The organism is Pedobacter sp. PLR (assembly GCF_026239675.1).
Lineage (GTDB): Bacteria > Bacteroidota > Bacteroidia > Sphingobacteriales > Sphingobacteriaceae > Pedobacter.
In genome coordinates, this window is sequence record NZ_JAPIVQ010000001.1 from 692,057 (window position 1) to 807,399 (window position 115,343).

General features: G+C 41.6%; 91 protein-coding genes and 1 tRNA gene (2 of these 92 running past the window's edge). 51 read left to right on the plus strand and 41 right to left on the minus strand.

Features of this window, described 5'->3' with window-relative positions; translation table 11 throughout:
- Positions 1-509, minus strand: partial view of an ATP-binding protein gene (locus OQX61_RS02880; protein ID WP_265840151.1) — the beginning only. 1,384 nt of this gene lie to the left of the window's left edge; the window shows 509 of its 1,893 coding nt (coding positions 1-509); its start codon is at positions 507-509; the stop codon falls past the left edge of the window.
- Positions 510-633: 124 nt separating this feature from the next.
- Between OQX61_RS02880 and OQX61_RS02885 the strand changes: the two genes are divergently transcribed.
- Positions 634-1,956, plus strand: coding sequence for a HAMP domain-containing sensor histidine kinase (locus tag OQX61_RS02885; protein WP_265840152.1), 1,323 nt, complete (start codon positions 634-636; stop codon positions 1,954-1,956).
- Here OQX61_RS02885 and OQX61_RS02890 read toward each other — a convergent pair.
- On the minus strand, positions 1,953-2,609 hold the full coding sequence (locus OQX61_RS02890; RefSeq protein ID WP_265840153.1) for a hypothetical protein: 657 nt from the start codon (positions 2,607-2,609) through the stop codon (positions 1,953-1,955). The two genes, OQX61_RS02885 and OQX61_RS02890, sit on opposite strands and share 4 nt — an antisense overlap.
- A 148-nt stretch (positions 2,610-2,757) precedes the next feature.
- Here OQX61_RS02890 and OQX61_RS02895 point away from each other — a divergent pair, with 148 nt between their 5' ends.
- On the plus strand, positions 2,758-3,189 hold the full coding sequence (locus tag OQX61_RS02895) for a VOC family protein (RefSeq protein WP_265840154.1): 432 nt from the start codon (positions 2,758-2,760) through the stop codon (positions 3,187-3,189).
- A gap of 25 nt (positions 3,190-3,214) precedes the next feature.
- The gene (locus tag OQX61_RS02900; protein ID WP_265840155.1) at positions 3,215-3,505 is read left to right on the plus strand and encodes a hypothetical protein; all 291 of its coding nucleotides are present in this window, start codon (positions 3,215-3,217) and stop codon (positions 3,503-3,505) included.
- Positions 3,506-4,134: 629 nt separating this feature from the next.
- On the opposite strand, the gene alaS is transcribed toward OQX61_RS02900, so the two are convergent.
- Positions 4,135-6,837 carry an alanine--tRNA ligase gene (gene alaS / locus OQX61_RS02905; RefSeq protein WP_265840156.1) on the minus strand — a complete coding sequence of 901 codons (2,703 nt, stop codon included), beginning with the start codon at positions 6,835-6,837 and terminating at the stop codon, positions 4,135-4,137.
- Between the two features lie 118 nt (positions 6,838-6,955).
- On the opposite strand from alaS, the gene OQX61_RS02910 reads away from it, so the two are divergent.
- The 16 genes from OQX61_RS02910 to OQX61_RS02985 all read left to right on the plus strand — a co-directional run bounded on the left by OQX61_RS02910 (position 6,956) and on the right by OQX61_RS02985 (position 28,077).
- Positions 6,956-7,291 carry a MerR family transcriptional regulator gene (locus OQX61_RS02910; protein ID WP_062547648.1) on the plus strand — a complete coding sequence of 112 codons (336 nt, stop codon included), beginning with the start codon at positions 6,956-6,958 and terminating at the stop codon, positions 7,289-7,291.
- Positions 7,292-7,347: 56 nt separating this feature from the next.
- Entirely contained in the window at positions 7,348-9,384 is a 2,037-nt protein-coding gene (locus OQX61_RS02915; protein WP_265840157.1) for a helix-hairpin-helix domain-containing protein, read from the plus strand.
- A 3-nt stretch (positions 9,385-9,387) separates the two neighbouring features.
- Positions 9,388-11,211, plus strand: coding sequence for a ComEC/Rec2 family competence protein (locus OQX61_RS02920; RefSeq protein ID WP_265840158.1), 1,824 nt, complete (start codon positions 9,388-9,390; stop codon positions 11,209-11,211).
- Between the two features lie 91 nt (positions 11,212-11,302).
- Complete coding sequence (locus OQX61_RS02925) at positions 11,303-12,082, plus strand: enoyl-CoA hydratase-related protein (RefSeq protein ID WP_265840160.1); 780 nt, start codon at positions 11,303-11,305, stop codon at positions 12,080-12,082.
- A gap of 78 nt (positions 12,083-12,160) precedes the next feature.
- The gene (locus OQX61_RS02930; RefSeq protein WP_265840161.1) at positions 12,161-12,838 is read left to right on the plus strand and encodes a hypothetical protein; all 678 of its coding nucleotides are present in this window, start codon (positions 12,161-12,163) and stop codon (positions 12,836-12,838) included.
- A gap of 116 nt (positions 12,839-12,954) precedes the next feature.
- A complete protein-coding gene (locus OQX61_RS02935) occupies positions 12,955-14,715 on the plus strand; it encodes an alkaline phosphatase family protein (protein ID WP_265840162.1) in 1,761 nt (586 codons plus the stop codon).
- Positions 14,716-14,717: 2 nt separating this feature from the next.
- The gene (locus OQX61_RS02940) at positions 14,718-16,892 is read left to right on the plus strand and encodes a S9 family peptidase (RefSeq protein ID WP_265840163.1); all 2,175 of its coding nucleotides are present in this window, start codon (positions 14,718-14,720) and stop codon (positions 16,890-16,892) included.
- Between the two features lie 155 nt (positions 16,893-17,047).
- Positions 17,048-17,857, plus strand: coding sequence for an ABC transporter permease (locus OQX61_RS02945; protein ID WP_265840164.1), 810 nt, complete (start codon positions 17,048-17,050; stop codon positions 17,855-17,857).
- Between the two features lie 10 nt (positions 17,858-17,867).
- The gene (locus OQX61_RS02950) at positions 17,868-18,641 is read left to right on the plus strand and encodes an ATP-binding cassette domain-containing protein (RefSeq protein ID WP_265840165.1); all 774 of its coding nucleotides are present in this window, start codon (positions 17,868-17,870) and stop codon (positions 18,639-18,641) included.
- A 4-nt stretch (positions 18,642-18,645) separates the two neighbouring features.
- Positions 18,646-19,641: an MlaD family protein gene (locus tag OQX61_RS02955; RefSeq protein ID WP_265840166.1), complete on the plus strand. Its 996-nt coding sequence runs from the start codon at positions 18,646-18,648 to the stop codon at positions 19,639-19,641.
- A 140-nt stretch (positions 19,642-19,781) separates the two neighbouring features.
- Positions 19,782-19,979, plus strand: coding sequence for a YtxH domain-containing protein (locus OQX61_RS02960; RefSeq protein ID WP_265840167.1), 198 nt, complete (start codon positions 19,782-19,784; stop codon positions 19,977-19,979).
- A gap of 274 nt (positions 19,980-20,253) precedes the next feature.
- Positions 20,254-21,348 (plus strand): histidine kinase, encoded by a 1,095-nt coding sequence (locus OQX61_RS02965; protein ID WP_265840168.1) that lies wholly within the window; start codon positions 20,254-20,256, stop codon positions 21,346-21,348.
- A gap of 10 nt (positions 21,349-21,358) precedes the next feature.
- Positions 21,359-22,117 carry a LytTR family DNA-binding domain-containing protein gene (locus OQX61_RS02970; RefSeq protein ID WP_265840169.1) on the plus strand — a complete coding sequence of 253 codons (759 nt, stop codon included), beginning with the start codon at positions 21,359-21,361 and terminating at the stop codon, positions 22,115-22,117.
- Positions 22,118-22,285: 168 nt separating this feature from the next.
- Positions 22,286-23,473, plus strand: coding sequence for an efflux RND transporter periplasmic adaptor subunit (locus OQX61_RS02975; RefSeq protein WP_265840170.1), 1,188 nt, complete (start codon positions 22,286-22,288; stop codon positions 23,471-23,473).
- 24 nt (positions 23,474-23,497) lie between these two features.
- Entirely contained in the window at positions 23,498-26,653 is a 3,156-nt protein-coding gene (locus OQX61_RS02980; RefSeq protein ID WP_265840171.1) for an efflux RND transporter permease subunit, read from the plus strand.
- A gap of 2 nt (positions 26,654-26,655) precedes the next feature.
- Positions 26,656-28,077, plus strand: a complete 1,422-nt coding sequence (locus tag OQX61_RS02985) for an efflux transporter outer membrane subunit (protein WP_265840172.1) — start codon at positions 26,656-26,658, stop codon at positions 28,075-28,077.
- A gap of 90 nt (positions 28,078-28,167) precedes the next feature.
- Here OQX61_RS02985 and OQX61_RS02990 read toward each other — a convergent pair whose 3' ends face one another.
- Positions 28,168-30,525, minus strand: coding sequence for a PAS domain S-box protein (locus OQX61_RS02990; protein ID WP_265840173.1), 2,358 nt, complete (start codon positions 30,523-30,525; stop codon positions 28,168-28,170).
- Between the two features lie 50 nt (positions 30,526-30,575).
- On the opposite strand from OQX61_RS02990, the gene OQX61_RS02995 reads away from it, so the two are divergent.
- Entirely contained in the window at positions 30,576-31,448 is an 873-nt protein-coding gene (locus OQX61_RS02995; protein ID WP_265840174.1) for an aldose 1-epimerase family protein, read from the plus strand.
- A gap of 11 nt (positions 31,449-31,459) precedes the next feature.
- On the opposite strand, the gene OQX61_RS03000 is transcribed toward OQX61_RS02995, so the two are convergent.
- The 7 genes from OQX61_RS03000 to OQX61_RS03030 form a co-directional block, all read right to left on the minus strand.
- Entirely contained in the window at positions 31,460-32,656 is a 1,197-nt protein-coding gene (locus OQX61_RS03000; protein ID WP_265840175.1) for a GAF domain-containing sensor histidine kinase, read from the minus strand.
- 173 nt (positions 32,657-32,829) lie between these two features.
- Positions 32,830-33,738 carry an NAD(P)/FAD-dependent oxidoreductase gene (locus OQX61_RS03005; protein WP_265840176.1) on the minus strand — a complete coding sequence of 303 codons (909 nt, stop codon included), beginning with the start codon at positions 33,736-33,738 and terminating at the stop codon, positions 32,830-32,832.
- A 135-nt stretch (positions 33,739-33,873) separates the two neighbouring features.
- Positions 33,874-34,659, minus strand: coding sequence for a DUF4249 domain-containing protein (locus OQX61_RS03010; RefSeq protein WP_265840177.1), 786 nt, complete (start codon positions 34,657-34,659; stop codon positions 33,874-33,876).
- 12 nt (positions 34,660-34,671) lie between these two features.
- Entirely contained in the window at positions 34,672-36,999 is a 2,328-nt protein-coding gene (locus tag OQX61_RS03015) for a TonB-dependent receptor (RefSeq protein ID WP_265840179.1), read from the minus strand.
- A gap of 190 nt (positions 37,000-37,189) precedes the next feature.
- Entirely contained in the window at positions 37,190-38,458 is a 1,269-nt protein-coding gene (gene bioA, locus OQX61_RS03020; protein WP_265840180.1) for an adenosylmethionine--8-amino-7-oxononanoate transaminase, read from the minus strand.
- A 2-nt stretch (positions 38,459-38,460) separates the two neighbouring features.
- Entirely contained in the window at positions 38,461-38,892 is a 432-nt protein-coding gene (locus OQX61_RS03025; RefSeq protein ID WP_265840181.1) for an NUDIX domain-containing protein, read from the minus strand.
- Positions 38,889-39,866: a cation diffusion facilitator family transporter gene (locus tag OQX61_RS03030; RefSeq protein WP_265840182.1), complete on the minus strand. Its 978-nt coding sequence runs from the start codon at positions 39,864-39,866 to the stop codon at positions 38,889-38,891. The genes OQX61_RS03025 and OQX61_RS03030 overlap by 4 nt, the downstream gene beginning before the upstream one ends.
- A 135-nt stretch (positions 39,867-40,001) precedes the next feature.
- Between OQX61_RS03030 and OQX61_RS03035 the strand changes: the two genes are divergently transcribed.
- The gene (locus OQX61_RS03035; RefSeq protein WP_265840183.1) at positions 40,002-41,195 is read left to right on the plus strand and encodes a pyridoxal phosphate-dependent aminotransferase; all 1,194 of its coding nucleotides are present in this window, start codon (positions 40,002-40,004) and stop codon (positions 41,193-41,195) included.
- 371 nt (positions 41,196-41,566) lie between these two features.
- On the opposite strand, the gene OQX61_RS03040 is transcribed toward OQX61_RS03035, so the two are convergent.
- Positions 41,567-42,808: an ABC transporter permease gene (locus tag OQX61_RS03040; protein WP_265840184.1), complete on the minus strand. Its 1,242-nt coding sequence runs from the start codon at positions 42,806-42,808 to the stop codon at positions 41,567-41,569.
- A gap of 478 nt (positions 42,809-43,286) precedes the next feature.
- Here OQX61_RS03040 and queA point away from each other — a divergent pair, with 478 nt between their 5' ends.
- Together queA and OQX61_RS03050 are read left to right on the plus strand one after the other, a co-directional pair.
- Entirely contained in the window at positions 43,287-44,336 is a 1,050-nt protein-coding gene (queA, locus tag OQX61_RS03045) for a tRNA preQ1(34) S-adenosylmethionine ribosyltransferase-isomerase QueA (RefSeq protein WP_265840185.1), read from the plus strand.
- Positions 44,337-44,453: 117 nt separating this feature from the next.
- Positions 44,454-45,128: a 2-C-methyl-D-erythritol 4-phosphate cytidylyltransferase gene (locus OQX61_RS03050; protein WP_265840186.1), complete on the plus strand. Its 675-nt coding sequence runs from the start codon at positions 44,454-44,456 to the stop codon at positions 45,126-45,128.
- A gap of 43 nt (positions 45,129-45,171) precedes the next feature.
- Here the strand turns inward: OQX61_RS03050 and OQX61_RS03055 are convergent, their stop codons facing one another.
- The 6 genes from OQX61_RS03055 to OQX61_RS03080 form a co-directional block, all read right to left on the minus strand.
- Complete coding sequence (locus OQX61_RS03055) at positions 45,172-45,333, minus strand: lmo0937 family membrane protein (protein WP_265840187.1); 162 nt, start codon at positions 45,331-45,333, stop codon at positions 45,172-45,174.
- A 155-nt stretch (positions 45,334-45,488) separates the two neighbouring features.
- Positions 45,489-45,710: a DUF2795 domain-containing protein gene (locus OQX61_RS03060; protein ID WP_008240955.1), complete on the minus strand. Its 222-nt coding sequence runs from the start codon at positions 45,708-45,710 to the stop codon at positions 45,489-45,491.
- A gap of 86 nt (positions 45,711-45,796) precedes the next feature.
- Complete coding sequence (locus tag OQX61_RS03065; RefSeq protein ID WP_265840188.1) at positions 45,797-46,345, minus strand: cob(I)yrinic acid a,c-diamide adenosyltransferase; 549 nt, start codon at positions 46,343-46,345, stop codon at positions 45,797-45,799.
- A 9-nt stretch (positions 46,346-46,354) separates the two neighbouring features.
- Positions 46,355-47,113, minus strand: a complete 759-nt coding sequence (locus tag OQX61_RS03070) for an ABC transporter ATP-binding protein (RefSeq protein WP_265840189.1) — start codon at positions 47,111-47,113, stop codon at positions 46,355-46,357.
- Between the two features lie 65 nt (positions 47,114-47,178).
- Positions 47,179-47,469, minus strand: coding sequence for an Asp-tRNA(Asn)/Glu-tRNA(Gln) amidotransferase subunit GatC (gatC, locus tag OQX61_RS03075; RefSeq protein ID WP_265840190.1), 291 nt, complete (start codon positions 47,467-47,469; stop codon positions 47,179-47,181).
- Positions 47,456-48,199, minus strand: a complete 744-nt coding sequence (locus OQX61_RS03080) for a lysophospholipid acyltransferase family protein (protein WP_265840191.1) — start codon at positions 48,197-48,199, stop codon at positions 47,456-47,458. The genes gatC and OQX61_RS03080 overlap by 14 nt, the downstream gene beginning before the upstream one ends.
- A gap of 140 nt (positions 48,200-48,339) precedes the next feature.
- Here OQX61_RS03080 and trpS point away from each other — a divergent pair, with 140 nt between their 5' ends.
- The 10 genes from trpS to OQX61_RS03130 all read left to right on the plus strand — a co-directional run bounded on the left by trpS (position 48,340) and on the right by OQX61_RS03130 (position 63,651).
- Positions 48,340-49,338, plus strand: a complete 999-nt coding sequence (gene trpS / locus OQX61_RS03085) for a tryptophan--tRNA ligase (protein ID WP_265840192.1) — start codon at positions 48,340-48,342, stop codon at positions 49,336-49,338.
- A 48-nt stretch (positions 49,339-49,386) separates the two neighbouring features.
- Positions 49,387-50,001, plus strand: coding sequence for a deoxynucleoside kinase (locus OQX61_RS03090; RefSeq protein WP_265840193.1), 615 nt, complete (start codon positions 49,387-49,389; stop codon positions 49,999-50,001).
- 1 nt (position 50,002) lies between these two features.
- Positions 50,003-50,734: a 3-deoxy-manno-octulosonate cytidylyltransferase gene (gene kdsB, locus OQX61_RS03095; RefSeq protein ID WP_265840194.1), complete on the plus strand. Its 732-nt coding sequence runs from the start codon at positions 50,003-50,005 to the stop codon at positions 50,732-50,734.
- A gap of 13 nt (positions 50,735-50,747) precedes the next feature.
- Positions 50,748-51,296: a hypothetical protein gene (locus tag OQX61_RS03100; protein WP_265840195.1), complete on the plus strand. Its 549-nt coding sequence runs from the start codon at positions 50,748-50,750 to the stop codon at positions 51,294-51,296.
- A 644-nt stretch (positions 51,297-51,940) separates the two neighbouring features.
- On the plus strand, positions 51,941-54,721 hold the full coding sequence (locus OQX61_RS03105; protein WP_265840196.1) for a TonB-dependent receptor: 2,781 nt from the start codon (positions 51,941-51,943) through the stop codon (positions 54,719-54,721).
- 6 nt (positions 54,722-54,727) lie between these two features.
- Positions 54,728-55,486, plus strand: a complete 759-nt coding sequence (locus OQX61_RS03110) for a GLPGLI family protein (RefSeq protein WP_265840197.1) — start codon at positions 54,728-54,730, stop codon at positions 55,484-55,486.
- Between the two features lie 158 nt (positions 55,487-55,644).
- Positions 55,645-57,261, plus strand: a complete 1,617-nt coding sequence (locus OQX61_RS03115; RefSeq protein ID WP_265840198.1) for a CTP synthase — start codon at positions 55,645-55,647, stop codon at positions 57,259-57,261.
- 20 nt (positions 57,262-57,281) lie between these two features.
- The gene (gene yidC, locus OQX61_RS03120; RefSeq protein WP_265840199.1) at positions 57,282-59,081 is read left to right on the plus strand and encodes a membrane protein insertase YidC; all 1,800 of its coding nucleotides are present in this window, start codon (positions 57,282-57,284) and stop codon (positions 59,079-59,081) included.
- Positions 59,082-59,096: 15 nt separating this feature from the next.
- On the plus strand, positions 59,097-62,081 hold the full coding sequence (locus tag OQX61_RS03125; RefSeq protein ID WP_265840200.1) for a prolyl oligopeptidase family serine peptidase: 2,985 nt from the start codon (positions 59,097-59,099) through the stop codon (positions 62,079-62,081).
- Positions 62,082-62,379: 298 nt separating this feature from the next.
- Entirely contained in the window at positions 62,380-63,651 is a 1,272-nt protein-coding gene (locus OQX61_RS03130; RefSeq protein WP_265840201.1) for a spore maturation protein, read from the plus strand.
- 134 nt (positions 63,652-63,785) lie between these two features.
- On the opposite strand, the gene OQX61_RS03135 is transcribed toward OQX61_RS03130, so the two are convergent.
- From OQX61_RS03135 to OQX61_RS03145, 3 genes are all read right to left on the minus strand, one after another.
- A complete protein-coding gene (locus tag OQX61_RS03135) occupies positions 63,786-65,225 on the minus strand; it encodes a SusD/RagB family nutrient-binding outer membrane lipoprotein (RefSeq protein WP_265840202.1) in 1,440 nt (479 codons plus the stop codon).
- 10 nt (positions 65,226-65,235) lie between these two features.
- Positions 65,236-68,460, minus strand: a complete 3,225-nt coding sequence (locus OQX61_RS03140; protein WP_265840203.1) for a SusC/RagA family TonB-linked outer membrane protein — start codon at positions 68,458-68,460, stop codon at positions 65,236-65,238.
- 132 nt (positions 68,461-68,592) lie between these two features.
- Positions 68,593-68,829 (minus strand): hypothetical protein, encoded by a 237-nt coding sequence (locus OQX61_RS03145; protein ID WP_265840204.1) that lies wholly within the window; start codon positions 68,827-68,829, stop codon positions 68,593-68,595.
- 177 nt (positions 68,830-69,006) lie between these two features.
- Between OQX61_RS03145 and OQX61_RS03150 the strand changes: the two genes are divergently transcribed.
- Together OQX61_RS03150 and OQX61_RS03155 are read left to right on the plus strand one after the other, a co-directional pair.
- A complete protein-coding gene (locus OQX61_RS03150; protein ID WP_265840205.1) occupies positions 69,007-69,411 on the plus strand; it encodes an OsmC family protein in 405 nt (134 codons plus the stop codon).
- 101 nt (positions 69,412-69,512) lie between these two features.
- Positions 69,513-70,883, plus strand: coding sequence for an exonuclease domain-containing protein (locus tag OQX61_RS03155; RefSeq protein WP_265840206.1), 1,371 nt, complete (start codon positions 69,513-69,515; stop codon positions 70,881-70,883).
- On the opposite strand, the gene OQX61_RS03160 is transcribed toward OQX61_RS03155, so the two are convergent.
- Positions 70,880-71,350 (minus strand): YciI family protein, encoded by a 471-nt coding sequence (locus tag OQX61_RS03160; RefSeq protein ID WP_265840207.1) that lies wholly within the window; start codon positions 71,348-71,350, stop codon positions 70,880-70,882. The two genes, OQX61_RS03155 and OQX61_RS03160, sit on opposite strands and share 4 nt — an antisense overlap.
- 175 nt (positions 71,351-71,525) lie before the next feature.
- Between OQX61_RS03160 and OQX61_RS03165 the strand changes: the two genes are divergently transcribed.
- Positions 71,526-71,599: transfer RNA gene (locus OQX61_RS03165), tRNA-Arg, on the plus strand.
- Positions 71,600-71,760: 161 nt separating this feature from the next.
- Here the strand turns inward: OQX61_RS03165 and OQX61_RS03170 are convergent.
- From OQX61_RS03170 to OQX61_RS03180, 3 genes are all read right to left on the minus strand, one after another.
- Positions 71,761-72,474 (minus strand): SPFH domain-containing protein, encoded by a 714-nt coding sequence (locus OQX61_RS03170; protein ID WP_265840208.1) that lies wholly within the window; start codon positions 72,472-72,474, stop codon positions 71,761-71,763.
- A gap of 520 nt (positions 72,475-72,994) precedes the next feature.
- Entirely contained in the window at positions 72,995-73,300 is a 306-nt protein-coding gene (locus tag OQX61_RS03175; protein ID WP_265840209.1) for a hypothetical protein, read from the minus strand.
- Between the two features lie 129 nt (positions 73,301-73,429).
- A complete protein-coding gene (locus OQX61_RS03180) occupies positions 73,430-74,032 on the minus strand; it encodes a GNAT family protein (RefSeq protein WP_265840211.1) in 603 nt (200 codons plus the stop codon).
- A gap of 571 nt (positions 74,033-74,603) precedes the next feature.
- Here OQX61_RS03180 and OQX61_RS03185 point away from each other — a divergent pair.
- A complete protein-coding gene (locus OQX61_RS03185; protein ID WP_265840212.1) occupies positions 74,604-76,103 on the plus strand; it encodes an acyl-CoA dehydrogenase family protein in 1,500 nt (499 codons plus the stop codon).
- 60 nt (positions 76,104-76,163) lie between these two features.
- Here OQX61_RS03185 and OQX61_RS03190 read toward each other — a convergent pair whose 3' ends face one another.
- From OQX61_RS03190 to OQX61_RS03225, 8 genes are all read right to left on the minus strand, one after another.
- Positions 76,164-78,191 (minus strand): ATP-binding protein, encoded by a 2,028-nt coding sequence (locus OQX61_RS03190; RefSeq protein WP_265840214.1) that lies wholly within the window; start codon positions 78,189-78,191, stop codon positions 76,164-76,166.
- Positions 78,192-78,330: 139 nt separating this feature from the next.
- Positions 78,331-79,428, minus strand: coding sequence for a DNA polymerase IV (gene dinB / locus OQX61_RS03195; RefSeq protein ID WP_265840215.1), 1,098 nt, complete (start codon positions 79,426-79,428; stop codon positions 78,331-78,333).
- A 97-nt stretch (positions 79,429-79,525) separates the two neighbouring features.
- Positions 79,526-79,702 (minus strand): histone H1, encoded by a 177-nt coding sequence (locus OQX61_RS03200; RefSeq protein WP_265840216.1) that lies wholly within the window; start codon positions 79,700-79,702, stop codon positions 79,526-79,528.
- Positions 79,703-79,926: 224 nt separating this feature from the next.
- Positions 79,927-80,790: an RNA polymerase sigma factor RpoD/SigA gene (locus OQX61_RS03205; protein ID WP_265840217.1), complete on the minus strand. Its 864-nt coding sequence runs from the start codon at positions 80,788-80,790 to the stop codon at positions 79,927-79,929.
- A gap of 397 nt (positions 80,791-81,187) precedes the next feature.
- A complete protein-coding gene (locus OQX61_RS03210; protein WP_265840218.1) occupies positions 81,188-82,261 on the minus strand; it encodes a Gfo/Idh/MocA family oxidoreductase in 1,074 nt (357 codons plus the stop codon).
- Between the two features lie 11 nt (positions 82,262-82,272).
- The gene (locus OQX61_RS03215; RefSeq protein WP_265840220.1) at positions 82,273-83,730 is read right to left on the minus strand and encodes a Gfo/Idh/MocA family oxidoreductase; all 1,458 of its coding nucleotides are present in this window, start codon (positions 83,728-83,730) and stop codon (positions 82,273-82,275) included.
- 40 nt (positions 83,731-83,770) lie between these two features.
- The gene (locus OQX61_RS03220) at positions 83,771-87,196 is read right to left on the minus strand and encodes a family 16 glycoside hydrolase (protein WP_265840221.1); all 3,426 of its coding nucleotides are present in this window, start codon (positions 87,194-87,196) and stop codon (positions 83,771-83,773) included.
- Positions 87,197-87,233: 37 nt separating this feature from the next.
- The gene (locus OQX61_RS03225; RefSeq protein ID WP_265840222.1) at positions 87,234-88,505 is read right to left on the minus strand and encodes a Gfo/Idh/MocA family oxidoreductase; all 1,272 of its coding nucleotides are present in this window, start codon (positions 88,503-88,505) and stop codon (positions 87,234-87,236) included.
- Positions 88,506-88,789: 284 nt separating this feature from the next.
- Here OQX61_RS03225 and OQX61_RS03230 point away from each other — a divergent pair, with 284 nt between their 5' ends.
- From OQX61_RS03230 to OQX61_RS03295, 14 genes are all read left to right on the plus strand, one after another.
- Positions 88,790-89,695, plus strand: coding sequence for a J domain-containing protein (locus OQX61_RS03230; protein WP_265840224.1), 906 nt, complete (start codon positions 88,790-88,792; stop codon positions 89,693-89,695).
- An 11-nt stretch (positions 89,696-89,706) separates the two neighbouring features.
- A complete protein-coding gene (locus tag OQX61_RS03235; RefSeq protein ID WP_265840226.1) occupies positions 89,707-89,994 on the plus strand; it encodes a chaperone modulator CbpM in 288 nt (95 codons plus the stop codon).
- Positions 89,995-90,004: 10 nt separating this feature from the next.
- Positions 90,005-90,679, plus strand: coding sequence for an SOS response-associated peptidase (locus tag OQX61_RS03240; RefSeq protein ID WP_265840228.1), 675 nt, complete (start codon positions 90,005-90,007; stop codon positions 90,677-90,679).
- A gap of 81 nt (positions 90,680-90,760) precedes the next feature.
- Complete coding sequence (locus tag OQX61_RS03245) at positions 90,761-92,323, plus strand: SulP family inorganic anion transporter (protein WP_265840229.1); 1,563 nt, start codon at positions 90,761-90,763, stop codon at positions 92,321-92,323.
- Positions 92,324-92,441: 118 nt separating this feature from the next.
- Positions 92,442-92,771 carry a metalloregulator ArsR/SmtB family transcription factor gene (locus tag OQX61_RS03250; protein WP_265840230.1) on the plus strand — a complete coding sequence of 110 codons (330 nt, stop codon included), beginning with the start codon at positions 92,442-92,444 and terminating at the stop codon, positions 92,769-92,771.
- Between the two features lie 37 nt (positions 92,772-92,808).
- Entirely contained in the window at positions 92,809-93,378 is a 570-nt protein-coding gene (locus OQX61_RS03255; RefSeq protein ID WP_265840231.1) for a DUF6428 family protein, read from the plus strand.
- Between the two features lie 4 nt (positions 93,379-93,382).
- Entirely contained in the window at positions 93,383-93,799 is a 417-nt protein-coding gene (locus OQX61_RS03260) for an arsenate reductase ArsC (protein WP_265840233.1), read from the plus strand.
- Between the two features lie 4 nt (positions 93,800-93,803).
- Entirely contained in the window at positions 93,804-94,874 is a 1,071-nt protein-coding gene (gene arsB / locus OQX61_RS03265; protein ID WP_265840235.1) for an ACR3 family arsenite efflux transporter, read from the plus strand.
- Positions 94,875-94,969: 95 nt separating this feature from the next.
- A complete protein-coding gene (locus OQX61_RS03270; protein WP_265840237.1) occupies positions 94,970-95,290 on the plus strand; it encodes a DUF6660 family protein in 321 nt (106 codons plus the stop codon).
- Positions 95,291-95,359: 69 nt separating this feature from the next.
- Positions 95,360-99,745: a CusA/CzcA family heavy metal efflux RND transporter gene (locus OQX61_RS03275; RefSeq protein WP_265840238.1), complete on the plus strand. Its 4,386-nt coding sequence runs from the start codon at positions 95,360-95,362 to the stop codon at positions 99,743-99,745.
- A 4-nt stretch (positions 99,746-99,749) separates the two neighbouring features.
- Positions 99,750-101,033, plus strand: coding sequence for an efflux RND transporter periplasmic adaptor subunit (locus OQX61_RS03280; RefSeq protein ID WP_265840239.1), 1,284 nt, complete (start codon positions 99,750-99,752; stop codon positions 101,031-101,033).
- Positions 101,034-101,108: 75 nt separating this feature from the next.
- A complete protein-coding gene (locus OQX61_RS03285; RefSeq protein ID WP_265840241.1) occupies positions 101,109-101,528 on the plus strand; it encodes a transcriptional repressor in 420 nt (139 codons plus the stop codon).
- A 113-nt stretch (positions 101,529-101,641) separates the two neighbouring features.
- Positions 101,642-103,684: a heavy metal translocating P-type ATPase gene (locus tag OQX61_RS03290; RefSeq protein ID WP_265840243.1), complete on the plus strand. Its 2,043-nt coding sequence runs from the start codon at positions 101,642-101,644 to the stop codon at positions 103,682-103,684.
- A 105-nt stretch (positions 103,685-103,789) separates the two neighbouring features.
- Entirely contained in the window at positions 103,790-105,355 is a 1,566-nt protein-coding gene (locus OQX61_RS03295) for a hypothetical protein (protein ID WP_265840244.1), read from the plus strand.
- On the opposite strand, the gene OQX61_RS03300 is transcribed toward OQX61_RS03295, so the two are convergent.
- From OQX61_RS03300 to OQX61_RS03335, 8 genes are all read right to left on the minus strand, one after another.
- Entirely contained in the window at positions 105,342-106,766 is a 1,425-nt protein-coding gene (locus OQX61_RS03300) for a GDSL-type esterase/lipase family protein (RefSeq protein ID WP_265840246.1), read from the minus strand. The genes OQX61_RS03295 and OQX61_RS03300 overlap by 14 nt on opposite strands.
- Before the next feature lie 7 nt (positions 106,767-106,773).
- The gene (locus OQX61_RS03305; RefSeq protein WP_265840247.1) at positions 106,774-108,309 is read right to left on the minus strand and encodes a DUF4955 domain-containing protein; all 1,536 of its coding nucleotides are present in this window, start codon (positions 108,307-108,309) and stop codon (positions 106,774-106,776) included.
- A 76-nt stretch (positions 108,310-108,385) separates the two neighbouring features.
- Positions 108,386-109,705: a polysaccharide lyase 6 family protein gene (locus OQX61_RS03310; protein ID WP_265840249.1), complete on the minus strand. Its 1,320-nt coding sequence runs from the start codon at positions 109,703-109,705 to the stop codon at positions 108,386-108,388.
- A 4-nt stretch (positions 109,706-109,709) separates the two neighbouring features.
- Positions 109,710-111,149, minus strand: coding sequence for an alpha-L-fucosidase (locus OQX61_RS03315; RefSeq protein WP_265840251.1), 1,440 nt, complete (start codon positions 111,147-111,149; stop codon positions 109,710-109,712).
- Positions 111,150-111,253: 104 nt separating this feature from the next.
- Positions 111,254-112,039, minus strand: coding sequence for a heparin lyase I family protein (locus OQX61_RS03320; protein ID WP_265840252.1), 786 nt, complete (start codon positions 112,037-112,039; stop codon positions 111,254-111,256).
- A gap of 62 nt (positions 112,040-112,101) precedes the next feature.
- Positions 112,102-113,286 carry a glycoside hydrolase family 88 protein gene (locus tag OQX61_RS03325; RefSeq protein WP_265840253.1) on the minus strand — a complete coding sequence of 395 codons (1,185 nt, stop codon included), beginning with the start codon at positions 113,284-113,286 and terminating at the stop codon, positions 112,102-112,104.
- A 57-nt stretch (positions 113,287-113,343) separates the two neighbouring features.
- Positions 113,344-115,221 (minus strand): alpha-L-fucosidase, encoded by a 1,878-nt coding sequence (locus OQX61_RS03330; RefSeq protein WP_265840254.1) that lies wholly within the window; start codon positions 115,219-115,221, stop codon positions 113,344-113,346.
- Between the two features lie 36 nt (positions 115,222-115,257).
- On the minus strand, positions 115,258-115,343 hold the 3' portion of the coding sequence (locus tag OQX61_RS03335) for an alginate lyase family protein (RefSeq protein WP_265840255.1). Its footprint extends 1,153 nt past the window's final position; 86 of the gene's 1,239 nt are visible here — the last part of the coding sequence; the start codon falls outside the window, past its right edge; it ends in the stop codon at positions 115,258-115,260.

The window sequence follows — 115,343 nt, forward strand, 5'->3', positions numbered from 1 at the left end:
GTAGCTGTCCAGACCTGTTGAGGCATCGCATTCAGCAAAAACTCCAGGTGCTTTTCACTGGCTGCAATCTTTTTCTCACGTTGCTCTACTTTCTTCCTTTCGGAGATCAGGTTGCTGACGTCAAAACTGTACTGAATAATATACTGGATGGCACCATTTTCATCCAGGAAGGGTGTATGTGTAATATCCCAATACCTGGAAACGGTATTTCCTTTATAATCCGGATCTGGTAGTTCTAATCTCAATAGTGGCAACTGGTGTGGCTGTCTGGTATCCAAAACCCGTTGAAGAGAGGCTGAGAAGCCTAATTCAAATGGTATCAAAGGATCCTGAGGAAAAAGCCCGAAGAAATCTCTACCTTTTACTTCTGCCCTGGTCAACCCTTGAGCAGCTAAATATGCGTCACTAGCGGTAAGCACCGTCAATTCAGGGGAAAGCACCAAATAAAGACCCGGTACTGTTTCATACGTTTTTAAAAGGGCAGCAGGTAGTACAGCTAATTGTTCCATAATGTAATATTTTACCCACGTACAAGACTCATACCACGAATGCTAAAGCTTCACATAATTCAAAATCATTCCTTACAGCGCTATTATTTTCTACATCATCAATTACTTTGCTTATTTTTAGGTAATGATACCAGAAAGCATCACCCCCATTATCAATAGCTTAAAAAGACTGGTCTATTCACTTATCGGACCAAGTACGCATTTCAAGCCTGAGAATCAAGTTTTTAATGCAATTTGTCTACTTGCCATCCTCATCATCGGGTATGATGTGCCCTTTAATTATTACAATGGAATGGAAACTATTGCCAGGCTGTTTTCCGTTGTCCTGGTCGCATTGGCTTTCACCTACTACCTTTCCAGATTCAAAAAGCAGTTTAAATACAGTATCATTATCTCTTCTTTATTGGTATTACTAACCTTAGGAAGCATCTATTTTTTAAACAACGGGATAAAAGGGCCATCGTTACTCTCTTTTTCCATCGCGTTCTTTATGATTATGATCATTTCTCCCAGAAGTCAGTACTGGTTCTGGTCGATTCTTTGTCTGATAACCGGCTTGGGTTTACTCTTTTTTGAGTACAAAAATCCAGGGCTCATTCAAGATACTTATAAAGGTAGAGCGGCTGTTTTTGCAGACATGGCATCCACTTATATCATTACAATTCTGGTGACCTTTATCGGATTGTTCTATCTTAAAACCGCTTATTATAAAGAGAAGCAGGATGCCGAAGTAAAAACCGCAGCATTGGAACGAATGAACCATGAAAAGACTAAGTTCTTCTCTATCATTGCCCACGACCTTCGTGCACCGCTGGCTTCCATACAAAGTTATATGGAACTCTTCCGTATGGATATCCTTAGTATAGAGGAGAAAGAAATGATGGACAAAAAACTCAGCAACGCCATCATCGGTACGCAGGAGATGCTGGACAATATGCTTTCCTGGTCGCGTGCAGAGCTAAATGACGGAAAGGCAGCCATGGAAATCAACAAGTTGCATGAGGCGCTGGATTCTGTGATTATGATTCAAAAAGCCGCATCAAAAGAGAAGAAGATCACATTTACAGCAGAGATCGACCCCTCTCTGGAATTATTTTCCAATGTACATATGTTGCAACTGATTGTCAGGAACATCATCGGCAATGCGATCAAATTCACGCCTTCCGATGGTTTGATAGAATTGAATGCCAGCAGGTATGGAAAAGATTGCCTGATTGCCATCCGCGATACAGGAAACGGTATTCCTGAAGAAAATAAGTCAGAAATCTTTACGCTGAAAGCACAGTCTACTTTCGGCACTGCCAATGAAAAGGGGATTGGTCTCGGACTATTCCTTTGTAAAGAGTATACCCTGGCTCAGGGAGGAAGAATATGGTTTGAAAGCCAAAAAGGTGAGGGAACTGTTTTTTATGTGTCCCTCCCGCTTGCTATGCATACCAAAAATTAAGACATGCTCAGTTCCTGATCTTCCTCTGTACCGTTATTGAAAACCAATTTTACAGGAAATGATTTTGCCTTTTGTGTGGTAGGATACCAATCCCGATCCTGATTTACAAGGATCAATAAGCCATGGTCATCACCCAAAACCGTAAAATTATCCCGTGCTGGCTGCTTTTCATAGAGCTCCAGGTCGTATTTACCCATTAGCGTTTCTGCTAAAAATGCAACATCATCAGATACCAGTCCGATTTCAGTAATGGCCAATAGCGATGAGCCGTCAAAAGGAAGTCCGGATTCATTGTCAAGTTCGTAACGGCAAATTAGTTCCAGTACATTTTTATTGTTATCATAGAAATAGAAGGACTTAGCATTCCACTGTTCGAAGTCAGAAAAATCAGAGGACGGCGATATCGGGATAATCGGTGTTCTTTGCTTTAGCCATTCGTAAGCCTCCATCAGTTGGTTCTTTGGGATATCAAACGCAATATGGTAAACGGGCTGATCCGCTGTTGATACTTCAAATGAAAGTTTACTACTACCAATCCTAAAAGACACTTCATTTTCGCTTTTCTCCAGGGTAGGAATGTTTAATATTTGATTGTAAAACGTTTCCGTTTCTTCTAATTGACTGGTAATGATTTGCAATTCCTTAATCTCCATAACACGGTTCTTTTTTTACAGAACAAAGCTAAGGCCTAATGGTTAGGAAACATGGTGACAATAATTTATATCGCATATTATTGATCGATTCCAAATATTCTATTACCTTAATAGAATGATCTGTTAACCAGTTAAAAAGGAGAAATTTATGTCATATGAGACCACTTCAGTAAAACCGATAAAATTACAGGGATTTACACCTTTACTTTCGGTTTTCAATATGCCCACATCAGTACGCTTTTACCGTGACTTACTCGGTTTCGACGTGATAGAAACCTCCGAAGCTCCGGAAAGACCGGATAATTTCAAATGGGCACGATTGAGCCTGAATGGAATCGAACTACTGCTGGAACCCAGAGGAGAAAAAACATGTCCGAAACCAGCCACCGCTCATGATTGGCTGGAACGCCATGATATGTCCATCCACTTTGGATGTCCGGAATTAGATCATGTTTATGAATATCTGCAGTCCAATGGTGTGGATGTAACTGCACCAGCCCGCACTTCCTATGGCTATAAAGCCTTATATGTCCGGGATCCCGATGGATTTCCTCTGGTATTTCACTGGCCGGAAGCTTAGATATATTTTAATTTTGCTTTAATGGATGAAACAAGCAGAACGGTGTGCTGTTATTAGCAATATACTTAAACATGCAATTATGGCTACCCCAAAAAACCCGGAAGACAACCTTCCTCTCGATGATGCTTTAAATTCAGAAGCTGAGGATCAGCAAAGTCAGAAAGATATTCATTCTAATGGATTCGATGAAGATTTTGACAAACCCAAAGAGGTTGAACAACCAGAAATAGATTTACTTAAACAAGCGTTTGAAGCCTCAGAATCATCTTATACACTAGATGTAGATAAGGGGATTGCCCCGAAAAAAAAGTCTTAACAAAAGAAATCATCATAAGATAACTTCCTGCACAGTCGATGTACTTTGGCGGGAGTTATTTTTTATTGCTTAACGGCTATGTTGCCAGCAATAGCCTCCTCCTTTAACCATCCTTTTACATCTGGCACCTTTCTTCGTTGTCCCTTTACATCCGGTACTTACTGAACTATTACTTTTGATGCTCTTTTTTTCCGTAAAATCAGTTTTAGTATTGGTAGTACAGACACTACAAGACCCTCCTGAATTACAATTCCTGCAATAATTACAGGTTTTACAGGCCCTGCAAGTCCCATTAGCGTTACAGGTTGCACAATGCTTCCCCTCCCTAGTTACCCACCCGGCAGCCGAAATCTTCGGGAGATAACTCATGCTGCAAAATAATAGAATCCAATAAAGATGTTTCATTTTTGAGTACGTAAAAATCATTAACATCTGTGTATGATACAGAGAGGCCTTAGTCAAATCTATTATTTTAATTCAACAATTTTCGAATTGTTTTAGAACACTGTATAACAATATCTTAAAATCTATATTATAAAACAAAACCTCATTTTAGGAATAAAAAAAGGAGCTGTCTTTTCAGACAGCTCCTTTTTGTGAATATACTTTTGCCTGGTGGCAATTTTAATTTATGCTGGAATTAACGCTTCTACTTTAGTTAGAACCGTTGCTAAACCATCCTTGTTCTTACCACCTGCGGTAGCGTAGAATGGTTGGCCACCGCCACCACCCTGAATATCCTTAGCCAGTTCTCTAACAATGTTCGAAGCATTCAGACCTTTGCTTTTAATCAGATTTTCCGAAAGCATTACCGTAATACCTGGTTTGTCATCGATCAAAGTAGTGAACACTAAAAATAGGTCATCTACTAAATCTTTCACTGCGAAAGCCAGATTTTTCACGGCATCTGCATTTGGAAGGTCTACATGAGTTGCAATCACATTTACCCCATGAATGGTTTTAAGGTGATGAACAATCTCATGTTTTAAGCTCGCACTCTGCTCTCCTACTGCTTTTTCAGCTTCTTTTTTCAGCTTCGCATTCTCTTCCAGTAAAGAAGATACCGCTGCTTTAAGATCTTTATTACCTTTTAATAAAGTTCTCAGCTCATTCAGCTCTCTGTTTTGTTCTAAAATAAAAGCTTCGGCTTTATCCGCTGTGATCGCTTCAATACGTCTCACACCTGCCGCTACTGCACTTTCAGAAATGATCTTGAAGTATCCAATCTGTCCGGTAGCCTTTACGTGTGTACCACCACAAAGTTCTTTTGAATAATGATCATCAAAAGTAATAACACGTACAAAATCACCATATTTCTCTCCGAACAAAGCGGTTACACCACTGGAAATTGCCTGTTCATAAGGCACATCTCTTTGTTCTTTCAATGGAATATTTTCTCTGATCTTTTGATTCACCAAATGCTCCACCTGCGCCAGATCCTCTTCACTGATTTTCGCGAAATGAGAAAAGTCAAAACGTAAGTAATCAGGATTTACAAGGGAACCTTTCTGGTTCACATGATTTCCAAGTACCTTCTTTAAAGCCGCATGTAGTAAATGCGTAGCCGTATGGTTATCCTGCGACAATAAACGCTTGTCTTCATCTATAACCGCCCAGAACAGACCATCTAAATCTTCAGGTAAAGTATCTGTATAATGAACAATCACACCATTTTCTTTCTTCGTATCAGTTACTTCTACAAAGAACATTCTACTGTGGTCTTCTAATCTACCGGTATCACCAACTTGTCCGCCGCTTTCTGCATAGAAAGGAGTTTTGCTCAATACAATCTGGTATTGCTCTTTACCTTTCGCACTAACTTTACGGTATTTAATAATTTTCGTTTCTACTTCAAAATCATCATAACCTACGAAATCAGTTTCCAGATCAGAATTCACCATGATCCAGTCGCCGGTATCAACTGCAGTAGCCGCTCTTGATCTTTCTTTCTGTAAGGTTAAAGCTTTATTATATTCATCCATATCAACGGTCCAGCGTTTTTCTCTGGCCATCAGTTCGGTTAAATCGATAGGGAATCCATAAGTATCATTCAGCTCGAAAGCGAACTCTCCGGAAATCACCATCTGGTCTTTTAAGATGCTGTATACCCAATTGTCATCAAATGATTTCTCAAGTTCAATGGCATTCTCAGACATCAGTAACTCACCTTGTTTCTTAGTATATGCTTCAAAACGTTGAATCCCTGTAGCCAAAGTTCTCAGGAAGGAAACTTCTTCCTCCAATACTACCTTTTGTACGAAATCCTGTTGTAAATAAAGCTCATCAAAAACACCTTTAAACTGATTGGCTAAAACTGGCACCAACTGATTTAAAAACGGCTCTTTCAGGTTTAAGAAAGTATAGGCATATCTTACTGCACGACGAAGAATACGACGGATCACATAACCGGCTTTATTATTTGAAGGCAGCTGACCATCCGCAATCACAAAAGATATCGCACGGATATGATCTGCCATTACACGCATAGCGATGTCTGTTTTCTCATCAGTACCATATACTACACCAGAATGTTCAGCGATGAACTGAATCATTGGCTGGAAAACATCCGTATCGTAGTTAGAAGATTTCTCCTGTAACACACGTACCAAACGTTCAAATCCCATTCCTGTATCTACGTGTTGTGCTGGTAATGGCTGTAATGAACCATCTTTAAGACGGTTAAACTGCATAAATACATTGTTCCAAATCTCAATTACCTGAGGATGGTCAGCATTTACCAGGTCTTTTCCGCTTACTGCGGCACGTTCTTCTGCTGATCTGCAATCTACATGGATTTCTGAACAAGGACCACAAGGTCCCATATCGCCCATTTCCCAGAAGTTGTCTTTTTTATTTCCTAATATGATCCGGTCTTCCGGAACAAATTGTTTCCAAAGGTCATAAGCTTCCGTATCTCTCGGCAAGCCTTCTTTCTCATCTCCTTCGAAGATGGACACATATAATTTTTCCTTAGGGATTTTATATACTTCGGTTAAAAGTTCCCAGCTCCAGGAAATGGCTTCTTTTTTAAAGTAATCACCAAAGCTCCAGTTCCCCAACATTTCAAACATGGTATGGTGATAGGTATCAATCCCCACCTCTTCCAGGTCATTGTGTTTACCAGAAACACGTAAACAACGTTGTGTATCGGTTACACGTGGATATTTGATGGGTGCTTCACCCAGAAACAAATCCTTAAACTGGTTCATTCCCGCATTGGTGAACATCAATGTAGGGTCATTCTTTACTACAATTGGTGCAGATGGAACAATATGATGTTGTTTCGATTCAAAAAATTTTAAGTATGCCTGTCTGATTTCCTTAGCTGTCATCCTTCTCTATATTAGTGGTGAACAAAATTAAAATTTTATTGCGGTATTCTACTAAAATCCCTTTACATTTGAACACTTTATATAAATTCCGTAAACCACTAATAATCAATATCAAACTATGCCTTACAAAGAACGGGAAATTAATAAAATGTATTATACGATGGGCGAAGTGACCGAAATGTTTAACGTAAATGCATCTCAGATCCGCTTTTATGAGAAAGAATTTGATGTACTACAGCCTAAGAAAAACAAAAAAGGTAACCGTTTATTCACTCCTGAAGACATTGAAAATCTAAAGATCATTTTCCACCTGGTAGATGATAAAGGCTTCACCCTTAAAGGAGCCAAAGAACACTTAAAAAACAACACCTCCGAAGTAAAAGAAAACCAAAAGATCATTGCTTCTCTGGAAAAGTTAAAAGACTTTTTACTAAAGTTAAACGAAGAGATATAAGTTTATTATTAAATAATTCTTATTTTAGATAAATAATATAGTGATTAGGCAGCATCATGTCCTACTCACTATTTTTTTGCTTTATCCTCCTGCTCAGTTATGCAAGCCTTCCTGCCTCCGCACAGGAAGCTGAACAAGTAAAAGAATTGAGGGAGCGCCTTGCCGAAAACGGAAAGGAGGAAGAAGACTTATCTGCTTTCGAAGAACAGCTGGAGGTGCTCAGGAAAAACCCGATAGACCTGAACCATACGAATGCAGAAGAGCTGAAAAAACTCATTTCTCTTTCTCCCCTTCAGATTAACAGCTTTTTTCAGCACCTGCTGATTAACGGAAAATTGCTGGATCTGCTCGAACTACAATCTATTTCCGGCTTTGACCAGGAGACCATTACTAAAATCCAACCTTTCGTTACCCTTAACCCGGTTAGCCCTTATGCCGTAATAAAGCTTAAGGACCTTTACCGGGAAGCTGAACAGCAATTGTTATGGCGATATGGCAGAACACTGGAGCAGCAAAAAGGGTTCAGGGATTTACCGGGAAGCAGATACCTTGGCTCCGCAGATAAGCTGTTACTGAGCTACAAATACCAGTATCCCAAAATCGGTTCAATCTCTCTATTAATGAAGAAAGATGCCGGTGAAACCCTAGGCAGTGGCACAATCCCTGTTGATTTTCTATCGGGCAATATTGCGCTCTTCAATTACCGACGCATTCAGAAGCTGATCATAGGTGATTATACCTTGCAATTTGGACAAGGCCTCTCTCTTTGGTCAGGATTTTCGTTGGGCAAAGGACCGGATGTGACCAGCGTTGCCAGTAAAGATCTGAGCTTAAAACCCTATACTTCATCCAATGAAAGCGCTTTTTTCAGGGGGATCGCCAGCACAATTCAATTGCCTGCAAAGCTCTATTTGACCCCCTTTTATTCTTTCAGAAAACGGGATGCAAGTTTAAAATCCGGCACAGACGGTGAGCTCAGCTTAACCACCATTTCGGAAAGCGGCCTACACCGTACAGCTTCCGAAATCAGGAACAGAAAGCAACTCTCACAGCAGGTTTATGGTGCAACCTTACAATACCTGAGTAATCCGCTAAACCTTGGCTTTTCCGCTTATCATAGCCAGTATGACCAAACTTTCACCAGAGAACCTACCACCTACAAAAAATACAACTTCGAAGGCAGAAGACTAAGTAATTTCGGCCTCCATTATAACACCAGCTTTCAGAATATTTACTTTTATGGGGAGCTGGCCAAGGCTAACCCCGGTGGATGGGCAGGATTACAAGGCGCAATGACCAGCCTTTCCAAATCTGTTTCCATGGTGCTGCTCTATCGGAAATACGACAAAGATTACCATAGCTTTTTTAGTCAGGCGATTGGAGAAAACACAGAAACCAGCAATGAAAAGGGGCTTTATCTCGGTTTAAATTACCTTCCTGGTTCACATTGGAAATTTGCCCTTTACCTCGATTATTTTAAGTTCCCGGAAAAAAAGTACAGGGTAGACACTGCTTCCTCCGGATATGAAGCGCTGGCCCAATTAGTTTATACGCCTTCAAAGCAACTTAAAATTACCGCGCGCTTTAAAACCGAAAGGAAGCAACAAAATCCCACAGCAAAAAACACCATACGATCTTTAGATAAAGTCTTAAAAAGCAGTTTTAGGTTTGACTGCAACTGGAAGCTTAACCGGAAGTTCAACAGCCAGCAACGGGTAGAGTTGATCCAATACCAACAGGGAAGCCAGCTAAAGGAATTCGGCTACCTCATCTATCAGGACCTTGATTATACGCCCATGCATTCTAAAATCTCCGGCAATATCCGTTTGGCTTATTTTAATACGCCTTCTTATCAGTCCCGCATCTATGCTTATGAAGCCGATGTGTTATACGGATCAGGTTCCGGAGGATATTATGGCCAGGGCATCCGCACTTTTTTAAACCTCCGTTACCGTTTACTGAAAAAGCTGGATATATGGAGTCGGTATGCCCTCTATTATTACCCTCATCTAAAACTAATCAGCTCAGGACTGGATGAAATTAACGGGAATAAGAAATCAGAACTCAAGTTATTAATCCGTCATCAATTTTAAGAGATGAACAGTTCAGAAAAACCGTTGCAAGTGTTCCCCAGAATCCTCCTTCCCTACATCCTGGGAGTTGTAGTGTTTTATCATTTTAGATCCGGGGATTTTATATATGGATTAATAGTGATCAATCTCGCCTTGCTAACCGGATTGCTCCTCCTAAACGGGCATTATTTAGAAATTAAAGCTTATCGTTTTAAATCATGGATCGGGCTGCTGTTTCATTTGTTCTTATTCTTTTTCGGTGGATTGATGTGTTACCATCATCAAAGCCTGGTCAAACAAGACCATTTTTCAAAATCAACAACAGCCAGTTATTTAAAAGTTCAGGTGACCGATGAGCCACAGCGAAAAGGGGATATATTGAGGTTTAAAGGAGAAATTAAAGCAGTTTATCTGTATAAAAAACAAGCTCCGCTTAAAGCCTCCGGAATAATCATGATCACCATCAAACCAGATCCGAAGCAACCTTTGGTAATTGATTACGGCGCAACATTACTGATTCCTGCGCGTTTTACGGCTATCAGTCCCCCTTTCCACCCTGCACAATTTGATTATCAGGCCTGGCTAGCCTCGCAAAATATCCATCACCAAAGCTTTTTACCACAAAATGAGATTTTGAAACTGAGCCCAAATTCCGGAAACAGGTTGTTTGCGTTTGCAATAGCCCTCAGGACTCAGCAGGTGGAACGGTATAAAAAGCTACTCAAAGACAGCAATTCAGTGGCATTGGCCTCTACCCTAATCCTCGGCTATCGTGCGGAACTCAGCAAAGAAACACTGGATATCTATTCGAAAACCGGCACCATCCATGCACTTTCTGTTTCCGGAATGCACGTGGGCCTGATTTATCTTGTTCTAAATTACGTCCTTGCTTTCCTTAACCGAAGCAGGGCATGGAAACATCCTAAGCTATTTCTCATCCTTGGCTTACTCTGGTTTTATGCTTTGCTGACCGGCTGCACACCCTCAGTTCTTCGCGCTGTCCTCATGCTCTCGGTACTTTTAATTGGAAAAACTTACTCCAGATCCACAAACAGCTATAATATTCTATCCTTTGCTGCCTTTTTTATGCTGCTGTATGATCCGTTCTTAATCTGGGATGTTGGTTTTCAACTTTCCTTTCTGGCAGTGCTTGGCCTCATCTATCTGCAACCTAAATTACAAGATTGCTGGCCGACAGAAAACAACCTACAGGACTCCCGGCCCTTTAAAAACACCCTGGCTTATAAATTATGGGGCATGATTTCCATGTCTTTATCCGCACAACTTTTCACCTTTCCCTTGTCCATATATTACTTCCATCAATTTCCGGTTTATTTCTTACTGAGCAACCTGTTTATCCTGCTTCCAATTACTTTGCTCATGTATCTGGGGATTTTACTGCTGATCCCCGGCCTTGATTTTCTAGCCCCCGCTGTCAACTGGCTGATTCAGTTCAACAATTCCGGATTACAATACCTGGCGGCGCTACCCTGTTCCAGCTTAACCGGAATCCGGATCAGTAAATTAGAATTGTTACTCCTTTCTATTTCCTTAACATTAGGGCTACTTGCCTTAGTAAAGTGTAACTGGAAACTACTGATTGCTACTTTCGCCGTTTTTTTACCCTTGCAACTTTCCATCAGCCTAACCTCGGTCAAAAGATACCATCAACAACAGGTAATCCATTTTAACATCCCAAAACACAAAGCCATAGCTTATATTTTTTCGCATCAGGCTACTGTTTACACCCAACTAAAACAGGAAGATCCCGGTTTCCGATATTTTATTCAACCGGTATTAGACTACCATCAAATCCGGTTTCTAAAAATCAGATCACTCCCTCCTTAATCCCGCATTCATTTCAAAACGTTTTAACCACAATGATTCGCTTTTTATTTACTTTTGATAAGAAAGCAAAAGAAACTTAGCCCCAAACTCTATGACAGCGCCATTGGTTTTATACTCTGTTGAGCAACGTATCGCCACTATTTCTATTAATCGCCCCGAAAAGCGTAATGCCCTGAATCCGGAGCTGGTTACCCTACTTAGAGAAACATTAATTGAGGCTTCTGAGGATGACGAGGTCAAAGTCATCATTTTAAAAGCAAATGGTAACACCTTCAGTGCGGGTGCCGACCTTGCCTATTTACAGCAGCTGCAACAAAACAGTTATGAAGAAAATCTGGCTGATTCCGAAAATTTAAAACGCTTATTTACCACCATCTATTACTTACCTAAAGTGGTAATTGCCCAGGTAGAAGGTCATGCCATTGCCGGTGGTTGTGGTTTAGCTACCGTATGCGATATTACCTTCGCCGTTCCGGAAGCTAATTTTGGTTACACGGAAGTGAAGCTGGGATTTGTACCCGCAATCGTGTCCTGCTTTTTACTTAGAAAAACATCTGAAACAATTGCCAGGAGAATACTGTTAACAGGAGAATTGTTCTCTGCACAGCAGGCTCTGGACTATGGATTGATCACTTTTGTAACAAACAAAGAAGACATTAATCTTAAGGTTACAGAATTTGCATTAAGTTTGTGCACTGAAACTTCTGCCAATTCCCTGATGGTAACCAAACAATTGATTGGTCAAACCACCAACCCCCAGTTAGAGAGCTGTCTGTCACTGGCTGTTCAGATCAATGCAAGGGTAAGAGATAGTGAAGATTTCAAAAAAGGTGTTGCTGCCTTTATCAGCAAAGAGAAAATACAATGGTAATTGTATCAAACCAGTACAAGTACCCATCAATTCAACATTAATACGAATCAATAATTGCAAACACTAAAAACTACTTATATGTTAAAATCAATTAAAACCGGAGTTTTAGCTGCTGTTCTTGTCAGCACAGCAATCTTCGCTCATGCTCAAAAGAAAATTACTGAAGGGACTGTCGTTTACGGCATAGCGTATTCCTTAACTCCGGAACAAGAGCCGATGGCGGCAATGTTCCCTGCAGAATCCAAAATTAAGTTCAATGGCAATATGTCCAGGATGGAAATGCAACAAGGTGCAGCAACCATTACAGTACTTGCAAACATTGTAGATTTAAACTCATTGGTACTGATTGATGTACCAATTGCGCAAATGCAATTCGCAGTAAAAGGCACTAAAGCAGATTACGATAAAGAAAAAGCAAATGACCCTAAGTTCAGTGATTTCGTAGCTACAGGTGAGAAAAAAACGATCTTAAATTACAATGCAGAAAAATACACTTATAAAGATGATAAAGGTGGCACTTACGAATTGTGGGCAACCACTGACGTTGAGCTTCCTGCTGGTTTAATAGGTCGTGAATTCAAGGATGTTAAAGGAACGCCGGTTGTATTCACCAGCTTCAACAAAGGCATCAAATCTACAGCTACTATAAAAAGTCTGGTAGCAGAAAAAGCAGGTCCTTTCACTTTAGATGTACCTAAAGGTTATGAAGTGAAAACAATGGAAGAAATCATGGCAATGCAGGGTGGAGGTCAATAGCATACGCTAAAATGTTTAGAAGCCTTATTTTTTTACTCAGATTCTATATTTTCTGGTTGTTATTTTTCTTTATCGACCGGTTAGTATTTCTTCTAATTTATCATAAAAAGCTGGTTATGGTTCCCTTATCGGAAACCATGACCACTTTCTATCACGCCTTACTATTAGACCTATCGATGACGGCATATCTTGCGGTCATTCCTGTTTTAGGCTATATTTTCTGGTTATTCAGTGGTTGGAAATCCGTTAACATCAAATGGATCTCTATTTATAATTTAGTATTGCTGGTTCTGTTCAGCATCATTTCAGTTGTTAATTTTAATATATACCGCGAATGGGGGACTAAAGTAAATGCCAAAGCCTTTGGTTTTGCAGTTTCTTCACCCGGAGAAGCTTTGGCTTCCGGTGCCTCTTCCCCTGTTGCCTTATCCCTGTTTGTACTCGTATTCCTGATCATCGCCGGGTTCTTCCTGCAGAAGCGACTGATCCCCAAACAACTTTCTTTTGAAAAATCACCGATCTGGCTGCGTGCCGTATTTTCTATCCTACTCATCGTTTTCACGTTTATGTTTATCCGTGGAGGTTTTAAAGGATCGCCAATTACGCAAAGTATGTCGTATTTCTCTAAGGAACAACTGCTCAACCATGCTGCGGTAAACACAGAATGGAACCTGCTCAGAAGTCTGCTTTCAGAGAAAATGACCCGCCAGAATCCTTATATATACCTTGATCCTAAAAAGGCAGATCAGCTAATCCAGGATTTGTATGCTACAGAAAAAGACAGCACCACCCATATTTTAACCACCAACAGGCCCAATGTGGTCATGGTGATTATTGAAAGTTTCACCGCCGATCTTACGCAAACCCTTGGAAATGAAACGGGCATTACCCCTCATTTCGATTCTTTAATGAACAAAGGTGTGTCATTTGATCAGCTTTATGCTTCCGGCAGTCGCACCGATAAAGGCATTATCGCCAGCCTTGCTGGATTCCCTACCCTTGCTGCCGGCAGCATTGTGAGATACCCGGAGAAAATGCAAAAACTACCAGCTATTTCTCATTCACTAGCCAGGAATGGCTACCATACCTCTTTCTATTATGGGGGAGAATCAGAATTCGACAATTACAAAGCTTTTATCCTCAGCCATGATTATCAAAAGCTCATCGATAGGAACAGCTTCTCCGGGAATTCCCCAAAATCCTTTTGGGGACAGTATGATGAAGCCGTATTTGACAGGCAACTACAGGAATTGAATACCGAGAAACAACCTTTCTATTCCACCCTGCTTACCCTGACCAATCATGAGCCTTACAGCCTTCCCGGGAAACATAAATTCGGCAATACCAATAATGTGGAGCAGTTTAAAAGTACCGCCTGGTATACGGATTCCTGTATCAATGCTTATTTAAACAATGCAAAAAAGCAACCCTGGTATAACAATACGCTGTTTATATTCGTAGCGGATCATGGCCATGTATTGCCAAAACAAAATCAGGACATTTCCTCACCAGGCCGTTATCATATCCCACTCGTGTTTTTAGGAGAAGTCATTAAAAAGGAATTCAGGGGTAAAAAATATAGTAATGTGGGCTCGCAGGTAGACATTGCGGCCACCTTGCTTGCGCAATTAAATATTCCTGCTAAAGATTTTGAATGGAGTAAAAACCTGCTAAACCCTTATGCTAAACCATTTGCTTACTTCAGCTGGGACAATGGTATGGGCTTTATTGATAACGAGCAATGTATTACCTTTGATAATGTAGGTAAAATGACCTTATTCAACAGTAATGACAAGGACAAAGAAGGAACCGAAAAGCGGTTAAACCTGGCGAAAGCTTACCTTCAAAAAGTATATCAGCAATTTATATCACTATAAAAATGAATATTAAACACCTCTTTTTTAAACTGGCAGTCCTGCTTATTCTGGTAAGTTCCGGACAAACCTATGCACAAAAGCAATCCGACCTTAAATGGGCAAAAGACGGTAATTCCTATTATCAGATTAAAGAATCTGGCATTGTAGCGATCACCCTTCCTAAAAATGAAGAGAAAATCATTCTTGACCCGGGTTTCTTATATGCCAATGCCAACATGGGGCTTGGAGCTATCAAGGATTTTGAAATCTCTGCGGATGGAACTAAAATATTACTGTATACCAACAGCAAAAAGGTATGGAGATATGAAACCCGCGGTGATTATTTCGTGGCTGATTTGAAAACAAAAGAAATGATCAAAATCGGTAAGGACAGACCTGCATCTTCACTGATGTTTGCAAAGTTTTCTCCGGATGGAAATAAGGTCGCTTATGTGAGCAAGCACAACATCTATGTAGATGATTTGACTAGCCGCAGCACAAAAGCACTGACTACCGATGGGACTGACCGCATGATCAATGGAACATTTGACTGGGTGTATGAAGAAGAATTTGATTGCAGAGACGGATTCAGATGGAGCCCTGACGGTGCCACTATTGCCTATTGGCAATTAGATGCGCGTGACATCAGGAATTTTCTGATGATCAACAATACAGATTCTATCTATTCTTTCAATGTGCCGGTAGAATATCCTAAAGTTGGCCAAAATCCTTCGGCTTGTAAAGTAGGTATCGTGGATATCAATACGGCGGCTACCAAATGGCTGGATGTTCCCGGAGATATGATCCAGCATTATATCCCTAGAATGGAATGGATTCCTAACAGCAATGAGGTGATCCTTCAACAGCTAAACAGAGTGCAAAATCAAAGTACACTATTTGTTGCCAATGCAAAATCAGGAGCAGTAAAAAATATTTACTCGGAAACAGATAAAGCCTGGATCGACGTTGGTCAGGGCTGGAACTGGGTTAATAACGGAAAAGAATTCCTTTGGTCCACAGAAAAAGACGGCTGGCGTCATCAATACCGCATTAGTAAAGACGGTAAAAAACAAACGCTGATCACAAAAGGCAATTTTGATGTCATCGAAAGCGCCCTGGTAGACGAGAAAAACAACCTGTTATACTTCATGGCTTCTCCGGATAATGCGACTCAGAAGTATCTCTATAAAACCAAACTTAGTGGTGGTGGCAAATCAGAAATGGTGACCCCATCTATCCTGCCGGGTACACACAGCTATGACATCTCTCCAAATGGATTATTTGCACGTCACAGCTATACGAGTGGAACCGTTCCTCCTATTACGGAATGGATGAAACTGACTACTTTAAACCCTTTCACCATGGAAGGCAGTATCACCAATCAACTGGGTAGAATCAAAGCACAGAAAAACCCTGTAGAATTCTTTAAAGTAACCACCGAAGATGGCGTTACCATGGACGGCTGGATGAAGAAACCAGACAATTTTGACCGCACAAAAAAATACCCGGTTGTATTTTATGTATACGGCGAACCTGCGTCTCAAACGGTAACTGATACTTATGGTGCCGGACGCAATTTCTTGTACAACGGAGATATGGCCAAAGACGGTTATATCTATATTTCAGTAGAAAATCGTGGCGCTCCTGCTCCGAAAGGCAGAGAATGGCGTAAAAGCATTTACAAAAGCATTGGCACTTTAAACATCCGTGACCAGGCTATGGCGACTAAGAAAATCATGGAATGGCCATTTGTCGACAAAGACAGGATTGCTGTCTGGGGATGGAGCGGCGGTGGATCTTCCACTTTAAACCTGCTTTTCCAATATCCTGAGATTTACAAAACAGGTATTGCCATTGCAGCAGTAGCCAATCAACTGACCTACGATAATATTTATCAGGAACGTTATATGGGCTCTCCGTTAAAAACTACGGAAGCTTACGTAAAAGGATCACCGATCAACTATGCGAAAAACCTAAAAGGTAATTTATTGTATATCCATGGTACCGGAGATGACAATGTGCATTATCAAAATGCCGAAATGCTGGCAAATGAATTGATCAGGTTCGGAAAAGTTTTTCAAATGATGTCTTATCCTAACCGTACACACAGCATCAGCGAAGGAGATGGAACTTTCCACCATTTATCGCTGACTTACACTGACTTTCTAAAGAAAAACTGTCCTCCGGGAGGGAAATAACTAATTTAATGAAAAGGATGGTCTGTAATTTACAGGCCATTTTTTTTTACTAAAGCACCTTATTTGGGATAATATCGTTAATATGGCGCAAATTTTGATAAGCGTTGCACATCTCTGTTATAACACCTATTATCTGAACACATCGATACACATTAATGGATAACCAAGCTGAAAATCCAGCCATTTTAAAAAAACAAGCCAGGCCACCTGGAAAAATCACCAGGATGTTCCTGACACTTTATGACGTATGTCAGTTCGTCACCCGGTTTTTCAAGGAAGGATTCCTTCCTCCTTACGAAGGAAGAGAATTAATGAGACAATGTTACGACATCGGCTATCGTTCTCTCGCCCTGATCTCCTTAACCGGATTCATTACCGGCATTGTATTCACAAAACAATCGAGGCCCTCCCTGGCAGAATTTGGTGCCACTTCCTGGTTGCCCTCTTTAGTCGGCATTGCCTTGCTCAGAACCCTTGCTCCCCTCCTGACCTCGCTCATTGCAGCAGGAAAAGTAGGTTCCAGTATTGGTGCAGAGCTAGGATCTATGCGCGTTACCGAACAGATCGACGCCATGGAAGTTTCAGCCACGAATCCTTTTAAATTTTTAGTGACCACCAGAGTGCTCGCAGCAACCATTACCATTCCTATCCTTACCTTTTACACCGCCATGGTGGGTATGTTAGGTGCGCTACTCAACGTTTCCTTATTTGAGGATACCAGTGCAAGGGCATTTTTTCAGGCTTCCTTAGAGCAGATTACCTTTTTAGACATCACCGCTTCAACAGTTAAAGCCATTATTTTTGGGTTTACTATTGGAATGGTCGGTTGCTATCAGGGCTATAACTCTTCCAAAGGAACTGAAGGTGTAGGTAAAGCGGCCAACTCGGCAGTAGTCATCGGAATGTTCCTCATCTTTATTGAAGAGGTGGTCTCCGTACAATTCTTTGGTTTATTCAGAACTTGATCTTAAAATAATGGAACAAAAGAAACCCACAGATATGGATCAGGAGAAAGTAATAGAGATCAAAGGACTATACAAGTCTTTTGGGACCTATGATGTGCTGAAAGGCGTGGATCTGGATCTACATAAAAGAGAAAACTTAGTGGTTCTTGGGAAATCAGGAACAGGAAAATCAGTGTTGATCAAGATTATTGTCGGCCTCCTTACTCCCGATCTGGGCGCAGTAAAGGTACTCGGTCAGCTGGTAGATGAAATCAGTTACAAAGAACTTTTGGCCTTACGGTTAAAAGTCGGTTTCTCTTTTCAAAACAGCGCACTATACGACAGTATGACGGTGAGACAAAATCTGGAATTCCCTTTAGTTAGAAACCAGAGAAACCTCACCAAAGGAGAAGTCAATATTGCAGTAGAGCGCGTGCTCGATGCCGTTGGCTTACTTCAAACCATCAACCAAATGCCATCAGAGCTTTCCGGTGGACAAAGAAAAAGGGTGGGCATCGCCAGAACATTAATCCTTCAACCGGAAGTGATGTTATATGATGAGCCTACCGCGGGATTAGATCCCATCACCTGCTTAGAGATCAATAACCTGATCAATGAGGTACAGGAACGTTTCCACACCAGCTCTATCGTCATCACGCATGATCTTACCTGCGCAAAAGCAGTAGGTAACCGGGTGGCCATGTTACTTGACGGCAAATTTGAACGTCAGGGGACTTTTGATGAGGTATTCAATACCGATGATGAACGGGTAAAACCATTTTACGAATATAATTTTATACAATAACAATATGCAGGTAACAGACACGCGTCGCAAAGTAACAGTAGGGCTATTCGTATTCCTTGGACTACTCATTTTTGTATTAGGAGTTTTTACGTTGGGAGGCCAGAAAAAGACATTTGTAAAAAGCTTTACTGTTGATGTTGTTTTTAATGATATCCAGGGACTAAAAGCAGGAAACAATGTTTGGTTTTCAGGAGTTAAAGTTGGAACCATCAAAAAGATACAGTTCTTCGGAACTTCAGAGGTTCAGGTGTTTTTAAGCATTGAAGAAGAAGCCCATAAATACATTCATAAGGATGCAACAGCGACCATCAGCTCTGACGGTTTGATCGGTAATAAAATCATTGTGGTGACTGGTGGCACGCCTAAATTCCCATTTGTGGAAGAGGGAGACCGCTTAAAAGCCAGCAATGCACTTTCTACGGATGACATCATGAAAACTTTCCAGGTGAACAATAAAAACCTGGTTGATGTGACTTCAGACTTTAAAATTCTTGCCAAAAACCTGGTGGAAGGAAAAGGCGCTGCCGGTGCTTTATTGGCAGATCAGCAGATTGCGGATAACTTTAAAGCCATCGTACAGAACTTAAAAGTAACCACAGAAGCTGCCAATAAAATGGCTTTGGATTTGAATACTTTCACCAGAAAGATGAATACTAAAGGCGGATTGGCAGATAAGATGATGACTGATACCATGGTATTTTCACAATTGCAGGCATCGGTTAATGAATTAAAGAAAACAGCAAGTTCTGCTGCGGCATTAACTGACAATCTGAATAAAGCAAGTTCAAAATTAAATCAATCTGATAATGCAGCTGGCTTGTTATTAAACGACCAGAAAGCAGCAGAGCAGATCAAGGTAATTATGCAAAACCTGGAAGGCAGCAGCAAAAAACTAGATCAGAATATGGAAGCCCTGCAACATAACTTTTTGTTGAGAGGCTTCTTTAAGAAAAAAGCGAAAGCAGAGGCTGAGGCAGCAAAAACGACTGTACAACCTTAATATTTCTTTGTCCTTATTAAAAAGAGCTGTCCCGTATGTTTTCGAACATCCGGGACAGCTCTTTTTTTGTAAAAGGTAAAACTATTAGGAAGGAACGTTGTTTTTAAGGTGAAGCAATTAATCATTAAAATATATACCATATGGGCCTACTAAAATCTCTACTTATCGGTGCCGCAGTTTTTGGGGCTGTAAAATATGCCACAAAAAAAGGTGCCAATGGAAAATCTCTTGTCGACGAACTGACAGAACAGGCTCCGGAATGGTTGGATAAAGCGAAAGAATTTGGAAACGACCTGAAGCAACAGTACCGTGAAACGACAGATCCTTACAAAGAATAAACGCGAGCCTAAAAATTCTTACAAACGATAAACAGCCATAACTGTTCATTGAAGCAAATCCACTACCACAAATAGTGGATTTTTCTTTTCCTGTCATTTGGGTAATTCATTTCTCCGCTTGAGTTGCCCATTTGGTCAGCTGGGTAAAATTCCTCAAATACTAATCCGCCCGGTTTTCTATTTTTGCCTGAGCGACGAAACATACCGACTTCCTCCCCCCATTATAGCTGACATTTTATGTAATTTTGCACCTTAAAATCACAATAAAGGAAATATGGTGAAAACCCACACAATTCTTTCAAAACCATTAAACAGAAACCTTCGTTTCATTACGATTCCATTAATCTTTGTGGTGTTGAATTTACTGTCTTACTTCCTCAATCCTTATAGTCCCTATTACAATCAATATTTTGACAGACCGGCCTTAGAAATCATCACTGATGCCAGTTTAACCCTCCTTTTTTGTGTACTGATCTTTGAGTTGAGCGTATTCAATTCTTCCATACTGGATAAAGTAATCCCCTGGACAGAGCGCCCTTTCATGCGTTTCATTATACAATTGCTCACCCAGATCGTTTTTGTCATCGTACTGATGATCCTGTTGTATTACATCGGCTCTCTGGTCTATACTTATAAAGAAAAACCCACTTTCGAAGAAGAGCTGAACAGCATTCAATTCGTGTATGTCTGTGTCATTATGGGGATTCTCATCAGTGCCGTAACCACCGGAAACTTCCTGTTACAAAAATGGACCACGACCATGATGGAAGCAACAGATCTGAAGCTAAAAACCGCAGAATTTAAAGAGATCGCCATGCAGGCCGAGCTACAATCGCTCAAGCTACAACTCGATCCCCATTTCATGTTTAATAATTTCAGCACCCTTTCTGAGCTGATTTCTGAAGATCAGTTAAAAGCAGAAGTTTTTCTCAGAAACTTGTCCAGAGTATACCGCTACATGATTGCGAATCTCAAAAAGAATATTGTATCCCTGGAAGAAGAACTCAAATTTGTAGATGCCTATTTATACCTCATCAGAATCCGTTATGGAGAAAATGTCATTGTTTCGGTAGACATCAACAATGACGACGACCGTGGTATCCCCCCCATTACCTTACAGCTGCTCATTGAAAACGCGATTAAACATAACGCAGCTACTAAAAGCAGTCCATTACTGATCGGGATTTACAATACGGATTCCCATATCGTAGTGAGTAATAACCTGCAAAGGATCAAATTATCCATTCCTTCCGCCCGAATCGGCTTACAAAATATACGCAGCAGGTATGCCCTTTTATCAGAAGACCTGCCCTTTGTTATAGAGAATGAGCATTCCTTTGCCGTTCATTTACCTTTACTTCCACTATAGTCCCTGAATTATGAATATTCTAATCATCGAAGACGAACAACCCAATGCCAACAGACTCATCAAACTGCTCGCAGAGCTAAGGGAGGACGTCCATATCATGGGGGTTTTGGCAAGTGTAGAAGAAAGTGTGAACTACCTGATTTCGCATCCCCAACCTGATCTGATCCTGATGGACATCCGGTTGGGAGATGGTTTATGCTTTGAGATTTTCCCGAAAGTAACGATCAACTGCCCGGTAATTTTCACTACCGCTTATGATGAATATGCGCTTCGTGCTTTTAAAATTTACAGTCTGGCCTATTTACTGAAACCCGTCGAAAAGAACGAACTAAAGGAAGCATTGAGCATATACGACCATATTATACAGGAAGCAAATCCCAATAAAGCATTGGACCAACTCGTAGATTATATCAAATCTAAGTCGGTCATTTACCGTTCCCGATTCCTGTTGCCTTATAAAGATGGTTATAAAACCATTCTGGCTTCTTCGATTGATTACATTTACTCAGAGCATAAAATCACGCACCTCGTATTAGACGACCAGACGGATTTGATTGTCCCTTTCACAATGGACGAGCTGGAAGACCAGTTAGACCCGGTCTGTTTTTTCAGGGCCAACCGTCAGCACATGATTCATGTGAACAGTATTTTCTCTATCCATAACTATTTCAATGGCAAACTCAAAGTCATTCTGAAGAGTAAGAATGCGGGTGAGATCATCATTAGCAAGGAGAAATCCGGACAGTTTAAAGCCTGGCTGGACCGCTGATTTTATCTCTTTTTTATGCTAAGCCCTGATTTCAGCCTTAGCAATTTCGGTTATTGTTTTTCTACGTTTCAGCAACGAAAATATCCATTTCGGTCAATTAAAACCTGATCGCGCGAGGATAGATTTTATGTTTGCAAACATTTTAAATGAACATAAACCATAAAGAAGATGTCTTTCCCCTCAAATCTCAAAAACAATACCCGATATTTCCTGCTATTGTCTCTGCTCATCCCTGCCTTAATATTATCCAGCTGTGGATCGAAAGCAGGACAGGAACAAGCAGCGGGCGGAACTCCACCACCAGCGCCGGAAATCCCGGTTATTACTGTTCTGGAGCAATCAGCAATTACGTTTAACGAATATAGCGCTGCCATTGAAGGCAAAGTCAATGTAGACATTCGCCCGCAGGTGGATGGTTACCTGGATAAAATCTTCGTGGATGAAGGTGCTTACGTGAAAGCTGGCCAGCCACTTTTCAAAATCAACGACCGTGTATATCAGGAACAGTTAAACACAGCCAATGCGGCTATGGAAGCTGCCAAAGCAAACTTGCGCAACGCTCAGATTGAAGTCAACAAAATCAAGCCACTGGTGCAGAACAAAGTAGTTTCTGAAGTACAATTGAGTACCGCAGAAGCGAATTACAGTCAGGCACAAGCCGCTGTTTCACAGGCAAAATCAACCATTGCTTCGGCAAAGATCAATATCGGTTTTACCCTGATTAAAGCGCCGATCTCCGGCTTCATCGGTAAAATACCTAAAAGAGTGGGCAACCTGATCAGCAAAGGCGATCCGGAACCAATGACCACCTTGTCCGACACTAAAGAAGTGTATGCTTATTTCGCGATGTCTGAGCCTGCTTTCTTACAGTTCAATGCACAGGTTAAAGGGGCAAATATGGCTGAAAAGCTTAAAAAACTACCTCCGGTTTCCTTAATTCTTGCCGATGGAACAACCTATCCACACAAAGGAAGGATTCAGATTGTAGATGGTCAGTTCGACAAAAACACGGGTTCAATTAGCCTGAGAGCAATATTCCCTAATCCTCAGGGATTGTTACGTTCTGGAAATACCGGAAAAATCCGTTTAGAAGAGCAGCATGAACAAGTAGTGATGGTGCCTAAAGCGGCAACAATGGATGTGCAGGATAAGATTTTCGTCTATTTAGTAGGTCCGAAAAACAAGCTGGAACGCAGAGCGATCACGATTTCAGGAAAAAGCGGCAACAATTACCTGATTGAAGATGGCCTTAAAAAAGGTGAAACCATTGTGTATTCAGGACTGGATGGTTTAGCGGAAGAGGCAGAGATTAAGCCGAAACCATTAAATGCAGACAGTATTTACCGCGCCCAATAATTTACCCCCTAAATTAAAAACAACATGTTACAATCTATTATAAGAAGGCCGGTATTGGCAACGGTGATCTCTGTCCTCCTGGTGCTCCTGGGGATCGTGGGACTTACCCGTTTGCCTATTACCCAGTTTCCCGACATTGCCCCTCCTACCATTTTCGTATCTGGTGTATATCCGGGTGGAAACTCGGAGGCCGTAATCAGATCGGTCATTACTCCCCTGGAGGAATCCATCAATGGGGTGGAAAATATGGATTATATGAAATCTTCCGCCAGTAATGACGGTTCATTTTCCGTATCCATTGTCTTTAAACAAGGTACAGACCCTGATCAGGCCGCAGTAAACGTGCAAAACCGTGTGGCGCAGATCAACAGTCAGATGCCGCCGGAAGTGTTACAGGCAGGAATTAGCACCTCCAAACAGCAGAACAGCAATGTCATGTACTTCAACGTTTATAGTGAAGACCGTACAAAATATGATGAGAAGTTCCTGCAAAATTACATCAAGATCAACCTTGTTCCCGAGTTAAAAAGGATTCAGGGTGTGGGTCAGGTCCAGATGTTTGGCTCCAAAGATTACTCGATGCGTGTATGGTTAAATCCGCAGAAAATGTCGGCTAATAACTTAACACCAGGTGAGATTACCGCAGCTATTGCAGATCAGAGTTTAGAGACCGCTCCGGGTAAATTCGGCGAAGAATCTAAAGAAGCAATCGAATATGTGGTAAAATATAAAGGTAAGTTAAACTTACCTGAGCAATATGAAAACCTGATCATCAAATCCTCCGCGGATGGGGGTGTACTACGTTTAAAAGACGTAGCAAGGATTGAATTTGGTGCCGCAAGTTATTCCAGTGACACCAAAATGGATGGTATGGATGCCGTTACTCTAGGGATTTTACAAGCCAGTGGATCAAATGCCAATGAGATTGAAATTGCAGTGCGTAAGTCCTTGATTAAAGCGGCTAAAGACTTCCCAAAAGGTATCAATTATGAAATCATTCAGAGTACTAAAGAAAGGCTGGATGAATCGATCAGTCAGGTAAAAACGACCTTAATTGAGGCCTTTATCCTGGTATTTATTGTGGTATTTATCTTCTTACAGGATTTCAGGTCTACCCTGATCCCCGCTATTGCCGTTCCGGTAGCAATTATTGGTACTTTCTTCTTTTTACAACTGATTGGATTTACGGTCAACGTACTGACTTTATTTGCACTGGTATTAGCCATTGGTATTGTAGTCGATGATGCGATTGTGGTGGTGGAGGCCGTCCATGCCAAAATGGAGGGCTCTGATTTAACTGCCAGAGAAGCGACTTACTCTGCTATGAGTGAGATCACCGGAGCAATTGTTTCAATTACCCTGGTGATGTCGGCGGTATTCCTGCCGATTGGCTTCATGGAGGGCTCTTCGGGGATCTTCTATAAGCAATTCGCCTTTACACTGGCTATCGCGATTCTGATTTCTGCGGTTAACGCGCTTACTTTAAGTCCGGCTTTATGTGCCTTGTTCTTAAAGAACCCACACGCAGAAAAAGCAGGTAAGAAACAAGGTTTTTCTCAGCGCTTCTTCTCGGCTTTCAATACCTCATTTGATCGTATGACCAATAAATATATTGGTAGTCTGAAATGGCTGATTAAATTCAAATGGGTGAGTTTAGGCGGATTAGCAGTAGTGACCGGCTTAACGCTTTGGATGATGAACAATACGCCAAAAGGTTTTGTACCGATGGAGGATGATAGTTTCATGATTTACTCTTTAACCATGCCTTCAGGTACCGGTTTAGACCGCACCACGAAGTTCATCAAGAAGGTAGACTCTACTTTTAAATCTTTTGAGGCCGTGAAAACCACCACGAGTGTGTCTGGATTTAACATCATGAGTAACTCTTCCAGTCCGGCTTACGGACTTGGTTTTATCAAGCTGAAAGCGCCAAAAGAAAGAGGTGAAGTTCAGAATATGGACGAAGTATTGGGTATGGTTAATGCAAAAATGGCCACGCTTAAAGAAGGAACAGTAAGTGTGTTCCGCATGCCTCCTGTTGCCGGATATGGTGCCATTGGTGGGGTAGAATTTGTATTGCAGGACAGAACAGGTGGCGACCTGCAGAAATTCAGCCAGGTGGCTAACCAGATTGTTGGGGAGCTGTTCGGTGTGGATGGTGTTGCAGTGGCATTTACCACTTTTAAAGCCGATTATCCGCAGTTTGAACTGGAAGTAAATGATGAGAAAGCCAAGCAACTGGGGGTAAGTGTAAAGGATTTACTGAGCACTATCCAGGTGTATTACGGTGGTTCTCAGGCTTCCGACTTTAACCGTTTCGGTAAATATTACCGTGTCAATGTAAAAGCTGACGGTATTTTCAGAACAGATAAAGAATCGCTGAACATGGTATTTGTGAAAAATGCCAAAGGTGATATGGTCCCTGCAAGTGAGCTGGTATCCGTAAGAAAAGTATACGGACCGGAGTCTGTAGACCGTTACAATCTATTCAATTCCATCACCATCAATGCGATCGCCAAACCAGGGGTGAGCAATGGAAAGATCATGGAAGAAGTAGAGAAATTACTGGCAGAAAAGCTACCTAATGGCTATAGTTATGAATGGAACGGACTTTCCAGAGAAGAGAAATCTTCGGGATCACAAACCGTGTTTATTCTGGCATTGAGTTTATTATTTGTGTACTTCCTGCTGGCCGCTCAATATGAGAGTTATATTTTACCATTTGCCGTGATGTTATCTATCCCTACTGGTCTTTTGGGTGTGTTTATCGCCATTAAGCTTGCTGGTATCGACAACAACATCTATGTACAGATCGGATTGATCATGCTGATCGGTTTACTCGCGAAAAATGCCATTCTGATCATTGAGTTTGCCTTACAACGTCGTAAAGAAGGTATGGACCTGATTGCAGCAGCATTAGAAGGCTCCAGACTACGTTTAAGGCCTATCCTGATGACTTCCCTGGCTTTCGTTGCAGGTATGACCCCATTGATGGTTGCTACCGGTGGTTCTGCCATGGGTAACCGCTCCATCAGTACCGGTGCTGCCGGTGGGATGCTTGCCGGAGTAATTTTGGGACTGTTTATCATCCCTGTACTCTTCGTTGTATTCCAATCTTTACAGGAAAAAATAACCGGAAAACCGGGACTGGAAACCGACCCACAGGTCAAATCTAAATAATCATGAATCACAGTTATAAATTATATGCCATCACAACCCTTGCTATCCTGTCCGCAGGATGCAAGGTTGGCAAAGAGTATGTGCGACCGGCAACAGACCTGCCGGCCCAATACCGTGCTGCGCAGGCCTCCACGGATTCGGTCAGCGTGGCTGCTTTAAGCACCAAAGCTTTCTTTAATGATCCGGAATTACAACAACTGATCGACAGTGCCAATACCAAAAACTTTGACTTGCTGATTGCCTTGAAAAACATCGAATCAGCAGACCAGAGATTAAAAGAAGCGAAGGTCAACTTCTTACCGGAACTGGGTGTAAATATCCAGGCCAATACCAGCAGGCCTTCAAAAAACAGTCTGAATGGCTTAAGTATGGGACAGTTTCTAGGCACCACGACAGTTCAGGACTATAATGCCGCCCTGAATTTATCCTGGGAAGTTGGCTTATGGGGTAAATTAAGAGGAATGAAAGCACAGGCCCTTTCTCAATACCTGCAAACACAGGAAGCCTCCAGACTGATCCGCAGCAAACTGGTTTCCAGTGTAGCAACGGGTTATTACAACCTGCTGATGCTGGATGAGCAATTACGCATCGCTAACAGAACAGTCGCTTTAAATGACAGTACCTTAAGGATGACAAAGCTGCAATGGGATGCTGGTTTAACAACGATTCTTGCCATTCAACAGGCAGAAGCACAGAAACAAAGTTCAGAACAACTGGTTCCTGCCCTGTTGCAAAGCATCAGCATTCAGGAAAATGCCTTAAGCATGCTTACAGGTACACTTCCGGCATCGGTATACCGTTTAAAGAAACTGAATGAAATCAAGCCCGCAGTTCAGGTTCCTGCTGGCTATCCGGTTGCTTTATTGAACAACCGTGCGGATGTGAAGGCTAGTGAATACAGCTTACGCGCCGCCAACGACGCTGTAGGTGTGGCGCAAGCGAGTATGTATCCTTCTTTGAATATCACTGCTCAGGGTGGGTTAAACTCCTTTAAAGCCAGCAACTGGTTTAACATTCCGGGTTCTCTTTTTGGAATGGTCGCAGGATCTGTGGCTCAACCAATTTTTCAACGCAGACAGTTGAAAACCAGGTTTGAGATCGCGAAAATAGAAAGAGAGAAATCGGTGTTGGCATTCAGACAAACCGTTCTTGTAGCCGTAACCGAAGTGGCTGATGCCTTAACTACCTCTGCCCGCTTAAAAGAGCAGCTTGTTCTGGCAGAGGCCCGTGTAAACACCTTACGTTCGGCCATTAAAAATGCGGACATGTTGTATAAAAGCGGCATGGCGACCTACCTGGAAGTGATCCTTGCGCAAGGCAGTTTGCTGCAAAGCGAACTTGAACTGAGTGATTTAAAACGTCAGCGATTAGCAGCTGATGTTACCCTTTATACCGCCTTAGGAGGTGGTAATAACGAAGAATAACCCCCCAAACTAAATAACAATCCCACTGCGATGCTTTTAAAAAGGCATCGCAGTTTTTATTTGAAGAGGTCGCTTCTTGAACATCTGCTTTTATTTGAAGTATATCGTAAAAGTCGTTCCCGTACCAAATTCACTTTCTACCGTCACCTTTCCACCCATCGCATCGATCTGATTCTTGGAAATAAACAACCCTACCCCTCTGGAATCGGCATTGCCATTAAAAGTCTTGTACATTCCAAACAATTCCGCGCCATGCTTCTCCAGGTCCATTCCTATGCCGTTATCCTTGATTCGTAAAACCACCTGACCATCTTCCGGGCAGCTCAGTTCAATAACGGGAGGCCGTTCCGGGTGACTATACCTGATCGCGTTAAAGATAAAATTAAGCAGAATACTTTCCAGATAGGCTGGATTATAGTTGACCAGCACTTCTTCTGACACCCTATTGATGATGCGGGCCTTTTTCAGCACAATCTGATCCTGTAATACATCCAGTGTCCTGCTGATGTATTCGCGAAGCTCCAATGGCTCCACAATCACATTGATATTGGTTTGAATATTTACCACTTTATTGAGGTTCAACAGCGTTTCATTTAAAGAATTTGACACCGTCTTCAATAAAGACACCATTTCATTCCGCTCTTCATGAGTGCTTGCAGATTCAATCAAAGCAGCAATAGACTGAATGTTACTCGTATGCGAACGCAGGTTATGAGATACGATATAAGAGAAATTCAGCAACCTTTTGTTCTGTTCATTGACCAGATCAAAAGAGTGATTTAAATCTTTCTCCGCCTGTTTATTCCTGCTGATATCGATCATGATTCCCCTCAGCATGACTACTTTTCCCTCGGAGATCACCACATTCACAATGTCCCTTAACCAAACGATATTGCCATCTTTAGCTATCATCCGGTACTCAAAATCATGTTGTTCCAGTTTATCAGCAAAGGAATAACAATAATGAAGGCGATATTCCCTGTCTTCCGGATGAATGTGATCTACCCAGAATGTTGGAGAACCCAGCCATTCTTCGCTTGTATATCCAAGAATATCTTTTGATTTTTCACTCACAAAAGCAAATTCAAAAGTAAAAGGATTAGCTTCCCAAACGATCCCGTCAATCGTGTTAATCAGTGATTCAATACGTTGTCTATATTCTACAGCAATTCGTTCTGCTTCAATTTTTTCCGTTACATCTTCTACAATAGCAATATGACTGGTTGGTTTAGTTCCCGGAAGCCATAATGGCGTGATCATCAGGTTTGCCCAAACCACTGTCCCATCCTTATGTAAATATCTTTTCAGCAGTTCAAATTCAGAAATCTCCCCACTCTCCATCCGTTCAAAATAATTGAGACCATTGTCCATATCTTCGGGATGACTCAGCATTTGAAAGCGCCTCGTTTCCAGCTCTTCCGCGGAATACCCGAGGATCTTGCAAAGGCGGGAGTTCACATGCAGTAAACCACCGGTATTGGAATCCACCTCCATAATCCCGATGGCTGCCTGATCGAATATTGTTTTAAACTTCAGCTCATTTTCCAGCAACCTACTGGCCTGATCATACACCAATTGTTGCAATTCTGCTGGCCTCTTAAACACCAGAGAGACTAAAAACCCGCTAAGCCCGGCAAGAAAAATAGCAAATATGGTGGGCAATATGATTTTTATATAGGGTTTATAGCTGGGAATGCTCATCATGTACAATTTCCAGTTGCCATCAGAAAAGGTCGCACTTTCCTGAACGGCGCCGGGAGTAGATTTTATTTCCGGCATAAAAAACTCTTCCCTACCGGTTGCAGGGTTCATCTTTGACAATTGAAAGGCATAGCGGTTTCTGGCGACTTCCCTCACCCCTGCTTCTTTTAAAAAGGTGTCCAGCTTGATCACCACAGCAGAAAATCCCCAGAACTTATTGTTAAAAAACAAGGGCATCCGGCCAACAATACCTATCCCTCCCTGCTTGAGTTTCAATGGCCCGGCAAAATACATCTTTCGGTCTTCTACTGCTTTTTTTGCTTCCAGAACAATCTCTTTTGAGAGCTTAAAAATATTGACATTTAGAGCTGGCTCATTACCGGCTAAAGGATAGATGTATTTTATCACCCCATCTGGCACCAGCTCTACCGCCTGCAAATTTGGGTTAGAATTGATCAGCTGTGCGGCAACAACCTCGAAATTTCTGGGTGTCCCATCGCCGCTAATTGTTAAGCCCAGCGTTAAAGCGGCAGTATAACTGTTTTTAAGCGACTGATCTACATTATAACGCACTACATTTAAAACGCGGTTCATTTCCAGTCGCTGGTCATCTTTAACCATCTGGTAGCGTTGATTGGCGATGTAAAGAATCAGTGTAATGAGCAACAGAGAAATAACCGCCCCGGTTACTTTGGGTCTTTTAAATAAAATATTGGTACTGGAAGATAATTTTTTCTCTAAGTTCATTTTGTTGCCAGACAGAGCCTAAATGTAATATTTAATTTTTACTTTTATCTATGATCATTACTCTCGAAAACGCAGAAATCTCAGTCTCCTTTTCTACTAAAGGTGCAGAACTACAAAGCCTGGAAAACAAACAAACCGGCTTATCCTACCTTTGGAACGGAGATCCAGAATTCTGGGGAAAGCGTAGTCCTGTATTATTCCCTATTGTTGGTGGCTTAAAGGACGATACTTACTTCTATGAGGGCAATGCTTACCATTTGCCAAGACATGGTTTTGCGAGAGACAAAGAGTTTGAGGCCATTAAAATCGGGCCGGAAGAAATATTGTTCCTGCTGAAAGAAGATGAAGAAAGCTTAAAAGTTTATCCTTTTAAGTTTCAACTGGGCCTGCATTACCGACTTACGGGGAATACCCTTAGTTGTGGTTATGAAGTTTTAAATACCGGCGACAAAGACCTGTTGTTTTCTATAGGCGGGCATCCGGCATTCAGCGTACCACTTAACCCCACTTTAAATTATAATGATTATTACCTGCAATTCAACAAGGATTCGCAATTGAAATTCCAGAAGGTGACTGATAACCTCATCGACGATGCAATCGGAACTCATGGCTTAACCTCCGCAGGAAAGCTACCATTAAGCCATGAATTATTTTACCATGATGCCCTGGTGCTCAAAAATCTGAAAAGCAATAAGATTCGTTTAAAAAGTGAGAAAAGCCCGCATGGTCTGGATTTTCATTTCGAAGCTTTTCCTTTCTTCGGAATCTGGGCTGCTAAAGACGCCGATTTTGTCTGTCTGGAACCCTGGTGTGGCATCGCAGATAGCGTTCATCATGATCAAAAACTGATCAATAAGGAAGGCATAGTTAATTTAGCGCCAGGAAAAGACTGGCTCAGACACTGGGAAGTTACCTGCTTTTAACAGCAGGTGATTTAACCATTCCTGCCCGGTAATTCAACGATAAATTTACAACCTTTATCCTTTCCTTCGCTTTCTGCGCGAATGGTGCCGTCATGTGCTTCCACCAATACTTTCACGATGGATAGTCCAAGACCGGTAGAATTTTCCCCTCCGGTTGGTTGTGCACTTAAGCGGGTAAAACGCTGGTATAATTTACCTTTATCTTCCTGAGTCAGGCCTAAACCCTCATCCTGAACCTCAATCAGAACTTTACCTGCAAGCTCTTTTACACGAATATAGATCTGTTTACCCGGTGCAGAATATTTAATAGCATTGTTGATCAGATTGTCAATAATTTCCGTCAGCTTCCCTTCATCTGCATTTACATACAGGTCTTTTTCATAACTGAAATGCAGGGTCTGGTTCTTTCTTTCCGCTAATGGCTGATTCATCGAGACCACGTTACTCACCAAAAAAGAAACATTAACTTTGATGAGCATCAGGTGTATTTTCCCGGCTTCAATACTTCCTACCTGCAATAATTCATCAATAATCCGCACCATATTCAGGCTGGCAATTTTAATCTGATCACAAAGCGTATCCACCATTTCGTGGTTATCTTTCTTCATTTTGATCAGATCTGCACGTACAGGAATGGTTGTTAATGGGTTTTTAAGGTCGTGGGCAGTAGTATTAAGGATTTGGTTGTGTTGTGCTAAACTCGTTCTGGAAGCTAACCTCAGCTCGATCTGGTCCATCACGATATCTCTCAGATCTCTGAGAATCTGCTCTTCCTCTTCAGTCAATGTTCTTGGTGATTTGTCGATTACACAAAAGGTACCCAGGTTGAAACCATCTCTGGTACGTAATGGTACTGCGGCATAAAACCGCAATCCGAAACTACCGGCTACCAAAGGATTAGCCAAAGTTCTTGGATCTATGGCCGCATCTTCCACCAGGTACAGGTCATCAGAAAAAATCACGGAAGCACAAAGGCCTTCATCCCGGTCAATTTGCTGTGCTTCCACTCCGTATTTCGATTTAAACCAGATGCGGTCAGTGTCTACCAGACTCACTATTGCAATAGGCACCTTCAGGAGCGTTGCCGCCAGCTTGGTAAGCTTGTCAAAAGACCCATCGGGTGGCGTATCCAGAATACTATACCTTTTTAAAGCTTTAATTCTTTCTTCTTCTAATGTTGCAGTATCCAGATCTAGGTGAGTCGTCATTGAGATTTACATTAAGAAACATAAAGTTAGCAATGTTCCTGGCGGAAAACAAATTACGATGATTATATATTATCAATATGACTTAAGATAAAGATTTACGCTTAGAAAAAGGTATTTTAAAATAATAGCTGTTTTTCCTATATATATTTCATCATGAAGAAAAAAAGCTGGATTTACCAGCTTTCGAGAATTAATGACGAATTGATCGCAACCCCTGATAACGTGCCTGATGCCACTGCCATGGAAACTGACCTCACCATAGTCGTATTGTCACCAGCGGCATAAATGCCAGGGATGCTGGTTTGTTTTTTATCATCCACAATCAAATAACCCTGCTCATTAACCTCACAACCAAGGCTTTCAGGAATATCCGAATGTTGTGAAAAACTTACCCTGCTATACATTGCTTTAAAGAAATGCTCCTGTCCGTCTTCCAGTAACAGACTTTTAAGTTGTCCGTTTTCATGTTGGATTTCTTTTACAGGCGTATCAATAACCGGAATACCATGACGTTTCAGCTGTTGCTGCTGTACTTCGTTGAGTTGAACCGGCCCGTTCGTATATAATACCAAATCATTTGTCCATTGGCTTACTACCTGCGACAAATGAAAAGCCGTTTCTCCATTGGCAAGCAAGGCGGTTTTTTGCCGGGCAACTTCATAGCCATGGCAATATGGACAATGGATTACAGAGATACCCCAGCACTCCGAAAAGCCTTTTATTGCTGGCATCAGGTCTTTAACACCCGTCGCAAACAAGAGCTTTTTTGTATGGAAAGATTGACCGGAGGCGGTTTTTAATTCAAAAAAATCGGTGCTGCGCATGGCGGAAGTCACCACATCATTTAAATGAGTCACAGTAGGATATTTTAATACTTCCGATAAAGCGATAGCCGCAATGGTTGCAGGTACCTGCCCATCCTGCGTGATAAAATTATGAGAATATGGCGTTTGCGCATTGCAGGGCTTACCGCTATCAATTACCAGTACTTTTCTTCCTGCCCGGCCTAAGGTCATGGCCGCAGAAAGGCCAGCATAACTTCCGCCAATAATGATGACTTCCTGTGTAGATTCCGTTTCCATCTTTGTTTTGTTTAAGGTTTAAATACCCCCGGTGTTACCGGATGGAAACAAAGGTAAAAAGGTCGGTTAATAATGCAACATTATTGCAATAATACAACGTAAAAATGACACAATGTTGCTTTAACTGACAGCTCTTTACTTAATCAATGCGGTCCTGATACTGGAAGTATAAGCGCTGAATACCCCTAATGCGCCATTGCTAAAGTTAGAAGGTGGATTTGCAGGAGCAACCGGAGGCCCACCGCCGCCTGAATTCTGACCGAGGCTATAAAAATAACGGTATACATTTCTGTCAATACACTGAATTTCTACCTGAATACTATCGCCTTTAATCAAGTCATTCAGTTCATAGAAGATCACATTGGTTACCTTATTACCATCATCAAAGCGATCTTCGGAAACGACATCTTTCTCTACCACTCCTTTAAATCTCAGGATATAACGGTATTGATTCGCTACTCCGGCAGGATCTCTATAGTTAACTGCAACATAATTCTTAGTCTCTCCAAAAAGGTTATAACTTTTAAAAGTAAGCGAATCCATAGGCACACGGACTGGCATAACCGAGCTGGCTTTATAGGTTTGTCCTTCCAGCGTAACTGAAATATCGTATTTGGATCCTGATTTACCTCTGAACTTCACACTCTGATAAATCCCCGGAGATACCTCCGTAAAAACGATGGAGCCTGTGCCATCTATCCCAAGTACCACTTTAGCTCCGCTCGCCCCGTTAAATTTATTGGGTTCCGTGAAGCTATAGGTTTTAGAAATTTTAATCCGCTGAACCTCATTCTGGTCGCTGATACCACCATCAATCACCACTAGCGGCGTTGCTTCCTCCAATTTCAGCTCGATTACCTGCTCACAAGCGGTAAAAAGAAAGATCATGATCAATCCTATGTATAATTTAATTTTCTTCATGAGTAGTATCGGTTAAAATTTGAAGTTCCAGGTAACAGAAGGGATAATTCCGAACAAAGTGGTTCTAACCACCTCTGTACGCGTAGGATCATCAGGGTTGTCTTTAAAATCAATTGAAAAAGCATTTTGTCTGTTGTACACATTATAAATCCCAAAAGACCAGCTGGACTGTAGTTTCTTTCCAGGTTTTCCTTCCAGTGTGGCAGCCACATCGAGTCGGTGATAAGCCGGCGTCCGGTATCCATTTTTCTCCTTGTAATAAAAAGCGGTGTTGCCGTTGATCTCATATTTACCACTTGGATAGGTGACCGCATTACCGGTATTGTAGACAAAAACAGAAGAGAAAGTCCAGCGTGGACTCGCTTTGTAGATCCCTACCAGGGAGATATCATGGGTTCTGTCTTGTTTCGCATAAAACCATTTCCCCTCATTGAGGGTATCAAACTGACGCTCTGTTCTGGAAAAAGTATAGCCAATCCAACCATTGAACCTGCCAAATCTTTTCTTCAAAAACAATTCGATTCCATAGGCACGTCCGTCGCCAAACAACAAATCTGCTTCCACATTTCCGTTCCCTCTCAAATCGGTTCCACTACGGTATTCGATTTGATTTTGCATCCATTTATAATAAATCTCGGCGGAGAACTCATATTTATCATCGTTAAAATTCTTAAAAAAACCGGTAGCTACCTGATCAGCGATTTCCGGCTTCACATGATTACTGTTCATGATGTATAAATCCGTTGGCGAAGTTGAAGTGGAGTTAGACATCAGGTGAATGTTCTGAACATTCCTCGTATAGGCCCCCTTTATAGCGCTGGAAGGGTTCAACTGGTAACTGGCAGACAGTCTGGGCTCCAGATTGAAATAGGATTTAACGACAGCCTTCGAACCATAATATTTACTGGAAATGGTATTCCCATCTGCATCATAGCTTTTGAAATTACCAGGACCCAGCAGGGAAAAGCTACTCAGTCTAAAGCCATAAACCAGGTTAAAACGCTCATTCACGGCCCATTCATCGGACACATACATGGCGGATTCCAAACCTTTACGGTTCTCAAAGGTAGTTGGATTGACACTGGAACTTTCATCGGCACTCAGCTTTCCGGGTGCGATGGTATGGTGGATCACATTGAGCCCAAATTTCAGGCTATGGTCATTACTCAGGCGGTAATCAAAATCCTGCTTCAGGTTGAAATCTTTGATAGAAGAATTCACTTTAAAGTTATTGTCTTCCATCATGTTCTGGATCACGTAATTATAATTACTGTAGATCAGGGAAGTATTGGAAAACAACTTATTACTGTACAAATGGTTCCAGCGCAAGGTAACGGTTGCATTGCCCCAGTTAAAGCCAAATGCATCGGCAATGCCAAGCTTATCCCGCCCAAAATAACCGGATAAGTATATGGTGTTTTTATCATCCAGCTGATAATTTGCCTTGGCATTTAAATCATAAAAAAACAGGGTATTGTTGCTGATCGAACTATCAGAAGAGAGTTTAAAGAAAAGATCCATATAGGTTCTTCTGGCACTCAACATAAAAGAGCCTTTATCTTTCACAATAGGACCTTCTACTTTAAGTCTGGAAGAGATCAGGCCAATGCCACCTTCGGCGGTAAATTCTTTTCGGTTCCCATCGTTCATTTTTATATCAAGTACAGAAGCTAATCGTCCGCCATACTGTGCCGGCATCCCCCCTTTGTATACGCTCACATCTTTAATGGCATCAGAATTAAATGTGGAGAAAAAGCCCAGTAAATGGGAAGCATTATATACCGGAGCTTCATCCAGAAGGATCAGATTTTGATCTGTTGCCCCTCCACGTACATAAAAACCACTATTTCCTTCTCCTGCTGATTTAATTCCCGGTAGCAATTGTAAGGTTTTCAGAACATCACGTTCTCCGAGCAGCACCGGAACATCATTAATTTCCCGTACGCTCAGCTTTTGCAGCCCCATTTGCGGACTACTCACATTTTCGTTCTTTTTAGTCGCCGAAATGACAACTTCGTTCAATTGGTTATCTTCCTCCAATGCAAAATTCAAACGCAGGTCCTTTGAAATATCTACTTCTTTAATGGTGGTTTTATAGCCGATAAAACTAACGGCTACTTCATATTTGCCTTCAGAAATGATGAGCGAATAAAAACCATAAGCATTGGTCAGACTAGCGGCAGTATTGCCGCCAGTCAATCTAACGCTGGCTCCAATCAGCGTTTCCCCGGTTTTTGCGTCAGTGACATTGCCACTAAGCGTTCTTTTTGTTTGGGCACTGGAATACTGAAAAAATATACACAGCAATAATAACAGTACTAATCGAATGGTATTAGGCATAAAATAAATCAGGTATAATCTTCCGTAAACCCTGCCTTATAAACGGGCATGGATGGATAAATATACAGAATGCTATGTGTTTTCCACAGGAATATTGACAGCAAAGCTTGATTAACCCCGCAATTACCCAGAACCGGGTGGATAAATTGCGTTCCTGCCTGAGCCAGTCAGGAACGCAACATTTATTATTTTATATATCGTTTAAAGCCTGAGTGATGGTTTCATAAATATGATCCAGATCCTCATTGCTGATAATGTACGGAGGTAAAATGTATATCGTATTCCCTAAAGGTCTTAAAATAATCCCTCTGTCCAGGAAATAAAGATACAATTGATTTCTAAGTCCGCTTAGGTAAGAAGTATCGTCTCCGGTTTCCCATTCCATGACTAGAATAGTACCTTTCTGACGTACGTTTTTCAGTTTGGGGTGGTCTTTAATCTGCACTGCAAAAGCTTCATGCTTTGCTTTTATCCTTTGAATATTTGGCAAAGTCTCCGGACTCAACAGGATATCCATACTGGCCAGAGAAGCCGCACAAGCTACCGGATTAGCGGTAAATGAATGTCCATGGTACAATGTTTTCAGTTTATCCTCACTCAAAAATGCTTCAAACACCCTTTCATTACAGGTGGTTACGCCTAAGGGCATCGTCCCACCGGTCAATCCTTTGGAAAGACAGAATATATCTGGTTTTGCGGTTAAGGATTCACAGGCGAAATAAGTCCCTGTACGACCAAAACCCGTCATCACTTCATCAGCAATCGTTAAAATACCGTGTTTCTGACAAGTTTGAATCAGCTGGTCCAGGTGTTCCGCTTCATACATCAGCATTCCTCCGGCACCAAGCACCATCGGTTCAAAGATGAAACAGGCTACTTCATTGCTCAGGTAATTGATTTTAGACTTGATCTGTTCAATATTAGCAGCTGTAGGAAGATCGATGAACTCCACATCAAACAGCATCGAACTGAAAGGTCCCGTAAAAATACTACGGCCACTTACCGACATCGCGCCAAAAGTATCCCCATGATAGGCATCTTTAAAAGCGATAATCTTAGTACGGTCTTTACTTCCGGTATTAGACCAGAACTGCAGGCACATTTTCAGGGCGACTTCAACCGCTGTAGAGCCGTTATCGGTATAGAAAACCTTTTCCTGCCCCGCAGGAAGTATTTCCAGTAACCTTTCGGCCAATAGCACTGCCGGTTCATGTGTAAAGCCTGCGAAAATCACATGTTCCAATACACTCAATTGCTCAGCTACTTTTTTTGCAATATGCGGATGTGCATGTCCATGGATGTTTACCCACCAGCTGGAAACAGCATCAATATATTTCTTCCCTTCCTCATCAAAAAGATAAACGCCTTCTCCCCTTACAATCGGGATATGTGGTAGGGCATTTTTCATCTGTGTATAGGGGTGCCAGATTACTTTCTGATCTCGTTCTGCTAAAGTCATGCTTAACTGTTTTTAAGTAATTCGACTACTTTCTGATCCGTCTTGAAGGTCACGTCTTCCACTTTAAGGTCTTTTAAGGCTACCCATCTAAAGGCTTGTAAACTATCCCCCTCAAAATCAAAGGGTATGGTTTTAAAATCCAATCGTAAGGGATGAACCTCTTTTACCATATAATAAATACTTAAAATCTGACTGTCATTGAAGGAAGATTTCTCGTAAAAGTCAGTGGTATAAATATGCTCCAGCACTTCAATTTCCGCATCACACTCTTCCATAAACTCTCTTTTGAGTGCTTCGATCAGGCCTTCGCCCAATTCCAGTCCACCACCAGGGAATTTACTAAAAATCTTCCCCCCCGACTGCTCATCACTGATCAATATTTGATTGTCAGCATTGATAAGCAGGCCGTATACCCTTACGTTAAAATAACTCATTGATCGAAATGTTTTTGATTTTTTGTTGCATTTTCCACCGTCCATGGAATCTCCTTTTTGAATGCTTCCTGTCTCACGTCACAGTTTTTCATCTTGCAATAGTTACAACATGCCGGCAGACAAGGGTCTGCATGGATAAAAAGTTCCGTAGTATGCTCAGCATTCACATTGATCATTTTATCAATAGCTGATATTTCATGATGGACCTTATTGAGGTCGAAATAATATGGTAAAGTAATGTGGCAATCGATATGTAAATCTGCGCCATATTGTTGTGCTCTTAAATTGTGGACATCAATCCATGATTCCTGTCTGTTTTCCTGTAAAATGCCCACGATTTCTTTGACCAGATCTACATTACTTTCGTCCATCAGTCCCCCCACCGATCTTCTGGTGAGCTTGTATCCATTGTAAACAATATAGCATCCCAACAAAATAGAGATCACACTATCCAACCAGAATATCTGTGTAAGCTGTATCAAAATGATCCCAACCACCAAACCGGCACTGGTAACGGCATCGGTCATGAGGTGTTTCCCATCGGCTTCCAGTGTAATAGAACGATGTTTCTTACCGACATTGATCAGGTAAAGGCCCACCAACAGGTTAACAATCCCAGTTGCACCCACAATGATTGCACCTTCATACAATTGTTTGATTTCGCGGGGGAAAACCAGGTCGTAGCTGGATTTAAAAATGATGATTAGTCCCGCAATAGCGATTAGAATTCCTTCCACAAAAGCGGAGAAGAATTCTACTTTCCCATGTCCGTATGGATGGTTTTCATCTTTAGGTAAGGTGGCGAGGTAAATGCTGTAAAAAGCAAAAGAGCTGGCGAGGACATTGACGATGCTTTCTGCCGCATCCGTAAGAATGGCATTGGAATGCGTCATAAAATACGCACCAAATTTAGCCAGCATCAGGACGACACTAATACATAAAGAAACGAGTATTGCTTTTTTCTGAGGTAACAATTGGCAGAGTTTAGCCGTCAAAAATACGTTTTAACCATCAAAGTACATTAAAAAGTATTTTTTTTAGTTTAAAATTCCGTCAGGTTTATATATTTGCGTTCTCACAAAATTATATTTGCTTGCGCACAAAATATTATGACATTTTTATCCAACAGAATCAATAACCTTTCAGAGTCTCAGACCATTAAAATGGCAAAGTTAGGTAGAGAACTATCCTCAAAAGGGATTGATGTAATCAACCTTAGCTTCGGCGAACCGGATTTCTTTACTCCGGAGTTTGTAAAGGAAGCAGCGAAGATCGCTGTTGACGAAAACTACTCTTATTACACTCCTGTATCAGGATATCCTGAATTACGTAAGGCTATTGCTGATAAGTTATTGAGAGAAAATGGACTAAACTATGGTTTTGATCAGATCGTAGTTTCAACTGGTGCGAAACAATCTTTGGCCAATGCTGTAATGTGTCTTGTAAACCCTGGAGAAGAGGTTATTGTACCTACTCCTTACTGGGTATCTTACTCAGAAATGATCAAACTTGCGGAAGGCGAGACTGTATTTATCAAAGCTTCCTTAGAAAACAACTTCAAAATTACCGGAGCACAATTAGAAGCGGCCATCACGCCAAAATCTAAATTGTTCATGTTCTCTTCTCCAAACAACCCTACCGGCTCAGTGTATTCGAAAGAAGAACTTGCCGACCTGGTTGCTGTATTTGAGAAATATCCAAACATCTATATCATCTCTGATGAGATTTATGAGCACATTAACTTTGTAGGAAAACATGCTTCGATTGCTGAATTTGATTCCATCAAAGACAGAGTGATCTTAATCAATGGTTTCTCAAAATCTTATGCCATGACTGGATGGCGCGTAGGCTATATGGCTGCGAACAAAGAAATTGCTAATGCCTGTGATAAAATGCAGGGACAAGTTACGTCAGGAACTTCTTCCATTGCACAACGTGCAGCTTTACATGCTTATCAAGGCGGTTTAGAAACTGTAAGCGCTATGGTTGATGAATTCAAAAGCCGTAGAGATATTGTTTACGCTTTACTAAAAGAGATTCCAAACATCAAAGTAAACCTTCCTGATGGTGCTTTTTACTTCTTCCCTGAAGTTAAAGCATATTTCGGTACAAGCACTGGCGATTACAAAATCACTAATGCAGAAGACCTTTGTCTTTACCTGTTAAACGAAGCTCATGTTTCTACGGTAACAGGTGAAGCTTTCGGTAACGAAGATTGTATCAGAATTTCTTATGCTGCTGCAGAAGATAAATTAAGAGATGCTGTATTGAGAATCAAAACTGCTTTAGCAAAATTAAGCTAAGCACAACATATTTCATGAAAAAGCCGGTTTCTGCGTAGGAAACCGGCTTTTTTTTAACTAAAATACCCATCCGCTTTTCATCCCCGAATCTTTGCTGAAGGGCAAACATTCGAATGTCTTCAAAGCTAGATGTCCATTTTATAGCCTGAAAATCACCTTAAAATTTCAGTAGTCATCTATACCTGCTGCCCATAACCCTTCTGGTCTGGTATCCATCATGCGATTTGGTGTAGCGAGTAAATATTCCGAAGCAACATGGCGGCAATGCAGGAGTGATCTCAGAAAAGGCCTTGAAAGTTTTCCGCCCTTCAGCGGAAAAGGTTTCAGCCTTTGAGGAGTATCCTACTGAATTGCTGCGCGCGCAAGGCCTATTAAGAGCGAATTGCTTCAACCGGGTCTAGTCGTGACGCTGAATAAGCCGGCCAGAACCCTGATATCACCCCAATCACTACAGATATCGTAAATCCGAGCACAATATTCTTCATGAACAGTGTCATTTCAAAACCGCCTGCGGTTAACGCCACGGTGAACAGGTAAACCAGTAACAGCCCGAAAGCCCCTCCCAATAAACACAATGCTATAGCTTCAAACAGGAATTGCAACAAGATAAAATAATTCTTTGCGCCCAGCGATTTCTGAATACCGATAATATTGGTCCTTTCTTTTACGGAAACGAACATGATATTGGCAATACCAAAACCTCCGACAAGGATCGAGAAACCACCGATTACCCAACCTGCGATATCTACCACACCGAACATCTGATCTAACTGGTTGGATGCGATTGTACTCTTATTCAGTGCAAAATCATCTTCCACACCTGGTTTTGTCCTTCTTATCCCTCTGAGTGCACCTCTGATCTCACTTTCTACCTCTTCCAGGGCAACATAGTCTTTTCCTCTAACAGTAATTGTAGGATCATATCTGTCACTTTCAACATCCATAATTCCTTTGGCAAAATTAAGTGGCATGAGGATATTTTTATCCTGGGACATCCCCATCATATCTTCCCCTTCTTTCTTAAACACGCCAACTACTGTTAATCTTCTTCCCATTACAGAAATCGCCTTACCAATTGCAGGTTCACCATTAAACAAACCATCGGCAATATCGGCACCAATAATCACGACTGGTGAACCGGATTTTCCTTCACTTTCTGTAAAATACCTTCCCTCTTGAAAATCGAGGTTCCAGGTCTTATTAAAATCCTGCGAAGCGGCCCTGATGGCACCACCTTCTACGGAGTTACTTCTATATTTAATGGTTCTGCCATTGGCGGAAATCTCGTAGGAAACACCTTCGACATACTCCAGACGATCTTTCAGGCCTTCATAATCTCTCAGGGAAGGTTCTGGTCTGTTCACATACTTCCACCATGGATAATCACCGAAACCACCCCATGGCCATTTCTGCACGAACACCGTACTGGAACCTAATTTATCTATACTCGCTTGCAGTTTACCTCTCAGGGTATCTACAGCAGAGAAAACGAAGATGATGGTGAAGATACCGATGGTGATCCCCAATAAGGAAAGCATGGTACGCGTTTTATTTTGGCGTAGCGCATCTAGTGCAAATCGAAAACTTTCGCCTATTAATCTGAGAATAATCATAATTAGGGTTTAGACCAAAACTAACTAAAAAGGTTACAGGGAATTCTTATATAATATAAAAAATACATAGTGGTAGTCAAAATTTAGATAATAGCAGTCAAAATTCAGAGAACAACAATCAAAATTCAAGTAGCGGGAATCAAAAACCACCGAGCAAGATTCAAAAATTAAACAACAGTAATTAAAAAAAGGTACTAGTTCTAAAAAATTGCAAACAATTAGATTTCCTGTTTGTAATAGAAAAACTAAATGGCCTGAATCAAAAATATCATTAACACTAAAAAATAACAATACCTGCTAAAAACACACAATCACACTATAAAATCACGGCGCAGTGCTACGAAAATATCGGGTATTCCTGAAAAAACACGCAATGCCTTGAAGATTTAACAATTCAAGGACAGAGTATGAGGAATATGTATGGAAAAGAAAATTATATTTCGTAAATTTGCGCCCTTAATTATCACATCGAAAAAATATGAAGTTATCTCAATTTAAGTTTAATCTACCTGAATCATTAGTTGCCAATAATCCTTCAGAGCATAGGGACGAAGCCCGTTTAATGGTTTTGCATAAAGATAGTGGCAAAATTGAACATAAAATATTCAAGGATGTTTTAAGTTATTTTGACGATCAGGATGTCATGATTTTGAACAACACCAAAGTTTTTCCTGCGCGTCTATACGGTAACAAAGAAAAGACTGGTGCAACGATTGAAGTATTTTTGCTACGTGAACTGAACAAAGAATTGCGTTTATGGGACGTTTTAGTAGACCCTGCCCGTAAAATTCGTGTTGGAAACAAGCTGTACTTCGGTGATGACGACCTGTTAGTGGCAGAAGTAGTAGACAATACCACTTCCCGCGGGCGTACCATCCGTTTCTTATTTGACGGTACAGACGAAGAGTTCAGAAAAAACATTGAAATTCTAGGAGAGACTCCACTTCCAAAATATATCAAACGTAAAGCTACTGCTCAGGACAAAGAGCGTTACCAAACGATCTTCGCTAAGCATGAAGGCGCGGTTGCGGCTCCAACAGCAGGATTACACTTCAGCAGAGAGTTGATGAAACGTCTGGAACTGAAAGGTATAAACTTTGCAGAAGTAACCTTACACGTAGGTTTAGGTACTTTCAGATCTGTGGAAGTAGAAGACTTAACAAAACATAAAATGGATTCTGAGCAATTCATCATTGAGCAGAAAGCCGCGGATACCGTGAACAAAGCGATTGAAGAAAAAAGAAGAATCTGTGCCGTAGGAACAACTTCTATGCGTGCGATTGAATCTGCTGTTTCTTCAGGAAAGTTACTAAAACCAGCAAACGACTGGACAAGCAAATTCATCTTCCCTCCTTATGATTTCAGTATTGCGAATTCAATGATTACCAATTTCCACACACCTGAATCAACGTTATTGATGATGGTAAGTGCTTTTGGTGGTTACGATTACGTAAGAAATGCTTATGAAGTAGCCTTAAAAGAAAAATATCGTTTCTACAGTTATGGAGATGCGATGTTGATCATCTAAGTAAAAATATAACTCATAAAATAGGAGATTTTGGACCATTCAGGTTTGGATCTCCTATTTTTGTTTAAAACCTGCTCACCTATAACCAGGACCTGAAATTTGTCCAAGACCCCAACCATGAAATATTACGCAATTATAGTCGCAGGAGGTTCCGGATCGAGAATGCAGAGCGAAATCGCCAAGCAGTTCTTGCTACTGGACGGAAAACCGATCCTGATGCATACCCTGGAGGCCTTTGCAAATTCTGAATTACATCCGGAGTTACTGCTGGTTTTAAATATCCACCAGCACCAATACTGGGAAGAACTCTGCAAGACCCACAGCTTCACCATAAAGCATTTGGTAGTAAAGGGTGGCGAACAACGCTTTCATTCCGTTAAAAACGGCTTAAAGGCCATTAAAGGCAAAGGAATCGTGGCCATCCATGATGCCGTACGTCCATTGGTCCCGGCGGACCTCATTTTACGTTCTTTTACTGCGGCCGAAGCGAATGGCAATGCCGTTGCCGGAGTAAGGTCGACTGACTCTGTGAGGAGCATCAATATGGAAGGCAAAACGGAAGGCTTAAACAGGGAGAACCTAATCATGATCCAAACCCCTCAAACCTTTACAACAGAAGTATTAAGGAAAGCTTATCAGACACCTTTCAGAAATGAATTTACCGATGACGCTTCTGTGGTGGAGTATGCGGGTTATCCGATTCACATTATTGAAGGGGCACGTGAAAACATAAAGATCACCTGGCCCGAAGATCTGGAGATTGCTTTGATCTTAAAAAAGAAAGGCCTCTGATCATCTCAGAGGCCTCTAACTATATTAAATACGATAATAACGATTAAGCTGCTCTGTTAATGATTTTCAGAATGATAGCGATCACTGCAATCACTAAAAGAACGTGAATTAAACTGCCAACATTCGGGCCAAATCCTTGAAAAAAGAACCCAATGACCCATAATATTACCAATACTACTGCTACTAAATAAAGTAAATTTCCCATAACGTTTGATTTTAAGAACTGTTTTTTAGATGAAACTGGTTGAGGTTATTTAATAACCCATGACATTATACAAACAATCATCATTCCAAAAAAGTTCTGGCACAAAAAAAGGCCCCGAGTTGACAGGACCTTTACAATGAAAAATTCGTTAAAGATTAGTATTCGTCTTCGTTGAAGAAGAAGTCATCTTTAGTAGGATAATCCGGCCAGATTTCTTCGATGGTTTCATATGGTTCCCCATCATCTTCCAAAGCTTGTAAATTCTCAATCACCTCTACTGGTGCGCCTGATCTTATCCCGTAATCAATTAATTCGTCTTTTGTTGCAGGCCATGGAGCGTCTTCCAAATGCGATGCGAGTTCTAGTGTCCAATACATATTTCCTATCCTAATTAAGTTATTCTATTCGTTTCGCAAAAGTATATTAAAAAACCTGAGCAAAACAAACTTTTTTTCAACCATTTTTAGAGCCTTGGAATCCAGATGTTTTCCGTTGCTTTTGCATCTAAGTTCAGTTTACGTGCCAAAACAAACAAATAATCACTTAAACGATTCAAATATATCGTCATTTTTTCGTCAACAAAGCTCTCAGAGGCTAAATGTACAGTCAAACGTTCAGCACGTCTGCATACGCAACGCGCTAAGTGGCAATAGGAAACTACGGTTGTACCGCCGGGTAACACAAAGTGTTTCAATTCCGGCAATAACTTGTTCATATTGTCCATTTCTTCTTCCAGCAAAGTGATGTCAGTATCGTGGAGATCGGGAATTTTCATCCTTGATTTTTCGGGATCTGCAGCCAATGCGGCCCCTACAGTGAACAATCTGTCCTGAATTTCCTTCAACACCTGTTGATGATGAGGGTCAATATCCTGGCACATGATGAGTCCGATATAAGAGTTCAGCTCATCTACCGTTCCATAGCATTCAATGCGCAAATGGAACTTAGGCACACGGGTTCCACCAATTAAGGAAGTCAACCCCTTGTCGCCGGTTTTGGTATATATCTTCATATTGGAAAATTAACCAATTTTTTCGAAGTCATCACCACGTTCTTCTAATTTTACAAGGCGTGGGGAAACCGTTTTAATGTCGGTATTTGGATAATCATTTTCAATTAAACCATCACGCATCCTAACAATACGATGGGCATGCTGCGCGATATCCTCCTCATGGGTAACCAGAATAATGGTATTTCCTTTACTGTGAATTTCTTCCAGCAGGCCCATAATTTCAATAGAGGTTTTAGTGTCCAGGTTACCTGTAGGCTCATCTGCAAGGATGATAGAAGGGTTATTGATCAATGCTCTGGCTACGGCTACCCTTTGACGCTGACCACCGGAAAGCTCATTTGGCTTATGCGTAACCCTGTTTCCTAAACCTACATTCTCCAGTGCTTTTTGCGCTCTTGCATCGCGTTCCTTCTTATTTGCACCTGCATAAATCAATGGCAAAGCCACATTATCCAGGGAAGTGGAGCGTGGTAATAGATTAAAAGTCTGGAAGACGAAGCCAATTTCCTTGTTACGAACTTCTGCAAGTTCATTTTCCGTCATATGACTTACATTAATACCATTCAATACATAAGTACCTTTACTTGGCGTATCCAAACAGCCCAGAATGTTCATTAAAGTAGACTTTCCGGAACCGGAAGGTCCCATTAATGCTACAAATTCACCTTTTTGGATATCCAATGAAACTGATTTTAAAGCATGGATCACTTCTGATCCGATCACGTATTTACGGCCTATATCTTTGATGTTGATTAACGCTTTTTCCATTGGTAGCTAAATTATTCGGGTTTTTGATTAAGACGGCAAAGTACCCCGGAATGTTACATCCGGCTTTATTTTTCCAGGATTTTAGGCACCATAAAGAAGTTTTCATTGTGTTTCGCTGAATTTTTCAATCCATCTGCTACAGAAATCTCCTGTTTTACCACATCTTCCCGCCAAACATTTTCTTCTTCATTCATGTACACCAATGGCGCTACACCTTTGGTATCCAATTCATTAAGCTGTTCCATAAAAGTAAGAATCTTATTCATATCCCCCATCAGGCTGTCTACTTCTTTCTCTTCTATGGCGATTCTGGCCAGGTCGGCCACCTTATATATGGTTTCTTTATCTATGGTCATGCAAAACGAGTTTACTATTTATTAAATCAAAAATGCGTTCTTTTAATTGATCGGCATCCATTATCGTTAAATCAGTGGTCTCAACCGGCTGATGGATGTAAATATCACAAATTCCTGGCGTACTACCATATTTTGAGCCATCATCCCACATCTTTTTCCACACATCGGATAAACTTACAGGAACAATAGACAGGTTTTTTTCTATAGCCAGGCGAAATGGTCCATTCTTAAAAGACTGCAAAACAGGCGGATAATGACTACCATCTATCCCTCCTTCCGGAAAGATAATCAGACTCCAACCTGCCTCTAATCGCTCGCCAGCCTTTTTGAATGCCCGAAACGCAGAAATATTACTATCGCGGTTCACCGGAATATCAATCGTCTTAAAAAAGATTTTCAGCATTGGATTTTTCAACAGCGCATCCTTCCCCATAAAATGAAATTTCCCCTGAGCCAGGATACAAAAAATCATGATATCCAGGTTGGAAGTATGGTTGGCACAATAAATATAGGTCTGATCCTTAACTAAAGGTTGCTCAAAAGTAAACCTAAAAAAGAAGCCGGTCAGCCAGCTGCTCAGGAAACTATTGGCTTTTCGGAGCCGGTTTAGCGTCAGGTAACCTTTCGGAGACTGTGCGGCTACGTAGTAAAAAGGATAAAATACCGCAGAAAGCGACACAATAACAAATACAGAATAGATGCGATGGCTATGCTTTAAGAGGCGGATCATTGATTCAAAGCTACTATTTTTTTAAAGACAGGACCGCTAATATGCTCATTCCAATGTAAATTCCTCCTTTAAACAATTTATAAAAGATAAAAATGAAATTATACGCCTCCCCAATACCTGTTTTTTCTTAATTTCGTTGCATGAAAGAAACGGTAGTTAGCGGGATACGTCCTACAGGAAAATTACACCTGGGAAATTATTTTGGTGCGGTTAAAAACTTTGTGAAGATGCAATACGATTACAATTGCTACTTCTTCATTGCCGACCTTCATTCTTTAACCACACACCCAACTCCCGGCGATCTTCATGGTTATGTAAAACATGTATTAGTAGAATATCTTGCTTGCGGTATCAATCCAGAAGAAACCACCATCTATATCCAGTCTGACGTTCCTGAAGTTGCTGAGTTGTATTTATACCTGAATATGAATGCCTATATGGGCGAATTGGAGCGCAGTGCCTCATTTAAAGACAAAATCAGATCTCAGTCCGACAATGTGAACGCTGGTTTATTAACTTATCCAACCTTAATGGCTGCCGATATTTTAATCCACAAAGCCACTAAAGTTCCGGTAGGAAAAGATCAGGAGCAACATCTTGAAATGACCCGTACCTTCGGAAATCGCTTCAACAGAATGTACAAAACAGACCTTTTCCCTGAGTCTTATGCTTTCAACTATCAGGAGAACCTGGTAAAAGTACCAGGATTAGACGGCAAAGGAAAAATGAGTAAATCTTCTGGCGACGGAAGTTGTATTTACCTGTCTGACAGCCCTGAGGTGATCCGTAAAAAGGTTTCCCGTGCAGTAACAGATGCCGGACCAACGGAAGAAAATCAACCAAAACCGGAAGCAATCCAAAACTTATTTGACCTGATGAAAATCGTTTCTCCGGCAGATACAATGGCTCATTTCGATGGCTTATATAACAAATGTGAACTTCGTTACGGTGATTTCAAAAAACAACTGGCAGAAGACATGATCCTGTTTAATACGCCGATCCGTGAAAAAATCGAAGAAATATCTAAAGACACTTCTTATTTACGTCAGGTAGCAAAACATGGTGCATTAAAAGCCAGAGAAAGCGCGCAAAAAACCATTAAAGAAGCAAGAGAACTGATCGGATTCAAATCCTTTTAGTCCGAAATTAGATCATATAGCTACAAAAGCTAGATAAATTATTAAAATATGCATATAGCTATAGTTGGAAATATTGGTGCCGGTAAAACCACCTTAACAGAATTACTCGCCAAGCATTATGGCTGGGAAGCGTTATACGAAGGTGTGGAAGACAACCCTTATCTGGAAGATTTTTACAGCGACATGAAACGATGGAGCTTTAACTTACAGATTTACTTTTTAAACAGTCGTTTCCAGCAGATTGTCGACATTGAGAACAATAAACGCAATGTGATTCAGGATAGAACCATTTATGAGGATGCGCATATTTTTGCAGAAAATCTTCATGAAATGGGCTTAATGACGACCAGAGATCACAACAATTACCGCGATATATTTGAGAACATCACCTCATTTATTAAACCACCGGATTTGTTGGTCTATCTGCGTGCATCAGTTCCTACGTTGGTAAACAACATCCAACGTCGTGGCCGTGAGTATGAAGCCAGTATCCGTATTGATTATTTATCGAAGCTGAATGAAAAATATGAAGCCTGGATTAAAGATTACAGTCTGGGGAAATTACTGATTCTGGATAAAAACAAGCTTGATTTCACGAATAACCCGGAAGATCTGGGTACGATCATCCGATCTATTGATGCAGAAATAAACGGTTTATTTTAAGATGAAGGTACTTGGAGTAATCCCCGCCCGCTTTGCTTCTACGCGTTTCCCCGGAAAACCATTAGTGGATATTCAGGGGAAAAGCATGATCCGCAGGGTTTATGAGCAGGCGCAGAAGGCTAAAGGTCTGGACAAAGTGGTGGTCGCTACCGACGATGAGCGAATTGCCGAAGAACTGAAAAGCTTTGGTGCTGAGTATATCATGACTGGCGCTGAACACCAGAGCGGCACAGATCGCTGTGCAGAAGTCGCCAGACAACTGCCGGGTTTTGATGTGCTGATCAACATTCAGGGTGATGAGCCTTTTATAAATCCGGCACAAATCGACCTGTTGGTTTCCTGCTTTACAGATCCGGAAGTACAGCTGGCAACCCTGATTAAGCAAATTCACACACAAGCAGAATTATTTAACCATAACCTGCCGAAAGTGGTGCTGAATACCCGAAAAGAAGCAGTTTATTTTAGTCGACAGACCATCCCCTACCTCCGCAATACAGAAAAAGAAAACTGGTTGCAGGCCCATTTGTTTTATAAGCACATCGGTATTTACGGATATACGGCGTCGGTATTAGAGGAAATTACACAACTCCCTCCTTCTTCACTGGAAATTGCAGAAAGTCTGGAGCAGTTGCGATGGGTAGAAAACGGTTATGCGATTCAAACCAGGGTAACGGATATTGAAACGATCGCCATTGATACCCCCGAAGACCTTAAAAAGATACTGGGATCCTAAATTATTCCCCTTTATGAAGAAACATTATACCTATCTGTTATTATTCCTCTGCGTTCTTGCGGCCTGTAAAGGCAATAAAACCACTGCTTCAGCGGAGGATTTAAAAAGCAATATGAAAGGCGAGACTGTGTTAAAAGCCTTCAGCGACACTTTGTTACTGGATACCTTTAAAGTAGTCTTAAAAGGAGAGAAACCAGCCAACATGACCATGAATTTCAGTATTACTGCCCATGATGGCGCGCTGATTTATCAAAAAGACTTCAAGGCAACTGATCTTTTGAAAAGCTATGCTTCTACACTTGACCTTAAAAAGGAAGCAAAGCAATTGGAATTTATGCAGCAGGAGCTGAAATTGTTCCTGGAGGAGGAAAACTTTCTGGAGCCTGCAGTGACGGAAAATGAAAATCCTGATCAACATACGCCGGATAAAGACTTTTATAATGAGCTTAAACGTAGCGGACTCAATGGATTTAAGTACCGCCTATCCAATGAAACTGAGGTTTACATTGCCTGGTCGGCACAAAAAAAACAGGTTTTACCATATTATAGCTGTTGCAAGTAAAAATTATTTAGCCCCCATATCCTTCCGGAAAAGGCCACAAAGCAAGATTATTTGATATTTTGATTCGCTTTATGAAAAAAGTTGAAAATTATATTGTGATTAAAGTATATTTTGCATTATATTTAAATAATCAAAGACCACATAATTAAAAAAACAACAACCCAAACCCGCATATTCTAACCAAATATACTTTAACAAAAGTGCCCGGATTTTATTCGGGCCTTTTTTATGGCCGAAATTTCCGGTTTGATCCCTCCCCCCCTTTCTTATAACAACAACTGATTCTGATCTCTATTTGCTGCTCGCCTGAAGAGTACGACAACCCCTCCACGTGCACACCACCACATAAACGGATGTCTTTTCATAGATATCGCTTACCGTTGAGTAAGCCCGTTTCCCCACAAAATTTGATCTTGATCCCGGACTTCTTCCTCAGCAGCTGTATCATTAAAGCAAAAAACTGTGCTTTTAATTTTGCATTAAACATCAAACACAGAAAAGGTTAAGCCCTATCGCAACTTTTAAAATTTTAACACTTAACGCTGCCTGATTTAAAATTCTTAAAAGAATATGATTAAAATTAATAGAGACAAAAAAAATGTTGCTAGATTTAGGAAATCACCAGGAGAGATAGCCGGTAAATTATGCTGAAAAAATTTTTCACTTATATAATTTTCACTTTATTTTCATTTACCAGTTTAGCGCAAAAATCTGTCATTAAAGGTTTAGTGGCTGATACCTTAGAAAAAAAGGTTCTTGAAAATAGTGCAGTCCTGTTGATCAGGGCTTCGGATTCTATATTGGTAAAAACAGCCCGTACGGACAAAAACGGACGTTTCGAATGGGGAAATATTGGAAAGGGCAGTTATCAGCTCCTGATTACTTACCCTAAAATGGCCGATTATATCCGGAACATCAATATTGTAGGAGATACGCTTGTTGACGTCGGAAAGGTAAATATGGAATTAAAGTCCAAATTACTGACTGAGGTGGTCATAGCGGCCACCAAAAAAGCCATCAGAATGCGTGGTGACACCTTAGTTTTTCAGGCAGACAGTTTCGCCGTACGAAACAATGCCAATGTACAGGAATTGCTAAAAAGGCTTCCGGGCATTGACGTGGACAAAAACGGTTCGATTAAATCTCAGGGGAAAGAGGTAAAAACCGTCCTGGTGGACGGTGATGAGTTTTTTGGCGATGATCCCCTGCTGGCTACCAGGTATTTAAAAGCGAATGCAGTAGATGAAGTACAGGTGTATGAACGAAAAAGTAAGGCAGCCGAGCTGACCGGAATTGACGACGGCATCAAGCAAAAAACCATCAATATCAAACTCAAAGACAATGCAAAGAATGGTTATCTAACCACACTGGATGCCAATGCAGGGAGCGATGCCTTTCAGGATTACGGCGGGATGATTGGTGCGTTCAAAAGTAAATTGAAGATGGCCATCTTCGGCACCTATTCTAACCTCGACAACGACTCTAAGATCAACAATTCCATGCGAAAGCTCAAAGGAGAAGATTATGACCAGATTGAGATTGGAGACGATGGCAGTTCCATTATGTATTCTTCCGGCGGTGATGATGATGACGATTACTATTCCTCTACCGGAGGTCTCCCGAGCAATATCAATCTTGGCGCCCATTTTTCTGATAAATTTTACCATAATCAGATGGGTTTAAAAATGAACTTCAAAGTATTTAATAACCAGAACAACAACCATAAAACTTCCACTTCACAGGAATTGTTACCTTCCGGACAGCAATTTATGAGTATGGGCACTACAGACGATCATTCTAATGTTACCGGCGAAAATATCCGTGGTACCTATACCTACCATACCGACTCTTTATCTATCCTAAAAGTATCATTTGGCCTGAAAAAGAACCGGAGTTATAACGAGTCCAAAAGTCTGAATGGCAGTAAAAATGAATTTGGAATACTGATCAGTCAGAATAATCAATCCAACATTGGAAATGGCTCTGCCGACCTGTTTAACGGTAATATCAACTGGTCAACAAAATTTAAGAAAAAAGGAAGGGTCTTATCGATTGATATTCAGCCGGAAAGTCAGAACAGCGAAGGCCTGGAGCGCAGTATAAACCATACCGAATATTACAATTCACAGGGTCAATGGAACCGCAGTGAAGACATTAATCTGATCAAGGACAATTCGGGTAAGCAAAATTCTATTGGAACCAGAATCAGCTATGCAGAATTACTAAGTAAACACTGGTCAATGGAAGCAGGTTATACCTTCAAAACCATCGCTTCCAGTAGTAACCGGTTAGTTTTTGATGCAGTTACAGGTGTATCCCAAAAGATAGATTCCCTCAGTAATAATTTTAAGTTCATTAATTTTTCAAATATTGGGAAGATGATCTTTCAGTATAAAGTGAAAAATTTCTCCGTATCAAGTGGTCTTGAGGCGACGCAAACTAATTTTGAATTAAAAGATCTGGATAAAGCCGGTAATTTCAAGCGGAATTACCTGAACCTCTCCCCACGAACCAATATCTTTTACAAAATCAGCAACAGTACGAGTATGTCGTTAAACTACAATGGCTACACGCAACAACCTAGCATTGAGCAGATACAACCTGTAATTCAAATTAACACACCTCTATATCAGGTGATTGGTAATTCGACTTTAAGGCCTTCTTTCACCAACAATTTCGCCATTTCCTACAGTAGTTATATGATGAATTTTGATCAGTTTTTCTCTACATATCTGAATTATGGTTTCACCAATAATGCGATTGTAGGCTCTGAAATTGTGGATGAATTTAACAAAAGGGTTTCCAGCTTTATCAATTTAAACGGCAATAACTCCCTGAGTGGAAATGTGTATTATTCCAAAGGATTTTCGAAACTTCATTTCCGCATGGGGCTGGATCTGAGCTTTTACCGCTCGGGTAACGTCGCAAGAATCAATGGAGTGCGCAATAGAACGATCAATACGCAATACAATGCAAAGGCTTCATTCAACTATTACACGCCAAAAGTAGACCTTTCTTACGCTCCTTCTGCTTCTATTATGTATGGCACTTCTTCTATCGGTGGTTTTAATGATGGAAAAAGCATCATCCACAACCATGAATTTTCCGGAACAGTGCAATTGCCTTACCGTTCAGAGTTTAACAGTACCTTGTCTGTGTCTCTTCGTCCGGCCAACTCTTCTTTCGGAACAGACCTGAATGTGGTGATACTGAACAGTTATCTGGCAACTAAACTAGGGAAAAACGAGGCTTTTGAACTGAAACTTACCGCAACAGATATCCTGAATCAAAAGATTGGCTATAGCCGGTTTGTGGGTGGAAACCTGATCTCTGAAAACACATTTAGCTATATTCCACGTTATGTATTGATTGGTATAAACTGGAATTTAAGTGGTAACTTTACTAAGGCCCAGGCTAATCCATAAATGATCATGAAGCAATTGATTTGTCTGTTACTTTTTTCCATTTCTTTTACTGCGGTAAGGGCACAGCAGCTTTTCATTCCGAATGGAACGATCATCTTTGAGAAAAAGGTAAATCTCCAGCGGCGCTTAGCAGATTCAGGATTTCCCGAAGAGTCGAAAGAGCGGGTAAAAAAGTACAAAATCAACCATTGGGAATTGTCATTTGATGCGTCAAAATCCATTTTCCGTCCGGTGAAAGAAGCTGAAGAATCCCTGGATATTGGTTTTTACGGATCTACTGATGATCCTGAAAATGAACTATATGCCAACTATCCGCAAAATAAGCGGGTGCTCAAAAAGAAAATCTGGGGAGACGATTACCTCTTAAATGACACCATCCCTAAAGTAGAATGGAAAATCATGCATGAGTTGCGGAATATTGCCGGCTATGATTGCAGAAAAGCGATTGGCGTCATTAATGATTCTGTGTATGTGGTGGCTTTTTATACGGATGAAATCCTGCTAAAAGGCGGCCCGGAAGGCTTCAGTGGCTTGCCGGGGATGATTCTCGGCCTGGCAATTCCGCGCTATTACAGCACCTGGTTTGCGACAAGAGTAAAACCATATACGGAACAATCTTTGACAATCATCCCGCCATCAAAAGGGAAAAAGACGGAAACCGCAAAAGAATTTAATAAACTGATCGAAATCTTTACACGATATGATATCCTGCAAAAACAAAAACCAGAAGAGGTCAAAAAGCGGCTCTACGGTTTTGTACTCTAACATTATCAGTGATAACTGCTTATGTCTGGAATTTGCAACATCAACAAAATTTCCGCAATTAGCCCTTTAGCTTCCGTTTTATTTGCTAACTTTGTATCCCGTACAAAAACAATAAAAGTAGCCGTTAAAACTGCCTTTATTTTCAGAAAATCACAAACATGACTAAGTATATTTTTGTTACGGGCGGTGTTACTTCCTCTTTAGGTAAGGGCATCATCTCCGCTTCATTAGCCAAATTATTACAAGCAAGAGGTTACAGTGTAGCCATTCAAAAATTTGATCCGTATATCAATATCGATCCGGGAACATTAAATCCATACGAACATGGCGAATGCTTTGTGACGGAAGATGGTGCGGAAACAGATCTTGACCTTGGTCACTATGAGCGTTTCTTAAACATTCCTACTTCACAGGCGAACAACATTACGACCGGAAGGATTTATCAAAATGTAATCAACAAAGAGAGACAAGGTGAGTATCTTGGAAAAACCGTTCAGGTAGTTCCACACATCACTGATGAGATCAAACGCAACATGCGCATCTTAGGTGATACAGGTAAATACGACATCGTAATCACAGAACTTGGTGGTACTGTTGGTGATATTGAATCTTTACCTTTCATTGAAGCTGTACGTCAGTTTAAATGGGAAGAAGGTGCAAACAATGCCATTGTAATTCACCTGACTTTGATTCCTTTCCTTGCAGCTGCCGGTGAATTGAAAACAAAACCAACACAACATTCCGTAAAAGCATTATTGGAATACGGTATTCAACCGGATATCCTGGTTTGTCGTACAGAACACCATATCAATATGGATATCCGTAAGAAAATCGCGTTATTCTGTAATGTGAACATCAATGCGGTGGTAGAATCTATCGATGCTTCGACCATTTATGATGTGCCATTGTTGATGATGAAAGAGCAATTAGACAAAACGGTATTGAGCAAGTTGAAGCTGGCGCAGAAAAACGAACCGGATATGGAAAGCTGGAAAGACTTCCTTGGTCGTTTGAAAAACCCTACTTCAGAAGTTAAAATCGGTCTGATTGGTAAATATGTAGAGCTTCCTGATGCTTACAAATCGATTATTGAATCTTTTGTACATGCAGGTGCTAAAAATGAGTGTAAAGTAAAAGTAGAATATATCCATTCAGAGGGGGTCTATGCAGACAATGCCAAAGAAAAATTAATGCATTTAGACGGTGTATTGGTTGCTCCGGGTTTTGGTAGCCGTGGTATTGAAGGAAAAATTGATGCGATCAAATATGTTCGTGAAAATGATGTTCCTTTCTTCGGTATCTGTTTAGGTATGCAGTGTGCAGTAATTGAATTCGGTAGAAATGTATTGGGCTTAACCAATGCAAATACCGTTGAGATTGATGAAAACACAGAGCATCCAGTGATCAACATGATGGAAGATCAAAAAACGGTGACCAACAAAGGTGGTACCATGCGTTTAGGTTCTTACCCATGTGATGTTAAAAAAGGTACAAAAGCTTTTGCAGCTTACGGTAAAGCTCACATCACTGAGCGTCACAGACATCGTTATGAATTCAATAATGCGTATTTAGAGCAGTATGAAGCAGCAGGAATGATTGCTTCAGGATTAAATCCTGATAGCCATTTAGTAGAAATTGTGGAGCTTAAAAACCATCCTTTCTTCGTTGGTGGACAATTTCATCCAGAATTAAAATCAACAGTTGCTAATCCTCACCCACTTTTTGTTAAATTTGTCGCCGCTGCGATGGAATTTGCAAAGAAAAAAATCAAATAATACGAGTTTAAATAACAATAATGGATAGAAATACGTTTACAGGCCTGTTCCTGATCATGATCGTTTTGGCCGGTTCTTTTTACTTTTTTGGTCCCAGTCAGACTGAAATCACCAAAGAAAAGGAAAGAATTGCCGCAGATTCTTTGAAAAAAGTTAATGCAGCCACAAAAACCACTGCTCCTACAATAGCAGCGGCAACACCAGCTGTTGATTCAGCAACATTATCAGGACCATTTGGTGGCAGCATCACAGGTACAGCTAAAACAACTGTTTTAGAAAATGAAAACTTAAAATTAACGCTGACCAATAAAGGTGGTAAGATCTTATCTGTACAGGTAAAAGGTCAAAAAACTTACAATGGAAAACCGGTTATTTTATTTGATGGTGACCAGAATAAGTTCGGGTTAAAAATGAACATCAACGGTAAAATCTTAAATACCAATGATCTTTATTTTACGCCAACCGTAACGGACAATAAAGTGAGCATGCGTGCCACTTATCAAGGTGATAAATACATTGAATATACTTACGATCTAAAACCAAAATCGAATAATGTTGCTTTTAACATTAATCTGAATGGTTTAAATCAGGTGATCCAAACGGATTCTATCTCATTAAACTGGTCTGCAACGTTATTAGAGCAGGAAAAATCTGCTGCAAAAGAAAAAGAGCACGCTGCTCCTTTCTACAAATACACAACTGAAAGTCCGGATCATTTGAGCGTTGCTAAAGATGAAACTGAAGAGTTGAAAAAAGGAAAGATCGAATGGTTCTCCTTCAAACAACAGTTTTTCTCTGCGGTATTGATTCCTAAAGATGCTTTTGAAAGCGGTAAACTTGCCGTTACAGTTGCGACTGAACCGGGTCTGATCAAACGTTATGATGCCGATATGAAAATGCATTTCGGTCAGACTGCTGCTCAAAACTACGCGATGGATTTCTACTTCGGTACCAATAAGTTCTCTGAGCTAAAAGCACAAGGGCACGAAATTGAAAAACTGGTAGATATGGGTTACTGGCCTTTAAAATACATCAACAGATTTGTCGTATTGCCGGTATTTAAATTCCTGGAAGGTTTTGGATGGAACTATGGCGTGATCATTCTGATCCTGACAATCCTTCTTAAAGTTGCCATGTCTCCTTTGACGTATAAATCATACATCTCTATGGCTAAGATGAGAATTCTTAAACCAGAAATGGATGTGATTAAAGCTAAAGTAGGCGAAGATAATCCAACACTTTTACAGCAGGAATACCTGAAATTGTATAAGCAGGTAGGCGTAAACCCGCTGGGTGGCTGTTTACCAATGCTCCTTCAATTGCCTTTTGTAATGGCCTTCTTCTTCTTCTTCCCGAACTTATTTGAGTTAAGAGGAGAAAGCTTCTTATGGATGAAAGATCTTTCCACTTATGATGATTTCATCAAATTTGGTTTCACCATTCCATTTATCGGAGATCACTTGAGTTTAATGTGTGTATTGATGACGATTTCGACCTTGATCTACACTTATTTCAATAACCAGATTTCTGGTGCAACAGGTCAGATGAAATACATTGGTTACATCATGCCAATCATTTTCTTAGGGGTGTTGAATAGCTATCCTTCCGGATTAAACTATTACTACTTCCTTGCGAATATGCTGACGTTTGCTCAGCAGTTCATGATTAAATCTATGGTTGATGATGAAAAGATTCACCGTACTTTACAAGAGAACAAAACAAAACCTGTGGAGACTAAAAAGAAATCTAAATTCCAAACGAGATTAGATGACTATATGCGTTCACAACAACAAGCTGCAACACAGTCGAAGAAAAAATAGTCTTTTTAAAAGACGATGCAAAAAGCACCTTTCGGGGTGCTTTTTGTGTTTAAGGCCGATTTTTATTGTAATAATTTGGTGGAGATTGCGGAAATCGTGCTAAAAAACCAGAAATTTAACGTTGAAGAAATCAACAATAAAAAAACTGTCTTTATGATGCACAAAAAACTCACACTAATGTTCCTTTTATTGGCCAGCGCTGCATATGCGCAGAAAAAGCCATTGGACCATAGTGTTTATGATACCTGGGAAGCTGTGGGATCGAAACAACTTAGTAACAATGGTCTCTGGGCCATGTATGGCATTAATCAACAAGAAGGCGATGCCAATCTATACCTGAATAATCTGGTCAGCCTTTCGAAAATAAAAGTAAACCGCGGTACAAATGCACAGTTCAGTGCAGATTCAAAATATGCAGTCTTTGTCATTAAACCTTTTCAGAAAGATATACGTCAGGCAAAAATTAAAAAGAAAAAAGCAGATGATCAGCCTAAAGATAGTTTAGGGATCGCAAACTTAACCAGTATGGCGATTCTAAAGGTAGCTCGCGTGAAATCCTTTAAAATGCCGGAAAAATCTGCCGGCTTCTTAGCTTATCAGTTGGAAAAACCTTTAGATACTGCGAAGAAAACCACCACTCCTGCTACTACAGATAAGAAAAAAGATAGCGAAGATTTCTTTGCTGATGATGAGCCTGGTGCCGCCTCCAAAACAGAGGGAACGGATCTGATCTTTAAAAATCTGGTTACCGGTGTAGAGCGCACTTTTAAATATGTTAGCGAGTATGCGTTTAGTAAAAACGGCAAGCAGTTTATCTTCGCAGCTACTGGTGCTAAAAAGGACAAAACAGCTCCGGTAGGTGTCTTTGTCTTGAATACAGAAAAAGGTACTTTGAAAACATTGGTTAAAGGAAAAGGTACTTTCAAAAACTTTGCGTTTGATGAAGAAGGAGCGTATTTGGCTTTTGTTGGTGAGCAAAGTCCGGAGAAAGCCGAGATTAAAGAGTTTAATGTGTATTACAATTCGCTTTCTTTAGATACCGCGCAGATTCTGGTTGACAATGGCATTCCAGGTATGCCTAAAAAATGGACTGTAAGTGGTGATTCCCGCATTAACTTTAGCAAGGATGGTACGAAGTTGTTCTTCGGCATCGCTCCGGTTAAAACACAAAAAGATACGACTCTCGTAGATTTTGAAAATGCGAAACTGGACATCTGGGGTTATAAAGACGATTACCTGCAACCAATGCAGTTGAAAAATGCGGATAAGGAAGCGAAAAGAGCTTACCTGACTTCCATTGAAATCTTTAACAGTGATCCTAAAATCGTTCCTCTAACTGACCTGAAACTACCTGATGCAGTGATTATGGATGAAGGAAATGCTCCTTTCGCCCTGGCTTCTACAGATTTTGGCAATAGGGTTCAGCAGCAATGGACGGCAAGTTCCATCAAAGATTATTACCTTGTTGATGTAAAAACCGGCGCGAGAAAGAAAATTATTGAAAACCTTTCTGGTTCTGCAATGGCTTCGCCAGGAGGTAAATATGTGCTTTACTTTGATAAAATAACCGGTAATTATGCGACATATCAGGTAGCTACCGGCAAGGTAACTACGTTGAATACTGGTTTAGCCGTAAAACTGGTAGATGAAGAAAATGATGTTCCGGACAATCCTTCTGCGTATGGTGTTGCTGCCTGGACTGAAGATGATAAGACAGTTTTAATCTACGACAAGTATGATATCTGGGAATTCTCCCCTGAAGGGAAAAGTCCGGCAAAAAATATGACCAATGGTTTCGGCAGACAAAACAAGCTGACTTTCCGCTACCAGAAGGTGGATCCTGAAAGCCGTTTCCTGGAGAAAAAGCAACACATCTTAATGGATGCTTTTAACAATGCCAGCAAAGAAAACGGTTTCTATAAAACCAATGTTGGTGACCAGAAGAATCCGGAACTGATCGTCATGGAAAAATACAAGTACTCTGATTTAGCAAAAGCTAAGGACGCAGAAATGTATATCTACGACAAGGGGAACTATAGCGTTTCGCCAAATGTGTATGTTTCAAAAGATCTGAAAACAGAGATTAAGTTGAGTAACACCAATCCTCAGCAGCAAAACTACAACTGGGGTACCGCGGAATTGGTAAAATGGGAAACGCCTAAAGGATATAAGTCGGAAGGGATTTTATACAAACCGGAGAATTTTGATCCGGCTAAGAAGTACCCTATGATCGTGTATTTCTATGAGAAGCTTTCTGATGGTCTGTTCTCTTATCAGGCCCCTGCTCCTACACCTTCCAGATTGAATATTCCATTTTTTGTGAGTAATGGCTACCTGGTATTTGCACCGGATATCTCTTATGAAACTGGTTATCCAGGGAAATCTGCTGAAGAATTCATCAACTCCGGTGTGGAAACACTGAAGAAAAACCCTTGGGTGGATGGCACCAAAATCGGCATTCAGGGTCAGAGCTGGGGTGGTTATCAGGTAGCACACCTGATTACACGTACCAATATGTATGCCGCTGCCTGGGCTGGTGCTCCGGTAGCCAACATGACTTCTGCTTATGGTGGTATGCGCTGGGAAAGTGGAATGAACAGACAATTCCAATATGAGAAAACGCAAAGTAGAATCGGTGCTACCCTTTGGGAAAAACCAGAATTGTATATCGAGAACTCTCCCTTATTTTTCTTACCGAAGGTAAATACGCCTTTAGCAATCATGGCAAACGACGCTGATGGCGCCGTACCATGGTACCAGGGAATTGAGTTGTTTAGTGGTTTAAGACGTTTAGGTAAACCGGTATGGATGCTTAACTATAATGGTGAAGCACACAACCTGATCCAGCGTCAGAACAGGAAAGATATCCAGATCAGAGAACAACAGTTTTTCGATTATTACCTGAAAGGTGCTAAAGCTCCGATATGGATGACTTCAGGAATCCCTGCTACAGAAAAAGGAAGAACCTGGGGTTTTGACCTGACAGACGAAAAACCTTAAATGATTAATATACAGGCAACAAATGATGTTTAAATGCTAATGTTTGTTGACTAAAAACGAAGCGGCCGCATCCATTAATTGGTGATGCGGCCGCTTTGCTGTTTACACGTTTTCTTTATCAAAAACAACATAGAGATCAATTCCTTAGATGAATTTAAACAATGAGCTATGCAGCATGCTTTCGGTTCTATGATGACATATAACCACTTTCTTTCCCCAAAGCGATAATTATTGCGGTTCAACACCTGATTATTAGAATCAAAACTATAAATTTAACCGTTCAACTAATTTTGTTTTAATGGCCCTAAGTAGGATCTGGTCTGCATTCATTATCATTGCGATTGTAGTAGCCAGTATTAAGTGTTTCTTTTTCGGAGAAACAGAAATTTTCAACCTCATGATCATCGGAAAAGCCAGTGATCCAGGTAATGTATTAAAGGTAGATGGGATCATTGAAACCTGCTGGACTGCTGTAAATATCTGCCTAAAGCTGATTGGAATCATGGCCTTGTTTATGGGCTTTATGAGCATTGCTGAAAAAGCCGGAGGTATACGTTTACTATCCAGAATCATCAGCCCCTTCTTTTCAAAACTTTTCCCTGATGTACCTAAAGGTCACCCGGCAACGGGCCATATGGTGATGAATTTTTCGGCAAACCTGTTAGGCCTCGACAATGCCGCCACCCCTTTCGGACTGAAAACCATGGAAAGTCTGCAGGAATTAAATCCAAGTAAAGACACTGCTTCCAATGCACAGATCATGTTTCTTTGCCTGCATGCTTCGGGATTAACCCTGATTCCGGTAAGTATCATCGCCGTGCGCGCTTCTTTAAATTCAGCAAATCCAACAGATATATTTATCCCTTGCATGATTGCTACTTTCGTAGCCACCATGGCCGCCATGTTTATCGTTTCTTTTAAACAAAAGATCAATATTTTTCAGCCGGTCATCATGGTCTGGGTACTGAGCCTTTCCTCGATAATCGGTTTACTGGTACTTTACCTTACCAGTCTCAGCACTGCCGGACTGCAGCAGTTCTCCGGAATTCTAAGCAATGGGTTATTATTATTGATTTTCCTGTTGATTGTTTTAGGTGGACTCTATAAAAACATCAACGTATATGATGCTTTTGTAGAAGGTGCAAAAGGCGGTTTTGACACCGCAATACGGATTATTCCTTACCTGGTGGGGATGTTAGTGGCTATCAGCTTACTCCGTACCAGTGGTACTTTTGATATTGTCATTAATGGTATTAAGCACGTTTGTACTACATTAGGTATGGATTCCCGTTTTATTGATGGTATACCAACAGCCTTAATCAGGCCATTAAGCGGAAGTGGTGCCAGAGGGATGATGATTGATACGATGAATACTCATGGTCCGGATTCCTTTGCCGGCAGATTATCTAGTATTCTACAAGGTTCTTCAGATACTACGTTTTACGTGATTGCGGTTTATTTTGGTGCGGTAAACGTGACCAATACGCGTTATGCCATTGGTGCGATGTTATTGGCAGATTTAGTGGGTGTATGTACCGCCATCGGCTTATGTTACCTGTTTTTCGGGTAATTATCGCAGTTGTTTTGTTAAAACAGATTACATGCTGTGGGTTTAAGGTCTTTATGAAGGGTTAAATCAATACTCAATGAAAAGGGGTCTAAAATCATGGTTTTAGACCCCTTTTCATTGGTTAAAGCTATAAATCAGGGCTTATCCCACCATACTCTTGAATTTAGGTTATCCGCGCCACCATAGGGGAACGCAGCAACTGCTGCACTATAATTCGCCCCGTTATTGGTGTTTTCTTGTGTAGGATACCCTTCCCTTCTTGGAATTGGCGCATTGTTGTTATTTGGTGCAGGGCTCAACAACGGAAAACCCGTTCTTCTCCATTCTGCCCATCCTTCATAGCCATGAAGAAATAGATGTACCCAACGCTGTTCCCCAATCTGACGTAAGGCAGTCGCAGGTTGATAAACCACTGGTGCCTGTGCCATAAACGCAGCTAATCCTACCGTACTGTTATTGTTCCACTGCAAAACAGACTGCTCAATCGCCATATCATAATTCGTCTTTGCGACAGCATCTCCACCAGAAATCCAGCCTATTTTCGCAGCCTCTGCCTTCGCAAATAAAGCCTGTGCGTAAGTAACCAGGTAAACCGGCGAATTCTGCTGACGAAGTGCCGTACCTAACAGTGAAAAGTTATTGATTACTACAGCTACAGAACCCGGCAATCCGTAATCTAAGCCCACATAATTACCTGCCACATTTTTATCTGCAAAAACCGGCAATCTTGGGTCATTTAAAGGCAACATATAATCTACAATGGGCTTACTCACCGCAAACCACTTTCTATTTAATCTGGTAAATGAGGTATACCAGTAGTTTTCATTTACCTTATCCGCCAGGTGATTGTACGTTAAATTATCATTGTTTTTATCCATAATCCCATTGGTCAGTGCTTTCTGAAATTCCGCGGTTCCTTTAGCTGCATCAACTTTAGAAAGCCTTAAAGCCATCAACAGATGAATCGTATTGCCCAGTTTTTTCCACCTGGCCACATCACCATTATAAATGATATCATTTTTAATATTACCAGGCACAAAAGCTGCATTCGCCTCATCCAACAGTTTAAAAAGCCCGTCATACACTGCCTGTTGAGAATCATAGGCAGGCGTAAAATTCCCCGCTGCTTTTAAGGCCTGACTGAAAGGAATCGATCCCCAACGGTCGGTAATGTGCCATAAAAAATAAGCTTTCAGGATCTTGGCAACTGCAATCTGGTTCGCGACCGGCCCTTCATTAGGATCATTTGCAACTTCCATTGCCTTTTCCAAATTCATCAGCGGACCGGCATAGATCAGGTAGAAATTAAAATTGACCGTATTGTAACGGCTATTTTCCGTGAAGGAAGTATTGGATAGGTATTGGGGATAATGCTCGCCGTAAATAGAGGCGGACTTGTCGAAAGTAGTAGCGATATCCGCCAGACTTATTTGCGAATTCGCAATCAATTGTGTGGCCGAAGCCTTTACCGGATTGTTCGGATCTGTGTTGATTGCATCATCAAACTTGTTGCAGGCACTTGTCAATGCGGCGAGCAAAAAGATCAGGTATATGGGTTTATTTATTTGTTTCATTTCTCTAAGGTTAAAATGTGAGGTTCAGATTAATGCCATACGATCGTACCGTTTGCAACTCTCCTTTTTCCAGCCAACTGATGGAAGCGCTTCCTGTAGAAAGTTCTGAAGGGTCTAATCCTTTAGGTGCTTTTTGCCAGATCATTACTGGATTTCTGGCCATTACCGACACCTTGGCCGATTTAAAGGGGGTCTTTTTCAACAGATCTCCGGAAAAATTATAACCCAGACTAACCTCCCTTAATTTGATGTAAGAAGCATCATACAGCCATTCCTCATAAATTTTGGTTCCAATATTGTTTCTGAAATAAGTCCTGGCATCTACATAACCATTAAACTCTTGTCCGCCTACATTCTGGCCGGCAATCATGGTCCCTGGCGCATAGATTCCGTTCAATTTCACCCCTCCGCCTGTAGCCAAAGGATCACGTACATTTGAGCCTTTATCGTTCAATACCGCTGTTTCTGCGGCTTGCCCTGATTTAACGGCCAGCATTTTGGACCAGCTAAAGAATTGTCCGCCACTCTGAAAATCGATCATCGCCGAAAGGTCAAACTTCCCGATTTTGAAGTGATTCAGGAAACCTCCGGTAAATTCCGGCAACACGCTACCGAAATCATGGTTGGTTTCTACGAGCGGCATATTATCGGAGCCCAACAGGATTTTCCCACTTTGTGGATCACGTTGATAGGCTTGCCCGACTAAACTTCCGAAGCCTTTATTTAGCGTCGCATTCAGGTAAATATTAACACTCGAATAGGTGTTCACATCTAACTGATAGACGGTTAAGTCTTTGTACAGTTCTTTAATCACGCTTTTATTTCTATTGAAATTAAGCGTAGCATCCCAACTAAATATTTTCGACTGAACCGGTGTTCCTGTTAAAGAAAACTCAATCCCTTTATTTTGAATCATCCCTGCATTGATCACATTTGAAGTGTAACCACTGGCTCCGGAAACAGACAAATCTATGATCTGATTCTTATTCTTTTGATTGTAATAAGTGAATTCCAGCCCCAGTCTGTTCTTTAGAAATTTCAGGTCTGTACCGATTTCAAAAGAGTGTGCAAAGGCTGGTTTAACATCTGGATTATTCAATTTATCAGGCACAAAAAGCGTGTTGATATTGGTGGTCGTATTTTTATAAACACTACCGGGAGAATAGGTATAGGCAATCTGATAAGGTTTTAGGTCTGATCCTGCAACCGCATAACTCGCTCTTAATTTACCAAAAGAAAGCGGTTCCCATTTGGTCAGCTGACTAAATACAAAACTTCCGGAAACCGATGGATACCAATAGGAATTGTTGTTTTTTGGCAAGGCCGAGGAGTTGTCATTTCTAATCGAGGCATCCAGGAAATAAGTGTCTTTATAACCAACTGAAGCCATCGCATAAGCACTTCTGATCTCTTTTCTTCTTTCATAAGATCTGCTGTCCGGCCGGTCTACAGACCCTGCAATATTGTAATAATCCGGACTGGACAATCCGCCTACAGTAGCCTGGAAAGTGGACGTAAATTTCTCCGTGTAAAGGTTGGCACCAAAATTCCCGTTGATGGAGAAATCACCGAATTGCTTGTTGTATTGTGCTAAAAACTCATAATTATTATCGATGCCCTGATATTTCCCGACTGAATAACCTGGATCTAAACGTCCTCCAAGCGCTTCTTTATGCGTAATGTTTTGAATGTAACGATCGGTACGGGCGAAAGCACTTAATTTCAATTCCGGCAATACCTGGTAGTTGAGGTTGACATCACCAAAAAGACGATCACGATTGTCGTTATTTAAACTTTTATACGCATCAAAAAAAGGATTGTTCCAATCACTGGGCTTGTTATTATCTGCGGTGATCATTCCGGTAACCGTGTTCGGATTCACGTTCCAGTTCAGAATTGTGCCGTCAGCATAACTGTACCTGCGCAATTTATCCAGGTCTATGTTTCGTTGAAACCATTGTGTTGCTCCGGTAAATGAGCCTTGATAGCCCTGTACTGGACGTTGACCGCTATTATTCGCATAATTTCCATTCACACCAACGGTTAGTTTGTCGGTTAACTTCAGGTCTGAACTCAAGCTCAGATTATTGCGTTTCAACCATGTATTTGGAATGGTTCCATTGATATATGCGTTGTTATAACTTAAACGGAAGGAAGAGTTCTCATTTCCTCCTGAAACTGACAAACTGTTATTGATGTTCAATCCTGTTTCATAAAAGTCTTTTATATTATCTGGCTGAGGAACAAAAGGCGATGCTTTTCCAAAGTCCGGGTCCTGAGGATAGAAACTATAGAACATCCTGACTGGCGTCCCATCCATTCGGGGGCCCCAGCTTTCATCATTTCCATTTACATATTTCTCGCCATTGGCCAAAGTGAGGAAAGTTTGATTATTCCCTACGCCATAGGTATTTTGTAATGGGGTAAAATTACTGACTTTCTCTAAAGAGAAACCTGAGTTAAACCGGACTTCGACTGATTTAGGTCCTTTCCTTCCTTTTTTCGTGGTGATCATGATGACACCATTTTGTCCGCGGATACCGTATAATGCGGAGGCAGCAGGTCCTTTTAACACATTTAACGACTCGATATCTTCAGGATTGATATCCTGGGAGATGTTACCTAGATCCACTCCATTGCCTGAAGCAGTACTAAAGTTAGCGTCAGAAATAGGTGTGCCATCCACCACAATTAACGGCGCACCGTCTCCATTTAAGGAATTGACTCCTCTGATTTTGATCTTCTGCGTACCGCCCATGCTTGCACCCGAAGAGCCAACTACTTGTACCCCGGCAATTTTACCGGCAAGGGAACCCAGTACATTTTGCTCTTTCGTCATGGTCAGATTTTCGCCTTTTAAGCTTTGAGTGGCATAACCCAGGGATTTTTCACTACGCTTAATCCCGAGGGCTGTCACCACGACTTCTCCAAGAGATTGCGCGTCCTGGGCCAGGGCGACGTTAATGGTAGTTCGGTTATTTATGGGGACTTCCTGTGTTAGATAACCCAGGTATTTTACGACGAGTGTCGTGGCATTGGCCGGTAAAGTGAGACTGTAACTACCATCCGGTTGAGAAGAGGTTCCTGCACTGCTGCCTTTAACAAGGACACTAGCACCTGGAATCCCTGTTCCATTACTGGCGTCGCTGATCTTACCCTTCAAAATTTGTTGGGAAAAACCACTGAAAGCGAATAAAATGAAACAGGAACAAATGAGGGTGAATCTTTTGTTCATGTGGTTAGTATTTTAGGTTTGGTACAGAAAAATACTAAAAAATGACAAGAAAATCAATAATTTGGAAGGTATAGAAGTATTTGAGACGAAGGTATTTCGGAATGAGGAACAAAAAACAGATTCAACGGAAAACTAGCGTAGTTTACTGATTGATAAGTGATTAATAATTTGCTCCAATATCCTTGGTTCTACGCTGGTGTGTCTGGATGACCTCCAGGTACTGGAAGAATCAAGCCATACGCAGAAAGAATGGTAGCCATCTAATACCACCGCATAAGTTTCATGGAAATCGTCTTGAATTCGCATGCAAAAACCATTCACAGGCTTGCCATGAATATCAAACTGAAAGTTGAGATAAGTGCTGAGCATATTTATAGTGGTTAGGTGAGTTATAACAAATCTAAGTTTGAAATGTTTAACTAATCTTAAGGAATTGATATTATATTGTAAAAATAACAGACGAATTATTGCACAATACCAAACGATTTAAACATTGAGTTGTTGCAATATTTATATAAGCTATACTAATCCCTTATTTTCCCCAATATGTCAGCAAGCAAAATCACCGCAATTACCGAATTAGACCAGTCTCATTACAAAACAAAGATCTATGCTGATGGCCATTTTATCTACGCGGATGAGCCGGAAGAGGTGGGTGGAACAGACGAAGGTATGTCGCCAGGTGCATTATTACTGGCAAGTTTAGGCAGTTGTACCGCCATTACGATCAGAATGTACGCAGACCGAAAAAAGATGAAGCTCGAAACAATCAAAGTGGAACTTGCCATTTGCAATGAAGAAGAAATGAGTAAGGAAACTACGATCACCAGAAAATTAACTTTTACCGGCGACTTGTCATCACAAGAGCATGACAGACTAATGCAGATTGCAGATAAATGTCCGATTCATAAGATTCTTAGTAATCCGATCAAAATAGAAACCAGCGTTTAAAAATGTAATTTCTTACAATCGAGTCATTTATTAGAATTATTTAATAATATACTAAATTAATTAGCATATTTACGGATTAAAATCACTCTTTTAAAGAAACTATGCTGTACGCTGTTGTAGATATAGAAACCACTGGCGGTCATGCTTCAGGAAATGGGATTACTGAGATTTCAATTCTGGTGCATGACGGCGTTTCTGTGGTAGATTCGTATGAAACACTGATCAATCCAGGACAATATATACCCGGTCATATTGAGGCTTTAACTGGCATCAGTAATGATATGGTTGAAAAAGCACCGATGTTTCATGAGGTGGCTGAGGTCATTTATAACCTGTTACAGGATAAGATTTTTGTGGCTCACAATGTAAATTTCGACTTTTCTTTTATCAAACATAACCTCAGCGTTGCAGGTTACGATTTATCCAGTAAAAAGTTATGTACCGTAAGATTGAGCCGTAAAATATTACCGGGACATGCTTCCTATAGTCTCGGGAAATTATGTGCCGCCTTAAAGATTTCTTTAAATAACCGTCACAGGGCTGGTGGTGATGCTGCTGCAACCGCAGAATTGTTAAGTCTGTTACTACTTAGTGATTCGGAAGGGGTTATTCAGGCTTCGCTTAAAGTCGGTTCCAAAGAACAGGCACTCCCTCCTAACCTCCCAAAATCTCAGATAGATCAGCTTCCATTATGTCCGGGGGTCTATTATTTTAAAGACCAGAAGGGAAAAGTAATTTATATCGGAAAGGCGAAGAGCCTGAAGAAAAGAGTTTGTTCTCATTTTACAGGAAATAATACCGGAAAGCAGCGCCAGGATTTCCTTAAAGACATTTATACCATAGATTTTGAGGTTTGCGGGACTGAACTCATGGCTTTTATCCTGGAAGCTACGGAAATCAAAAGACTATGGCCGGAAAACAACCGTTCCCTAAAGCGTTACGAACAAAAATATGCACTCTACGCTTTTGAAGATCAAAAAGGCTATCTCAGATTGGGTCTGGATACTTTCAAGAAGAATATGCCGGTTTTATATAGTTTCAATACTATTCTGGAAGGTCATCATGTGCTAAAGATTCTGATCAAAGATCATTTTCTATGCGAGAAGCTTTGCTATATCCAAAGTAAAAGACTGGCTTGTACGGGTCATGAAGAAGGAAATTGTAGTGGTGCCTGTCTGGGTAAGGAATCCGCTCCTGCTTATAATGTACGGGTAAAATATGCCATCGAACAGCTGAAAACCATGCTGCCCAGCTTTGCCATTTTAGATACCGGCAGAACAGAAGACGAACAAAGTTGTATCCTTGTGGAGCAGGGGAAATTATACGGTATGGGCTATATTTCTCAGTATTCGGATGTTAAAGAGCCGGGAATGTTGAAATCAGCCATGCAGCCTTTCCCTTCTAATGATTACATCATGCACCTGATTCTGGCACATACCGAATTGCATCCACAAAAGCGTCTTGCGATCTAATGACTATGCTTTTCTATTTTACTATGGATTTTCAGCGTTTCTTTTAATGCTGCTGAACCGTACCATATAAATAGCTCAACATCCAACAATCTGGATTTAACTGCAGGATCTGTGCCCACTAATTGCTCCGCTTCGGCAATGGTAGGCACATCAAGAATGAAGATTCCACGATAGTTTTTATCATTTTTCCCCATTGGGCCAGCCACTACCAGCTTCCCTTTCTCTACCAATTTGCCGATATTTATCATGTGGCCAGCAAATACGCTATCTTGTTTTGTTTTCGAAAAACCCTTTTCAGTGCCTGTTTTTAAAATAGCAAGCACATAAGTCTTCATTCCGTACTCATCGGCATGAAGTTCCTTAGCTAGCTTCTCATCGTAGTTTTCATTGGTTTTTTGAGCTAAAACATCGGTATAAAAACCTGTAGTGCAACAGATTAACACGAAAAATAATTGTTTAATGTTCATTTTAGACGAAACCAGAGGCTATATCCCCTACATTTCCATTCAACTAAATTACATTTTTTTTCACACTGTATCATCCTTAAAAGCAGGCAAATGCGCTTTAGAGGCAATGAAAATGCAAAATAGATTTGTAGATGTTCATTATTACTCCTACATTTGTCGCACCAACAAGGGAAACGCATCCATAGCTCAGCTGGATAGAGCAACGGTTTTCTAAACCGTAGGTCATAGGTTCGAATCCTATTGGGTGTACAAGATTTATTTCTTAATTAAAGGCGACGTTGCTCCAGACGTCGTCTTTTTTTTGTTTAAAGGGATTTTAGCCGGGACTTTTAAAAAGTCCATCACTGCAATACAAAAACATCAAATATATTTCCAGCCTCAATGAGCTCATCAAGGCTGGATTTCTGATTTTACTTCTCTTCTACTACCTGCTCATCTTTATGAACAGTCACCTCCACCTTAGTCGCACCTGCCCTTGCAGCTGAAACAGCCTTTCCAATTTCAGTCAGGCCTTTTGACTCGTAAATCTTCATTGCGGTAACCACATCAATAGCCTGCCTTGTCTGCTCCTCTGGAATTGGCACAAATGAAAGGAAGTTTAAGGTAACTCCTTTCGATTTCAAAAGATCATTTACATTTTTCAGCAACTCAGCCTCAAACTCATTTTGATTGAAATCAACGATATCCTCATTCAGAAGGAGATCTCTCGCAATTTCTTTAATCCTTTTATCTATCACTGAATTCTCAGCAGTTTCATATGCTTTTGAACTATTCACCTCACTATCACTGTCACTATTCATTTTGCCCAGATATTTAGCCTCGCCAATGTATAATTTCGCATCCGTGATGGAATAATCGTAGGTAACTTCAATTTTCGCCATTACACGGTTTTTAAAAGCGCTTTTAAATACGCTTTCCCCTTGCATTGGATAATCTGGCACTGTAATTTTATAGGAACACATCCCAACACCTTTAGGAACCGTTTCCCCTGCTTTAATCAGTTCCCAGCTTACACCGCAGTTACTGGTATAAAGTGTTTGCACATTAGATTGAGCGCGGTCGCAGGAGGAAAGGAAGAGCGCCATAAGGCAGATAGACGTGCCAGCAAATAGATTTTTCATCATTTAGTTATTTTTTATTCGTTTGATTAATAAGTAAGAAATGTAGATGACAACAACCGGACATAGCGCGCCAACAATTGTGAAGAATAAGCCGGCACTGGAATAATACTTACCGACAACATAAACCTGATACCAGAAATTGATCAGTGTGACAGCTAGTATAGCTATCAAAATGTAGAGCGTTATTTTCATACCTCTAATTTATATTTTTTACTCTTATTACTTACCACTATTTTGGAATTTAAGAAGGGAGGAAAAAAACAGACCTATTGCATAGCGAGTCAAGCCCTGGCGGTGTTGATGAAAACTTATTCCCGTATAAGACAGATTGTAGAACAGTCATAGTTGTCGAAGGGTTAATCAAGGATTAATGGAGGATTGACGAAGGATATCCCTTAATCAGGCGCGGTTAACCCTTCGACGAGTCCTGAGCAATCCTTCTTCAACCAGCAATACCATATCAATCCCTTAGCAGTTTTACACGAATAAAACTACTGCCTTAACAACAAAAAGACACGGGATCTTAGTAACTCGCCTCTGTCGAGATCAATTGCTGATCTATAGATTTGATCAAATGATCATTAAAAGCAGGTGTATTCAGCTCTTTCAAAGAAATATCCAGATTTAGATACTTACCATAAAAGCTCTTCACCAGCAACTTTACCTGGTCGGGACGGTCATCGGGATGACCACCCACCTTATCAGAATACTTATCAATATGGCATACGTACAGGTAATGATTGCCATTGTATTCAAAACTTTTAATATTTGAATCCAGTTTATTTGGATCGACTTCTAAATGTAATTCGAACTTTTCTATTTTTTGCATCACTTATGGATAAGCATCAACTATTAGGGCCAATTTACACATTCTATTCCATAGGTACACGCACAAAGAACTACCTTAAAAAGGAACATTGTTCTTCTTATGGTAAACTGACAGAAAAACAAGGAAAAACTAAATCAGCTTACCTTTAAGCAACTCTTTTTTTCCTTCAAACCACTCTCCTTTAAGCATACTCAGCACCGCCGAATCCCTTCTGCTGCCATCCGGACGATAGCCGTTGCTTCTTAACAGCCCTTCAAAAGTGCAACCCAGACCTTTTATAGCGCGCATACTTCGCTCATTATTGCCATCTAAACGAAACTCCACCCTTTCCATCCCCATTTGCTCAAATACAAATTCAAATAGTAAATACTTGCAATGCTTGTTTAATCCTGTGCCCTGAAACTCTTTACCATACCAGGTATAACCCAGAGACAGACACTTATTGAACAGATCTATATCGTACAAACGGGTCGTCCCTGCATACGCTTGTTTTGTTTTATCAAACACAATAAAAGGATAAGCAATACCCTGTTCTTTAGCGATCAGGGCCTTTTCAATATACTGCTTCATTCCAGTCTCAGAACCTGCGTTTTGTAAGGAATAAGTCCACAATTCCGGTTCATTAACCGCAAACGTTTTCAAATGTTCAAAATTGGAAATTTGTAGCGGACGCAACAAGACCTGTTCGTCTTCCAGGATATAATCAGTTTCAGGATCAAAAATATACAGCATAATTAAATAATTATTGGATAAAGCTACAGAAAACTGATCTATCTGGAAACAGGGTTCGGCGCCCTTAACGATTACCCGGATTTTAGCCGGGGCGCTTAACCCTCTAAAAGAAAATATCAACGACTAACAGCAGATAAGTTATTCGCAATAGACGAATGCGTATCCTATTGTTTTGAATCAAATTATGATAATAAATTCATGAGCTACATAAATAATTTTCATTCTTCACAGCCATTCCAGTCCAGATTATTATGCTATTCCGTTATTTTTTTATAATTTTAACCTATTAAATAGGCATAAACCGTATATTTCGGTACTATCCTGAGCACAATGGAACGAATTTTCGTTTTTATTCCTGCTGAGATTAGATTAAACAGCTGTGTAAGAGGGAATAGGGACCTTCGCATCCACAATAAATCAAACCAATGTGACCGTGATCATTTTATGTTTCGCGGGATTGTCATTATTTTGAATTTGATGTTCAGCAAAAATTGTTTTTTATTTATAAAGATTCTAGATAAATATTCACTTATTTGCTTAACGATCTTTTTAAAATACTTGTATTCTATATATGACATTAACCGACATCAAGTTTTCTGATTACATCAGAGACTTCGAGCAAACATTGAAACACTTATTCCATGTTCAGGCAGACATTGATCAATTGAGTCTGGAAAGAGGCTTACCACCAGAAATTCTTAAAGGGATTATGGATCAAAAACCACTTTCCGTAGCAATTCCTACTGAATATGGTGGACGTGGAAGCATCGTTAAAGAATGCCTTGGCCTTTTAGCCGCTGCCTCTTATGAATCTCTACCCCTATCCTTAACTTTTGGAATCAATATCGCGCTTTTCTTAGAGCCTGTTTCAAAATATGCAGATGAATCCGTTAAAAAAGGGATCTTCGATAACTTTCTGGAAAAAGGACAAATGGGTGGTCTGATGATCACTGAGCCTGATTATGGCAGTGATGCACTGAACATGAAAACCGCCAGCAAAGTTGTTCCGGAAGGCTACCAGATTAAAGGAACCAAACATTGGCAAGGCCTTACAGGCATGGCTGATTACTGGATCATCGCAGCAAGAAATGAAAATGAGAATGGTGATTTAGGCAGGGACATCGATTTTTTCCTTTGCGACATCACTAAACCGAAACAGCAAATTGTAGTAGAAGAACTTTACGATAATCCGGGTTTGTACATGATCCCTTATGGATTAAACCAACTTGACCTTGTTGTTCCACAAAACTTCAGACTGAAACCAGAAACTACGGGCATCAAAATGATGCTGGACATTCTTCATAGAAGCAGGATGCAATTTCCTGGTATGGGAATGGGATTCATTAAAAGAATGCTGGATGAAGCGATGGAACATTGCCGCACGCGCATCGTGGGCGCTGGTAATTTAATGGCCATCGACAATGTGCAATTCCAACTTTCCAGAATTCAATCTGCTTATACCATCTGTTCTGCGATGTGTGCGCATAGTAGTGAGATCAGTGGTATTGAGCATAATCTAGCGATGGAAGGCCTGGAAGCAAACACCATGAAAGCTGTAGTAACCGACTTGATGCAGGAATCTGCACAACTACTGGTACAACTTTCAGGCGCTAAAGGCTACAGAACCAGCCACATCGGTGGTCGTGGAATCATGGACAGTCGTCCTTTCCAGATTTTCGAAGGATCAAATGAAATGCTATATAACCAAACGGCAGATATGGTGACCCGCTTAATGAAGAAACAAAAACAATCCAACCTTTTTGATTTCCTTGCTGAGTTTAAGATCACTTTTCAACCAGTTGCTTATTTTAAAGAGGAATTGTCTTTCCAACTATCGGAAAACCTTTCTCAACGTAAAATGGTAGATCTTGGTAAAATATTAGCCAGAGTAATCTGTGTTGGATATGTACTTAAATTACAAGAAAAAGGGTACAGAAAAGATCTGGTTGAAAACTGTATTACCATGGTTAAACAAGAGGTTTCAGCGTTAATCGCGTCGCTTAAATTCGAAAATAAAGTAAGTGCTATTGAGGATTATTCAACAGGTAGTTCCTGGTTAGATTTCGCATAATCAAAGAAATCATAACGTATAAAAAAGGCATTCATCAAATGATGAATGCCTTTTTTATGATTAATAATCAGTACTGACAACTTCCATCAGCAACTGATGCATTTCTTCAGGATTGAAGGGCTTTGACAACACATATTTGATGCCCATGTCCCATAAGCGTGCCCTCACTTCTTCAAGGATATCCGCAGTAAAAATGATCACCTTAACATTCGGATACAAAAGCTGCACCCTTCCTGCCAATTCATAACCATCCATTCCGGGCATATGCAAATCGATCAGGATGACATCTATTTCTTTTTCTTTTAAAATTTCCAGCGCGATACTCCCATTAACGGCCTGCTCCGCATTGAGTCCAAAACAGCTCAGCTGACGTTTTGCAACCAGCAAATTTACCGGATTATCATCCACTACCAATAATCTTAATTCAGGCAAAAGCCGAATTGGTATGATCTCCCTGGCTGCATTGAAACGCTTTTCTGAAATAGCAATGATTTTAAAGTCAATTTCAAATTCAAAAGTTGTCCCTCCTTCTGCTTTGCTCTTTAAAACGATCTCGCTTTTAAACAGATCAACCAATCCTTTAGTGATACTTAAACCAAGTCCTGTTCCTTGTTGCTGACGATGACTCGCCTGCTGTACCTGATGAAATTTATCAAAAACAAGGTTATGCAGGTGTTCAGGAATCCCGATACCTGAATCTTCAACTTTAAAACACAACCTCACCTTTTCGGCAGTACGCTCTATTATGGTTAAATAGATGGAAACATGGCCACTTTCTGTAAATTTAATGGCATTTCCAATCAGATTATTCAGGATCCGACCCAACCTCAGGTCATCTACATTCACCAGTTCAGGGATATGCTCATCATGGTAAAATCTGAGGTCCAGACCTTTTGCTTTAGCCAGGGATAAAAACTGCTTTTGAATGTTTCCAATGAAAGTCACCAATCGAATCTCATTCTCCATAAGCACCATTTTTTTATTCTCAATCTTCTCCAGATCTAATATATCATTCACTAAATTCAACAGGTGATTAGAGGAAAAGTTCAGGTGATCAATATATTCCCTAATATTGGGATCAGCATAAGTACCTTGATGAAGTAGGTTACAAATCCCTATAATTCCATTCAGAGGAGTTCGGATTTCATGACTCATTATAGAAAGAATCTCCGTCCTTTTTCTCGCAATTTGTTCCGCCAGATTTTTTGCTGCAATCAATTCTAATGTCTGATGCTGCAACTGGTCGCTCATTATCTTTTTTGCAGTAATATCTTCTATCACACAGATCAACCGTGTTTTTCCTTCTTTGGAAGTCGGATCAATCTTTTGAAACTTAGCACTATACCAGGCTTTTTTATCAGGATTAAAGTCTGGATAAATACATTCCTGACGTTCGCCGGTTAACAGCAGTTTCTCTATGCATTCCATGAAAATATTAGCAAAAGTCCCCATCACTTCTATCATGGTTTTCTCCATAAAGAATTCGGGGGCCATAAACAGTTTAGTCGGGTCTCTCACCCAAACCTTCTTGATCAGCGCATTTTCATCCAGCTCGATAATAATATCATCCAGTGACGCTATCAGCGCCTGTAGATGAGCCGTTTTACGATTTTGTCTGCTGATTTCTGCAACCGCATTTAAATGGAGCAACATCCCATTCAAAATAGGTAAAGCTGGTTTAACCTTATAATAATCTTTCAAAGTAAAAGGTTCCGTATTCCTAACCAGGTAAAATAACCGTTCTTTTCGTTGATCATCAAAAAGTGAACAAATCAGGACATGATATCCTTTAATATTTTTCAGTTCGTAATGAAAAGAAGTGGCAATATGATCCGTTAGTAAAAAATCACGAATCATATTGAGGTCAATATGACCACTATTTACCTCAACAGCTGGATTTCTCTCTACATCAATCAGTCCCGCAGCCAAACTTTCTGTTGCCATACATAACTCCAGGAGCAATGCTTCCAGTACGTTTATTTTAGCATCAGCGGAATAATAAGCCTGTTGGAATTCAAATAATTTATTCAGAAAAGCCATATCAGGCTGCTGCAAATCAGGATCAAAAAACTTTGATAAGGATTCCATAGGCTATATTTTACAATTGGAGGTTGATTCAATTTACATAAATAAGCCAAAATCGGTCCCTTTTCGTACAGAAATCTAAAAAAACTGAACGAAAAGGTTATTAAATTCTCAAAAAAATGTGACAATGCTTGATTGGAGACTAAGGAAAAAGCCTCGCCTGATACCACTCAGCCTGCTCCCTGGTACTATTAAAATTAGAGATAGAAACCCCGAGTAATCTTACCTTCCCGCCATCCAGCAGAGCAGCATCCAATAATGAAGTTGCTACTTCAACCATCATTTCCAGTTCCGTAAATGCAGCAGGGAATGACTTGCTACGGGTGATTTGTCTAAAATCACTAAACTTAATCTTGATGGTTAGTGTTCTACCGAACAACTGATAAAGGCTCATTCTCTTAAATACGATCTCCGCAAGACGTGCCAATTCCAGATTCATTTCTTCCAGCTCACTGAGATCGTAAGAAAAGGTATCTTCGGCACCAATCGATTTTGTTTCCTGATTTGGCTCTACTTTACGGTGGTCAATTCCACGAACAATCTTATAAAAGAAGTGGCCACTCTTTCCAAACAGGTAGACCAACTCAGCTTCTGTCAGCTTTTTCAGATCTGCACCTTTATGCAAGCCACGGATTTTCATCTTCTCCGCAGTAACTTTCCCCACGCCGTGAAACTTTTCTACAGGCAATGCGGCAATAAAGCGTTCCACTTTTGACGGCCCGATAAAAGTCAGACCATCAGGTTTATTCATATTGGAAGCAACCTTTGCGACAAACTTATTGATAGAAACCCCAGCGGAAGCAGTTAAATTCAGCTCCGTTTTTATAGCCTCTTTAATTTCTTTGGCAATATCAATGGCCGAACCAATACCTAACTTATCTTCGGTAACATCCAGATAGGCTTCATCAAGTGACAAAGGCTCAATCAGGTCTGTGTACCGGCTAAATATTTCACGGATTTGTTTGGAGACCTCTTTATAAACCGCAAATCTCGGATAAAGGAAAATCAGATGTGGACACAAGCGTTGTGCTTTTTTGGAGGACATGGCAGAATGTACGCCAAACCTTCTCGCTTCGTAGTTTGCAGTCGCTACAACCCCACCTCTCCCATCAGGAGAACCACCTACAGCAACCGCCTTACCTTCCAGCGTAGGATCGTCCCTTTGCTCTACGGAAGCATAAAAGGAATCCATATCAATATGAATGATCTTACGTTGTAATGGTTGCTCTGGAGGATTCATAGGACTGAGGCCTTAAAATTAGAAAATAAAAACCTCAATAGCTATAAATGAGAAAGGCCCGCATTAAGCGGGCCTTTCTCATGACATTCAAAGTAGATTACTTTGTGTTTTTCTTATCAGTTACTTCAGTACGGATGTCCTGAGCAAGGCCTTTTAAATCTTGCATTGCTTTACGTACTCTTGTACCAGCTGCACCGTTACCTGAATTATAAAATTTGTCTGCATCAGCTTCAACGCTTGCAATAAGTTCTTTAAGTTTCGAGAATTTTTCCATGTTTTTCTTTCGTTTAAGATTTTAAATATATGATATAACGCTTTAAAGTTAATAATTATTGGATTTCCACCAAATGAATATTTAAGTAAATCACTCTTTTTTTCAATAAAAAAGCCCTTTTCCTCATAAAAGGTTCATAATATGCTATTTCGTTTAAATAAATCAACCCAATATTTAAACAAAACGCGGTTAAACCACTCCTGCAAAAACCGCTTGTTTTACAATTAATCGAGGTATTCCCTGATCAATCCTGACTTCGGGCTATTGCGCAAAGTCTTCAAAGCTTTATCTTTTAGCTGCCGCAATCGTTCCTTACTCAGGTCAAAAATAAAAACCATATCGTCCAGTGTAGTCTCGGTACAATCATGTAAACCATAGTAAAGTGACAAAATCTTCTGCTCTCTTTCCGGCAAAATCACCAGGCATCTTCTTAAATCCTCAGATAAAGATTCCTTCATGAGCCCCTCATCTACCGCGGCCACATTGCTGGAAGGAATTTTATCTAATAAACAGAAACCGGTTTCTTCATTCATGGGCTTATCCAAAGAAATTGACAGTGCTGCATTCGACTGGTGATCCAAAATCCGCTCTTCTTTAAAGCCTATTTCTTCTGCAATCTCTTCTATAGTAGGCATACGTTCCAGCTTTTGTTCCAAGCGCATGGTTGCCTTATTTATAGTAGTATTACCAACGATCTGGTTTCCAGGCAAACGAACCATCCTTTGCTGATCAGAAATTGCCGATAAAATCGCCTGTCGGATCCACCATACGGCAAAAGATATAAATTTAAAGCCTTTGGTATGGTCATACCTCTTCGCGGCCTTAATCAGACCAATATTACCTTCACTAATCAAATCTGAAAGCCGCAGCCCTTTATCCTGATATTTCTTGGAAACAGAAATCACAAACCGAAGATTTGCATTGACTAGCTTTTCCAATGCTGCCTCATCCCCCTCTGCAATGCGCATAGCCAATTGGATTTCCTCTTCAATTTTCAATAATTCAAATTTCCCAAGTTCATTTAAATACTTTTCCAGGGAATCCCTTTTTCTGTTGGTGATACTTTGTGATATCTTTAAAGCTCTCATAAAATGGATCAATAGTTAATTAAATAATTGATTTTTAACCAACTTGCGAGTCAAATCTGAATAAATCTGAATTCCCGGCCCCTTTAAACAGCTTACATTTTTAAGCGCGTAATCTATCCTAAACCAGCATCGCAAATAAAGTTTGAAGAGATCAGCTTCCAAACAAAAACCAACACCTTCAGCAACAAAAATATTAAAATAATATACACTAAGTGTAAATTATTTTAATATTTATATTGGTTAAAACATTCATTAACAGCAATTAAACGTCATTAAATGATATAGATAATAAAAAGTTAATACACTAAGTAAAAACCATGACAAAGCTTGAAATTATTTGTAAAACAAGAAAGCCCGCTGTAAGCGGGCCTTCAATAAATGATATTTTACAAAAATATTAGATCAACTTAACGATGCCTCCGGTCCGAACAGATTCATCACAGGCAAAAGCTACCCTTAAACTATTCAGGGCATCCTGAGTAGGTAAACTCAGGTCTAGATCTTCGAGAATGGCACGAAGAAAATGACGTTGCTCTCTTTTACACAACTCCAGATGATCGGGTTCATCATTCAGGTCAATCCATTCATCAGAACGGGAAAATTTCCCATCCTGATCCAGGTCTGCATAATGAACTTTAATAGATTCCGTTTTGGTATGTGCATCAATCAAATCAGACTTCCCGGCTGCTGAAGCTTCCTTTGCCAGAATAGACACCGCACCCTTTGGCCCAACTACATCTTTTACAAAAAACGCAGTTTCACTCATCATCGGCCCCCATCCCGACTCATACCAGCCAACAGAGCCATCCTCAAAACGAATCTGTAACTGCCCGTAATTATAATTATCTTCAGGAATATCATCAGTTAACCTTGCGCCCATTGCGCTTACCTGTACAGGCTTAGAACGCGTCATCTGGCACATTACATCGATATAATGAACGCCACAATCCACAATCGGACTCAAACTCTTCATTAAGTTCTTATGCACATTCCATTTTGCGCCCTGACTCTGTTGATTTAGGTTCATACGCATCACCAATGGTTTTCCCATTTCCTGAGAAAGTTCAATAAAACGAGTCCAGGAAGGATGGTAGCGCAAAATATAACCCACCAGCAACTTCTTTCCATATTTCTTAGCGGCATCTGCAACACGTTGTGCCCCTGCCAGAGAATCCGCCAATGGCTTCTCTATAAATACATGGCAACCTTGTTCCATTGCCTTTATGGCAAAAGATTCGTGCGTATCCGGATAAGTAGAAATACAAACTGCATCAGGAGCCGTAGCTTCCAATGCGAGTTCAAAATCACTGAACAAAGGATATCCACCACCCAGTTTTTCATTCAAAACCACCTTGCTATTCCCTGTAGATACGATTCCACAGATCTCAAAACCTTCCAATTCCTGGTAAGCCATGGCATGAGAACTTCCCATATTACCACAGCCTACTACCAAAACTTTAATCTTCTTCATCTTTATTAAAATTATCCGCCCAAACTCCAACCCTGACGGTATTCTCTGCGCACAAACTGATTTACATCATCAAAATTTGTGACCCTTAAATTTTCCTTATCCCAAAGCAGTTTAATATCACGGCCCGGATAGTCAAAGCCGTTACCATTCAGCCTTGCTTTTTGAATATCTGTTCCTCTGATCGCCAGATTGGCAATCAATAAGGTCTCAGTCAGCGGACCGGCGATCTCAAAAGGAGAGCTCAGTTTTTTCTTGCCATAACCGGCGATACAAGCTTCCGCCCAGTCCCAGTAATGCCCATCTACTCCTCCAATTACGCGCTCCACACCTGGTTTTATCTTCACTTCCTCGTTGCGCGACAAAGGCAATAATCTCGGGTTTGCACCATAAACATCGCACATCATCTTTCCTTTTGTCCCTTCAAACAAGACTCCGTTTTCACCGAAAGACTCATTAGGACCCAATTCTGCTGGCCTTCCCGGTTTAATTCCACCATCCATCCAATGAATCTGAACATCACCCTTCGTCTTTTTAGTCTTCTTAAAAGTCATGATCACATGGCTGGAAGGCGGACAACTATCAGGGAAATAACCCCTTTTAAATTCATCCACATAGATACTCCCCACACTACATTGCACATCTATCGGGGTATCCAGTCCCAGAATACGGAAAGGTGGTTCTACCAAATGGCAGCCCATATCACCTATCGCACCGGTTCCATAATCCCACCAGCCGCGCCAGTTAAAAGGCACCAGTTTATCGACAAAAGGCTTATAAGGCGCCGAACCTAACCAAAGATCCCAGTCCAGCTCTTTAGGAATCGCTCCGTTTACTGCAGGCCAGGTGATCCCTTGTGGCCATGAAGGGCGGTCTGTCCAGCAATATACCCGCTCTACTTTCCCAATAACACCAGCATCTACCCAGTCCTGCAGCTGTCTCACGCCATCTCCGGAAGATCCCTGGTTTCCCATTTGCGTAACCACCTGGTATTTGTTGGCTGCTTCAGTCAGTTTCCTGGCTTCAAAAATATCATGGGAAAGCGGCTTCTCTACATAAACATGTTTACCAAGCTGCATAGCGGCCATAGCAATCATCGCATGGTTATGGTCTGGTGTAGACACCACCACCCCATCGATATGCTTGCCTTCCTTATCCAGCATCTCCCTGTAATCTTTATAATATTTGGCCGCAGGGAAATTCTTCACCGAATAAGCGGCCCTGCGGTCATCCACATCGCAGAGGAAAGCGATATCTGCTTTCCCCCCTTTATAGATGTTACCTAAATTACTCTGGCCTTTTCCGCCAACACCCACACCTGCGACTTGTAAACGGTCGCTGGGTGCTAAAAATCCTTTACCACCCAATACATGTCTGGGCACGATCATAAATCCGGCAGCAGCAAGTGCTGTCGTTTTAATAAAGTTTCTTCTTGAACTATTTCCTGCTGAATCTTTAATTTCTTCAGTCATATTTTACGCTGTTTAATTCAATTTCACCATTTACCTGAGCCTATTTTGAAACGCTCAGGTCTTTAATTCTGATATTTTTAAAACGTACTACAGATCCGTGACCAAGGAAACCTACACGACCTTTATCGCGCTGTAAGCCCGGGTGACTTTTTCCATCTACCGAACCCTTTTTACGGGCTTCCGTAATGTCGCCATCCAGAATCACATTTCCATTTAATACAACTTTGATCTTCGGCCCTTTTACGGTAACCTCCTGATAATTCCATTCGCCTAATGGCTTTAAAGAACCTCTTTTCGCTGCCTGAACACCATAAATAGAGCCATGGTACTGGTACACATGAAGGTCTTTATAAATATCAGCCTCATTGTCAAGGATTTGCAGTTCCATTCCTTCATAAGCCGCATCACCTGTTAAAGGTGCGCGAATACCCAATCCATTATTTGCGCCCGGAGTCAACTGAAACTCAAAACGGAATACAAAATCACTGTAGTCATTTTTACTAAACAGGTTACCGCCTGAGCCTTTACCTGGTTTAGGATTGATCTCCATGTTGCCATTTGCAACGGTATAAGCACTGGTATTGCCAGTCCACTCATGCATATTTGTACCATCAAACAACACTTTATACCCTTCCTTTTTCTCCGCAGCACTCAGCTCAAAAGGAACCGGACGCACCAATTCTTTGATAAGAATATCTCTATAGGCAACTCTGGAACCATGTGCCTGCAACTCAATCTGCTCTTCTGCAAAAATCGGAAGCTTACGATCCCAATAATTTTCAAGGATCACATCGTCAGTAACCAATACCCCATTCAGATATACGGTTACACGATCACCTTTCATGATGATGTGGAAATTATTCCATTCTCCTAATTTATTATCTACCACTTTTAAAGGCTTGCTTTCGTTCACCTGGTTGTTATACAAACCTCCTGAACCAACCTGTGCACCTGCATCTACTCTGGAAGTATCCCACATTTGTACCTGCGGACTACCACGTAAATAGATCCCTGCGTCTCCTTTTTTATTGCCGTCATCATAGATTTTCCAATCTACCAGCATTTCAAAATCACCGTATTTCTTCAATGTCGCCAGGTTATCCCCGTCACCGGTAAACAATAAAGCGCCATTGTCAATCACCCAGCTTTTTAAGGCTACTGCATCTGCTTTTTCCTGCGCCGCAGCTAAGGTTTTAGCATCCATCTTAGCTCTTTTCAAAGGATCACCAACCAGACCTTTCCAGCCAGTCAGGTCTTTTCCGTTAAACACAGACACAAAACCTGAACCGCCTTTCATTTCCGCAAGGTATTTACGAATGGCCTGTTTCTCATAATCACTATCACCGCCTTTAAGCACCTGAATAGTCTTATTTAACAAGTCTTTCACCTGCTCACCTTCATAAGACTTATCCGACAGCGCAATCATCATCACTGCTCTTGCCGCAGCTTGCTGCAAAGCTGGATGATCAATATACTTACCCGCGAAAATAACCGCATTGTAGGTTTTAGCATCCTGTAGATCTGTTAAAATCTGTAGCTGCTGTTGTTCCGTTTTAGCCACATCCATCGCATCACGCAACATCAGTAATCTTTGTGCAGCAGGTACAGAAGCCGAACGTACCAAACGTAAATACCCTGTTATTGCTTCCTGCTGAAAAGCAGGATTAGTATTCGTTCTTGCAATCGCCAGTAAGCTTTCTAAAGAACCTGCATTTGCCCAGGAAGACAAAGCTTCCAGTGCCAGTTTTTTTGTTTGCTCATCACCTGTTTGAAAAGCACTATTTACTGCTTTTAATGCCTGAGCATCACCCAGACTTGCCAACACCTTATAAAAGAATTTTTTCTTTTCAGGAGTAGCAGCTGTCATTTTCTGTAAAACAGTAGCCGTATCATTTTCGGTTGCTGTACCTTTTAAAGCGGCAATCAATGCCGACTGAATCATCACAGATTCTTCATCGCTAACCTCATTATTGTTCAACAAGGCAAACAATTCCGGAAGATCTGCTTTAGTAGCTACCTTGGTTAAAGCTGCAAATGCCGCCTTTCTTACCGCTGGATTTTTACTCTTTTGCAAAGCATAAATACTACTGATCTGACCATGCGCGCCACGCTCAGCAAGCACCTCAATTAAAGCCACCTGTACATCAGGCTTCATTTTAGGCAATGCAGTAGCGATCTTTTCTGTTAAACCGTCCCCTTTCATTCTCAACATCACATCGGCTACTTTTTGTACAGTAGCGTCATCACCTTTAGCCATTGTTTTGAATAAGTTATCCAATACTTTTACACCACCAATGTTTGCGGCAGCCTCAATGGCGGCAAATCTTAAGCCTTCATCTTTATGGTTAATTAATTTCAATACTGCCGGAAGTGCGTCCGGAGCTTTTCCATCGCCAAGCATGGTCACCATTTCCGCCTGTACATCCGGTGTTACTTTAGTCAATTGTTTTAACCATAAGGCAGTGGTTGCCGGGTTTAAATATGGCAAAGCGAATTTCAAAGCCGCCGCTCTGTAAGCGATTGACGGATCTTTTACTGCTGCCAGCAGGATAGAAATGTCCTGTCCTTTATTTTCATCAGAAAGGATTTTCAAAGCACCCGTACGAACAGAGACTAAGTCCGGAGCAGTCGCTTTATCCAATAACTGAAGGGCAATTTTATGTGCTAACACGGAATTGCCGTCGAACAAAAGATTTGCCCCATAATCCAGATAAGCAGCCACCGCATTTGTATTTTCATAGTTGAAATTACTTTTTGCTGCTGCCGAAGCCATCAGCTCTTCCGAAGAAGGATCAGCGATTTTTGCTAAAGCATAAAGGCTCATTTTTGTTAAGTTCTGATCAGTACCCGCAGCTAACGTAGCGATTGGCTTTGCAGCCTCTTTAACACGACTATCACCTAAACCTTCTACAACCGACAAACGGCTATTTCCTGATGTTGAAGCCAAAGCATTCAACAAGGCGTTTTTTGCTGCCGGTGTATTAATTTTGACCAACACCCTAACTGCCGGATCAGAAAGCTGTGCATCCTTCAAAGAAGCAACCAGATATGGAATCGCATCATCCTGAGCTACTCCATCCAGCTGACTCATGATAAAGGCTTTATTTTGCGGATCATTCCCTTTTTGCAAAGCTTTACCAAGCGCAGCTACGCTCATTTTTCTCCAGTTTTCTTTTCCTGTTTTTGTCGATGCTGAGGTAAAACCACCAATTGCATACTCAATCAAGGCATTATTACCTTTTCCTGCCGGAGAAAGCATCCCAATCAGCTCCAGATAGCCGTTCTCACCAAGTGCAGCAATATCATTTACATTATTGGCCGCCTGGGCCGCATCTTTTGCCGGCATCTGCGCCAGCAAATCAGCAATACGAGTGGTCTGCGTACGCTGGTCTTTTTTATCCTGTGCAATCACCGTTCCCTGGAAGGCAAGGCTAGCCAAAAGGATAAAGAATATCTTTTTCATCATTATATATATTTTGAGAATTGATTAAAATTAGCTGGTTTTAAATGGTAAAAGGAGCACGCATGACCGGGTTAATCAATCTGTTTGCACCTTCATCGTCAATAAACTCCTGTTTTACCGGATCAAACTTCAACGAACGGCCTAAACGTAATGCCGCCAATCCAATGTTGATGATATTGCAGGAACGATGTCCGTTTTCCTCATTTAAAGCAAACTGAGATCTGGTTTTCACAGAAGTGACGAAATCCGTCATCTGTGGTGCCGGATCAGGGAATGCAGCTAGTTTACGTTCCAAATCTGGAATATCAGACTTAAATCCAGCATAAAGCTTGCCTTTAGGGCCTTCGATATAAGCTGCTTTCTCATCTTTTCCTTCTCCATCGAGTATAATCTGACAACCGTCAGCATAAGTATAGGTAATTCTGCGCCAGATACCCACGGCATCAGTATGTTGTTGCGGGGCATCAATTTCTACAGAAATAGGATTCGTATCATCTTTTCCAAGGAAATATTGGATAGGATCCAGGTAATGCTGGCCCATATCACTTAAACCACCACCATCATAATCCCAATATCCTCTGAAAGTCTGGTGTACACGATGCGCACTATAAGGTTTATATGGTGCCGGACCTAACCAGGCATCATAATCCAACTCTTGTGGAACCGGTTCAACAGGTAAATTATCTTTACCTACCCAGTAAAACTTCCAGTCGAAGCCAGTATGTTTACTCACCGTTACCTTCAACGGCCAGCCCAATAAACCACTATCTACTAATTTCTTGATCGGTTTTACCGTAGTTCCCATGCCATAGAAATTCTCTTTGAAACGGAACCAGGTATTCAGACGGAACATACGTCCATGCTTTTGAACCGCTTCCATCACACGTTTACCTTCACCTATGGTATGTGTCATCGGTTTTTCACACCAAATATCTTTTCCGGCATTTGCAGCATCAACAGACATAATCCCATGCCAATGTGGTGGGGTGGCAATGTGCACAATATCTACTTCCGGCAATTTGATCAATTCACGGTAGTCACTAAAGGTTTTCACACCTTTATCCAGCATAGGTTTTGCGATATCCAGATGCCTTGTATCTACATCACAAATGGCCACTACCTGCGTACCATCGTATCCAAAATGGCCTCTTCCCATGCCACCTACACCGATTACGGCTTTCGTCAGCCGGTCACTAGGCGCAATAAATCCTGTACCACCAAGCACATACCTGGGGACAATTGTGAATGCGGCGGCACCCACCGCAGCCTTTTTAATAAAATCTCTTCTTGAGTTAGGTTGATTTGGTTTCATATATGGTTTGTGTATTAATGTATTTCAGCACTAATCAAACGCCATGTAAACCGATCCGAAACGACACATGGAGGTACACATCTTAAAAAAAGACGGACTTCCTACAAGGACAGGTTACATTTGGTTTATCGCTTTAGGTGGTCAGCCGCAAGCATTTCATTCTCAAATTTATTATTATTATTGAGAAAACCGGTGTAATTGTAACACTAACTTAATACAATTGGCCATTAATTGAGAAATGATAAAAATAATAGCTTAAATTTGAGGATAGACCAATTATTGACATGGCATTTATCGATTATTATAAGATTCTGGGCGTTGACAAAAAAGCTTCACAGGAAGATATAAAAAAAGCATACAGGAAACTGGCAAGGAAATATCATCCGGATTTGAACCCTAACAACAAGGAAGCGAACAAGAGATTTCAAGAGATCAATGAAGCAAATGAGGCGTTAAGTGACCCTGAAAAACGAAAAAAATACGATGAGTATGGAGAACACTGGAAAAATTCAGATCAGTTTGAACAGTCAAGGTCACAATCCAGAAATTCAGGGAATCCATTTTCTGGTGGCAGATCAGGAGGACAAGGTGCATCAGACTTTGGTGGCGGAGATTTCTCTGATTTCTTTGAATCTATGTTTGGCGGAGGCGGAAGATCATCCGGAAGAAGCAGCGTGAAATATAAAGGACAGGATTTTAATGCCAGTTTTAGTATCTCACTGAGAGATGCCTATACCACGCACAAACAAACCCTGACTATTAATGGCAAAAAAATCAGGATTACGATACCTGCCGGTATTGCCGATGAGCAGATCATTAAATTAAAAGGACTTGGTGCAGACGGAGTAAACGGTGGCCCTGCCGGTGATTTATACCTCACCATCAATGTTCAGGAAGACCCGATTTTCAAAAGACTCCACAATGATCTTTACCTGCAACAGGATATTGATCTATATACTGCTGTTTTAGGTGGAGAAGTAATGGTGGAAACCCTCGACGGAAAAGTAAAACTTAAAATCCCGGCTGGAACGCAAAACGGCACTAAAGTGAGATTAAAAAACAAAGGCTTCCCATTGTATAAAAAAGATGGAGAATTTGGCAACCTTTTCATTACCTATAATGTTAAACTTCCGGAACACCTGACTGAAAAACAAAAAGAACTGTTTAAAGAACTACAAAACCTGAGTTAACCACTACAGCTATGGAAACAGAATTCATCACCATCACTGAATATTGTATCAATTACCATATCGACCCTTCTTTTATGGTATCGCTGGAAGAATCGGATATTGTCCGGTTCCCGGTTGTTGAAAAAGAGAAATGTATCCATACAGATCAGCTTGCAGAACTGGACAAATATGTCCATTTGCACTATGACCTGCAAATCAATATTGAAGGTATCGATGCCATCAGGCACCTGTTGCAACGCGTACATGATATGCAGGAAGAGATTAAAGAATTGCAGCACGAACTCCATCTGCATAAATAATTATTCATCTATGAGTTTATCTTTTTCCCTTACGGAAGCATTACCTGTTATACAAGAATGCTATCCGTATGAATTGGAAGAAGCCTATACACCTACTTACAACATCGGCATTTACATGCCAGGATTGGTGATCACTGCTGATGAACCTCATTTGATCAAAAAAATGCACTATGCTATGGTTCCTTTTTTCTTTAAGGAACGGAAGTCCAGCATGTGCACAGTCAGACATACACAGATCTTGTCCAAACAGTTGTTTAAAAAGCTAATGGTAACCCATAAACGCTGTCTGGTTCTGGCAGACGGCTTCTACATCTGGAAAAGATTTGGCGCAGAAAAATACCCCTATAGGTTTACCTTAAAAGACCGGAAAGTTTTTTCTATGGCCGGAATCTGGTCAGCCTGGATAGATCCCATCAGCAAAGAAAGATATGAATCCTTCTGCATCGTCACTATCCCCGGCCATGAGCTCATTACCAGCATTGGTAAATCTATGCCCGTCATTTTAACGCCGGAAACAGAAAAATTATGGCTGAGTAAAACCATTGAAGAAACGGAATTACCGAAGCTCTGGAACACCTATCCTTCCGAACTCATGACCAGATTTCAGGTAACAAAAGACATTGCAGACCGTAGCCTAAACGATCCGGATCTGATAAAGCCGGTCAACAATTACCTGCCCATCTAAATCTGCTGCCTGCACAGCCTGTTGTTTTTTTGATATCCCGGGTGTAAAAGCGCGATAAATCTGGTGTAACTTTACCGGCAAATGAAGCCTTACCTCCAAAAACCTTTTATCCAGCTTTTCGACTTTTCTAAAAAGATCAATTATAAAACTGAAATCCTTGCAGGACTAACGGTGGCCATGACGATGATGCCGGAATCCTTATCCTTTGCTATTCTAGCGGGATTCCCCCCACTTACAGGTTTATATGCAGCCTTCATTATGGGCCTGGTTACGGCAATATTTGGCGGCAGACCTGGTTTAATATCCGGTGGAGCAGGTGCTACAGTGATTGTATTGATCGCTTTAATGAAATCTCATGGATTGGATTACGTATTTGCAGCAGTAGTGCTCGCCGGTGTTTTCCAAATTAGTGTTGGCTTGTTTAAACTAGGAAAGTTTGTGCGCCTGGTACCCCAACCAGTCATGTTTGGTTTTGTAAACGGACTCGCCATTATCATATTTATGGCGCAACTGGAACAATTTAAAACGGTAGTGAACGGAGAAATGGTCTGGCTTAGTGGTCCGGCATTGTATCTGATGACTGGTCTTGTGGCTTTAACCATTGCCATTGTACTGATCTTACCGAAATTCACAAAAGCAATTCCCTCCTCCCTGGTGGCCATTTTTGTGGTCTTTCTCTTGGTTTTAGGATTCAATATCGATACCAAAACCGTCGGGGATATTGCAGCAGTAAGCGGTGGTTTTCCACCTTTTCATATTCCTCAGGTACCATTTAACCTGGAAATCCTGCAAATCATTTTACCTTATGCACTGATCATGGGCGCAGTAGGATTAACCGAAGGATTGCTCACCCTAAACCTCGTCGATGAAATCACCGAAAGCAAAGGAAACAGCAACCGTGAATGTATCGCACAAGGAAGTGCAAATATGCTTAACGGCTTTTTCTTCGGAATGGGCGGCTGCCCGATGATTGCACAAACCTTAGTCAACCTTTCCGCAGGTGCCAGAGCCAGACTTTCTGGAATTGTAGCTGCCATTACTATATTAACGATCATTCTTTTTGGTGCTCCACTGATAGAAAAAGTCCCCATGGCCGCTTTAACGGGTGTCATGATTATGGTCGCAATCGGAACATTTGAATGGATGAGCTTTAAAGTCATCAATAAAATGCCCGGGAAAGATATTTTTGTAGGTATTCTCGTAGCAGGAATTACCGTATGGCTGCACAACCTGGCGCTTGCTGTACTAATCGGTGTGATTGTTTCCGCACTAATGTTCGCCTGGGAAAGTGCCAAAAGAATCCGTGCAAAGAAATATACCGATGAAAACGGCGCTAAGCATTACGAAATCTATGGCCCCCTGTTCTTTGGTTCCAGCCATAATTTTATGGAAAAGTTTGAGCCGGCAACAGATCCGGAAGTGGTCATTATTGACTTTAAAGACAGCCGGATTGCTGATATGTCTGGCATTGACACCATCAACAAACTCAGCAAACGTTACCGAAAAGCCGGTAAAACCATCCATTTAACCCATTTAAGTGAAGATTGCAGGAAGCTATTGAAAGATGCAGAAGCCATCATTGAAGTCAATATCCTGGAAGATCCGACCTATAAGGTTGCCACTGAAAAGGGAGCAGATAGCTAATCCCCCATCATTGTCGCTATTTAGCTCTGCTAAAAGTCATAATATGGCTTTTTAACTGAAAATATTTGGAAGACAGCCCTATTCATCGTATTATTGCAATGTATTAATTAAACCAGCTATGGGACTTACTAAATCTGAAATATTTACCGATGAACAAAACCAATTGTCTCAACTTTTGAAGGCAATGGCACATCCGGCAAGAATTGCCATTCTGCAAAGGATTCTGGCTTCCAATACCTGCATCTGTGGAGATCTGGTAGAAGAGCTTGGTTTGGCACAAGCCACCATTTCACAACATTTAAAAGAGTTAAAAAACGCAGGACTGATCCAGGGGACCATTGAAGGCGTTAGCGTATGCTATTGCATCAATCCTAAAACATGGAAAATGATGGAAAACCAATTGGGTGCTTTCTTAGGCTCCTACAAAGGTGAAATCCCCTGCTGCTAAAAAAAATTGTCTATATCAATCGTAAAATTGCAATATTATGAACACTACAACATTAATGACCTGGGAAAGCTTTAAAACGAAGCTTCAGGAGAATCCGGAATTAACATTACAATTCCAATATGCGGCAGATAAATGGGTAGATGCTTCCTACCACATCACGGAAATTAAACAGGCACCAATCGTATCCGTAGATTGTGGCGGTGTGATGAACTCCTGGACGGAAATCATCGTACAACTTTGGGAACCTTCCGAAAAGGATAGTGAAAGGGCCATGCAGGTTAAAAAAGCCTTAGCTATTGTGGAACTGGTAGAAAAATCATTGCCATTAAATCCCTTGGGAATAGTGAAAATTGAATTTGGAAACTCAGAATTTGATACCCGACAAATGTATCCGGGAGAGATCAGCATTGCTGGTGAGGACCTAATTGTAAATCTGATTCCTGATGCTACACAATGTAAAGCCATCAATCGTGGAGGTAGTTGCGGCACGGATGACAAAGGTGAAGAATGCTGTAACCCAACAACAGTTACAGAAAAACCGAAAATTCAATTGATCAATTTTGCTTCCGATGCAGAGGTATGTACACCTGGATCTGGCTGCTGTTAAACCTATGAAGAAAATACTCGTACTCTGCACCGGCAACAGTTGTCGCAGTCAGATTGCAGAAGGTTATTTAAGACTTTTCGCAGAAAACAAAGCAATCATTTATAGTGCAGGAATTGAAACTCATGGTGTCAACCCAAGGGCCATTGAAACGATGAAGGCGGATGGCATAGACATTTCAACACATACCTCCAACCACATCGAAGAATATATGGCCCTGGATTTTGATTTCGTAATCACGGTATGCGATCATGCAAAAGAGAGCTGTCCGTTTTTCCCAACCAATGCCCTTAAGTTTCATTACAATTTCCCTGATCCTGCAAAGGCTACCGGAACTGAAGCAGAAATCAAAGCACAGTTTGCGGAAGTCCGCGACCTGATCAAAGGTTACTGCCAAAACTTTATCAAAGAAAACCTGCACTAACAACATGTCTGCAAACCACTGTACCCCTGTAGCGGAGCGAAAAAAGCTCAGCTTTTTAGACCGCTACCTTACCTTATGGATCTTCCTGGCCATGGCCATTGGGATTAGTATGGGCTATTTTATGCCCTCTTCTGCCGGAATCATCAACTCTTTTTCCAGCGGAACAACCAATATCCCACTGGCCATTGGTCTGATCCTGATGATGTATCCGCCACTGGCTAAGGTAAAGTATGAAAACATGGGCGCAGTATTCAAAGACACCAAAGTACTTGGTACCTCACTGCTGCTCAACTGGATCATTGGCCCGGTATTGATGTTCCTTTTGGCGGTTACTTTTCTCCGGGATTATCCGGAATATATGATCGGATTGATCCTGATTGGATTGGCCAGATGTATCGCCATGGTTGTGGTTTGGAATGAACTGGCAGAAGGAAACCGGGAGTATGGCGCTGGACTAATCGCCCTCAACAGCATTTTCCAGGTCTTATTGTACAGCGTTTATGCTTATGTTTTCATCACGGTGCTCCCTCCATTATTCGGATTAAAGGGGCTGGAAGTTTCCATCACCATCGGCCAGATTGCGGAAAGTGTAGCCATTTATTTAGGAATTCCTTTTGCGCTGGGAATCATCAGCAGATATAGCCTCATCAAATTAAAAGGCGAGGCCTGGTTTCAGGATAAATTTGTGCCCCTGATTTCACCCATTACTTTGATCGCTCTGCTATTTACCATTGTGATCATGTTTAGCCTGAAAGGGGAATTGATTGTTCAGATTCCATTAGATGTGGTTCGCATTGCCATCCCGCTTACCATTTATTTTGTACTGATGTTTGTTTTGAGTTTCTTCGCCGGTAAGTATTTCGGGGCAGATTATTCAAAAAGCGCTGCGATTGCCTTTACCGCAACCGGAAACAATTTTGAGCTGGCCATCGCAGTGGCGATAGGTGTATTTGGAATCAACTCCGGACAAGCTTTCGCAGGGGTAATCGGGCCATTAGTAGAAGTACCGGCCCTTATTGCGCTGGTTAATGTTTCCTTCTGGTTCAGAAGAAAATACTTTAGCCGGAATACTTAAGCAACTGCAGCTCTTTTTATTAAAAGATATCTCTCTAAAGTAAAAAAAACTCAAAAAGATCACCAGTATTTTAAAAAAATCTATAAGTTTGCGGGGTGAGGTATTTAGCTTATATATTTACGATTGTCATCATGGCCCTTTCTGTATGGCCATGTTGCGACGATGAAGCTAAAATCAGCACCGAACAAACGCATATCAGCGAAGTACAAGATATCCCTTGTGATCAGGATCCAGGTCCACACACCTGCTCTCCATTCTTCCATTGCAGCACCTGCCAGGCTTTTGCAATCCCCAGCCCGGGCAATTTCATCAACACCATCGTATTTTCTAAAAAAGAAGTCAGCTACCCTGAACTTCCTGCCGCTCCGCTTATTGTCTTTGCAGGAGATATCTGGCAACCCCCTCAGTTAGGATAATCTACTCCATTTTCATCACCCGGTGGTGAATTCATGTATTGATTATTTTTAGCAACAAGACAAACCCTTATGTTTGATAAGATTATTTTATTCTCTATAAAGAATAAACTGGCCATTGGTTTAATGACACTTTCCCTGGTCATCTGGGGCATTTACTCCCTAACCAGATTGCCCATAGATGCGGTACCCGACATCACAAATAACCAGGTACAAATCATGACCCAGGCGCCAAGTTTAGGCGCACAGGAAGTCGAGCAATTTATTACGGCTCCTATAGAACTGGCCATGGCCAACATCCCTCAGGTGATCGAAAAACGTTCCATATCCAGGTCTGGAATCTCGGTCATCACCATCGTTTTTGAAGACGACACCGATATTTACTGGGCACGCCAGCAAGTGAGTGCCCAACTGAAAGAAGCAGAAGCCAATATCCCTAAAGGACTGGCAGAACCTACTCTAGCCCCCATTACCACTGGATTGGGAGAGATTTACCAGTATGTACTGCATACTAAAAAAGGCTATGAAAAGAAATACAATGCCACCGACCTCAGGACTTTACAAGACTGGGTGGTTAGAACACAACTTGCCGGAACTAAAGGCGTAGCCGAAGTAAGTGGCTGGGGTGGCTATGTGAAACAATACGAAATCGCCCTCGATAATGATAAACTAAACTCCCTCAATATTACCATTGCTGATATCTATAAAGCATTAGAAAACAACAATGAGAATACCGGAGGTTCCTATATTGAACAACAAAGTAATTCCTATACCATCCGTGGCGTCGGACAGGTAAAAAGCCTGTCGGATATTGAAAAGATTGTTGTGAAAAACATGGGGGGCGTACCAATCCTCATCCGCGATGTGGCTACGGTACAATTTGGTTCTGCCACCAGATATGGTGCAGTAACCCGTGACGGCGAAGGCGAAGTGGTAGCCGGCATCACGCTCATGCTCAAAGGAGAAAACTTCAATGAGGTGATCAAAAATGTAAAAGAACGCATTGAGCAGATCCAGAAATCCCTACCTGAAGGAGTCGTGATCGAACCCTTTATTGACCGTACCGAATTGGTAGGCAGATCCATCAGCACCGTTCAGAAAAACCTGATTGAAGGTGCACTGATCGTTATTTTCGTGTTACTCCTGTTATTGGGCAACTGGAGAGCTGGTCTAATCGTGGCTTCTGTGATCCCGCTATCCATGCTGTTTGCATTTGCGATGATGCGTCTTTTTGGCGTCTCCGGAAACCTGATGAGCCTTGGTGCTATAGATTTCGGACTGATAGTAGATGGTGCGGTGATTATCGTAGAAGCCATCATTTTCCGGTTAACGACCAGAAATCAGGGAAAGGATAACCTCCCGCTCAGCGACGAGCAAATGGATGAAGAAGTATATACCGCTTCTTCGAAAATCAGAAACAGCGCCGCTTTCGGGGAAATCATTATCCTGATCGTTTACCTTCCCCTATTGACACTGGTCGGGATTGAAGGTAAAATGTTTAAACCGATGGCACAGACCGTAGTTTTCGCCATTGTCGGTGCTTTCATTTTATCCATGACTTACGTTCCAATGATGGCCGCTTTAGTCCTGAGTAAGAACACCAGGCATAAACGCAACATTTCTGACAAAATCATGGACGCTATGTTAAGCGTCTATCAACCAGCACTGAAAGCGGTTTTGAAATTCAAAAAACTCACTGTAGCTGCAGCCGTTCTAATGTTTGCGGTCACCCTTTGGGTATTCAATAGTATGGGTGGTGAATTCCTTCCGCAATTAGAAGAAGGTGACCTGGCCGTAGAAATCTCGATGTCGCAGGGAACTTCCCTAAGCCAGGTCGTAGAAACTTTTGGCAAGGCCGAGAAGATATTAAAAGATAAGTTTCCTGAGGTTAAACAAGTGGTTACCCGTATCGGAAGTGCCGAAATCCCTACAGACCCGATGCCTGTAGAACGAGGCGATATGATGGTGGCCATGATGCCTAAAGAAGAATGGACTTCCGCAAAAACTAAAGAGGAAATGTCCGAAAAGATGGAAGAAGCACTGTCCATCCTGCCCGGTGTTAACATAGAAATCACCCAACCGATGCAAATGCGTTTCAATGAGCTGATGACGGGTGTCCGACAAGATGTAGCCATAAAAATCTACGGAGAAGACCTGGACATATTGACACAACAGGCCAATAAAATCGCCAGACTAATTGCCCCTGTTCAAGGTGTCAATGAGCCTTTTGTAGAACAGGTAACCGGACTTCCCCAGGTTGTAGTTGAATACGACCGTGATAAAATCGCGCAATACGGACTGAGCATTTCTGATGTCAACACCCTTTTAAGAACCGCTTTTGCAGGTAATACTGCAGGTGTGATCTTCGAAGGAGAGAAAAGATTTGAAATGGTTGTTCGTTTACAAAGAGACCTGCGTGAGAACATTTCAAGCATTGAAAACCTCTACATTCCCTTGCCATCCGGCAATAAAGTACCACTCAACCAGGTGGCCAGTGTGACCTTAAAAAATGCACCGGCACAAATCTCCAGAGAAGATGGAAAACGCAGAATCTACGTCGGATTTAACGTAAAAGGCAGAGATGTTGAACGTACCGTAGCAGAAATTCAAAGCATCCTGGATAAGAAATTAAAACTCCCTTCCGGATATTACCTGACTTATGGCGGACAGTTTGAAAACTTAACGAAAGCGAAAGACAGGTTGTCTATTGCTGTTCCTATCGCCTTAATCCTGATTATGGGCTTGCTATACATGACATTTAAGTCCTTTAGCCAAACCCTCCTGATCTTTACGGCCATCCCTCTTTCTGCAATTGGAGGTGTTTTCGCCCTAATTCTGAGAGATATGCCTTTCAGTATTTCTGCCGGAGTAGGTTTCATCGCATTATTTGGTGTGGCTGTACTCAATGGAATTGTATTGATCGGCTATTTCAATCAATTGAAAGAAGAAGGCATGACCGATATCTACCAGCGTGTGATGGAAGGTACAAAAGTGAGGTTACGCCCGGTGATTATGACTGCCGCTGTAGCTTCCCTGGGCTTCCTGCCAATGGCACTTTCCGGTAGTGCAGGTGCAGAAGTACAAAAACCTTTGGCCACAGTGGTAATTGGTGGCTTACTTTCCGCTACCCTACTTACCCTGTTCGTACTCCCTTGTTTATACTTATTGTTTTCCCGTAAAAAGGAAGAATCTGATAAATTTAATCCTAATCAAATGGTAAAAAGCTTGTTTATCATCGGACTGATCGGTTTAACCAGCTTTAGCAGCATGAATACTGCTAAAGCACAAAACAAAGCACTCAGCCTGGATAGCATGATTGCTATGGCGGTTAACAACAACTTAAAGCTGAAATCCGCCAAACTGGGCATAGATCAGTCGAAAGCCTTACAGAAATCCGGCTTTGACCCTGGAAAAACAGAATTCTCTGTCACGCAGGATCCTACAAGTGGTGGTGGTAATGACAACTCAGTGAATGTGACCCAGACTTTTTCATGGCCTGGATTGTATAAAAACCAGAGTAAGGTGTTGCAGATGGAAACCAGCTTAACGGAAAAAGCGTTCAACTATTCCCGTGCAGAAATTGTCCGGGATACTAAAACCGCTTATTACAATTATCTGTACTATACCCAGACTTTAAAAGTGTTGAATTTCCAGGATAGCATCTACCGGAGTTTCATTAAAAAGGCAGAAGTGAGACATAAATCCGGCGAAACTTCTAATCTGGAACTCATGACAGCCAGAAACAAGTATCAGGAAGTGCAAGCCTTAAAGAATGCCGCACAAGCGGAATTGAAAATTCAGGAACTGAGCATCCGGCAGTTACTGAACACCAGGAATCCAATTGTTCTGGCTTCAACTGATTTGCCCTTGTTAACTACTGATAAACCAGATTCGGCTCACAAAAGCTTAAATCCCCTACTGAGTTACCAGGAACAACAGGTGGCAATTGCCAATGCAAAAATCGCCTTGCAGAAATCTAAAGCGATGCCTGATTTCACGCTTGGTTATAGTCAGCAGATGGTGATCAAATCGTTTAACCCTGCAAATATAGACCGGAGTTATACACCCGGTACCCGAATTGCAGGATTGCAGGTTGGTGTTGCTGTGCCCCTGTTTAATGGTGCTGGTCGCGCAAAAGTGAAGGCAGAAAAAATTGCCGTACAAATTGCTGAAACCGATTACCAGAATACAGCACGTGATTTTGAAATCCAGTATGAGCAAATATTTCAGGAATACCTGAAAAACAAACAGATTCTGGATTATTATACCAGTGTGGGTTTAAAACAGTCAAAAGAGCAATTGCGCATTGCACAGGTATCATTTGATCTTGGAGAGATTGGTTACATGGAATATGTGCAAAACATTTCCCTGGCCATTCAGAGCCAGATCACTTACCTCGAAACACTAAATCAGTTAAACCAGACCAGCATTCAATTGGCATTTATCAAAGGAGAATAATCAGATGAACTTATATAAAAACAACTTACCGCTTGCCTTAGTATTCGCATTATTGCTAAGCACTTCCCTGATCGCCTGCAATGGCAGCAAAGAAAAACCGGCAGAAAAAGAGGCGACCGAAGTACATGAAGAGGAGGCAGAACATAGCGATGAAATTGAACTGACCGAACAACAAATGAAAGCGGTAGGTATTGAAATCGGCACCATTCAGGAGAAAAACCTTACTGCCGTAGTGAAAGCCAGTGGCCAATTGGCCGTACCACCACAAAATGAGGCCAAAGTAAACCTGCTTTCCGGTGGGATCATTCGTAAGATCAATGTACTGGAAGGACAAAGAGTAAGGAAAGGACAAGCCCTGGCAGTGGTCGAAAATCAGGAAATGATTAAACTGCAACAGGATTATCTGTCTGCAAAAAACGGCTTCTCTTTTGTCGATGCGGAATATAAACGTCAGCAGCAACTGAAAGCCGCAGATGCCGGAACGGGCAGATCTTTCCAGCTGGCAGAAGCAAATTACCATACAGAGCTTTCAAAAATCAAAGCCCTGGAACGTCAGCTACAACAACAAGGTATCTCTCCTAAAAACGTTTCCGCAGGAAATATCACGGCACAAACCACGGTCACTGCCCCTATTTCCGGAACTATTGGCACCATACAGGTCACTACCGGTGCTTTTGTACAACCGGGTACTTCCTTAATGGATATCGTAGACAACTCAAAAATCCATGCCGACTTACTCGTATATGAGAAAGATCTTTTCAAAGTTCAGGTTGGCCAGAAAGTGAGTTTCAGGTTAACCAATCAGGATAATCAACAAATTGAAGGCGTATTGACCGGGATCAACAAATCATTTGAAGACGATACCAAAGGCGTAATTGTTCACGCGGTAATCACCAAACCATTACCCAACCTGATTCCAGGGATGTATGTAACGGGATTGATCAGTGTAGGCACCGAAAAATCGCCGGCAGTACCGATTGATGCAGTCGTAAAAGCCGAAGGAAAAGAATATATTTTCATTGTGGAAGAAGAAGCGAAAACAGATGAACATGAAAAAACAGCGGAGCCTAAAAAAACCGCAGAGCCTGAAAAAGAAGCCCCAAAAGGCGAAGCGCAACATGAACATGGTACCCATTTCAAAAAGGTAGAAGTGGTAACCGGAGTTTCTGAACTGGGATATATCAGTATCACACCACTGGAAAAACTCCCTGAGAACACCAGATTAGTGGTTAAAGGAGCATTTTACCTGCAATCTAAATCTACGGCACCTACAGCTCACTCCCATTAAAAATTGGTATTTTTACCATTATAAAATTGAGGTTGCAAATCTGTAAAGAGAAGCTAACCTCCTAAAGATCTTCAAATGACGAAAGACATCGAACAAAGGCTAAAAAGTAAAAACATCAAGCCCACTGCTATGCGATTGCTGGTACTGGATTTTTTGATGCAGCAAAATACAGCCATTAGTCTGAATGATCTGGAGAAAGGTATGGGGCCTTCCGACAGGATCACCCTGTACCGTACCCTGAAAACTTTTGAAGAAAAAGGCCTGGTTCACCACATTGAAGATGGAACAGGCACTACAAAATATGCTTTGTGCATGGAGGAATGTGATGATCATCACCACCACGACCTCCATGTACATTTCTATTGCAATAACTGCAAGGAGACATTCTGTTTACCAAACACCAAAATCCCACAAATCTCCCTCCCTGAAAAGTTCAGGTCTGAAGAGATGAATCTGGTGATAAAAGGCGTATGCGATCGTTGTAATCCCGGTTAAAAACCCCTGCCATCCCTACGAATCCAACAATTAGCTCCCCTAACTTTGCAATAGCATTGCATCACAATTGCTGGTAAATTTGTATATTAATTATAAACAAGATACCAGAATCTATGAGAGCCAAAGACTGCTGCGATACAGAAGAAACCAATAGAACCATCATAAAAGGCCGGGATCAACATCCTAAAAATGGCCATTCCAAAAACACTCATGCCGGACATCAGCATGAGGGCCACCAGCACAGCGCTGAAGAAAGCCATGACGATGATGACGGACATAACCACGGATCCGGAGAACCGGAATCATGGACCAGTCACTGGCCACTGCTTACAGCTCTGGCTGTTGTGATGATCATGCTCACGCTGGAATACGGCTTTAACATCACCTTTAACCAGCTTACCCAGCTGATCATCTTTGTTCCTGCCTACCTGTTGGCCGGCTATAATGTCTTAGAACTTGCTTTCAAAAAAGCCATGAGGTTCGATTTCTTCAATGAGTTTTTCCTGATGAGCGTCGCCACTATTGGTGCCTTTGCCATCGGTTCCTACAGTGAAGGTGTGGCCGTTATGGTCTTCTACTCTATCGGAGAATGGTTCCAGGATAGTGCTGTGAACAAAGCAAAAAGAAGCATTAAAGCCCTTTTAGACATCAGACCGGATAGTGTCGATGTTATCCGTGAAGGAAAAGTGATTACTATTGCCCCGGCTGAAGTCGCCATTGAAGAAATTATTCAGGTAAAACCCGGAGAAAAAGTAGCCCTGGATGGCGTTCTTTATTCCGAAAAAGCGACTTTCAATACTGCTGCCCTAACCGGTGAAAGCAAACCGGATTCCAAAAACAAAGGCGATCAGGTATTTGCCGGAATGATCAATTTAAACCAGCTGGCACAAGTTCAGGTGAAATCGCTGTTCAAAGACAGCAAGCTGAGCAAAATTCTGGAAATGGTACAGGATGCGACCGCCAGAAAATCACAGACCCAGCTTTTCATCTCCAGATTTGCCAAAGTATATACGCCAATTGTATTCCTGCTGGCCGTCCTGGTCATCGCCCTTCCCTGGTTCTTTGTAGCGGATTATAATTTCCAGGACTGGTTTTACCGCGGACTGGTATTCCTGGTGATCAGTTGCCCTTGTGCACTGGTTGTATCTATTCCGCTCGGCTATTTCGGGGGAATCGGACTGGCATCCAGAAATGGGATCCTGTTCAAAGGATCGAACTTCCTGGACATCATGACTAAAATTGATACTGTAGTGATGGACAAAACCGGTACCCTGACCAAAGGTGTTTTCCAGGTGCAGAAAGTCAGTACCGAAGGAAATATTGAGGAAAAAGAATTCATACAATTACTCGCGGCTATTGAAAGTAAATCGACACATCCGATTGCCACAGCGATTGCTGAATATGCCGGAACCACACCAGACCACAGTAAGGTCAGCGATGTAGAAGAAATCGCCGGACATGGCTTAAAAGGGCTGATTGACGGCAAAGAAATCCTTGCAGGTAATGCAAAGCTCCTTAAAAAGTTCAACATTGCTTATCCTGCGGATATAGATACTATCGTAGACTCCGTAGTGGTGGTGGCCATAGATCATAAATTTGCAGGTTACGTAACCATTGCCGATGAGGTCAAAGAAGACGCAAAACAAGCCATTGCAGACCTGCATGCTTTGAACATTAAAACCGTCATGCTTAGTGGAGATAAACAAAGCGTGGTGGATAAAGTCGCTGCATTTTTAGGCATAGACCAGGCATTCGGCGACCTGCTCCCTGAAAACAAAGTGACAAAAGTAGAAAACCTTAAAGCCGAAAAAAGAACCCTTGCTTTTGTAGGGGACGGCGTAAACGATGCGCCGGTAATTGCACTGGCAGATGCAGGAATTGCCATGGGTGGATTGGGTAGTGATGCGACCATTGAAACTGCCGATATCGTGATTCAAAACGATCAGCCTTCCAAAATAGTAGCGGCCATTAAAATTGGTAAGCTTACCAGAAATGTCGTTTGGCAGAACATCATCCTCGCCATGAGTATCAAAGTGATTGTACTCATTCTTGGTGCAGGTGGAGTAGCCAACCTCTGGGAAGCCGTAATTGCAGATGTAGGTGTAGCCTTACTGGCCATTTTAAATGCCGTTCGCATTCAAAGAATGAAAGTATAACCGATGTAAATTGCCAGGCTTCTTGATTACCCTGCCAATTTAAACGATTAAATTTTAGAATATTATAGCGCTATTGCATGGTCATAAACCAAACACTGACCATAAATGAAGCACAAATTTACCCTGAGTGTGCTGGCCCTCCTGGCCAGCACCTTTCTTTTCTCTTTTATCAACGACTATGCCCCGGGGATCAATGATCCCTACATTACCGGTCATAGCAACTGGAAGTCAAAATTCCTGGACATCAATAAAGACGGAACCATCAGCTACCACCCCGACGAACAAGGAAATACCATCCCGGATTTCAGTCTGGTAGGTTACCATCACGGACTAAGCCCTATCCCCAAACTTAAACTCTTCAAAACCTTACATCCTGTCAATGGCGATGCCGGAAGCATGATCCAGCAGGCTATTGACGAACTTTCGGCCATACCCGCAGATAAAAACGGTCACAGGGGAACCATTCTGTTGACTAAAGGCAGTTACCCGATTGCCGGAACCCTGCACATCAAATCTGACGGAATTGTACTTAAAGGCGAAGGAAACACGGCCAATGGCACAAAGCTCATTGCTACCGGTAAAGGCTCCCGCTCCCTCCTGCAAATCAACGGAACCGGTCAGGTTACAGAAATCCCTGGAACCAGGGTAAACATCACAGACACTTATGTGCCTACCGGCGCAAAATCCTTTAAAGTAACCAATGCCAAAGCATTCAAAGCCGGAGATAAAATCATCCTTTTCAGACCAGGAAGTCCCAATTGGATCAAGGATATACAAATGGATCAGATCATAGCCAGACAAGGCACCAAACAATGGAAAGCCGAAGAATATAACCTGAGTTATGAAAGAGAAATCACCCGCATAACCGGGAATACTGTTTTCATTGACAACCCTGTGGTCATGGCCATAGACCAGAAATACAGCACGGGAGCCATCTACAAATACAGCTACAAAGGTCGTTTACAGGAAGTTGGCATAGAAAACATCCTGTTTGAATCTGAATATGCAAATGATATTGATGAAGACCATGGCAATATTGCTGTCGACTTTGACCATGTCGAGAATGGCTGGGTAAGCAACATCACCGCACGCTTTTTCATTTATGCCGCGGTTAGTCTGAATACAGGTGCGAAAAACATCACTGTTAAAGATTCCAAATGTCTGGATGCAAAATCTATCATCACAGGCGGTAGAAGGTATTCTTTCAACAATAACGGACAGCAGAATCTATTCATGAACCTCGAAACCACGGAAGGCCGTCACGATTACGTAACCGGAGCTAAAACAGCCGGACCTAACGTATTTTACAACTGTAAATCCAGAAATACCCATGCCGACATTGGTCCACATCACCGCTGGGCAACCGGAACACTATACGACAATATCGATACTGATGGACAAATCAACGTTCAAGACCGTGGAAACTGGGGTAGCGGACATGGCTGGTCGGGTGTCACCCAGGTTTTATGGAACTGTACAGTAGAATCGGCAGCTGTCCAAAACCCATGGGCATCCGGTAAAAACTACGCCATTGGCCTTAAAGGCAAGAAAGTAGCCGGAAGATTACCGGGAAAACCTGATGGAGAATGGGAAGCTCAGGACCAGAAGGACCTACAGCCAGCATCCTTATTCCTCGCACAACGCAAAGCCGCCGGAATTAATATCCGGTAGCTTTCAACATAAAATCTACAATAGGTTGCGGATTGGGAAGACTATGCGGATGATGTTTGCCTTCCGGCTTATGAATCAACTGGATATTCCCGCCCGCAGCCTTAATTTTCTCTGCAAAAGGAAGGCTGTTTTCTGCCATGGGCACCACCTCATCCAAATCACCACAAACGTGTAACATCGGATATTTCCCCTTCACAATGGCTGCAATCTGATCTATCGGACTGCCTTTAAAACCAACACTTTCCGCATCATTGGCATAACCATAATCTTTCAGGAAAGCGGTCCAATTCTCTTTACTCCCGGGGCCTGTACCCTTTCCTCCTGGCCAGCTTTTTAAATCCAGCACCGGATTATCGGCATAAATACAAGCTACTTTATCCGGATTGGCCGCAGCCCAATTATAGACATACACACCGCCCCTGCTCATTCCTTCCATCACCGCTTTCTTCGCGAAGCCCATCTTTTGCAGGGCGCTGTAAAAATCATTCCAGATCCCGATGGCTTCCGCATTGCCAAACAACTCGGCCACATCACAATACACTACATGAAAACCACGTTCCAACATGGCAATATCTGTTTGTGGCTCATGTCCGAAAAACCTCGCTCTCCATACCCAGGGCATCCCTTGCGCCACCTGCTTCGGACTTACGATCCTTGCCTCACGCCCTTTAAAAGAAAAGCTCAGTGCTTCGTAACCATAAAAAGAACTCCGCTTCACAGGCGTTTTAATCTTCCCGGAAAGGTCTTTTCCTGGCTTTGTTTTTTGAAGGATAAAAGACTTTAAACGTTCCGCAATAAAGGTATCACCCGCTGCATTTGGGTGGACTTTGTCCGCCAGTAAGGCCTCCTTATCCGCAAATAAAGCATAAAGATCCAGCAATTCCAGTCGTTCCTCATAAGCGATTTGCTGTACCATGGGCATCAGGCTATCCTTCAGGTAAGTACCCGAAATCCCAAATTTCGTCTCAGAAAAAGCCTTCAAAGGAAGTAATAAAACCACTTTCGGCTTAGAAGCCAGGCCCTGAAAACTATGGACCATCTCTTTATAATCTGCGACAAAAGAACCCATCTGCGCGCGGTTGATCAGCTTACTATCATTTGTCCCGAGTTTGATGAAAACCAGGTCCGGACGGCTAGCCAATACCTGTTGATATTCGGGGGTGTTCCAATATGGTTTGTTCCCTTTTTTAAGCATGGTTGCCCCGCTTACTCCAAAATTCAGCACCTCATAAGCAGGTCCAAGCATGGCCTGAAACTGCGCAGGATAGGATTCCCTGGCGCGGTCTTTTAAACCAGAACCAAAGGTGATGCTATTCCCGACACAAACAATCCGCATTTTCGATTGCGCATACCCCTCATAACCAGTAAAAAAAACCAGCCATATCAAGAAGCACTTAAATACTTTTCCCATGTAATTTCTATTTAGCTTTCGCCAGGTCAATTCCTTTTAATCTCAACTGAAGCTGAGCCTCAAACAAAGAAGCAGGAAGCACCCGTTTCCCTTGTGACTCATTAATGCCGGTATGGTCAAAAGTTACCACTTTATCCGCAGTAAAACCAACTAAAATAGGCAAGGCGATCGTATAGTTTCTCCTACGTGAGCTATCCCAGAAATCATAATGCTGATCTTTTACAGATTTATGCTGAAAATTCCACAGTACCAGTTCCTTACCATGATGTGGGTATCCCGGTTCAGGGCCTCCTAAATTATAAAACACCCCACCTTCCACGTTGTCATAAAGTGTTGCATAAGGTTGTCCGGAGTGGATATCAATATTCTGATCAACGCCCAGACTACAGTTCGTAATCACCGTCCCTACTGCACTATAACCGGTTCCGGCACCATGATGTTGCGCCCCGTTAAAGGAACAATTCTTCACCAACACCCCATATCCGGCACGCGCATGAATTGAGGCATGGCCCTTTTTTCCTCTGAAATGAGTGTTTTCTATGGTCATCCGGTAGCCGGAGCGGATAAAAACCCCCTCATTCAGGTCATGAAATTCGCAATTCCTGATCCAGCTGTCCTTTAAGTACTCCATTCCAACTGCCTCATACGCATAATCATGTATCTCATTCTTATGGTGGACAAACTCTTCGGGGTAATTTTTCCAGTTACTGGAGAATCTAAGGTCTTCAATTCCGCATTCTGACAAGGAATTATAGCTTTCTATGTCCCAGGTTCCACTCTTCACCAGTTTTATATCCAGGTGAACCGGGTTCTTGAACACAACCTGATTTCCGGCAATCTTTGCGATCGTATGAATCTCATAAATCTGCATTCCTCCCTTATCGCCAAACAGCCTTGACCATTGTGGTCTTAAATCCAATGGCGCAAAATACAACCTGGTAAACTCCTCGGACCTGTGTCGGATCACCACATCTTGTCCTACTTTCAATTTCGAGGCATCCTGAACATTTACTGCAAAAGTTTCCCTGCCGGCATCAGCTACAATGGTGGTCAGTTTTTTTCCGCTTACAACCTCAGGTTGAAACAGAAACTGACGTCCATGAATCCGCATATTTGCCTGGTAGATTTCCGTTCCGGCAGTACCGCTTCCGGAGCCTTTCAAAATAATCCCGCTTTTAGAAATCCGGATCTGTTTTTTCGCATCTCCATCCGGGGCAACCAGGTATTTACCCGGCTCAAAGAAAACAATCCCTCCACCCGGATTTGCTTCCGCTGCATCAACTGCTTTCTGGATAGACGCGTCATCAAAAAGTTCGTCATTTGGAATCGCCCCATAATCGGCTACTTTAAACACCTTTTTACCTGTCAGGGAAGGCAGCTCTTTTTCCGACCAATGGTATCCGGCATAAGAGAAATCCGGAAGAATGGGAGTTGTACCCTGCTGTTTTGCCGTTACGAAGTCGGTCCACAGTGGAGATATTTGTTGTGATTTCCCCACGATTGCCATACATAGCAAGGGGAAAATAAGCATTGATCTTTTCATCGGAGGAAGTATATTAAATGGGACTGTGCCAGAAAATGACAAGCACAGACCGCTTCATTAAATGAAATACAAAGAATTATAATATTGGAAAAGAGGTGTTCAGTTTAGCCCAACCCGGACCAATTTTGCTGATTTCCCAGAAAGGCTTAAATGCCCGCTGTCCCGGTTTTAGGTACAAGCCATTGGCCATCTTTTTAAGCGCTTCATTTTTCAGTACAAAACCTTTTTCAGGAGTACCGGAATAAGAATTACTGAATATCAGGTTATCCTCAAAAAGAACAGATACCTTTTCATCGTACCATTTTAAGGGAGATTGATTCGCCATAATAATATTCTTTGCAAAAACCGTGTTTAAAGCAGGCAAATACCGACCTGGATTATAACCCGCAGCAATGGCAAAAGGCTCTGTGCAATTCAGGATCAGATTGTCCTGAATCACGGCGTTTTTCACCTGCCAATGACTGGTTAATATCGGATTTGGCAATCCCGCCATGACAGAAATTGCCGCGCTAACGCTGGTTCCTGTTAAGTCCTGAAAGTAATTGCCTTGTACCAGGTGATCTTCTCCTATGATGCGTACCCCACCGGTTTTAGGCTTCCCATTGCCAAGAAAGAAATTTCCGGAGACTTCCGAATGGTTCCCATGTCTTAAGGTCAGCGTCGCCTTGCATTCGTAGAACAAATTGTTTCTAATGATATTCCTGCATGACTTATTGGAAACGGCTTCTAGCTCCCCGTCACAATGCTCAAAAATATTCTCTTCTACTATCGTAAACGAATCATGAAAAGACCAGGTACTGGTCCCGATTCTGATCGTTTCTCCACCATTTCTTCCCAACTCCGGACGTGGTCCAAAATAATTATGATCGATCTGGTGGTAATTTGGTTTTTCAGAAAGCCATACAATAAGGGTAACCCCTTGATGGCGCTTACCCTTAAAAAAGCAATGGTCTACCCGGTTGCGACTTCCTCTTAGGGAAACCCAACGATAATCCACCTTTTCATCCGCAGGGTTATAATCAACCACCGCAGTATTGGTTAACCTGCAAAAGGAGGAATTATCAGAAAAACCGATCACATCACCTGCGCTGATAAAACCATTGGCAAAAGATAAACCATCCACCAATAACCAGGTCCCGTCGATGACCAGCGAAGAACTGCCGGTCAATAAAGTTTTCCCTGGATTTGCAGCCATTAAAACAATGGGACGCGTTTTGCTCCCATTGCCTTTAAATACAATTTTCTGATCCTTCCAGTCCCCTTCTTCCATCAACACCCGATCTCCCGGAGCTAAAACCAGGGCTTCTAATTCCTTTGCAGAACGTATGCGATAATCCTTTGCCTGCCCTAAAACAGCTATCCATACAAGAAAAACAGTAAAAAGTATAGTTTTCATTTTCTTAATCTAAAGCACCGGTTTTCATTTCTTTTTTAGGCTGATCAGTGGTCTGATGATCAACAACACCATCAAATTCCAGGCGGATTACCGAAGCCACCGCATCGGGAGCCTCTGCAGGAACACGGATCAACAGGTCATCACCTTTTCTTTCCGCAGTCACCTTGCCTTTACCCTTAGCTAAAAGCGCCGCTGATTTCACCTTATTTTTAACGCCTGGAACCACTAATACCCCATCTTTAGGCCAGTTGAACACAGAAAAATAAAGCACGGTACCATCTTTAGTTTCCTTCTTTGTGCAACGTCCCCAATCCAATGGTGCCAGAGGACTGGCTTTTGTACCATAAATCGCTTCGCTATTCACTTTCATCCATTTTCCAATATCGCTCAGCCTTTGTACACTCTCCTCAGGAAAAGTACCATCAGGTTTAGGACCAACATTCAGCAGATAATTCCCTCCTTTTGAACTGATATCTGCTAAGTTGCGGATCAATGTTTCACTTGATTTCCATTTATGATCAGCAGTACGGAATCCCCAGGTACCATTCATGGTCATACAGGTTTCCCAGTCCATGCCATCCAATTCTGCCTGATTAGGAATCTTTTGCTCCGGAGTTTTAGTATCACCAGGAAAATCAGGTCTTTTTAAACGATCATTGGTAATGATCTGTGGTTGTGTTTTTAACGCATTTTGAAGTTTCAAAGCCGCTTCATCCGTCATATTTGTTGGCGTATCCCACCAAAGCACAGCGATATCGCCGTAATTGGTCATCAATTCTTTTACTTGTGGTACAGCGACCTCATCAATATACTGATCGAAAGTTTTAGTCTGCTGAGCAGCATCCCAATGTCCTTTATTGGCCAGAGTATAGGCATCAATCTTTGTAGAATCCGGATTTGCCCATCCTTCTCTCATTTCTTTTCGCGCGGCTGATCCACCCGGATTGTTCCAGTCTTGTGCCTGAGAATAGTAAAAACCTAGCTTCAGACCTTGTTTCTTACAAGCTTCCGCTAAAGGTTTCAACAAATCTTTGCCATAAGGCGTCGCATCGGTGATGTCCCATTTACTCGCTTTAGAATTGAACAAAGCGAAACCATCATGGTGTTTAGCCGTGATGATCAGGTACTTCATACCGGCATCTTTGGCCATTTTCACCCAGGCATCCGCATCATATTTCGTCGGATTAAAGCTTTTCGCCATTTCCTGATACTCCGCTACAGGGATTTTAGATCGGTTCATGATCCATTCAGCCCCACCGCGACGTTGTTCGTGACCTTGATACACCCCGGCAAACTGTGCATAGACTCCCCAGTGGATGAACATTCCAAATTTGGCTTCCCGCCACCAGGCCATCCGCTCGTCTTTAGTCAGCGCGCGTTGACCGTGGGCCAGCTGAATGAAAAAAGATAAGGCTATGATTAGTGATAATGATATCTTACGCATAATAGTTTATATTGGTTTGGTTAACCTAATGTACAGCATATTTGACAAGGAGCACACTCTTCAATTGGCTGATGTTTCAGCAATATTACCCTCAGCAAAGCAGATTACTGCGCCGCGTCGGCATAGGTAGTTGCAATTCTGATCTTTTTCACATAATGCGTCACCGCAGCTTCGTCTCCACCATACACGCCCCATTTAGGATCGCAATCCTTCACATCAAGTGTTCTGCAAGTGAGGCGTTGCGTCCCGTTTGCCAGTGTTTGTTTCACGCCATTGTACCAGAATTCAATAAATCCAATAGCTGGATTGCGGGATACTTTCATGCGGATCACAAAGCTCATCCAGGTATTTACGGGTAAAGTAATCGCCCAGGGCACTGTAGCCACATGACTATCATCGAAATGCTGCAATTCTAACTTTCCTCCTTTTGTTCTCAGCATCAAAGGATGGTTTTGCAATGATCCTACCGTTGGATAAGATTTCCATTGAAAGATGGCCTCCGTTTTTAAATCAGCAGGGATGAGCAGTTTACTCGTAAAACCGATGTAAATTTCATCACCTTCAGCTGCCAGATAATTCTTTGCGCCATGACCTTCTGTACGGTGGCTACCCAGTGGTTTCAGGAACTTCCAGGTCAATACCCCCGTCTCATCTGTGACCGTAGAAACCGCCCCTGTTCCTTCAATGTTAGTGCTTTTCCAAACATTCTCAGAGCCATTACCGGCATCGCCATTAAACAAAACAGCAGCAGCCTGAACATCACCTGCAGTACTTTCCAGATTGGACGCATGAAGCAGGGGCTCCACTGCACCCGGTTTTTCCTTTTTACAATTGGACAATAACAAACTCCCACTCATCAATACCGCAATCATTAATTGATTCTTTTTCATAAAGCTTATATAAGATTTGTATTTGGTTAATTCATGTTATTGCCCAATTGCCGGGTTAAATTTTACTTCAACTGATCAGCTCTTAATAAAGCTTCCAGGTAGTAATAATCTGCGTAAGAAAGTGGCGCATCCACTTCCGAATTGGAAGGTTTAGAACCCGTACTACTGATCAGGATAAAACCTTTATTCGTCCCTACCGGCGCAGTATATTTATTGGCCATGCTGTTCATCATCACATTTGCCTTATCCAGATAGGTTGTCTTTTGATCACTATAACCACTCAGTTCATACAATGCCGAAGCGATTACCGCAGCTGCGGATACATCACGAGGCTCATCAGGAATATTTGGCGCATTAAAATCCCAGTAAGGAACCAGATCTTTTGGCATATTCGGGTGGTTCAATATATAAGCAGCGATATTTTCTGCCTGTTTTAAATAGACCGGATCTTTCGTAAAACGGTAGCACATCGTGTAACCATATAGCGCCCAACCTTGTCCTCTTGACCATGCCGACTCATGGCTATACCCCTGATGGGTTTGTTTTTTCAATACCGCACCCGTTTGAGGGTCATAATCAATCACATGATAAGAGCTGTAATCCGGACGGAAATGGTTTTTCATAGTTACATTGGCATGGCTCACAGCAATCTTATAAAAAGAAGAATCACCACTTAACCTTGTCGCCTCAAACAACAATTCCAGGTTCATCATATTGTCAATGATCACCGGATTCACCCATTTATCGCGACTATGATCCCAGGATAAGATCACCCCTGTCTTAGGGTTAAAGCGTGTAGCCAGTTTCTTCGCCGACTCTAAAACAACTGTTTTATAATGTTCATCTTTCGTAATGCGATACCCTGTCCCGATACTACAATACACCTTAAAGCCCATATCATGAGTAGTACCGTTCAGCTTTTCCTTTTCAATGTCCGCAGAGAATTTACGGGCTTCCTTCATCCAGGGTTGTTGCTGATTGAATTCGTATAGAAACCACAATACACCAGGAAAGAACCCACTGGTCCAGTCCCTCGAAGCCACCAATTTCAGCTTCCCGTTTTCAATGGTCCTTGGCGAAACCAATGCTGGATTTCCCGAATGATGTTTCGCTTCCTCCACCTCCTTCAACATAAATTCTGTTTGTTTAGCGGCCAGCTTAAACGCCTTTTTAACGTTCGGTTTCTGAGCAAAAGTGCTGGTATGCAGCAAAGAAAGAGCTAGTACAGTAAAAAAGTATCTTTTCATTATTCTAAATATTAAATAGGTAATTACAATTTCAACAACAATATTAATTCTATAGCGCTAAGGCGCTACAGGGATCACCTGCACTTCCAGGAGTTTCAACAACTCGATGTCATGCGCATTTGCAGCCCTAAATTTTAACTGATATACCCCGGCAGGCAAATCCATCACTCCAATTTCCTGAGTCACAACCCCGGTTTTCTGAGCAAAAGTTGGCATTTCTACATTCAAGTTGCCTAATTCCACCCGATACGTGCCGTTCGGATCTGCTCCGGCGAGGTATTTAACCAGGATCTGATATTTTGCAGGAGCCAGGGTTTTAAAATCCCAGGAGAAATACTGGCCTTCCGACTTTAACCCATCCACAAAATAGCGGTCGGTTTTTCCATCCCCAAAGCCAAAACCTTGTCCATGCAGTACCGCATCAAAAGCCAGCAGCCTGTTCCCTATATCCTTATTGGCCAGCAAGCGCATTGAATCCACCTTCAAAGGTGCATTCAATTCCAGAACCACTACTGCATCAGCAGCATCCGGACACTTTCCAGGCACTGAAATACTCAGATCTGCCGGCCCTAAACGCTTCACAAGCAATTTCTTTTTTGCAGGATCATTCAACAGGTAAGCCTTTTTAACCTCCGTTTTTAAACCTCCCAGCAACAGTTTCCCATCTTTAGGCCAATCAAAAACGTGCAGGTACACCTTGTTTCCCTTTTGGGTGGTTACTCCCCATGCCGGAATCGGTAAAGACGAGCGATTCGCGCCAAAAATGGAAGCCTTATTTTTATGCAGCCATGGGCCGATACTATCCAGAATACGCTGATCTTTCTGATCAAAACTACCATCCCCTTTAGGGCCGATATTCATCAAAAGATTGCCACCCCGGGAACTTGCGTTCGCCAGCAGGCGGATAAAAAATCCTGCAGATTTATGACTATCATCATGCTTGGAATAACCATAAGACTCATTTGTGGTTGGGATGGCTTCCCAATCTCCGCTAACCGTCCGGAATTCTGCCGGACGATCTCCGGTATTTTGGTAATCCCCAAAGTTTCCGGTTGCAGTTCTCGCCAAACGGCCATTTACGACAATATTCGGATCCGTTTCACGAATCGCCTGAAGTATCTTCAGGTTTTCAGAAAAGGGTAATTTATGCGGGGTATCAAACCATAAAATATCAGGATGATACTTATGGATCAATTCTTTGATCTGAGGAATTGCCTTCCCGTCTACATATTTTTGTGCTTTCGGCAACCAGTCCGGATGGTTATCAAACCAGTTTGCACCGCCGATCAATTGATCGCCTCCGGGGTTTTTATATTCCCAGTCGTTGCCCGGAGCATCCGGATGCTCCCAATCGAAGGCATGAGAATAGTAGAACCCGAACTTCATCCCGTGTTTTTTGGCTGCTGCTGCCAGTTCCGCCATCGGATCACGCTTAAAAGGCGTTTGATCCATCACATCAAAATCAGAGACTTTAGAATCAAACAGCGCAAAACCATCATGATGCTTGGCGGTAATGATGAAGTAATTCATCCCTGCCTTTTTCGCCTTTAAAATCCATTCTTCTGCATTAAACTTCAAAGGGTTGAATTCATGAGCAAGTTCCAGATAATCAGCCTTGCTGATCTTTTCCTTACGCATCAAATGTTCGGCATAACCGTTCACAATCTTCCCTTTCCATTCTCCCTCCGGAATAGAATACAATCCCCAGTGGACAAACATGCCAAACTTAGCATCCCTCCACCATTGCATCCTTGCCTCATGATTTTTCATCGAAGCCGTCCACCAGCCATTTTTGGCTGCCGCAATTGCACGCTCATCACGCGTTTTTGCCTGGTTAAACATTTCTTTATCTTCATCACCTGCCACCTGGCTATAACTATAACCCGCGCTCAACGATAAGGACAACAATAAAATAGCCGATTTACAATTCATCATTTATCATCTAAAAACAAATCCAACACTGATCTTTCCTCAATTTAACCAAATCAATGGATTCCTAACCGGTAAATTGCGGATCACTTCTTCCACTTTCGGATGATGATCCAGTTTCTGCCAGG

Bases quoted from the DNA above. Each gene is read 5' to 3' on its own strand.
- OQX61_RS02885 (WP_265840152.1), top strand. From the start codon at position 634: ATGATACCAGAAAGCATCACCCCCATTATCAATAGCTTAAAAAGACTG.
- OQX61_RS02890 (WP_265840153.1), bottom strand. From the start codon at position 2,609: ATGGAGATTAAGGAATTGCAAATCATTACCAGTCAATTAGAAGAAACG.
- OQX61_RS02895 (WP_265840154.1), top strand. From the start codon at position 2,758: ATGTCATATGAGACCACTTCAGTAAAACCGATAAAATTACAGGGATTT.
- OQX61_RS02900 (WP_265840155.1), top strand. From the start codon at position 3,215: ATGAAACAAGCAGAACGGTGTGCTGTTATTAGCAATATACTTAAACAT.
- alaS (WP_265840156.1), bottom strand. From the start codon at position 6,837: ATGACAGCTAAGGAAATCAGACAGGCATACTTAAAATTTTTTGAATCG.
- OQX61_RS02910 (WP_062547648.1), top strand. From the start codon at position 6,956: ATGCCTTACAAAGAACGGGAAATTAATAAAATGTATTATACGATGGGC.
- OQX61_RS02915 (WP_265840157.1), top strand. From the start codon at position 7,348: ATGTCCTACTCACTATTTTTTTGCTTTATCCTCCTGCTCAGTTATGCA.
- OQX61_RS02920 (WP_265840158.1), top strand. From the start codon at position 9,388: ATGAACAGTTCAGAAAAACCGTTGCAAGTGTTCCCCAGAATCCTCCTT.
- OQX61_RS02925 (WP_265840160.1), top strand. From the start codon at position 11,303: ATGACAGCGCCATTGGTTTTATACTCTGTTGAGCAACGTATCGCCACT.
- OQX61_RS02930 (WP_265840161.1), top strand. From the start codon at position 12,161: ATGTTAAAATCAATTAAAACCGGAGTTTTAGCTGCTGTTCTTGTCAGC.
- OQX61_RS02935 (WP_265840162.1), top strand. From the start codon at position 12,955: ATGGTTCCCTTATCGGAAACCATGACCACTTTCTATCACGCCTTACTA.
- OQX61_RS02940 (WP_265840163.1), top strand. From the start codon at position 14,718: ATGAATATTAAACACCTCTTTTTTAAACTGGCAGTCCTGCTTATTCTG.
- OQX61_RS02945 (WP_265840164.1), top strand. From the start codon at position 17,048: ATGGATAACCAAGCTGAAAATCCAGCCATTTTAAAAAAACAAGCCAGG.
- OQX61_RS02950 (WP_265840165.1), top strand. From the start codon at position 17,868: ATGGAACAAAAGAAACCCACAGATATGGATCAGGAGAAAGTAATAGAG.
- OQX61_RS02955 (WP_265840166.1), top strand. From the start codon at position 18,646: ATGCAGGTAACAGACACGCGTCGCAAAGTAACAGTAGGGCTATTCGTA.
- OQX61_RS02960 (WP_265840167.1), top strand. From the start codon at position 19,782: ATGGGCCTACTAAAATCTCTACTTATCGGTGCCGCAGTTTTTGGGGCT.
- OQX61_RS02965 (WP_265840168.1), top strand. From the start codon at position 20,254: ATGGTGAAAACCCACACAATTCTTTCAAAACCATTAAACAGAAACCTT.
- OQX61_RS02970 (WP_265840169.1), top strand. From the start codon at position 21,359: ATGAATATTCTAATCATCGAAGACGAACAACCCAATGCCAACAGACTC.
- OQX61_RS02975 (WP_265840170.1), top strand. From the start codon at position 22,286: ATGTCTTTCCCCTCAAATCTCAAAAACAATACCCGATATTTCCTGCTA.
- OQX61_RS02980 (WP_265840171.1), top strand. From the start codon at position 23,498: ATGTTACAATCTATTATAAGAAGGCCGGTATTGGCAACGGTGATCTCT.
- OQX61_RS02985 (WP_265840172.1), top strand. From the start codon at position 26,656: ATGAATCACAGTTATAAATTATATGCCATCACAACCCTTGCTATCCTG.
- OQX61_RS02990 (WP_265840173.1), bottom strand. From the start codon at position 30,525: ATGAACTTAGAGAAAAAATTATCTTCCAGTACCAATATTTTATTTAAA.
- OQX61_RS02995 (WP_265840174.1), top strand. From the start codon at position 30,576: ATGATCATTACTCTCGAAAACGCAGAAATCTCAGTCTCCTTTTCTACT.
- OQX61_RS03000 (WP_265840175.1), bottom strand. From the start codon at position 32,656: ATGACGACTCACCTAGATCTGGATACTGCAACATTAGAAGAAGAAAGA.
- OQX61_RS03005 (WP_265840176.1), bottom strand. From the start codon at position 33,738: ATGGAAACGGAATCTACACAGGAAGTCATCATTATTGGCGGAAGTTAT.
- OQX61_RS03010 (WP_265840177.1), bottom strand. From the start codon at position 34,659: ATGAAGAAAATTAAATTATACATAGGATTGATCATGATCTTTCTTTTT.
- OQX61_RS03015 (WP_265840179.1), bottom strand. From the start codon at position 36,999: ATGCCTAATACCATTCGATTAGTACTGTTATTATTGCTGTGTATATTT.
- bioA (WP_265840180.1), bottom strand. From the start codon at position 38,458: ATGACTTTAGCAGAACGAGATCAGAAAGTAATCTGGCACCCCTATACA.
- OQX61_RS03025 (WP_265840181.1), bottom strand. From the start codon at position 38,892: ATGAGTTATTTTAACGTAAGGGTATACGGCCTGCTTATCAATGCTGAC.
- OQX61_RS03035 (WP_265840183.1), top strand. From the start codon at position 40,002: ATGACATTTTTATCCAACAGAATCAATAACCTTTCAGAGTCTCAGACC.
- OQX61_RS03040 (WP_265840184.1), bottom strand. From the start codon at position 42,808: ATGATTATTCTCAGATTAATAGGCGAAAGTTTTCGATTTGCACTAGAT.
- queA (WP_265840185.1), top strand. From the start codon at position 43,287: ATGAAGTTATCTCAATTTAAGTTTAATCTACCTGAATCATTAGTTGCC.
- OQX61_RS03050 (WP_265840186.1), top strand. From the start codon at position 44,454: ATGAAATATTACGCAATTATAGTCGCAGGAGGTTCCGGATCGAGAATG.
- OQX61_RS03055 (WP_265840187.1), bottom strand. From the start codon at position 45,333: ATGGGAAATTTACTTTATTTAGTAGCAGTAGTATTGGTAATATTATGG.
- OQX61_RS03060 (WP_008240955.1), bottom strand. From the start codon at position 45,710: ATGTATTGGACACTAGAACTCGCATCGCATTTGGAAGACGCTCCATGG.
- OQX61_RS03065 (WP_265840188.1), bottom strand. From the start codon at position 46,345: ATGAAGATATATACCAAAACCGGCGACAAGGGGTTGACTTCCTTAATT.
- OQX61_RS03070 (WP_265840189.1), bottom strand. From the start codon at position 47,113: ATGGAAAAAGCGTTAATCAACATCAAAGATATAGGCCGTAAATACGTG.
- gatC (WP_265840190.1), bottom strand. From the start codon at position 47,469: ATGACCATAGATAAAGAAACCATATATAAGGTGGCCGACCTGGCCAGA.
- OQX61_RS03080 (WP_265840191.1), bottom strand. From the start codon at position 48,199: ATGATCCGCCTCTTAAAGCATAGCCATCGCATCTATTCTGTATTTGTT.
- trpS (WP_265840192.1), top strand. From the start codon at position 48,340: ATGAAAGAAACGGTAGTTAGCGGGATACGTCCTACAGGAAAATTACAC.
- OQX61_RS03090 (WP_265840193.1), top strand. From the start codon at position 49,387: ATGCATATAGCTATAGTTGGAAATATTGGTGCCGGTAAAACCACCTTA.
- kdsB (WP_265840194.1), top strand. From the start codon at position 50,003: ATGAAGGTACTTGGAGTAATCCCCGCCCGCTTTGCTTCTACGCGTTTC.
- OQX61_RS03100 (WP_265840195.1), top strand. From the start codon at position 50,748: ATGAAGAAACATTATACCTATCTGTTATTATTCCTCTGCGTTCTTGCG.
- OQX61_RS03105 (WP_265840196.1), top strand. From the start codon at position 51,941: ATGCTGAAAAAATTTTTCACTTATATAATTTTCACTTTATTTTCATTT.
- OQX61_RS03110 (WP_265840197.1), top strand. From the start codon at position 54,728: ATGAAGCAATTGATTTGTCTGTTACTTTTTTCCATTTCTTTTACTGCG.
- OQX61_RS03115 (WP_265840198.1), top strand. From the start codon at position 55,645: ATGACTAAGTATATTTTTGTTACGGGCGGTGTTACTTCCTCTTTAGGT.
- yidC (WP_265840199.1), top strand. From the start codon at position 57,282: ATGGATAGAAATACGTTTACAGGCCTGTTCCTGATCATGATCGTTTTG.
- OQX61_RS03125 (WP_265840200.1), top strand. From the start codon at position 59,097: ATGCAAAAAGCACCTTTCGGGGTGCTTTTTGTGTTTAAGGCCGATTTT.
- OQX61_RS03130 (WP_265840201.1), top strand. From the start codon at position 62,380: ATGGCCCTAAGTAGGATCTGGTCTGCATTCATTATCATTGCGATTGTA.
- OQX61_RS03135 (WP_265840202.1), bottom strand. From the start codon at position 65,225: ATGAAACAAATAAATAAACCCATATACCTGATCTTTTTGCTCGCCGCA.
- OQX61_RS03140 (WP_265840203.1), bottom strand. From the start codon at position 68,460: ATGAACAAAAGATTCACCCTCATTTGTTCCTGTTTCATTTTATTCGCT.
- OQX61_RS03145 (WP_265840204.1), bottom strand. From the start codon at position 68,829: ATGCTCAGCACTTATCTCAACTTTCAGTTTGATATTCATGGCAAGCCT.
- OQX61_RS03150 (WP_265840205.1), top strand. From the start codon at position 69,007: ATGTCAGCAAGCAAAATCACCGCAATTACCGAATTAGACCAGTCTCAT.
- OQX61_RS03155 (WP_265840206.1), top strand. From the start codon at position 69,513: ATGCTGTACGCTGTTGTAGATATAGAAACCACTGGCGGTCATGCTTCA.
- OQX61_RS03160 (WP_265840207.1), bottom strand. From the start codon at position 71,350: ATGAACATTAAACAATTATTTTTCGTGTTAATCTGTTGCACTACAGGT.
- OQX61_RS03170 (WP_265840208.1), bottom strand. From the start codon at position 72,474: ATGATGAAAAATCTATTTGCTGGCACGTCTATCTGCCTTATGGCGCTC.
- OQX61_RS03175 (WP_265840209.1), bottom strand. From the start codon at position 73,300: ATGCAAAAAATAGAAAAGTTCGAATTACATTTAGAAGTCGATCCAAAT.
- OQX61_RS03180 (WP_265840211.1), bottom strand. From the start codon at position 74,032: ATGCTGTATATTTTTGATCCTGAAACTGATTATATCCTGGAAGACGAA.
- OQX61_RS03185 (WP_265840212.1), top strand. From the start codon at position 74,604: ATGACATTAACCGACATCAAGTTTTCTGATTACATCAGAGACTTCGAG.
- OQX61_RS03190 (WP_265840214.1), bottom strand. From the start codon at position 78,191: ATGGAATCCTTATCAAAGTTTTTTGATCCTGATTTGCAGCAGCCTGAT.
- dinB (WP_265840215.1), bottom strand. From the start codon at position 79,428: ATGAATCCTCCAGAGCAACCATTACAACGTAAGATCATTCATATTGAT.
- OQX61_RS03200 (WP_265840216.1), bottom strand. From the start codon at position 79,702: ATGGAAAAATTCTCGAAACTTAAAGAACTTATTGCAAGCGTTGAAGCT.
- OQX61_RS03205 (WP_265840217.1), bottom strand. From the start codon at position 80,790: ATGAGAGCTTTAAAGATATCACAAAGTATCACCAACAGAAAAAGGGAT.
- OQX61_RS03210 (WP_265840218.1), bottom strand. From the start codon at position 82,261: ATGAAGAAGATTAAAGTTTTGGTAGTAGGCTGTGGTAATATGGGAAGT.
- OQX61_RS03215 (WP_265840220.1), bottom strand. From the start codon at position 83,730: ATGACTGAAGAAATTAAAGATTCAGCAGGAAATAGTTCAAGAAGAAAC.
- OQX61_RS03220 (WP_265840221.1), bottom strand. From the start codon at position 87,196: ATGATGAAAAAGATATTCTTTATCCTTTTGGCTAGCCTTGCCTTCCAG.
- OQX61_RS03225 (WP_265840222.1), bottom strand. From the start codon at position 88,505: ATGAAACCAAATCAACCTAACTCAAGAAGAGATTTTATTAAAAAGGCT.
- OQX61_RS03230 (WP_265840224.1), top strand. From the start codon at position 88,790: ATGGCATTTATCGATTATTATAAGATTCTGGGCGTTGACAAAAAAGCT.
- OQX61_RS03235 (WP_265840226.1), top strand. From the start codon at position 89,707: ATGGAAACAGAATTCATCACCATCACTGAATATTGTATCAATTACCAT.
- OQX61_RS03240 (WP_265840228.1), top strand. From the start codon at position 90,005: ATGAGTTTATCTTTTTCCCTTACGGAAGCATTACCTGTTATACAAGAA.
- OQX61_RS03245 (WP_265840229.1), top strand. From the start codon at position 90,761: ATGAAGCCTTACCTCCAAAAACCTTTTATCCAGCTTTTCGACTTTTCT.
- OQX61_RS03250 (WP_265840230.1), top strand. From the start codon at position 92,442: ATGGGACTTACTAAATCTGAAATATTTACCGATGAACAAAACCAATTG.
- OQX61_RS03255 (WP_265840231.1), top strand. From the start codon at position 92,809: ATGAACACTACAACATTAATGACCTGGGAAAGCTTTAAAACGAAGCTT.
- OQX61_RS03260 (WP_265840233.1), top strand. From the start codon at position 93,383: ATGAAGAAAATACTCGTACTCTGCACCGGCAACAGTTGTCGCAGTCAG.
- arsB (WP_265840235.1), top strand. From the start codon at position 93,804: ATGTCTGCAAACCACTGTACCCCTGTAGCGGAGCGAAAAAAGCTCAGC.
- OQX61_RS03275 (WP_265840238.1), top strand. From the start codon at position 95,360: ATGTTTGATAAGATTATTTTATTCTCTATAAAGAATAAACTGGCCATT.
- OQX61_RS03280 (WP_265840239.1), top strand. From the start codon at position 99,750: ATGAACTTATATAAAAACAACTTACCGCTTGCCTTAGTATTCGCATTA.
- OQX61_RS03285 (WP_265840241.1), top strand. From the start codon at position 101,109: ATGACGAAAGACATCGAACAAAGGCTAAAAAGTAAAAACATCAAGCCC.
- OQX61_RS03290 (WP_265840243.1), top strand. From the start codon at position 101,642: ATGAGAGCCAAAGACTGCTGCGATACAGAAGAAACCAATAGAACCATC.
- OQX61_RS03295 (WP_265840244.1), top strand. From the start codon at position 103,790: ATGAAGCACAAATTTACCCTGAGTGTGCTGGCCCTCCTGGCCAGCACC.
- OQX61_RS03300 (WP_265840246.1), bottom strand. From the start codon at position 106,766: ATGGGAAAAGTATTTAAGTGCTTCTTGATATGGCTGGTTTTTTTTACT.
- OQX61_RS03305 (WP_265840247.1), bottom strand. From the start codon at position 108,309: ATGAAAAGATCAATGCTTATTTTCCCCTTGCTATGTATGGCAATCGTG.
- OQX61_RS03310 (WP_265840249.1), bottom strand. From the start codon at position 109,705: ATGAAAACTATACTTTTTACTGTTTTTCTTGTATGGATAGCTGTTTTA.
- OQX61_RS03315 (WP_265840251.1), bottom strand. From the start codon at position 111,149: ATGCGTAAGATATCATTATCACTAATCATAGCCTTATCTTTTTTCATT.
- OQX61_RS03320 (WP_265840252.1), bottom strand. From the start codon at position 112,039: ATGAAAAAGAATCAATTAATGATTGCGGTATTGATGAGTGGGAGTTTG.
- OQX61_RS03325 (WP_265840253.1), bottom strand. From the start codon at position 113,286: ATGAAAAGATACTTTTTTACTGTACTAGCTCTTTCTTTGCTGCATACC.
- OQX61_RS03330 (WP_265840254.1), bottom strand. From the start codon at position 115,221: ATGATGAATTGTAAATCGGCTATTTTATTGTTGTCCTTATCGTTGAGC.